General features: G+C 48.3%; 61 protein-coding genes and 1 pseudogene (1 of these 62 only partly in view). 35 read left to right on the top strand and 27 right to left on the bottom strand.

Going from position 1 to position 115,343, the window contains the following annotated elements; genetic code table 11:
• The first annotated feature begins 199 nt into the window (after positions 1-199).
• The 3 genes from BLR73_RS06620 to BLR73_RS06610 all read left to right on the top strand — a co-directional run bounded on the left by BLR73_RS06620 (position 200) and on the right by BLR73_RS06610 (position 5,185).
• The gene (locus BLR73_RS06620; RefSeq protein ID WP_091860395.1) at positions 200-1,975 is read left to right on the top strand and encodes a glycoside hydrolase family 43 protein; all 1,776 of its coding nucleotides are present in this window, start codon (positions 200-202) and stop codon (positions 1,973-1,975) included.
• A 4-nt stretch (positions 1,976-1,979) separates the two neighbouring features.
• Positions 1,980-3,029 (top strand): family 43 glycosylhydrolase, encoded by a 1,050-nt coding sequence (locus BLR73_RS06615; RefSeq protein ID WP_091860392.1) that lies wholly within the window; start codon positions 1,980-1,982, stop codon positions 3,027-3,029.
• A 104-nt stretch (positions 3,030-3,133) separates the two neighbouring features.
• Positions 3,134-5,185: a glycoside hydrolase family 43 protein gene (locus tag BLR73_RS06610; protein WP_233456372.1), complete on the top strand. Its 2,052-nt coding sequence runs from the start codon at positions 3,134-3,136 to the stop codon at positions 5,183-5,185.
• On the opposite strand, the gene BLR73_RS06605 is transcribed toward BLR73_RS06610, so the two are convergent.
• A complete protein-coding gene (locus BLR73_RS06605; RefSeq protein ID WP_091860387.1) occupies positions 5,186-6,058 on the bottom strand; it encodes a hypothetical protein in 873 nt (290 codons plus the stop codon).
• A 129-nt stretch (positions 6,059-6,187) separates the two neighbouring features.
• Between BLR73_RS06605 and BLR73_RS06600 the strand changes: the two genes are divergently transcribed.
• From BLR73_RS06600 to BLR73_RS06560, 9 genes are all read left to right on the top strand, one after another.
• Positions 6,188-8,293, top strand: a complete 2,106-nt coding sequence (locus BLR73_RS06600; protein ID WP_091860384.1) for a glycosyl hydrolase 53 family protein — start codon at positions 6,188-6,190, stop codon at positions 8,291-8,293.
• Between the two features lie 66 nt (positions 8,294-8,359).
• Complete coding sequence (axe7A, locus tag BLR73_RS06595) at positions 8,360-9,679, top strand: acetyl esterase Axe7A (RefSeq protein WP_338063370.1); 1,320 nt, start codon at positions 8,360-8,362, stop codon at positions 9,677-9,679.
• The gene (locus BLR73_RS06590; RefSeq protein WP_233456371.1) at positions 9,655-10,809 is read left to right on the top strand and encodes an alpha/beta hydrolase family protein; all 1,155 of its coding nucleotides are present in this window, start codon (positions 9,655-9,657) and stop codon (positions 10,807-10,809) included. Before axe7A ends, BLR73_RS06590 begins: the two co-directional genes overlap by 25 nt.
• An 18-nt stretch (positions 10,810-10,827) precedes the next feature.
• A complete protein-coding gene (locus BLR73_RS06585; RefSeq protein ID WP_233456370.1) occupies positions 10,828-12,471 on the top strand; it encodes a glycoside hydrolase family 43 protein in 1,644 nt (547 codons plus the stop codon).
• Between the two features lie 219 nt (positions 12,472-12,690).
• The gene (locus BLR73_RS06580) at positions 12,691-15,720 is read left to right on the top strand and encodes a SusC/RagA family TonB-linked outer membrane protein (protein ID WP_091861250.1); all 3,030 of its coding nucleotides are present in this window, start codon (positions 12,691-12,693) and stop codon (positions 15,718-15,720) included.
• A 19-nt stretch (positions 15,721-15,739) separates the two neighbouring features.
• Positions 15,740-17,329 (top strand): RagB/SusD family nutrient uptake outer membrane protein, encoded by a 1,590-nt coding sequence (locus BLR73_RS06575; RefSeq protein WP_091860372.1) that lies wholly within the window; start codon positions 15,740-15,742, stop codon positions 17,327-17,329.
• A gap of 34 nt (positions 17,330-17,363) precedes the next feature.
• A complete protein-coding gene (locus tag BLR73_RS06570) occupies positions 17,364-18,425 on the top strand; it encodes a cadherin repeat domain-containing protein (protein ID WP_091860369.1) in 1,062 nt (353 codons plus the stop codon).
• 20 nt (positions 18,426-18,445) lie between these two features.
• Complete coding sequence (locus BLR73_RS06565) at positions 18,446-19,795, top strand: Outer membrane protein SusF domain-containing protein (RefSeq protein ID WP_091860366.1); 1,350 nt, start codon at positions 18,446-18,448, stop codon at positions 19,793-19,795.
• Positions 19,796-19,913: 118 nt separating this feature from the next.
• Positions 19,914-21,728: an alpha-amylase family glycosyl hydrolase gene (locus tag BLR73_RS06560; protein ID WP_091860363.1), complete on the top strand. Its 1,815-nt coding sequence runs from the start codon at positions 19,914-19,916 to the stop codon at positions 21,726-21,728.
• Positions 21,729-21,732: 4 nt separating this feature from the next.
• Here BLR73_RS06560 and BLR73_RS06555 read toward each other — a convergent pair whose 3' ends face one another.
• The 7 genes from BLR73_RS06555 to BLR73_RS06525 all read right to left on the bottom strand — a co-directional run bounded on the left by BLR73_RS06555 (position 21,733) and on the right by BLR73_RS06525 (position 30,395).
• On the bottom strand, positions 21,733-22,536 hold the full coding sequence (locus tag BLR73_RS06555) for a glycosyltransferase family 2 protein (RefSeq protein WP_091860360.1): 804 nt from the start codon (positions 22,534-22,536) through the stop codon (positions 21,733-21,735).
• A gap of 1 nt (position 22,537) precedes the next feature.
• On the bottom strand, positions 22,538-23,116 hold the full coding sequence (locus BLR73_RS06550) for an LbetaH domain-containing protein (protein ID WP_091860357.1): 579 nt from the start codon (positions 23,114-23,116) through the stop codon (positions 22,538-22,540).
• Positions 23,113-24,387, bottom strand: coding sequence for a glycosyltransferase family 4 protein (locus tag BLR73_RS06545; protein ID WP_091860354.1), 1,275 nt, complete (start codon positions 24,385-24,387; stop codon positions 23,113-23,115). The genes BLR73_RS06550 and BLR73_RS06545 overlap by 4 nt, the downstream gene beginning before the upstream one ends.
• 410 nt (positions 24,388-24,797) lie before the next feature.
• Entirely contained in the window at positions 24,798-25,277 is a 480-nt protein-coding gene (ispF, locus tag BLR73_RS06540; protein ID WP_028906791.1) for a 2-C-methyl-D-erythritol 2,4-cyclodiphosphate synthase, read from the bottom strand.
• A gap of 99 nt (positions 25,278-25,376) precedes the next feature.
• Entirely contained in the window at positions 25,377-26,519 is a 1,143-nt protein-coding gene (porV, locus tag BLR73_RS06535) for a type IX secretion system outer membrane channel protein PorV (protein ID WP_091861247.1), read from the bottom strand.
• 81 nt (positions 26,520-26,600) lie between these two features.
• Entirely contained in the window at positions 26,601-29,741 is a 3,141-nt protein-coding gene (gene porU / locus BLR73_RS06530; RefSeq protein WP_091860351.1) for a type IX secretion system sortase PorU, read from the bottom strand.
• A 36-nt stretch (positions 29,742-29,777) separates the two neighbouring features.
• The gene (locus BLR73_RS06525) at positions 29,778-30,395 is read right to left on the bottom strand and encodes a fumarylacetoacetate hydrolase family protein (RefSeq protein ID WP_013063311.1); all 618 of its coding nucleotides are present in this window, start codon (positions 30,393-30,395) and stop codon (positions 29,778-29,780) included.
• Between the two features lie 372 nt (positions 30,396-30,767).
• Here BLR73_RS06525 and BLR73_RS06520 point away from each other — a divergent pair, with 372 nt between their 5' ends.
• Positions 30,768-32,798, top strand: a complete 2,031-nt coding sequence (locus BLR73_RS06520) for an Ig-like domain-containing protein (RefSeq protein WP_091860348.1) — start codon at positions 30,768-30,770, stop codon at positions 32,796-32,798.
• 417 nt (positions 32,799-33,215) lie between these two features.
• Here the strand turns inward: BLR73_RS06520 and BLR73_RS06515 are convergent, their stop codons facing one another.
• The 5 genes from BLR73_RS06515 to BLR73_RS06495 form a co-directional block, all read right to left on the bottom strand.
• Positions 33,216-35,606, bottom strand: a complete 2,391-nt coding sequence (locus tag BLR73_RS06515; protein WP_091860345.1) for a beta-glucosidase family protein — start codon at positions 35,604-35,606, stop codon at positions 33,216-33,218.
• Positions 35,607-35,648: 42 nt separating this feature from the next.
• Complete coding sequence (locus BLR73_RS06510; RefSeq protein ID WP_091860342.1) at positions 35,649-36,854, bottom strand: esterase; 1,206 nt, start codon at positions 36,852-36,854, stop codon at positions 35,649-35,651.
• A 49-nt stretch (positions 36,855-36,903) separates the two neighbouring features.
• Positions 36,904-37,818, bottom strand: coding sequence for a hypothetical protein (locus BLR73_RS06505; protein ID WP_091860339.1), 915 nt, complete (start codon positions 37,816-37,818; stop codon positions 36,904-36,906).
• A gap of 64 nt (positions 37,819-37,882) precedes the next feature.
• A complete protein-coding gene (locus tag BLR73_RS06500) occupies positions 37,883-39,448 on the bottom strand; it encodes a RagB/SusD family nutrient uptake outer membrane protein (RefSeq protein ID WP_091860336.1) in 1,566 nt (521 codons plus the stop codon).
• A gap of 40 nt (positions 39,449-39,488) precedes the next feature.
• Complete coding sequence (locus BLR73_RS06495) at positions 39,489-42,518, bottom strand: SusC/RagA family TonB-linked outer membrane protein (protein ID WP_091861244.1); 3,030 nt, start codon at positions 42,516-42,518, stop codon at positions 39,489-39,491.
• Between the two features lie 263 nt (positions 42,519-42,781).
• Between BLR73_RS06495 and BLR73_RS06490 the strand changes: the two genes are divergently transcribed.
• Together BLR73_RS06490 and BLR73_RS06485 are read left to right on the top strand one after the other, a co-directional pair.
• Positions 42,782-46,810 carry a two-component regulator propeller domain-containing protein gene (locus BLR73_RS06490; RefSeq protein WP_091860333.1) on the top strand — a complete coding sequence of 1,343 codons (4,029 nt, stop codon included), beginning with the start codon at positions 42,782-42,784 and terminating at the stop codon, positions 46,808-46,810.
• 110 nt (positions 46,811-46,920) lie between these two features.
• Entirely contained in the window at positions 46,921-48,852 is a 1,932-nt protein-coding gene (locus BLR73_RS06485; protein WP_091860330.1) for an alpha-amylase family glycosyl hydrolase, read from the top strand.
• 54 nt (positions 48,853-48,906) lie between these two features.
• Here BLR73_RS06485 and BLR73_RS06480 read toward each other — a convergent pair whose 3' ends face one another.
• The 6 genes and pseudogenes from BLR73_RS06480 to BLR73_RS06455 all read right to left on the bottom strand — a co-directional run bounded on the left by BLR73_RS06480 (position 48,907) and on the right by BLR73_RS06455 (position 60,445).
• Positions 48,907-50,358, bottom strand: coding sequence for a family 43 glycosylhydrolase (locus tag BLR73_RS06480; RefSeq protein WP_091860327.1), 1,452 nt, complete (start codon positions 50,356-50,358; stop codon positions 48,907-48,909).
• 2 nt (positions 50,359-50,360) lie between these two features.
• A complete protein-coding gene (locus BLR73_RS14755; protein WP_369793380.1) occupies positions 50,361-51,059 on the bottom strand; it encodes an acetylxylan esterase in 699 nt (232 codons plus the stop codon).
• Between the two features lie 471 nt (positions 51,060-51,530).
• Positions 51,531-52,430: pseudogene (locus BLR73_RS14750) on the bottom strand (family 43 glycosylhydrolase); the annotation flags it as partial.
• 580 nt (positions 52,431-53,010) lie between these two features.
• On the bottom strand, positions 53,011-54,735 hold the full coding sequence (locus BLR73_RS06465) for a RagB/SusD family nutrient uptake outer membrane protein (RefSeq protein ID WP_091860323.1): 1,725 nt from the start codon (positions 54,733-54,735) through the stop codon (positions 53,011-53,013).
• 29 nt (positions 54,736-54,764) lie between these two features.
• On the bottom strand, positions 54,765-57,848 hold the full coding sequence (locus tag BLR73_RS06460) for a SusC/RagA family TonB-linked outer membrane protein (protein ID WP_233456367.1): 3,084 nt from the start codon (positions 57,846-57,848) through the stop codon (positions 54,765-54,767).
• 329 nt (positions 57,849-58,177) lie between these two features.
• Entirely contained in the window at positions 58,178-60,445 is a 2,268-nt protein-coding gene (locus BLR73_RS06455) for a PP2C family protein-serine/threonine phosphatase (RefSeq protein ID WP_091860318.1), read from the bottom strand.
• Positions 60,446-60,632: 187 nt separating this feature from the next.
• Between BLR73_RS06455 and BLR73_RS06450 the strand changes: the two genes are divergently transcribed.
• The 4 genes from BLR73_RS06450 to BLR73_RS06435 all read left to right on the top strand — a co-directional run bounded on the left by BLR73_RS06450 (position 60,633) and on the right by BLR73_RS06435 (position 69,937).
• Positions 60,633-62,810, top strand: a complete 2,178-nt coding sequence (locus BLR73_RS06450; protein WP_091860314.1) for a cellulase family glycosylhydrolase — start codon at positions 60,633-60,635, stop codon at positions 62,808-62,810.
• A 24-nt stretch (positions 62,811-62,834) separates the two neighbouring features.
• On the top strand, positions 62,835-64,850 hold the full coding sequence (locus BLR73_RS06445; RefSeq protein ID WP_033150379.1) for a bifunctional carbohydrate acetyl esterase/feruloyl esterase: 2,016 nt from the start codon (positions 62,835-62,837) through the stop codon (positions 64,848-64,850).
• Positions 64,851-65,092: 242 nt separating this feature from the next.
• Positions 65,093-68,302, top strand: coding sequence for a SusC/RagA family TonB-linked outer membrane protein (locus BLR73_RS06440; RefSeq protein ID WP_091860311.1), 3,210 nt, complete (start codon positions 65,093-65,095; stop codon positions 68,300-68,302).
• A 21-nt stretch (positions 68,303-68,323) separates the two neighbouring features.
• Positions 68,324-69,937: a RagB/SusD family nutrient uptake outer membrane protein gene (locus BLR73_RS06435; protein ID WP_091860308.1), complete on the top strand. Its 1,614-nt coding sequence runs from the start codon at positions 68,324-68,326 to the stop codon at positions 69,935-69,937.
• A gap of 48 nt (positions 69,938-69,985) precedes the next feature.
• Here BLR73_RS06435 and BLR73_RS06430 read toward each other — a convergent pair whose 3' ends face one another.
• The gene (locus BLR73_RS06430; RefSeq protein WP_233456487.1) at positions 69,986-71,386 is read right to left on the bottom strand and encodes a glycoside hydrolase family 125 protein; all 1,401 of its coding nucleotides are present in this window, start codon (positions 71,384-71,386) and stop codon (positions 69,986-69,988) included.
• A 234-nt stretch (positions 71,387-71,620) separates the two neighbouring features.
• Here BLR73_RS06430 and BLR73_RS06425 point away from each other — a divergent pair, with 234 nt between their 5' ends.
• From BLR73_RS06425 to BLR73_RS06405, 5 genes are read left to right on the top strand one after another with little or no spacing between them, the layout of a single operon-like run.
• On the top strand, positions 71,621-73,768 hold the full coding sequence (locus BLR73_RS06425) for a GH92 family glycosyl hydrolase (RefSeq protein ID WP_091860303.1): 2,148 nt from the start codon (positions 71,621-71,623) through the stop codon (positions 73,766-73,768).
• A gap of 52 nt (positions 73,769-73,820) precedes the next feature.
• On the top strand, positions 73,821-76,958 hold the full coding sequence (locus BLR73_RS06420; protein WP_369821139.1) for a SusC/RagA family TonB-linked outer membrane protein: 3,138 nt from the start codon (positions 73,821-73,823) through the stop codon (positions 76,956-76,958).
• Positions 76,959-76,978: 20 nt separating this feature from the next.
• Positions 76,979-78,595, top strand: a complete 1,617-nt coding sequence (locus BLR73_RS06415; RefSeq protein WP_091861238.1) for a RagB/SusD family nutrient uptake outer membrane protein — start codon at positions 76,979-76,981, stop codon at positions 78,593-78,595.
• Between the two features lie 53 nt (positions 78,596-78,648).
• Positions 78,649-79,773, top strand: a complete 1,125-nt coding sequence (locus BLR73_RS06410) for a SusE domain-containing protein (RefSeq protein ID WP_013063198.1) — start codon at positions 78,649-78,651, stop codon at positions 79,771-79,773.
• A gap of 17 nt (positions 79,774-79,790) precedes the next feature.
• A complete protein-coding gene (locus tag BLR73_RS06405; RefSeq protein WP_176763639.1) occupies positions 79,791-80,930 on the top strand; it encodes a glycoside hydrolase family 76 protein in 1,140 nt (379 codons plus the stop codon).
• On the opposite strand, the gene BLR73_RS06400 is transcribed toward BLR73_RS06405, so the two are convergent.
• Entirely contained in the window at positions 80,884-84,888 is a 4,005-nt protein-coding gene (locus BLR73_RS06400) for a hybrid sensor histidine kinase/response regulator transcription factor (RefSeq protein ID WP_091860301.1), read from the bottom strand. The genes BLR73_RS06405 and BLR73_RS06400 overlap by 47 nt on opposite strands.
• A 172-nt stretch (positions 84,889-85,060) precedes the next feature.
• Here BLR73_RS06400 and BLR73_RS06395 point away from each other — a divergent pair, with 172 nt between their 5' ends.
• From BLR73_RS06395 to BLR73_RS06380, 4 genes are all read left to right on the top strand, one after another.
• Positions 85,061-85,447 (top strand): BlaI/MecI/CopY family transcriptional regulator, encoded by a 387-nt coding sequence (locus BLR73_RS06395; protein WP_091860299.1) that lies wholly within the window; start codon positions 85,061-85,063, stop codon positions 85,445-85,447.
• On the top strand, positions 85,444-86,685 hold the full coding sequence (locus BLR73_RS06390) for a M56 family metallopeptidase (RefSeq protein WP_091860297.1): 1,242 nt from the start codon (positions 85,444-85,446) through the stop codon (positions 86,683-86,685). Before BLR73_RS06395 ends, BLR73_RS06390 begins: the two co-directional genes overlap by 4 nt.
• A 23-nt stretch (positions 86,686-86,708) precedes the next feature.
• Positions 86,709-87,797, top strand: coding sequence for a TlpA family protein disulfide reductase (locus tag BLR73_RS06385; protein WP_176763638.1), 1,089 nt, complete (start codon positions 86,709-86,711; stop codon positions 87,795-87,797).
• A gap of 102 nt (positions 87,798-87,899) precedes the next feature.
• A complete protein-coding gene (locus tag BLR73_RS06380) occupies positions 87,900-88,703 on the top strand; it encodes a hypothetical protein (RefSeq protein WP_143010897.1) in 804 nt (267 codons plus the stop codon).
• A 538-nt stretch (positions 88,704-89,241) separates the two neighbouring features.
• On the opposite strand, the gene BLR73_RS06375 is transcribed toward BLR73_RS06380, so the two are convergent.
• The 4 genes from BLR73_RS06375 to BLR73_RS06360 all read right to left on the bottom strand — a co-directional run bounded on the left by BLR73_RS06375 (position 89,242) and on the right by BLR73_RS06360 (position 92,319).
• Positions 89,242-89,673: a lipocalin-like domain-containing protein gene (locus BLR73_RS06375; protein ID WP_091860288.1), complete on the bottom strand. Its 432-nt coding sequence runs from the start codon at positions 89,671-89,673 to the stop codon at positions 89,242-89,244.
• Between the two features lie 2 nt (positions 89,674-89,675).
• Positions 89,676-90,095, bottom strand: coding sequence for a lipocalin family protein (locus BLR73_RS06370; protein ID WP_091860286.1), 420 nt, complete (start codon positions 90,093-90,095; stop codon positions 89,676-89,678).
• 177 nt (positions 90,096-90,272) lie between these two features.
• The gene (locus BLR73_RS06365) at positions 90,273-91,586 is read right to left on the bottom strand and encodes an ATP-binding protein (protein ID WP_033150388.1); all 1,314 of its coding nucleotides are present in this window, start codon (positions 91,584-91,586) and stop codon (positions 90,273-90,275) included.
• Between the two features lie 199 nt (positions 91,587-91,785).
• Positions 91,786-92,319, bottom strand: coding sequence for an outer membrane beta-barrel protein (locus BLR73_RS06360; protein ID WP_091860283.1), 534 nt, complete (start codon positions 92,317-92,319; stop codon positions 91,786-91,788).
• A gap of 216 nt (positions 92,320-92,535) precedes the next feature.
• Between BLR73_RS06360 and xyn10D/fae1 the strand changes: the two genes are divergently transcribed.
• The 3 genes from xyn10D/fae1 to xyl3A all read left to right on the top strand — a co-directional run bounded on the left by xyn10D/fae1 (position 92,536) and on the right by xyl3A (position 100,080).
• The gene (xyn10D/fae1, locus tag BLR73_RS06355; protein WP_091860280.1) at positions 92,536-94,716 is read left to right on the top strand and encodes a bifunctional endo-1,4-beta-xylanase/feruloyl esterase; all 2,181 of its coding nucleotides are present in this window, start codon (positions 92,536-92,538) and stop codon (positions 94,714-94,716) included.
• Positions 94,717-94,984: 268 nt separating this feature from the next.
• Complete coding sequence (locus tag BLR73_RS06350) at positions 94,985-97,450, top strand: glycoside hydrolase family 95 protein (RefSeq protein ID WP_091860277.1); 2,466 nt, start codon at positions 94,985-94,987, stop codon at positions 97,448-97,450.
• Positions 97,451-97,494: 44 nt separating this feature from the next.
• Entirely contained in the window at positions 97,495-100,080 is a 2,586-nt protein-coding gene (gene xyl3A, locus BLR73_RS06345; RefSeq protein ID WP_091860274.1) for a xylan 1,4-beta-xylosidase, read from the top strand.
• Here xyl3A and BLR73_RS06340 read toward each other — a convergent pair.
• Positions 100,070-101,362, bottom strand: a complete 1,293-nt coding sequence (locus BLR73_RS06340; protein ID WP_084162961.1) for an ABC transporter substrate-binding protein — start codon at positions 101,360-101,362, stop codon at positions 100,070-100,072. The two genes, xyl3A and BLR73_RS06340, sit on opposite strands and share 11 nt — an antisense overlap.
• A gap of 17 nt (positions 101,363-101,379) precedes the next feature.
• Positions 101,380-105,384, bottom strand: a complete 4,005-nt coding sequence (locus BLR73_RS06335) for a hybrid sensor histidine kinase/response regulator transcription factor (protein ID WP_091860268.1) — start codon at positions 105,382-105,384, stop codon at positions 101,380-101,382.
• A 188-nt stretch (positions 105,385-105,572) separates the two neighbouring features.
• Here BLR73_RS06335 and BLR73_RS06330 point away from each other — a divergent pair, with 188 nt between their 5' ends.
• The 4 genes from BLR73_RS06330 to BLR73_RS06315 all read left to right on the top strand — a co-directional run.
• A complete protein-coding gene (locus BLR73_RS06330) occupies positions 105,573-108,062 on the top strand; it encodes a glycosyl hydrolase 115 family protein (RefSeq protein ID WP_091860266.1) in 2,490 nt (829 codons plus the stop codon).
• Between the two features lie 242 nt (positions 108,063-108,304).
• Positions 108,305-111,439, top strand: coding sequence for a SusC/RagA family TonB-linked outer membrane protein (locus BLR73_RS06325; protein WP_091860263.1), 3,135 nt, complete (start codon positions 108,305-108,307; stop codon positions 111,437-111,439).
• 12 nt (positions 111,440-111,451) lie between these two features.
• Positions 111,452-113,350: a RagB/SusD family nutrient uptake outer membrane protein gene (locus BLR73_RS06320; RefSeq protein ID WP_041386357.1), complete on the top strand. Its 1,899-nt coding sequence runs from the start codon at positions 111,452-111,454 to the stop codon at positions 113,348-113,350.
• Between the two features lie 36 nt (positions 113,351-113,386).
• Positions 113,387-115,343: the 5' portion of a SusC/RagA family TonB-linked outer membrane protein gene (locus BLR73_RS06315; protein ID WP_091860261.1), read on the top strand. Its footprint extends 845 nt past the window's final position; only the first 1,957 of its 2,802 coding nucleotides appear in the window; it begins with the start codon at positions 113,387-113,389; the stop codon falls past the right edge of the window.

The following is a 115,343-nucleotide window of genomic DNA, read 5'->3' as shown; positions in this document are numbered from 1 at the left end:
GCTCAAGGCTATGGACGAGGCTATGGTAACCGTTTCTGTTACTAACAAGGGCGGTTCGGCCGATGTGAAGTGTGTGATGGCAGGTAGCGATGGCAAGACCTATAAGCAGGATTACATTGGTATCAGCCCCATCAGCAGCGATCTCTATTTCCGATTCACTGTAGATGGCAGTCACTTGATTTTCGAATAATTTAAATTGATGAAGAAGTATCTGTATATATTACTGTCTGCACTGGTTCCCATGGGTGCTATGGCGTACACGCTGAAGCGAGTAAGCGTACACGACCCAAGCATCGTGTGGGAGCCAGCGTCCCAGACGTACTACATTTTCGGTTCGCACCGTGCGGCGGCAAAAACTACCGATCTGATGAACTGGACAGCGTTTACGGCTCCTTGGGCCACAGCATCCAGTCAGAATGCAGCCAACAGTGCAGCCTTTACAACCCCCGCAGTAACTACCGTTAAGAAAGGCGGTGCAACTGTGTCGTTGCCAAAATTCAGTGCTACAGCTTGGGCTAAGCGTGGTAGTACCAGTTATAATGTTGATGGCAACATGTGGGCGCCAGATGTTATCTGGAATAAAGCCATGAAAAAATGGTGTATGTACCTTAGTGTGAATGGCGATAACTGGTATTCGAGCATCATTCTGCTTACAGCCGACAATATCGAAGGTCCCTACCTTTATCAGGCTCCTGTGGTGATGAGTGGTTTCCATACCGGCACATCCTATAAGGATACCGATCTTGAAGTGGCCATCGGCACTCAGGCTTCGTTGCCAGGTCGCTATGCTGTGGGCAGCAACTGGGGCAAACGTTATCCCAACTGCATCGATCCCTGTGTATTCTACGACGAGGATGGCAAGCTGTGGATGTCGTACGGCTCGTGGAGTGGTGGTATATGGATGCTCGAACTTGATGAGAATACTGGTTTGCGTGACTACGATGTAGAATATACCCTGACCGGTGCTGGCGATGGTGTAACTGTCGACCCTTATTTCGGCAAGAAAGTTGCTGGCGGTTTCTATGTGTCGGGCGAAGCCTCGTACATCGAGCATATCGGTAACTATTACTTCTTGTTTGTAACCTACGGCGGACTGGCTGCAGGTGGTGTGGCCAGCGACTATAACAATGGCGGTTACCAGATGCGTGTGTTCCGTTCTGAGAAACCCGATGGTCCTTATCTGGATACTGAGGGCAAGGATGCTATCTTCCAGAGTTTTATGGTCGATTTCGGTCCGCAGTCAAAAACCGATCGTGGTGTGAACATCTTTGGTGCTTATGGCGATTGGGGCAACATGGCTACAGGAAATCTCTCAGAGCGCTCGCAGGGTCACAACTCTATCCTTGCTGCCGAAGATGGCCGTACCTATCTGGTTTATCATACCCGTTTCCAGAATTCTGGCGAGAACCATCAGGTGCGTGTGCATCAAGTGTTCCAGAACCAGGATGGTTGGCTGGTAGCAGCTCCATTCGAGTATACTGGCGAGCAGGTAAAGAGTGTCGATATTGCTACCTCTCAGCAGATAGCAACAGCCCAAGTTCCTGGAGGTTACAAGCTGTTGATACATAAATATCGCCTGAATCACACTACCAAGGAACTGGTTACCCCCGTAGAAATCCAACTCAATGCCGATGGTAGCATAAGTGGCAGTCAGAGTGGTACTTGGAGTATTAACGAGGGCACCTCGTACATCACCATCACGTTGGGTTCAACCGTTTATAAAGGTGTGATGGTAGAACAGAACTTGGAGAATAAAACATTTAGCGACGATAAGACACCTGCATTCACGGCTTTGGCCGATGATGGTGTTACCATCTGGGGCTATAAGTATAGCGAAACCACTGGCATCAGCCAAACGCTATCTGACAATATACGCCAGAATGGGGCTATCTATGATATGCAAGGTCGCCGCGTAAACAATCCACAACGTAAAGGAATCTATATCCAGAACGGTAAAAAATACATAGTAAAATAAGAATATGAGAAAAACAGTTGTCTCGTTGATGCTGTTAGTCCTGAGTGCAAACCTGGCGGTTTATGGACAGCAGCACCCCAAGCAGCGTATGCCTTTTGTTACCGACACACCCATGGTGCACGACCCTGTGATGGCCTACGAGGATGGTACTTATTATTTCTTTGCCACAGGCATGGGTATCCAAAAAATGACATCTGTCGATCGCAAGAACTGGACAGTACACACAGAGCCTGTCATGTCGGTCATTCCTCAGTGGACCCACGATTCCGTACCAGGCTTCCAGCAGCATGTCTGGGCACCCGATGTGATTCAGTGGCATGGCAAATGGTGGCTCTCATACAGTTGCTCTACTTTTGGTAAGAATGGTTCGACCATCGGACTGCTCTCTACCCAGAAGCTGGCTTCTGGCTTGTGGAACGATGAGGGCTGTATCGTTACTTCGCGCGAAGGTCGTGACAACTGGAATGCCATTGATCCTAACTTTGTGATCGACGACCAGGATCAGCCTTGGCTGGTATGGGGCTCTTTCTGGGATGGTATCCAACTGGCTCGTCTCGATACCACCATGCATATTGCCAAGGGCAAAAAGCCTCGTACCATCGCCCGCAGGTTTAACTTGGATAGTAACGCCAGCAAGAATGCGCTGCCCATCAATCCTAATCCACCCAAGAATCCAACGTCCGACTTTGCCGGACCAAATGCCATCGAAGCTCCATTTATCTTCAAACACGCAGGATACTATTATCTGTTTGTATCGTGGGATTATTGTTGTCAGGGTAGCAAGAGCAATTATCGTGTAGTGGTAGGTCGTAGCAAAACCATCGATGGTCCGTATCTCGACCGTCATGGCATTGATATGCGCTATGGTGGTGGCAACCTCTTTATCGAGGGCGATAAAAAGGCGTTCGAGGCTGCTGGTCATTGTGCAGCTTACCATATCGATGGTCAGGATGTTTTTATCTGTCACGGCTATAGCATTGCTCACCAAGGAGCATCTATTCTCATCCAGCGTCCTATCAGTTGGACGCCTGACGGATGGCCGACTTTGGAATAATGAAAAGAAAAGTGATAAAGTGAAGAGTTATGTTCCCCATAGTTAGTTATAAGTTAGTTAGAAATAAAGATTTTTGCAGTAATGTTTGGTTAAAGGCGATAACAATGCTTTTCGCTTTTCACTTTTCTTTTACTTCGGCTTTCGCCCAGTCGTGGACGGCCGATAACGGTAATGGCACATTTACCAACCCGCTTTTCTACGATGAGTTTTCCGATCCCGACATTCTGCGTGTGGGCGACGACTACTATCTGGCTGGTACCACCATGCATACCGTGCCTGGTCTGGTGATTCTGCACTCCAAGGATTTGGTTAACTGGGAGAATATCTCGTATTGCTTTGATCGTTTCGACTTTGCCGACGATGCTTTCTCACTCAAAAACCACAAAGAAATCTACGGTCAGGGTGTTTGGGCACCGGCCATCCGCTATGCCAATGGCCAGTTTTATGTGTTTACCAATATCAATGGTAAGGGGCTGCAGTGCTACACCGCAAAGGATATCCGCGGCCCTTGGCAGCACCATAACATGCAGGGACGTATCTATGACCTCTCTGTGCTCTTCGATGATGATGGTAAGATTTATGCCATCCATGGCTATGGGGAGGTGAAGTGTACCGAGTTGAAACCCGATATGAGTGGTCCTATCGAGGGCACTGAGTGCACCATCATCCCTGAGGGGAGTGCCGTGGGCGAGGGACACCATATATATAAGATAGGTGGGATGTACTATCTTATCTCGACTGATTATATACCTAACGGCCGCACACTTTGCAGTCGTTCGAAAAGTATCTGGGGACCTTACGAAACCATCACCATCACGGCCGATGAGACTTTTGGCTATCATGCAGCACCGCTTACGCAGGTGCCACGCGGCGAGAAGTATCGTATTGGTCAGGATGGCACTAAGTTCGGAATCCCCCAGGTTGACAAGGATGCCACAGCCTGCACGAACATCCATCAGGGTGGAATCGTACAAGATCAGAGCGGTCAGTGGTGGGCTCTGCTCATGATGGACTTCCATAGCATCGGACGTACTGTCACCTTAGCGCCTATCACCTGGAAAGATGGCTGGCCTATGATAGGCCTCGAAGGCAACCTTGGTCGCGCTCCACGTACCTGGTTCAAACCCAACATCGCTACCAACATAAAAGCACATGCTCCATATCTTCGTAACGATGATTTTAATTCGGCAAAGCTGGGTAACGTATGGCAGTGGAATCACAACCCCGATGATACTAAGTGGGGGTTGAAGAAAGGCCGCTTGCGTCTTCAGTCGATGCCTGCCGAACAGCTGATGTGGGCACGTAACTCGCTCACTCAGCGTGTCATCGGTCCTACGTCTATCACCACTGTCGAGCTCTTTACCAAAGGTTTGAAAGATGGCGATGTGGCAGGTCTTGGCAATATCAACGTGCCCTGCTCGTGGATAGGCATTGTAAAAGATGGTAATACCCTTACACTCCGCTGCTACGAGCAAGCCACCAACGATACCATCAATCAAGAAGTGAATGCCGGGAAGCTATGGCTGCGCATGGTTGGTGATTACGATAACAATCAGGCTCATTACGAGTATTCGCTCGATGGTAACACCTATCAGCAGTTAGGTCGCGAAATGCCTCTTAGCTATCAGCTTATCTCGTTCCAGGGCTCGCGCCATGCCCTTTTCGCCTTTAATCATAAGGGCAAACAGGGTGGTTATGCCGAGTTCGACAATTTTAAGGTAGTAGAACCGCAGGCAGATCGCAGTCAGAATATCCCATACGGCAAGTCGTTTCGCATCATTAATTTAGCCACGGGCAAACCTGCTATCGCCCAGAAGCATGGCTTGCTTTACGATACCGATGAGGCCGACAAGAGTCTACAAACACGTTTCCGTATCATCGATAAAGGTCAGGGAAAGGTTATTCTGCAGTGCGAAGATGGTCGCTACGTATGGTGCTCGGGCTTTGGTATTCCGGGCGATGTACGCCTGACTACCGATGCTTCGAAAGCCGAGGTGTTCCTATGGCAGGATTATCTCAACCACGAGTTTATGCTCCTTTCTATGCGCACCCACCGCTACATCGGTAAAAGTCCCACCACAGGCAGTCCTTATTCGATGGACTTCGCTGGTGCCGACCCAGCCCGTCGCAATGGCGCCGTATTCCGTTGGGAGTAATTATTTTGCGATGAGGGCTTGGATTTGGGCGGGGGTGAGTTTGCCTGAGCTGATAAACTCCTGCATGATGTCGTTGAGTTTGTTTTCAACCTCCTCGGTGATGGTGTAATCCCACGTCAGCGCCTCTTCGATGCTAACGCGCACGCCACCCTTGTTATGACTGTTATCCAAGCAATAGAGCGTGATGTCGGGATGCTCTTTCAGCAGATAGGCAATGCGCCCCTTAAAGAGCGGATAACAATACACATAGTAATAGTGACTCATGGCACGATTCGACCTGATTAAGCGGTTAATCATATTCGTGAATCCTGTTACCGGATCGTTGTGCACAAACACGATGCTGGCTTTAAACCCACGGTCTTGTACCATTTTTAGGCGACTCTCGAATGATGGAATACTGATAAAAGCACCATCGTACACCAATCCTGCACTATGGGCTAGCGCTTTCAGTTTGGGATTATTCCTCAAAGCAGTAGATTTGCCAGATGCTGTCGATCCCATCATAAAAAAGATGGTCTTGTTGCCTTCGGCCTCAGCACGGTCAATCAGTCTGGCTAATACCAAACTGTCTATCTGTCGGCTGGCCATGATATAATCGGTAACGTTCAGTCCGTTGTAGCCAATGCATTTTAATTCCTCGCGTACATTGTCGGGGTCGAGAATATTGCCACTTTTTGCCAGATACGAGTCTGCCAGCGAGTCGAGATGTTCGCCCACCCATTTATATGCCGCATCGAGTTTAATAACCAACTGTGTCGAGTCGGTTTTCTCGTTGGTATTGCTAATTAGGTTTGCTGCCAATGCTGTAGTTTGCCAAAGCATCAGCAGTGCTATAAGTATTGTTTTATAGATAGCACGTTTAAACATAATCATATTACTTCTTGGCTGCAAATATACAACATATTTTTAAAATAACAGGTTTTTACCATCATTTTTAGGGTAAAGTGTTTGCGTTTTGCAGAAAATGTCCTATTTTTGCAACAGAAAAATAAACTAAATGTTATGAAACTACTGCTTGTATCGATGTTTATGGCACTCGTTTCGCAGAGTGTTTTTGCGCAGAATGACTTTGTAAAAGGGGCCGATGTGGGATTTCTCACAGGTCAGGAAAAACATGGTGTAAAATTTCACGACCGTGATGGAAAGGAACGAGAATGCTTGGAACTGTTGAAGACCGACTATCAGATGAAGGCTATCCGTATGCGAGTGTGGGTGAACCCACGCGGCGGCATGAACGATAAGCATGAGTTGCTTGCTATGGCCAAGCGTGCCAAGGGATTAGGTATGGACCTGATGGTTGACTTTCATTATAGCGACTCATGGGCCGATCCTGCCAAGCAGCCTATCCCCGAGGCATGGAAAGAGCATAGTTACAAGCAGATGAAGAAAGATGTGCGCGAACATACCATCGATGTGCTCTCGCTACTCAAGGCCAATGGCATAGAGCCACGCTGGGTGCAGGTGGGTAATGAGACGGCCAACGGCATGCTCTGGCCCATGGGGCATATTGAGCAGAATCCCAAACAGTATGCTGGCTTCATCCGTGCTGGCTACGATGCTGTGAAGAAGGTGTTCCCTCAAGCCATTGTTATTGTGCATCTGGATCGCGGCCACCTGCAGAGCCTTTACGATTATAATCTGGATATTGTGAAGAAGTATGGTGGTAAGTTTGATATGATAGGCATGTCGCTCTATCCCTACTGGGCCATGCAGGATCATCCCGAACTAAATCCCGATGGCATTATCACCGACTGTATGGCGAACATCCGCCATTGTAGCGAAAAATACGGCTGCGATGTGATGATAGTAGAAACGGGTTTTGAGGTAGATGAGCAGCACCCAGAAAAGATGGACGAGGGGCGCCGCCAGCTAACCCGTGTGATTCGCGAGGCTCGTAACGAAACCAATGGCCGTTGCCGTGGTGTGTTCTATTGGGAGCCCCAGTGCCTGCCTGGTGGCTATAAGCTTGGCGCCTTTAACAGCAACGCCGCGCCTACAGCCATCATGGAGGCCTTTACTGAAGAAAAACAAATGCCATATATCCCAGATGGCGTGATTGATACTACCAAGCACGAAGCTGTAGGGTTAAAACCGGCTGCTAACGTAAAAACCGTAACGGTATTTAAGGCTAATGAGCAGTCCGATCACTATGCAAACGGCGTAGTGTTAGCCGCGTTTAAGGGCAAACTGTACTGCATGTGGCAAAGCTCACCAAAGGATGAGGATAGCGACGATACCCGTGTGCTTTATAGCATCAGTAGCGACGAAGGTAACTCGTGGAGCAAACCCATGGTACTGGCTGCACCTAATCAGGATTGTTGTTGTACATCAGGCGGTTGGCTGGTAAACGGCGATACGCTACTGGCTTTTATTGATACTTGGCAGAAGGGACTTTCGCCACGAGGCGGAAAGACTTGCTATATTACCAGTACCGACGGACTCTCGTGGAGCCCAATGCTACCAGTAAGAATGGCCGATGGCAGCGAGATGGATGGTGTGTTAGAGCAAGATCCTTATCGTTTGCCAGATGGACGTTTAGTGGGAGCTACTCACTTTATGCCAGGATTACATGTATGTCCTGTTTATACCGATGATCCGAAAGGTATAAGCGGTTGGCGTAAAGGACTGTTTGAATACAAAGACTTGGGCAAAACATCGCGAGAGATTGAGCCCAGTCAGTACGTACAGCCCGATGGCACCATTGTGATGCTGTTCCGTGACCAGAGCAGCAGTTTCCGTAAATTAGTATCTATAAGTAAGGATAAGGGAGAAACATGGACAAGACCTGAATGCACAACTATTCCAGATGGGCGTACCAAACAATGTGCAGGTAATCTACCCGATGGCACCTCGTATATGGTTAGCTGTCCTGCTCCTGCCAAACGTCGCTGGCCGCTCGTGCTGCATTTGAGTAACGATGGCATAAAGTTCGATAAGGCCATCTTGTTGCGTAGTGGCTCACTAAACGATTTGCCACCACGACGTTATGAGGGAAAATATAAAACCTTGGGATATAGCTACCCCAAGGCCATTGCATATCATCAAAACTTATATATTGGATATTCAACTAATAAAGAAGATGTAGAATGTACTATCGTTACCCTTTAGGGCTTTACGTGACGGTAACATTTTTTTGTTGTCTTTGTAGTCGATTTTTTGAATTAATAAAAATAATTGTTTAACTTTGCACCCAAACAAACTACAGAAATGAAGAAATTACTATTTACATTGTTTTTTGTGTTAGGCAGTATGGCTACTGCTTTGGCCGAGAATTATCCCTATCGTGCTGATTATTTGTGGCTTACGGTGCCCAATCATGCCGATTGGCTCTATAAGACTGGTGAGCGTGCTAAGGTCGAAGTGTCGTTCTGTAAGTATGGCATGCCACAGAATGTAGAGGTGACTTATGAGATTGGGCCTGATATGATGCCGGCTACATCGTCGGGAAAGGTATTACTGAAGAATGGTCGTGCCGTGATTGACATGGGTACGATGAAGAAACCTGGTTTTCTTGATTTGCGATTGAGCGTTGATGGCAAGTATCAGCATCATGTAAAGGTTGGTTTCTCGCCTGAGCAACTGAAACCCTACACCAAGAATCCCGCAGATTTCGATGCTTTCTGGAAGGCAAACCTTGATGAGGCTCGCAAAACGCCTGTCTCGGTAAGTTGTAATAAGGTAGAGAAATACACTACCGACGAGTTTGATTGCTATCTCCTGAAAATTAAGACCGATCGTCGTCATAGCATCTATGGCTATCTTACCAAACCCAAAAAGGCAGGCAAGTATCCCGTTGTACTCTGTCCTCCAGGCGCTGGCATCAAAACCATCAAGGAGCCCATGCGTAGCACTTACTATGCCAAGAACGGCTTTATCCGTTTGGAGATGGAGATTCATGGTCTGAATCCAGAGATGACCGACGAACAGTTTAAGGAGATAACCACTGCTTTTGATTACGAAAACGGTTATCTTACCAATGGACTCGACGATCGCGACAACTATTACATGAAGCATGTTTATGTGGCATGTGTGCGAGCTATCGACTACCTGACGTCGCTCCCCGATTGGGATGGCAAGAATGTGTTTGTACAAGGTGGTAGTCAGGGTGGTGCCCTTTCGCTCGTTACGGCAGGTCTCGATCCTCGTGTAACAGCCTGTGTTGCCAACCATCCTGCTTTAAGTGATATGGCCGGCTACTTGGATAACCGTGCTGGTGGCTATCCTCATTTTAACCGATTGAAGAATATGTTCACTCCCGAAAAGGTTAACACTATGGCTTATTACGATGTAGTAAACTTTGCCCGTCGTATTACCTGTCCGGTTTATATCACTTGGGGATATAATGATAATGTGTGTCCGCCAACTACCAGCTATATTGTCTGGAATCTGATAACAGCACCCAAAGATGCACTCATTACCCCCATCAATGAGCATTGGACAACTGAAAATACTAATTTTAATCAAATGGTATGGCTCAAAAAACAAATGCATTAATTATTGTATTGCTTATGTTCTGCTGCCCCAATGTGCCGGCGCAGAAACGTGCTAAGTACGAGTTTATGCGTAATCTGCCTGTGTATGCCGACTCGCTAATTGCCCATTTCGATTATCCCTTGGCTTGGGAAAATAGTGGCATTAAGAAGTTTGCAAAATGGAAGAAAGTGGCGCGCCAAAAGGTGTTCGACTGCATGCTGATGCCACCGCCACCATCTGTCGATGGTTATCAGACTAAGGTGCTGTTCGAGGAACAGCGCGATGGCTATAAGGCCCGGAAGATAGAAATCCGTTTATCGCAATATTACACCGTACCAGCTTATGTATTGATTCCTGATGGTAAAGGTCCATTTCCTGCCATCAATCTGTTGCACGATCATGGTGCCCATTTATATATAGGTAAGGAGAAGATGATACGTCCGCTATCCTGTGAGGATAAAGCGGTAGTGAAAGATGCTGAGGAGTGGCTGGCTGGTTACGAAGGCCAGTTCTTTGGCGATTATCTGGCCAGGCAGGGCTATGTAGTTTTCTCGGCCGATGCCCCGATGTGGGGAGAACGCGGACAGAAAGAAGGACCGCGCCGCGACCGATACGATATGATAGCAGGCAATATGATGCTGTATGGCATCGACCTTTCGGCCTGGATGACCTACGACGATATCGCTGGTACCGAGTTCTTAGCGCAGATGCCTGAGGTAGATGCCTCGAGGATTGGTTGTACAGGTTGGTCAATGGGTGCCTATCGTGCCTGGATGTTGGCTGCACTCAGCGATCGCATCAAAGTAAGTGCCTCGGTATGCTGGATGGTTACAGCCGATGAACAGCTGTCGTTTAAGTACGATCGAACCGAGAATGGCGGCTTTGCCAACTGTTTTCCAGGTTTGCGTCGCTGGATGGATTATCCCCATGTGGCCAGTATTGCCTGCCCTAAACCCATGCTCTTTATCAATGGTAAACAGGATAAACTATTCCCTGTGCCTGGTGTCGAAAAGGCCTTTTCCATCATGCATAACACCTGGCAAAGTCAGGGAGCCGACGATAAACTGGAAACCGAACTCTGGGATATCCCCCACAGCTGTGGTCTGAAAGCCCAGCAGCGTGTGCTCGAATTCTTCAAGAAACACTTATAAAAAGGAAACTACTTAAATATGAAAAGAACGATTTTAATGGCAGTTGTCTGCCTGCCTCTTTTAGCTTCGGCTCAGTATGTGTCGAAGGTGTGGTGCCCCGAAAATGGCGATGGCACCTACACCAATCCTGTGATTAATGCTGATTATAGCGACCCCGATGTGTGCGTGGGTGCCAGCGGCGAGGATTATTACATGACGGCTTCGTCGTTTCAGTGCGTGCCTGGTCTGCCCATCCTGCACTCCAAGGATTTGGTAAACTGGGAGATTATCAATTATGCATTAGGTAATCTGTACGAGGGCGATGAGGCTTTGCTCGAGCATTTTTGTTCGCCTCGTCATGGTGCAGGCGTTTGGGCGCCTAGTATTCGCTATCATGCTGGTTGGTACTATATCTATTGGGGCGATCCCGACTTTGGTGTGTATATGGTAAAAACACAGGATCCTGCCGGCAAGTGGGAGGCTCCCGTTTGTGTGATTAAAGGGCAGGGGTATATCGATACCACGCCGCTTTGGGACGATGATGGCCGCTGCTATCTGGTGAACGGATGGGCCAACAGTCGTTCAAAGTTTGCATCGGTACTCACGGTGCGCGAATTATCAGCTGATGGCACTCGTGTCATTGGCCAGCCTGTGATTGTTTTTGATGGCAACGGCACTGAGAATCGTACTTGTGAGGGGCCCAAGTTCTACAAACGCGATGGTTGGTACTGGATTATGTGTCCAGCTGGTGGCGTGCCTACTGGTTTCCAGTTGGCCATGCGTAGTCGCAGCCCTTATGGTCCTTATGAGCATAAGATAGTATTAGCTCAGGGCAAGACTACTATCAACGGCCCTCATCAGGGTGGTTGGGTACATACCAAATACGGCGAGGATTGGTTCTTGCATTTTCAGGATAAAGAGGCTTATGGTCGCGTGGTTCACTTGAATCCCGTTGATTGGAGTACAGGTTGGCCCATCATGGGTAATAAGGGTGAGCCTGTAACTACCTATAAGAAACCAAAGAGCAGTTCAACACTGGTGGTTAATCCTGTTGAAAGCGATGAGTTTAATAGTAACAAGTTAGGTCTGCAGTGGCAATGGCATGCCAACTACGATGAGAAATTCGGTATGCCCACCGCCTTTGGCACCTATCGTATCTATAATTATAAACTCTCGGATAACTTCGTGAACTTCTGGGAGGTGCCCAATCTGTTGCTCCAGAAAACGCCTGCCGATAAGTTTACCGTTACCACCAAAATCCGCTTTACTTCGAAAGCTGAAGGACAGATGGGAGGCCTCATTATGATGGGCCTCGACTATTCGGCGTTGGTAGTAAAGCGTGTGGGTAAGCAGTTTCAGCTACTGCAACTCACCTGTAAGGCTGCCGATAAAGGTAATCCACAAACTGAACAGCTGATTGCAACCCTGAAACCCTCAGCCGAGGATAAGATCGATTACAAACCAGCTATCCACATGGATATCTATCTCCGCCTGAGTGTAGATAACTCTAAGTTGAAGTTCGCCTACAGTCTGGATGGCAAGAAGTTCAAATCCTGTGGTACTGAGTTCCAGATGCGCGAGGGCAAATGGATTGGCGCTAAGTTCGGTTATGTATCTGTAGATGATAATGCTAAATCCGATCGTGGCAATCTGGATGCCGACTGGATTAGGGTAACACCATAAGGTGCTTATATATAATAAGGTGTGGGCTTGTATCTATGGGATGCAAGCCCTTTTTTGTTATGCAAACGTTTGCACGTCAAAAATAACATTTTTAAACAGAAAAAAGAATATCGTATTGAAATCTGATATATCTTTGCACCGATGAAACTGTAAATTCAAGCTCCTAAGAAGCTTAAAACGATATAACAATAACAAATTAACTCTAATTCAAATGTAATGATGAAGCAGGTAAACATTCAATTCCCGATGAGGATGATTGGCCTTATTTTAGGTCTGTTCCTATCGGTAAGTGCCTTTGCGCAGATTGACGTAAAAGGTCATGTGAAAGATGCTACAGGCGAACCCATTATCGGCGCAACAGTACGTGTTGACGGCACACAGGCCGCCACTGTTACTGATTTCGACGGTAACTTCGTGCTGAAGGCAGAACAGGGTGCAAACATTACCGTGAGCTATATTGGCTATCAGAGCCAGACGGTAAAGGCTGCTCCCAGTTTGGTGATTACGCTCCAGGACGATGCTGCTGTACTTAATGAGGTAGTGGTTATCGGATATGGTGCAGTAAAAAAGAGCGACCTGACTGGTTCGGTTACAGCTTTGAAGCCCGATACAAAGAACAAGGGTTTGGTTGTTAACGCCCAGGAAATGATGCAGGGTAAGATTGCTGGTGTTAATGTAACCAGCGATGGTGGTACCCCTGGTGGTGGCTCTACCATCCGTATTCGTGGTGGTTCGTCTCTGAACGCATCAAACAGCCCTCTGATTGTTATCGATGGCGTACCTATGGATAACAACGGTGTGAAGGGTCTTGCTAACCCCCTCTCGATGGTAAACCCACAGGATATCGAGTCGTTCAACGTGCTGAAGGATGCTTCGGCAACTGCTATTTATGGTAGCCGTGGTTCTAATGGTGTTATCATTATCACCACTAAGAAAGGCCGCAAGGGTAGTGCACCTCAGGTAAGCTACTCAGGAAGTGTTACCATGAGTATGAAGAAGAAGACTGTTGATGTACTTGACGGCGATCAGTATCGTGCATTGGTTAAGCAGGTTTATGCCGGCAACTCTCGTGAGGCTGAGGCTTTGGCTGCTCTGGGCGATGCTAATACCGATTGGCAGAAGGAGATTTACCGCACTGCATGGAGCCACGATCATAATGTAACCGTAGCTGGTGCATTCAAGAACTTGCCTTATCGCGTATCTCTTGGTTATACCGATCAGCAGGGTATCTTGAAGACATCCGACTTTAAGCGTTACACTGCATCTGTGAACCTGAACCCATCACTGTTCGACGATCACCTTACTCTGAACCTGAATGCCAAGGGCATGTGGGCTAAGTCGCAGTATGCTGACACTGGTGCTATTGGTGCTGCTGTTGCTTTCGACCCAACCAAGCCTGTTCATGACGACAGTGCTACCAACTTTGGTGGTTACTGGGAGTGGCAGGTTCCTGGCTCATCACTCAACGATCCTTCATGGGCAACAACAACAAACCGTAATGCTACCAGCAACCCAGTGGCTCTGCTGGAGCTGAAGGACGACCGTGCTATCAGCCGCTCGTTTATCGGTAATGCCGAGGCCGACTATAAGATTCATGGTTTCGAGGATCTTCGCCTCCACCTTACTTTAGGTGCTGATGTCTCAGAGGGTAAGCAGTGGACAGATGTTGAGAATTCTTCTCCTGCAGCTATCTACTACGGCTCACATGGTTGGGATCGCATTACCAAGCGTAACCTCACCCTTTCGGCTTATGCTCAGTATTACAAGGATTTTGCAAAGATTCATCATGTAGATGTGATGGGAGGTTACGAGTGGCAGCACTTCTGGCGCTCACAGCGTAACAACTACTGGGGAGCATATCCCAGCACAAATGCTGAGAAGCCCGGACAGTATCACGATTGGTCGATGTACAACTATAAGACCGAGAACTATCTGGTTTCATTCTTCGGACGTGCTAATTATACGCTGATGGATCGTTATATGTTCACAGCTACTGTACGTGACGATGGCTCTTCACGTTTCCAGGATCACTGGGCACTCTTCCCATCAGCAGCTTTCGCATATAAGATTAATGAGGAGAAGTTCTTTAAGGATATCAACTGGCTCTCTGACCTGAAGCTTCGTCTGAGCTATGGTAAGACCGGTCAGCAGGATGGTATTGGCGATTACAACTACTTTGCTATTTATGCCATGAATACTGGTGTTGGTAGCTACTACGATATCAGTGGCGATGGTTCATTGGCTCGTCCAGATGCTTACGACCCATCACTGAAGTGGGAGACAACTGATACTTATAACATCGGTTTGGACTTCGGCGTTCTGAATCAGCGAATCACTTTCAGCATCGATGCTTATCTGCGTAAGACCACCGACCTGCTGAACAGTGCTAACGTAGCTGCTGGTTCTAACTTCAAGAACACCGTGATGACTAACATCGGATCGATGGAGAATAAGGGTGTCGAGGTTACCATCGGTGCTAAGCCTATTCAGGCTAAGGATTGGTACTGGACCGTTGACTACAACTTTACCTACAATAAGAACAAGATTACCGAGCTGGTAGGTGGCGACGATAAGAGCTACTTCGTTCCAACAGGTGGTATCGGTGGTGGTACTGGTGTTACAGCTCAGGCTCATGCCGTAGGTCATCCTAAGAGCTCGTTCTATGTTTACCAGCAGGTTTACGATAATGCAGGCAAACCTATCGAGGGACAGGTAGTTGACCGCAATGGTGATGGTACTATTACCGAGGCTGATAAGTACTACTATAAGAGTCCTGATGCTCCTGTAACCATGGGTTTGAGCTCACGTCTGGAGTACAAGAACTTCGACTTCGGCTTCACACTCCGTGCCAGCATTGGTAACTATGTATTCAACAACCTGATGTCGGGTAATGTTAACCTGAGTGCCGGTGAGCTTTACTCAAGCGGTAACAACTTCTTCGGCAACCGTCCTGTTGCAGCACTCGACTACAATTGGCAGACCTATGATCTGGAAGCTAAGCTGTCTGACCACTGGGTACAGAACGGTTCGTTCCTGAAGTGCGACAATATCACACTGGGTTACAGCTTCGAGAACCTCCTCCCAATGGGTAGCTACAAGGGCGTTAGCGGTCGTGTATATGCTACTGCTTCTAATGTATTCTGCATCACGAAGTACAAGGGCATCGACCCAGAAGTGTTCGGTGGTATCGACAACAATCTCTACCCCCGTCCTATCTCATTCATCCTTGGTTTGAATCTGAACTTCTAACATTATAAATAAGGTAACAATGAAAACATATATCAAAAATATCATTCCGGCAGCTGCCTTACTCGTAGCAGTAGGATTCAGCTCTTGTACGAAGGATCTGGACGTGACACCTATCGACCCGAACCTGAATACAGAGATTCAGCCGGAGGCACTCTTTAACAAGTGCTATGCAAACATCGCTGTAGCCGGTAACGGTGGTGCTAACGGCGATTGCGACGTCGACGGTATCGATGGTGGTACCTCAGGATATGTTCGCCAGCTGTGGAACGCTCAGGAGTTAACTACCGATGAGGCTATCTGCGGATGGGGTGATGAGGGTATTTCTAACTTCTGCTATAACACTTACGATGCCAGCCATCCTATGCTGCGTGGTTTCTACTATCGTTTGTACACTGGTATCTCTTTCTGCAATCAGTATCTGCAGGAGTTCGGCGACTATAATACCGCTATGACAGCAGAGATTCGTTTTATACGTGCGCTCAACTACTTCTATCTGATGGATGGTTGGGGTAATGTTCCTTTCGTAACCTCGATCTCTTCTGAGAAGCCTGTACAGTATTCACGTCAGGAAGTGTTCAACTTTGTAGAGAGCGAGCTGTTGGAGATTGAGCCACAGCTGAATGCTGCTACAGCAAAGAAGTCGACCGATGCTGGTTATGGCCGTGTTGACAAGGCTGCTGCCTGGTTGCTGCTGGCCCGTCTGTATCTGAATGCTGAGGTTTACACAGGCACTGCTCAGTGGCAGAAGGCTGCCGACTATGCCAAGAAGGTGATGGATTCAAGCTATAAGCTGAATACCACTGCTGTTGGCAAGTGGAGTGCTTACCAGATGCTGTTTATGGGCGACAATGGTGAGACAAGCGCTGCTTACGAGGCTGTATTCCCAATCCTGCAGGATGGTGTTCGCACTACCTCTTGGGGTACTTCTCTCTTCATGATCGCTTCTACTCACGATGCCGACATGTCAGACGTTAATGGTACAACCGAGGCTTGGGGTGGTAACCGCACTCGTCCTCAGCTCATCCAGAAGTTCTTCCCTGGTAACGATGCTCCTGAGGCTGCTCCTAGTGATGTAGTGAAGGCTGCTGGCGACGATCGCGCCATCTTCGACACCAGAGGTCGTGAACTCGAGAACACCGATCCTAGCAACTTTAAGAATGGTTATGCTGTAGCTAAGTATAATAACTATACCACTAATGGCGCAGCAACCAGCAGTGCTCAGTTCCCTGATGCCGACTTCTTCCTGATGCGTTCGGCTGAGGCTTATCTGACTTATGCAGAGGCACTGGCTCGTTTGAACGGTGGAGCTACTACAGCCGAGGCAGCAAGTGCTATTAACACACTGCGTCTCCGTGCTAATGCCGACACTAAGGCTAACTACTCATTAGATGAGATTTGCGATGAGTGGTGCCGTGAGTTCTACTTCGAGGGTCGTCGTCGTATGGACCTCGTTCGCTTTGGCAAGTTTGGTGGTAGCAGCGATTACGTATGGCAGTGGAAGGGTGGTGCCATTAATGGCCGCAACTTCGACGCAACGAAGAACCTCTTTGCTATCCCAACAACGGATCTGACAGCCAATCCAAATCTGACTCAGAATCCTGGCTATTGATTAATTGATAATGAATAATTAAGAATTGATAATTATGAAAACAATATTGAAGTCAACACTACTGCTGCTTTGCAGCGTGGGCCTGTTCACCGCTTGTAGCGATGACAACGACTCCAACCCAACGCTGGGTCAGCCTACTACATTTGTGCTGAATACTCCAGGCTATGCCAGCATGCCTGTTAATCTGGAAACATCAACAGAACTGCCTTTCACATGGTCTTCGCCTGATTACGGATGCCCCGTTGAGGCTGAGTTCCAGTTAGAGGCTTCTATCAATGGCAGTTTCACCGTATCAACAGCTGAAGCAGAGGAGAACGAGAGTCTGGTTCCTGATTACGTTGCACTGCCTGCTACCTTTACAGGTGGTTCTGGTTCAATGGATGCTGCCAAACTGGCTGCAGCTGTCAACACCATGGGTAACTGGGGTGATGATGCACCTGAGACTGTAACGCTTACAGTTCGTGCTTCGGCTACTACCAAGGGTGCAGCTACTATCTACTCTAATACAGTTAATATTATTGTTGTTCCTGCTGACGAGATTGCTCCTGCATTCCCAATGTATATTTACGAGATTGGTAATGAGAGTGGTTGGGGTACAGCTCATGCACTCTGCAGTCCTAACCAGGATGGTATCTATAAGGGCTTCTACTACCTCGATGGTGAGTTCAAGTTCAAGCCAAACGAGAACGACTGGAATAATGACTGGGAGAACGACGGCGAAGGCAAGATTGCCAATATCGACGGCGGTCCTAACATGCCAGGCGTTGATGCTGGATTCTATCTGATTACAGTTGACCTGAACGAGATGACCTATAGCGTTACACCTATCACCAACATCAGTATCATCGGTGGCTTCAACGATTGGGCTGGCGACGTAGAGATGACTTACAATGTTGAAGGTGGCTATTGGGAGTGCACAACAGGCGAAGTATCTGGCGAGTACAAGTTCCGTGCTAACCACGATTGGGCTATCAACTGGGGTGGAACTGAGGACAACCTGACACAGGATGGTGCAAACCTGAATAGCGACGGCGGTACTCACACCTACAAGCTTTATCTCTCTTGTGAGAACAAACATCATGTAGTTATCGAGTAACTTAATAACGACGTAGAATTATGAAAAAGATATTATCATTAATGGGTATGGCCTTGCTGATGGCAAGTTGTACCGACGATTATAAAGATTGGGCAGAGCCGTTCAGCAATGCACCCGAGGATCCGTATAGCATCAGCTTTACCGCCTCGCCTGCAAGTCCTATCGACTTTGCTACTGTCAGTGGCGATAAGGTGCTGCTGTTCAACTCAACAATCGAAGGTCCTGAGGGTGCTGCAGCTACTGAGTATGAAGTAGTACTGAGCGACGAGTCTGGCGAAAATCAGACACCGGTTGAGGTAGACGCCGAAGGCTATGCTAATGTCGAGGAGCTCGAGGCTGCAGTTTATGGTCTTTACGGTCGCCGTCCTGTTGCTCGTACCATTCCTATGGAGGTTGGTGTTGCTATCAATGTCAAGGGTGCTTCTATTGTTAAGATCTCTAGCACAACATTAACTGCTACTCCTAATGCTCCAGAGATTGAGGAGGCTTATTACATCACAGGTACACCTAATAGTTGGAATAACAGCGATACATCGCTCGAGCTTACTAATGGTGGTGGCGATGTTTACGAGAATCCTGTTTTCAAGGTGCTGATTCCTGCTACTGGAAGCGATATTAGCTTCAAAGTAACACCTAAGTCGGGTCTCGGTGGCGACTGGAGTAAGTGTCTCACTGCATCTGATACCGAGGGTAAGTTTGCTACAAATAATGCAGGCGCCGACTTGAAGATTCCTCATGTTGAAGGAGCTAAATTTTATCGCGTAGAGTTTAATATGCTCGACCAGACCTGGAAGTACGATGCTCTGAACTTCAATACTTACATCTGGCAGGCTGGTAATGGCAACGGATGGGGTAGCCCTGCTTCTCCACTCTATAGCCCTGCTGGCGATGGTAAGTACACTGGCTTTATGTATTTGGATGGTGAGTTCAAGTTCCGTAGCGGCGAGGACAACTGGAATGCTCCTGATTGGGGAAAAGGCGCTAGCGAGGGAACTTTGGCCGAGCAGGCTGGTAACCTGAGTGCTGATGCTGGTTATTACAAGGTAGAAGTAGACCTGGGTGCTCTTACCTATAAGCTCACACCGATTACAACTATCGGAATTGTAGGTCCTGCTCAGGCTGGTGGCTGGGATGCCGACACCGACATGACTTACAATAAGGAGACTGGCGCTTGGGAAGCTACTGTAGAGTTGGCTGCTGATGAGATGAAGTTCCGTGCTAACGATGGTTGGGACATCAACTGGGGTGGCACAGAGAACAATCTTACTCAGGGTGGTAACAACATCAAGGTTGCTACTGCTGGTAAGTACTTTATCCAGCTCTTCGCTTACTGCGATAGCAAGGCTACCTTTAAGATGACTAAGCAATAATCTTCGTGCAACCGTTTGCACAATATAACTTGCATAAAATGAGCCGCTTGGGGAATAACCAAGCGGCTTTTTTCATATCTTTGCAGCAAAATCAATAATACAGATAACTAAAAGGCATATGAGAAGATTTTACTCATCATTGATATTTTGTTTCGTTGTTCTTACAGCGATGGCGCAGGGCTGGCCCAAGGATTATAGCGGTGTAATGCTACAGGGGTTCTACTGGGATAGCTATAACGACTCGCAGTGGACACGTTTGGAGAAGCAGGCCGATGACCTTTCGAAGGTGTTCGACCTGGTTTGGATTCCACAGAGTGGTTACTGTGGCGGTCAGTCGATGGGATACGACGATTTGTACTGGTTCAATAACTATAACAGCTCGTTTGGAACAGAAGAAGACCTGCGTAAAATGATTGCGACGTTTAAAGAGAAGGGTATCGGAACGATAGCCGACGTTGTTATCAATCATCGCAAGAATGTAAGCACTTGGGTTGACTTTCCTAAAGAAACCTACAAAGGTGAGACTTACGAGATGTTTTCGACTGATATCTGTGCTGATGACGATGATGGAGCCACTAAGACTTGGGCTGATAAAAACAAGTACAGTCTGAGTGCTAATAATGATACAGGCGAAGGCTGGGGTGGTATGCGTGATTTGGATCACAAGAGTACCAACGTGCAGCGCATTGTAAAGGCTTATCTGAAGATGCTGTTGGAGGATTTTGGTTATACTGGTTTCCGCTACGATATGGTTAAGGGCTATTCTGGTTCGTACACAAAACTATATAATGAAGATAGCAAACCCCAATTCTCGGTAGGTGAATGTTGGGATGGTACTGCCACTATCCGTAATTGGATAGACGCCACACAGAAGACAAGTGCTGCCTTTGATTTCCAATTCCGCTATACCGTTCGCAATGCTGCCAATGCTAGCGATTGGACTAAGTTGGGACAGCAGAATGATGGAAATTATCCGTTAATAAGTAAGAACTATGAGGATGCCAGCTATAGCCGGTATGCTGTAACATTCGTAGAGAATCACGATACCGAGAAGCGTGCTAATGCCGCTCAGGATCCTATAAAAAAAGATACCTTGGCTGCCAATGCCTATATGTTGGCTATGCCTGGCACACCTTGTGTGTTCCTGACGCATTGGAAGGCCTATAAGCAGGAGATTGCCAATATGATTACTGTACGTAAGGCTGTTGGCATTACCAACACGAGTGCTTATGCGAATATGGCTTCTAATAAAGACTATTATGCCGTGCAGACAACAGGTACAAAAGGTAAGCTGCTTGTTGTAGTGGGCACTGGAGCTGCTAATTACACTCCCCCCACAAACGGAAATTGGAAAAAAGCGATTAGCGGTTATCATTATGTATATTATGTGAGCGATCTTGATCCTGCAACTATTGTTTATCCAGAGATCAATACCGAGGAAGAGAAAGATGGTGAATACGCTGGAGTTCCTGCTTTCTGTACCATGGAAGAGGGTGAGCGCTGTGCTTTCTTCGAGGCACCTATCTCATGGGGCAGTCAGATATTCGTATGGGCTTGGATGAACAATGGTAAGGGTGAGGATTACCTCGGCACCAACTGGCCTGGTGTTTCTGCCACTAAATTGGGTACTGCCGATAATGGTAACAGCGTTTGGAAGTGGACTGTAACAGGTTCAGTAAATCCCGATAACATTATTTTTAGTGGTGGTGGTATGCAGACAGGTAATATGAATTATACCAACGGCGGCTACTACTTTGGTAAAGACGGGTTGAAAGCCACCGTAACAGCCACGGCTATACGTCATATCGATATGACGGGTCAGCCTGCCGAGCATGCCGTCTTCGATCTTCAAGGCCGGCAGGTAGGAACCACCAAGAGTTCGCTGAAACCTGGGGTTTACATTATTAATAAGCAGAAGTTCATAGTGAGATAGTTAGTTAGTATTTGAGAAACGTGCGGACGGCAAACCAACAGTGTAGTAGCAAGGTTTGCACGCGTCCGTAATGATGCTCCATCACTCGGTATCGCTCCATGAGCGATTCGCGGTGGTGGAGTGTTGTTTGTCCCTCTTGGGTGTAGTTGGCCACTATCATGTGCAGGTTCAGTAGGGGCACATTCTCCTTGGCAGCTGCTTTCATCACTCGGATACACCAGTCAACATCGGCCGAGTAGCGGTACTGCATATCATAAGGTGTGGCAATGGCGAAATCGGCGCGGGCATAAAAAGCCTGATGGCATACCAGCATGCCCTGGCGGAACGATTTCCACGTAAGGTGTTTGGGTGGTGCCAGTCGGCGGTGGTGCAGGAAATGCCCCTCGCCATCCACAATGTCGGTGTCGCCGTACGCAACTGCTGGCAGTTGCGAGGTGTTGGGTGATGGGTGGTTGGTGTTGGTTATTGCCAGCGCTATACGGGTGGCGATATCTGGTGCGGGCAGGAAATCGCCGGCATTCAGAAAACATACGTAATCGCCTGTGAGGCATCTCAGACCTTTGTTCATAGCATCGTAGATACCCTTGTCGGGCTCCGATGTTACTTGAATCTGATGGCCGTTTTCGGCTGCATTCGATTGGGTAATGTAGTCGTTTACCATTTTCAGCGTGTCATCCGTCGATGCACCATCAATAATCAGGTGCTCGATGTTGGGATAATCCTGCTCAAGCACACTGTCGAGTGTACGTTTCAGCACCTTGGCTGCATTATAGGTAATGGTAACGTATGTAATTCGTATCTCACTCATATTATAATTCAATCTTACAGTTCTGTCCGTCTTTCTTAACGATGTAGGCGGGATTACCGACGACGGTGCAGTTGTCGGGTACGTTCTTGGATACCACGGCGCCGGCACCGATGGTTACATGGTTGCCGATGGTGATGCCGCCAAAAACGGTGGCGCCGGTAAATATCTTCACGTTATCACCGATGATGGGGCGCTGCATCTTGCCGTCGTTGCCTAATGTCACCAGCTGTAGACAATAGAAATTGCTACCAATACGCTCGGCATTCAGGTAGGTGGCGTAGTTGTGCTCAAAGTGGGCGCCAGGTCCGATGCTTGGGCACCAGATGTGGAGCGTAGGATCGGGGGGAAGCATCCATTTGATGAATACCGATACATACTCGCCCAAGCGGTAATAAAACAGGTTGCGGAACACACGCTGTCGGGTGCATACTTTGATAAAGGCACCAATGCCACAGCCATCGGCAGAGTACTTCTCTAAATCGGGAGCTATCTTGCTGCGATTCGCCATATATAATATAATATGTGGAATCATGCGCAGGGTTGAGGCCGATAGTATCACGGCTTGAGTCAATGGATTCATATCTTGTAATGCTTGTAGGCCATAGCCTGATTATACACTTCGATATATCTCGAGGCCACACTGCGCTGTGAGTAGCTCATGTTAACCTGATGTACGGCTTGCTGAGAGAGTTGTGCATAGTCGGTATTGCTAAGCACCCAGTTGATACCTGTAGCCAGATCGTCGGCATCGCGGAAACGGGCCACATAGCCATTCTTCTGATGGTCGATCATCTCTGGAATGCCGCCTACTCTGAATCCTACGCAGGGCACACCGCAGGCCATGGCTTCCATAATGGTGTTAGGCAGATTGTCCTCAAGCGATGGCAGCGCAAACACATCGGCAGCATTGTAAACATCTACAATGCGTTTCTCGTCGTTTACATAGCCTAACGGATAAACGGGCAGTGCCAACTGGGGAGCTACATCCTCCGCGTGTCCGCCTAAGATGGCTATCACCGTGTTCTCGCGTGCTTCTGGATGCTGTTCTGCTAAGCGGTTGATGGCATCGGTAAAGTAGGCCATGCCCTTGCGGTCGTCGGTAACACGTTGCGATACAAACAGTATGATGCGCTTATCGGTTGGCAGCTCCAAACGCTGACGGGCCTGCTGCTTATCTTCGGGGTGATAGATATGCGTGTCGATGGGGTTGGGCACGCTGCAGATATGCTGTCCCTGTAGCAGGGCACTTTTCTTGGCCTCGCCTTCTAACCACTTGCTGCAAGCCACAAACGATATGTGGTGCTCGCTCAGTAATTTCTGCTTTTGGTTCCAGATGGCGGTCGAAAGGTCGTTCGCCGAGCCGCCACCAGGCAACAGCTGGCATTGCTTGCAGGCCGTTTTAAAGTAGCCACAGCCACGGGTGTAATGACAGATACCGGTGGCTGGCCAGATATCGTGCATGGTCCATACCACAGGTTTGCCGCTACGCAGAATCTTACGGATGCTGCTGAGCGACAGCATGCCCTGATTAATCCAGTGCAGATGGATGATATCAGCCTCTTGGAATTCGCGCATGTTGGTGATGTCGGTTCCTGCATTGGCGATGTCGATCTCAAACAGGTGCTGCTTGCTGAAGTGCAGATGGAAGAACACCACCAGTCGCTCCCATAGGAAATGCCAGCGCTTCATAGGCGACTTAGGGAGTTGGGCAACCGTCAGGGTATCCGATTCCTTATCGCGTACCAGCATCTTGGCTTTTACACCACTATTATTAAGAGCCTTCATCAAGCGGTTGGCTGCTACAGCAGCCCCGCCTGTACGCTCGCTTGTATTTACTATGAGTATTTTCATGGGGACAAAGGTACAATAAGTTTTTGTTAAAACCAAGTGAAAATACGTAAATATATGTTGTGTCCGTGCACAAGACTTGATATAAATCAAGATTAACGTGTAATTATACACTTAAAACGCAGAAAAACTTGTGAGATTCGAAAAAACGTCGTACCTTTGCACCCGTCAAAAGGTTAATAGATTAGATTGTTTTAGGTTAGTAGTAATATTTATAGTTTTAGGTTTTTAGTTATTGGTAAAAGAAAGTTTTCAACAGTGGGATAACTGGAGGTCGCTGTGAAGCTCCCTTTTAAACTTTCAAATTTTTGGCCCTTGTGGGCTGAAAATTTCTTTTTTATACGAAAAGGATTTTTAGTTAAACATAGGCTTTTGTGATGCCACAGCTCGTGAGGGTTGTGGCATCACTCTTTTTATGCCTTTTCAATCAGCACCACAGCATAAGCCGAGATACCTTCTTCGCGACCGGTAAAGCCCAGTTTCTCGGTAGTGGTAGCTTTGATAGAGATATCATCTTCGTCGCAGCCAATCACCTGGGCCATGCAGGCTTTCATTTCGGGGATGTGTGGGTTCATCTTTGGGCGCTCGGCGCAGATAGTGGCATCAATGTTCACCAGCTTATAACCTTTGGTAGCTATCAGCTCGATGGTCTTCTTCAAGATAACCTTACTGTCCATACCGTCGGTAAACTCAGCGGTATCGGGGAAGTGGTAGCCGATATCACGCATGTTGGCAGCGCCCAGCAGCGCATCGCACACGGCATGCAGCAGCACGTCGGCATCGCTGTGACCTAACAATCCCTTACTATGTTCTAACTTAATGCCGCCCATCCAAAGGTCGCGGCCTTCTACTAACTGATGGACATCAAAGCCCATACCAACTCTAATCTTCATATTCTAAATATTTAATGTTTAATCTTTAATCTTTAATGTTTAATCTTTAATCTTTCGCTCGAGCTATGCTCGCTTGCTACCGAAGGGACGCAAGAATGTTCAATGTCTGAACAGGTCCTTTATTCCGTCCATATCAAATGTCAGCGAGAAACGCAGTGTCTGGTCGAGTGGGTTGCTGCGTGCTGTTGATATCACGTAGCCCACATCCAGCGAAAACACGTTCATCTTAAAGCCGCCACCCACGGTAAAATATTTCAGGTTACCTTTCGACTCGGCCTGATGGTGGTAGCCGGCACGCAGCGAAAACTGATCGTGGTACACGTACTCGGCACCTACGCTCCATTGTATCTCCTTCAACTCTTCGCTCAGTCCGCCCGGGGCATCGCCAAAACTCTTGAAGATACCGCTGATGGCACTAATGTCGCTATACTCGCGGCGCACGCGGTCCTGGTAGTCGCTGTTCGATTCGCCCTCTTCTTGTCGGGGCACGGTGGGCACCAGCAGTTTGTTGGCGTCGGCGGCTATCGAAAAGCGGTTGTACTCGTCGATGGGCACCATGAGCGAGGCACCAAGGCGCAGGTTGGCGGGCAGGAACTGACTCTCATCGTCGCCGTAGTAACTAATCTTACTACCTATGTTCGACATGTTCAATCCAATGCCCAACTGGCACTCTCTGCTGCCCAGCATCACGTAGTTGTTATAGTACATCGCCAGGTCGGCAGCAAAGGCCGAGGCGGGTTTCGAGTCTTCGCTGTAGTCGTAGCGCAGGTCGCTGTATATCCAACGGATAGCGGCAGCCAACGAGAACTTCTCGCTCAGCATCATCGAATAAGCCACATCAAACGACATCTCGTAGGGTTTAACTGTCATGCCATCGTTGGCAAACACCTCGCCAAGCGAGAAATAGCGCAGCGAACCGCTGATGGCCGAATAGTCGCCAATGCGGTAGTAGCCTGCCAGATAGGCCAGGTCGATATCGTTTACCAACTGGCGCAGCCATGGGGTATAGTTCAGGGCGATACCTGCACGACTGATACAGAAGGGGTATTTGGCGGGGTTCCAATACTGTGAGTTCACGTCGGGATCAGTAGCCGCACCCACATCACCCATACCGGCGCCACGGGCATCGGGGGCAATCGTCTGCGATATCACGGCATGCTCTACGGGGTTGAACATCGCGTTCTTCTCGTCCTGCGCCGAAGCAGAGAAAAGTGAATAGTGAATAGTGAATAGTGTCACCATCACCCACCTTAGTATACGTCCTTTATCTTCCATATTCTTCAATTTTTCAATGTTCAATCTTTAATGTTTAATCTTTAATGTTTAATGTTTAATCAATAGTTTGATGGTTTGGCTATCGCCATCGTTCAGGGTTAGGCGGCACAGGTACAGACCTGTGTGTAGTCGGCTGCCGCCTGCTACGTTCAGGTTCCAGTCTATCGTAACGGTGTCGTTAGTTGCCATTACAGTATTGGTCTGTCGCCAAAGCTGTCTGCCGCCCAAGTCAAACACATCCAGTGTTACCTTCAGTTCGCTGCCAGGACGGTCGTGGGTAATCACAAACTGGGTGTTGGTGCTGGCTGGGTTCTGTGTGCAGGTAACGTTGAATTCGCCTGAACCCGCATCCTCGCTCACCTCGAATAGCAGTTCAGTGGTGGTCGAGTTGTTCAGAATGTCCCAAGCTCTGAACAGCAGCTTGTGGGTGCCGATGCTCAGTTGGGGTATGCTAAAGCCGATGCTACCGCTGCGGTAGTCACCAAAGTCGTACTCAAAATAGTTGTTCAAGTTATAGGTCTTGTTGATGTCGCCGTCGATAATCAGCTCCAGGTCGTGACCGATGCTGCTGCCCGATGCGTTGATACCGCTGTCGTCGTAGAGTTCGGCTATAAAGTAAGGCGTGGTGTTTACCTTGCCGCCGTTCTTAAAGTTTTTCGAGTTCAGGTAGCAGTAAACCGACGGGCCAATGGAATCTGTCAGTGCTGTGCTACTGCCTATCAACTCAAAGCTCTCGTTCTCGCCGTGGGCCGAGCGCGTCTTATCGGCATTAATGGCGTAGAGCGTCATCAAGCCGCTACCGTCGGTATAACTGATATCCTTGGGGATAGCGAAAGTGAAGTGGAAAACACCTTCGGTGACGTTCTCCGATCCGCGGTACAGGTAGTTGGTGCGGTCCTGATACACAAAAGCTTTGTCGGCTCCAGTGCTCGATCGGTCGTTCAATCGGCATGTGATGGTTTCTTCGGCGTCACGTACCGACAGGGTCACGATACCGTTAAAGTCAGTGTCGGTCTCGTTGTTCAGTTCTACATGACCGGTTATTTTTACGATCGAACCTGCTGCCAGTTTAATGCCCTGGGTAGCAGGCATACCGTTAATACTATCTACCACCATTTTTTGTCGGGGCGTGTTCAGCTGTAGGGCTGGGTCGCCTAACAGGGTGTATTGCAGTTTGTTGCAGGTCAGGTCGCTGCTTTTCTCTACCAGTTCGCATTTGGCCAGGCGTACGGCCTCACCGATAGCCATGCCTGGGGTAAGCACATGCTTGGTAAAGGCCAGGTTCATCACCTCGTTATAGGTGGCATATACGGTGCGGGTGGTGCCAAAAAAGGCTATGCCGCCGCCTTTACTGTTCAGCATCACGGTCTCGCCGATATTCTCTTCCTGTCCGTCGAAGGGCATGATGTCGCACGAGGCTGTCATCCACAGTGGCAGGTAGTTGCTCTGCTGACTTTCAAAGTCGGTTAGCTTCATCACCAGCTCATGACTCATAGCATAAGCGGCACCATGTCCGCAGTAGTTCATCATCAGCGCACCGTTCTGCAGTTGCTGTTTAATCAGTCGGGTTACATCAGGGTAGCTATAGCCCGTGCTCGACGAGGTGCGCTGGTAGGCATCCCAGTAAATCTTATCTACATTGTAGTTGGGGTAGGTGCTCTCTATCATCGTGGCCACCTTGTCGGCAGTCTTCATGTGCGAGTTGTCGTTGCCGTCGTCGCCCATCATGCATATCTCGTTCTGCCATGGGCCGGCATACTCGTTCTGGGCGTAACTGATAATCTTATCCACCAGTGTCTTCGCCTCGTCTGGGGTGCGGGCAGGCAGACGACCAACAGCTACATCGGGCTTGCCGGCATAGGTGGTGCTGTTGCCGTTGGTGGTTTGTATCACCTCCTCGTCATCCAACAGACAGAAGAAATCGTCGCTGACGTAGCAGTTTACCTGACTGAACGAGTTCTCGCTCTCGTAGCACAGCAGATAGTCGTCGGTATTGTAGCCGCTCCACTCGCTGGTGCGCATACGGTTGTCCCAAGCGCCATCACCAAACAGCAGCAGGTAGCGCGGCTTATCGTTTGGTGTGGTGGCACGGTCGTACAGCATTTTCAGATAGCGTCGGTAGGCAGTGGCATCGGGGGTGCCGCTGCTGAACTCGTTATACAGCTCGGCGGCAGGTACGATGGTTACACGCTGTCCGTCGTGCTGTTCGTGGTGGGCTTTCAGACGTTCGGCCTGTGCCAACAGGTGTTGACTGGTGGGGATGATAATCACCATATCGGTGGCGGCATCGGCATGGTGATCCTGATTGGTGATGCGATACACGTAGGTGGGCTCGCCGATGGTGATGGGCGCAGGCTCTGCGTGCTGCAGGTCGATGTAGTCCAGTCGCAGGTTGCCGCCAGCGGTCTGGGTAATGCTGATGGTGTTCTCGGTCTTCAGGTTCTGCAGGTCGTACTGCCACAGCTGTTCGTCGGCTTTGGTATAGCTGTCTAATGTGATTTTCTTACTGATGGTGGCTATCACCGAATTGTTTACGCTGATGGTAGCCTCGTAGTCGGCATCGGCTGTAAGGGCTATGCCTATACGCCCTGTGCTGCCTGTGGCCTTCAGCTTGTAAGTCTGGGGTGTGCCGATGGTGTAGAGTGTTTTATCAAACAGGTTGCGCCCGCCGTGGTACCAGGCATAGTTATCCACCTCGTACAGCTGGTGGTAATCATGGTTGGCGGGGTAGTGCTGGCCAACTAAGGTGGCGCTGTCGGTAGTCAGCGGATCACCCTCACTCTCGGTCAGGAAATAATAGCCGTAATCAGCATAAGGGTTACGCGTGCGCGCAAGCGATTCCTTATTATACCAGTTAACCGGCCCCACGCCATAGAATATCCGCTTACCGTTCATGGTGCAGGTGGGCAGCTCTTTCAGGTCGTCGGTAGCCGTCAGGTAATCGCCTGTCAGGCGTTCGGGTTGCAGCGCGCCGCCATAGCCGTATATTTTTACTTTACTGGCATCGCTAAACCCTGCTTTTCTAACCAATTCGTCTGTTAGTTCGTAAAAACCACTCTCGGCAACGCTGATTTTTGCCCAGTTACCCTCGCGGAGCACCGAGTGTTCCGCATACCGCCCTTGTGCCTTGGCTGTGGTGCCTAAGGCTATCATGAGCAGCACTGAAAGTAACGTGCTGATGGTCTTCACTATATGTATTAACGTAAAGAGCTGTGTTTTATTGCGTTACTTGCAATGAAAGTCAAGCACTTTTCGTTCTTCAAGCCAACCTTCCAGGTGGTCGTTAATCTTTACGGGACCCACGCCAGCGGGTGTGCCGGTGTAGAGTATGTCGCCTGTCTTCAGGGTAAAGAACTGCGATATGTAGGCAATAATCTCATCTATCTTATACAGCATATCGCTGGTGCAACCCTCCTGAACGGTCTGTCCGTTCATATCCAGATGGAAGTGCAGGGCCTGCAGATCCATGAACTTCTCCTTGGGCACCCATTCGCCGATGGCAGCCGAACCGTCGAACCCTTTACAGATGGTCCAGGGCTGTCCGGCTTCGCTGGCCTTGCGCTGCAGGTCGCGAGCTGTAAAGTCGATACCTACGGTCACGGCATCGTAGTAGCGATGGGCAAAACGCTCGGGGATGTTCTTGCCTAAACGACAGATACGCACCACCACCTCGGTCTCGTAATCGATACGCCCCAGGTGGTCGGGGATAAAGAATGGCTTACCCTGATTCAGTATCGCCGAATCGGCCTTCGTAAATATCACAGGCTCATCAGGGCGCTTCAGCGTCCCATGTAACTCCTGGTTATGTGCGGCATAGTTCATGCCAATAGCAAATATCTTCATATGGCTGCAAAGATAGTGTAAATTCAGTGAATATCCAAATAAAACGCAACTTTTTCGACTTTAATGCTTATTTGGTCCATATATATAAAAGAGGTGAAAATTGGGACGAAACAATAAAAGTGTTAAAAAACGATAAATAATAGTCAAAAGGTTTGTGTATATCTAAAACTTTACTTATATTTGCCAAAAAGTTTAGAGCAATCTAAGACAATTTGGAATGTATGAGAAAATCTAATCATCATAAAAGAAAATTCCTTTAGATAGGTACGCGTCTCTTCCGAACGCGTACATTATTTACCAATAATAAAAAAAACATATAGTTTGTTTAAGATAGATATTCTTTTAATTTATTAACTTAAAACTTTAAAGCTTATGAAAAAGAACAATTTTAAGAGCCTGATGCAGGCAGCTGTTCTGATCTGCACTCCTCTGGTAATTGCAAGTTGTGACGATGTGTTTGGCGACGTTGACAATCCCATTCCATCGCACTTAACTGTTAGTCAGGCTGCTGTTAACCTTGAGTTGCATGCTGCTCATCCTGAGAAGGCAACCTTTATCCGTAAGGGTATTGCTGCTACCGGTGCACAGCTTGTGTACTCTTCATCTGATGAGAAGGTGGCTACCGTTGATGCTAATGGTAAGATTACAGGTGTTGGCGAAGGTGAGTGTCAGATTATCGTTAAGGCCACAGGTTTGGATAGTAACGGTAAGCAGACTTATCAGGAGGCTGAAGAGAGCTTCACTGTAAAGGTTAAGGACTATCGCGCTCGTATTGCTCTGACTGATGAGGCTAAACCAGCAATTCTCAATGTTGCTGATGTTGTAGCTGCCCCAGCTACCCCAGCTACCACCGTTGATCTGACTGAGGTTCTGGATGTATGGCCTGCATTGGGTACTGATGGCTTGAACATTACTTATACTACGGTTCCTAATAAAAAGGGTGATCCCACAACAGTTGATCCTAATGGTATTATTTCTTCAACAGCAGGCGGAAAAATTACTCTTAGTGGCAATACTGGTATGGCAAAAGTTATCGCAAAGATTGCTGCAAAAACTGATGTACCTGATGGCTTCGAGATAACTTCATTCAGTGATCAGTTGGAGACTGATACATTTGTTGTAGAGGTAAAGCCAGGTGTTGCTTACATTGCTGGTTATAAAGCTGATGGTTCTGAAATCCGTGAGACCTTGTTCAAGGATTATGCTGGCCAGAAGTATACCGATCTGAGTGACAAGCTGATGAATGCAGGAAAGACTGCTTTCTTAACAACTGATGTAACTCTTGATGCTGGTTGGTATTATGTTGATCGTAATTTAGCTGGTTTTAATAATAATATTCGAGTTAAGGGCGATGTTAATATCATCCTGAATAATGCTTTTACTTTTAGCACATCAAAGGACGTTATGGATGAAAGTGCAGCGCAGAATTATAAGCTGAATTTCTTTGCACAGAAAAAGACTGGTGTAACACCTGCAACCGGTGCTGCCACATTCGCAAACATTAAGGAGTTCAAAGAGGTTAATATTTGTGGAGTTAATATAAGTGCTCCTGCTAACGCTGTTGAAAATGTTAACATTATTAATGGTTCAATCAAGAATTTGGTTGGTACAGGTACTGGAAATGTTAATATTACTGATGGTACTGCTTGGAATGTTGAAAAATTTGCAGCTCTTACCCTCACTAAGGTCGCTTCAACAGGTACTCCAGATGTAGATGATGTGACTAATGTTGGAACTGTTACCATTTCAGAAGGTACAAGTGCAGACGATTTGAAGGGCATTACAACTCTAGCTATTACCAAGGCTTCTGTAGGCGCTATCGGTGCTGCAGGTGCTGCGAATAAGGTTGGAACTCTTACAATCGATAATGCTACTTCTATAGGTGTTTTGACAAATATTGGAACAGCTGTCATTAGTGAAACTCCTATTGATGATATGGCTACCATTACGGATCTTACACTTAAAAAGGTTAAGACAACTGCTGCAAGAACGTTGACTGAGATTGGATCTGTTACCATTAACAAGACTGATGGAACAGTTAACTTTAAAGGAATCGAGACAAATGCTCTGAATATTAGTGATGGAACTATTGTTGTCGGCACAAGTAGTCCTACAACCGATGCCGTCGGTCAAATTGTAGGGTTTACTGCAACCGCAGAACAAGACACTAAGGTTAAAATGACTGGTGGTGATCTGAAAGTTTATGGTCCTGCTGGTACTGTATTTGCTGTTAAGGGTGATGTTGAGGTTTCTGGTGGTAAGTTCTATGCAGAAAGCCCAGATCATCACGCAGTAAGCGGTGCTTTGGTTGGCACATTCGAAGGCAGTACTGATGGTACAAACTATACCGCGATTACTGGTCCTGAGAGACCTAAGTACATCAGAAACAAGAAGTCTGAGTAATATCACAATTTAGGTTAAACAAATAAATTAGTTTAGTCAAAAATTAGATGACCCGGCCCCGCTACCGCTCCACACAGGTAGCGGGGCTTTATAAAACCCTACATCTAGCGAGATGTACGTTTGGCTAGATCAGGATATCTACTTATATAGTTCAATTAAACCTCGCTCCCCGCTACCACACTCCACACAGGTAACGGGGGGCTTTTCAAATTCACTGAATTTGCACACCAAATACACTGAATTTGATGACCAAATTCACTGAATTTGTTTTCTAACCCCATACTAAACACCTTCTACTATCATACTAAAGCCCCTATAGTATCATACTACAAGGGCTCTAGTATCATAGAAAAGCCGCCGATGAGATCGGGTGGACGATTCATCGGCGGCGGGGGAGTTAGAAATTTGATTAGGTTTTTATCTCTTCAGGAGGTTGAGCTGGGTTTGGGGAGCCAGCACGTTGTTAACCTTGGTCTGCTGACCCTTGACGTTGGCTTTGAGAGTGGCTTTGATGTCCTGCGATGAGGCGCCTACCAGGAACTGGTATTCGCCGGCGGCTACTACCCAGGCTGAGGCTGATTCGTCGAACGAAGCCAGGTCGGCAGCCTGTACGGTCATCGTTATTGTCTCGCTCTCGCCTGGAGCCAACTGCTTGGTCTTACCATAGGCCTTGAGCTCCTTGACGGGTTTGTTGGCAGCCTGGTTGTCGGGAGCTGAGATGTAGAGTTCAACCACTTCCTTACCCTCGTGCTTACCGGTGTTCTTAACTGTTACGCTCACCTCGTAGGCGTTGCCCTTCTCAACAATCTTGGCATCGCTATACGCAAAGGTGGTGTAGCTCAAACCAAAACCGAATGGATAGCTGACGGGCACATCGAACGAGTCGAAATAACGGTAGCCCACGTAGATATCCTCCTCGTAATCGGTATAATCCACATTCTTCACATTGGCGCTCTTTGAGCCCTGATTGGTCATGTCGATACGTGGATCCTGATCTACGGGGAAGTTCTTTGAACTGTAGGCATCGGTAAACTTCACGGGCCAGGTCATGGTGAACTTTCCGCTGGGTGACTGCTTACCGCTGAGCACGTCAACCACGCTGTTACCACCTTCCTGACCAGCCTGCCAAGCGCACAGGATGGCATCGGGCAGGGTGTTCCAGCTAGCTGTCTCGATAACGCCACCGATATTGAGCAGTACCACAACCTGCTTGCCAGCCTTGTGGTAAACGTCGCACACCTGAGTGATGAGCTGGCGCTCAGAGTCACTCAAGTTGAAGTCGGCAGCCTTGCGGTCCATAAACTCACCCGAGATACGACCGAGTGTGATCACGGCGATATCCGAAGCAGCGGCCTGTTTTGTGAGCTCGTCGGCGCTGAACTGCTTTTCGGCAGGCAATGGTCGGGGCATGAAGCGCATCAGCATGGCGTTCTTGGGATCTTTCTTGGCAGCAGCTGCAATTTCTGCCTCTACCTTAGCCTTGCACTCGGCTGCGTAGGCGGCATAGGCGTTCTTCAACTCGTCCGAAACGGTATAGCCGCCATTCTTCAGACCGTCGAGCAGCGACACCACATAAGCGTGGTTCACATTACCCGAACCAGTACCTCCAGCGATAAAATCGTAAGAGGTGTTACCATACAGAGCTACATTCTTTACCGTCTTGGCAAAAGGCAGGGCGCCACCATTCTTCATCAGTACCATACCTTCGGCAGCACTCTGACGGGTGACAGCAGCATGTGCTTTGAGGTCAGGCTTGTTTGAATACTTATAACCCTGATAGCGGGGGCTCTTCTCAACCAGGTTCAGAATGCGCTTGACGCTGCGGTCGAGGTCGGCCTCGCTCAGCTTACCGCTTTTCACACCAGCTACGATGCTGTCGAACTGCTCGGCCTTACCCGGCTGCAGCATGTCGTTGCCGGCCCACATCTGCTTGGCACCATCCTTGCCGCCAAACCAGTCGGTCATCACCGTACCCTCATAGCCCCACTCATCACGCAGAATAGTGGTTACCAGGTCCTTGCTCTCTGAGGTGTAAACGCCATTGATATAATTATAAGAGGTCATCACCGTCCAAGGTTTACTCTCCTTGATGGCAATCTCGAAGCCCTTCAGGTAGATTTCGCGCAGGGCACGCTGAGAGATATGCGCATCGTTGTTCATGCGGTTGGTCTCCTGATTGTTGGCCGCAAAGTGCTTGATGCTGGTACCCACATCGTTCTTCTGCACACCGGTGATATAGGCAGCAGCAGTCTTACCAGCCACCACGGGATCTTCAGAGTAGTACTCGAAGTTACGACCACACAATGGGTTACGCATGATGTTGAGGGCAGGAGCCAGCAATACGTCGGCACCATACTCTTTGACCTCCTCGCCGATGGCTTGTCCCACCTGCTCGATGAGCTGGGTGTTCCAGGTCGAGGCCAGCAAGGTTCCGATGGGGAAGTGGGTGCAGTAGTAGGTGGCTGAATCATTGTCACGCTTGGCATCGATACGCAGTCCGGCAGGACCGTCGGCCAATACCACAGCGGGAATACCTAATGAATCGAGAGGGTAGGTGGTACCAGCGGCACCAGGCACTAAACTACGGGTAGCGCCAATCACAGCATCATTGCCCGAGAAGCCCGCCATACCAGTACCGATGACAAAGTGTGCCTTGTCTTCGAGTGTGAGCTTGCTCATCACCTCTTCCTTGTTGATGGTGTTCTTAGGGCCTTGTTTGTCGGCTGTAGCGCAGGCTGTCAGCAGCAAAGCAGCTGCAGCAATGTAAAAATGAGAAAATTTAAAAATTAAGCCATCTGACTGCTTCATAATTATATAACTTTTTAATTATTACATTATTACATTTTTTCATTATTTAAAAAGCAGTGGAGTGAACTCTGAGAGATAAATTCGCCAGTTGCGCCAGATATGACCACCCTCGGTCTCCAGATAGGTGTATTTGTGGTGCTTCGAGTCGAGATAAGCGCGCAGGTCGTTGTTGTTCTTGATGAGGAAGTCGGTTTTGCCGATACCAATCCAGAACAGCTTGGGGTTCTTGGCAAAGAGCTGGTCGATCTTAGCATTGCGGTCGGCATAGATGTTGGGGAAACCACCATTGGGCTGCTGCTGATCGACTGCGGCTGAGAACAGACCGACGTAACCGAACATATCAGGATTGTTGATGGAGATAAACAGACTGTGGAAACCACCCATCGACAGTCCAGCGATGGCGCGGTGGGCCTTATCCTTCTTCACACGGTAGGTCTTCTCGATGAACTTCACCACATCGGGGAAAGCGGTCTCGAAACTACCCTCCATGGTCTTAGGCAGCATCATGGTAGGCACCTTGAATCCCTCGCTGGTCTCGCCAGGACAAGCCTCCTGCGAGATGTTACCGTTGGTCATCACCACCAGCATAGGCTCGGCTTTGCCCTGAGCAATCAGATTGTCGAGAATCTGGGCTGCACGACCCAGCTCGCTCCAAGCATTCTCGTCGCCACCGATACCATGCAGCAGGTAGAGTACAGGATACGCCTTACCGCTGGTTTCGTAACCGGCAGGGGTATAAACGGTGAGACGACGGGTGAGGCCGGCAGTAGGACTCTCGTACCACACCTTACTAACGGTGCCATGAGCCACCTTGTTGACCTTGTAGAGGTCGGTACGCTGGTCGCCACCAATCAGCAGTACGCTGAACAGGTTGTTGATGTCGCGGATGTTATACACATTCAGCGGGTCGATAATCTTTACACCATCCACAATCATATTATAGGTATAAAGCTCGGGCTTCAGGGGTTCGGTCGTGAAACTCCAAACACCCTTTTCGTTCTTTACCAAGTCCACCACGTTGGGAGCGTCGTAGGTGTTACCGCCAAATTCTACCTTTTTCGGGGCTAGGAAATCGCCGGTAATCTGCACCTTCTGTGCCTCGGGGGCAATGAGGTTGAATGTCACACTGTTGTCGGCATGTACGTCGGGCGAGGCCACCTGTGGGCCCTGACCCCAGCTCAGGTTCTGCTGAGCTTGGGCTGCCATGCCCATCAGGCAGAGGGCAGCCATAAGCATTAGTTTCTTCATTATTATTATTTTTTTTAGCTATTCACGCTGCAAATATACGATTTTTTTCTTACTTTACAAGTGAAATGAACATCAAATTGAATGCACCGCTACCGGTAGTACCTGCAGCATCGATGGTTTCGAGGCCTGTGCCCTTAAATGAGAACAGGGTCTCGCCCTCGGCGCTCTTAGCGGTGGTTATCTCCACGCTTCCACCTGTCAGATACTGCATTGTGCCGCCATTATCCAGATAGCTGGTGCCGCCTGCCATACCGTAATCGGGTATTGAGTAGCCGGCGCTTATCTGCATGGCATCATGCGCATCGCCAACGATGGTATAGGTGCCAGCCAGGTCGGCTGCCTGCTTGTTGTTGCCATTGATGGCATCGAACATGGCTACCTGCTGACCATTAGGATCCTTGACGGTAATGGTATATTTGGTAACGTCGGGATAAACGGTGTTCTGGAAGGTGGTCCAGTCCATGATGGCAACCTCGCTCGTTGCGATGGTCATGGTATAGCCGCTGGGCTCAGGATCATCCTCACCTACGATGAAGCTCAGCTCACCCTTATAGTATGTCTTATACTGCTTACCGTCGGTGGTCTTTACCAGTCCGCTGATAAAGTAGCAACCGTTGACGGCGCTCACGTCGATGCTACCCTCGCTGATGGTTGCACCATTGATAGTACCAGCATAAGTACCACCTGTAGTGAGGGTGGCTACAGGCTGATAGGTCCCCTCGCCAAGAATCCACTCCTTGCTGCCAAAGCTGAGGCTGAGGCTGTTGCCTGCAGCATCGGTAAACTGGGTGTTCAGCGCCTTGATGCCCTTACCCAACTTGGTGGTAGGCTGTACGCTGCCGTTATTGAAGGTGCAGAAGGTGATGTTGTTGAACTCGCCCTGCAGGTCTTCGATTGATTTATTGTCGCAAGCCGTAAAGCCAATCACAGCCAACAACATGATGATATATCTAAACTTTTTCATAATTTTCAATTTTTACATTTTCTCATTCTTACATTTTTTAATTTTTTAATTTTTTAATTTTCCATCACCATCCCGTGTTCTGAGTCATATTGGGGTTGAGTTCGATTTCCTTCAGAGGGATTGGCAGTAGGTTGTGCTTCTCCTGGAAACCATACTTATCGTTCTTGAAGAGCCACTGTACACCCTCGGTACCGAAGGCCGGTATCTCCTTACCCTGCTGACCCAGTGCCGACGCTGCATCGCCCCAGCGAACCAGATCCTGGAAACGTACGCTCTCGTTGCAGAGCTCCAGGCGCTTCTCGGTCTTGATGTCGTTCAGCGTTACGCTGGTCAGCGGTGTCTCCTTGGCGCGGATACGAATCTGATTGATGTAGTCGAGTGCCTTGCTGCTGTTGCCTGCCTGCAGCTGAGCCTCGGCGGCCAACAGCAGAACCTCGGCATAGCGCATAATCTTCAGATTGGTGAACTGAACGCCCTGGAAGAATGACTGATCGACAACACAGTCCTCCTTCAGCGACTGGTTCTTCCACATAAAGTAACCCTCGCAGCCATATACCAAGGCGCCCGTCTGGATGCTAACGCCAAAGTTCTTCAGCTGCTCGTAGGTCATCATGGTTTTGTTCAGACGGTAGCCGTTAGCACCTTCCCAAGCCACGAACGCATCGTAGAGCGACTTGCGTGGGTTCATGAATCCATAGGTACCCTGGGCAATCACGGCAGCTGCCTGTCCGCTGTAGTTCATCTTGTCGGTACGCCAGCCCTGCATCAGCAGACCCATGTCGAACTGGTTCCACATCTGCTCGGTATCGTTACGCTTCTGCAGTTCGAATACCGACTCGCAGTTGTTGTTGGCTGCAGCATGGAACTGCGCATCGTACTCACCCTGATAGAGTGCGTATTTGCCTGAGTTAATCACATTGTCGAGCATGGCGGCAGCCTCGCTGTACTTACCTTCGAAGAGATAAGCTTTACCTAAGAAAGCCTGAGCCGTCTCTTTGGTGATGCGGATACCTCCCTCGGCATCGTTCACGTCGCTCTTCGAGGGCAGGGTGCCGCTGTTGATGGCTTCGTTCAGGTCGTTCTCGACGAGTGCCCACATCTCTGCAGGATCGCTGTTGGCTAAGCGATACTCACCTGGTTCCAACAGGTGGTCCACAACAGGAGCTGTGCCAAACAGGGTTACCAGTTCGAACGAAGCCCATGCACGGAACACCTTAGCCTCGTTGATGGCGCGTTTCATAATAGAGGTTTCTCCCTGTGTCTTGTCGATAATCAGGTTGGCTTTGTAGATGACGCCATAGAGACCCGAGTAGAGGCTCTGAACCATACCGTGATCGGTGCCGAAGGTGTATTCGTTGAGTTTCTCCATTTCGGCGTTGTCGCCACGCGAACCGCCACCTGTCCAGACATCGTCAGACAGACAGTTCTTGGTCATAAACCAATTGTAATGTAGGCTACGCATCTGCAGATAGAGCGAAGAGGTGGCCTGCATGGTGTTCTCGTCGTTGGTGTAGAAGTCTTCCATACTTCCCAGGTTGCCGTGCTTGGCAATGTCGAGCTCGCTGTCGCAGCTGCTAAAGCCGAGCGATGAAACAGCCAACATGGCGATATATATGATTTTCTTTTTCATAATGATTTCAATTTTTCAATTCTTTAATTCTTTAACTCTCTTAGAATTCAATGTTCAGTCCCAGTACCACTTTCTTCGAGGTGGGGTAGCCACCCTTGTCGATACCCATACCCGAGGTAGAGTTGGTAGCAGCCTCAGGATCGAAGCCTGGATACTTAGAGAAGGTGAAGAAGTCGTCGAGCGAAGCGTAGATACGGGCATGGCTCAAGGCTACTCTATTGATGAGGTTCTTAGGCAGGGTGTAACCCAGCTGAATCTGCTTGATCTTGAAGAAACTGCCATCGTAAACCAGCGCACTCGATGTGGCATACTTATCCATGTCGTTAGCGCCAGCACGGGGTACGGTGCCGTTAGGATTATCTACTGTCCAACGGTTGTCGTAGAACACTTCCTTCAAACGGTTCGAAGCAGCGTAGTCGGGACGGTTGATACAGTTGAAAATCTTGTTACCGTGCGAACCGGTTCCGAATACGGTCAGGTCGATGCCCTTATAGGCCGCTGTGAGGGTGAGACCATAGGTGAAGTCGGGAATGGCATCGCCGATGCAGGTCAGGTCGCCATCCGATACTTTTCCGTCGCCATCCAGATCCTCGAACAAAGGATTACCTGTTTCCTTGTCGATGCCGGCAAACTTATAGCCGCGGAAGTAGTAAACGGGATAGCCCTTCTCGAAATAGGTGATGGTGTAAGTGTGGAAGTTGCTACCGCTCAGGCGGGTAATAGAAGGATCGATATAGGTCACCTTATTGCTCAGGGTAGAGAGGTTGGCACGGATGCTGTAGTTGAAGTCGCCGATATGGTCGCGCCAGCCCAGCTCAAACTCAAAGCCCTTGTTCTCAACGTTACCGGCATTCATAGGCGAGGTGCTGCCACCGATGATGAGCGATGGTGTGGTACCCCATACCAGCAGGTCCTTAGTCTTCTTGATAAAGTAGTCGATGCCGAAGGTCATGCGACCGCCCATCAGGATACCGTCGAAACCAAAGTTCAACTGCTCTGAAGTCTCCCACTTCAGGTCGTCGTTACCCATGGTTGATGGGGCTGCGGCCTGGGTGTAGTTGATACCTGAAGAGAATGGATAGAGTCCGCCCAGTGCCATATCGGTGCTGTAGCTGTAGCCGCCCAATGCCGAGAGACTACCGTTCTGACCCCAGCTGGCACGGAACTTCAAGCTATCGAAGGCTTTCTTCAGTGGTGCAAAGAACTTCTCCTCGCTGATGGTCCAACCTACTGATACGGCAGGGAAGTAACCCCAACGGGTTTTCTTTGAGAGCTTCGACAAGTCGGCAGCATCTGCACGCAGCGAAGCCTGCAGCAGATAACGTCCCATGAAATCGTAAGACAGGCGACCGAAGTAGGAGTACTTGGTGCTCTCGTTGGTTTCGCCGCTCACACCTTTCGTGGCCGAAGCGTTGGCATAGTTCAGATAGTAGAACAATGGGTCGTTCTTCTTCAAGGCATCCTCGCCATTGGCTGTCAGCGAACCGTTCACATTGTCGCTTGATGACTTCTGGAACGACATACCTACCATGGCTGTAACGGTATGACCACCAAACTGTTTCATATAGTTGGCAAAGTTCTCCCACTGATAGTAGATAGAGGTAGAAGAGCCTGCGCTGAAGTCGAGATAGTCGCGACTCTGTACACCGTTACCATAGAATGGCAGACTGGTGCTGCTGCTACGTGTACCAGCCAGACGATAACCGAAACGAGAGGTAACAGTGAGGCCTTTTAATGGTGTGAAATCACCATAGATAGAACCGTTGATATTGAATCCCTGGTTCTTCGACAGACCGTTGTCGCGCATAATCATGGGATGATACTGCTCACCGGCATAGAACTTAGATACGGCATAGTAGTTACCATTCTCGTCCTGCAGCAGCTGCTTGCCGTTGGCCTGGGCATTTACCATCTGGTAAGGCAGGTTCTCGGCGGTGTAGGTGTCGGGAGTCAGTGGGTCGAGCATCAGGATGGATGTCAGTAGCGAGCCGTACTCGCTGTTGGTAGATACCGAGCGTACGTCGTATTTCTCAATCTGGTTGGTAGTACCCACCTTCAACCAGTCTTTTATCTTATATTCGGCGTTGATGGTGGCTGTGAGTCGTTTGTACACATCAGCGTCGCCTTTAACGATACCATTATTATTAAGGTACGCGAGCGAAAGGAAATAGTTGCCGCGGTCGTTACCACCGGTAAACGAGAGGGCGTGCTTCTGCATGTGACCATGATTGAAAGCCACATCGGTCCAGGCTGTGTTGGTCACACCGTCCCAGTTCTTCAGCATATAGTCCTTCGTAAAAATGTTACCCTCGTCCATATACTGGATATACTGCTCGGCGTTCAGCATCTTGGGGATGCGGGCCAGGCTTTCGTCGGTAAACATAAAGTCGTAGGTAATCTTACCCTGTCCGGGCTTACCTTTCTTGGTGGTGATGAGAACCACACCATTACCAGCCTCGGCTCCGTAGATAGCGGCCGATGCAGCATCCTTCAGGATTTCCATCGAGGCAATGGTGCTGGGGTCGATACCACTGATATCACTCAGGCGCACACCATCAACAACGAACAGGGGCTCTGAGCTTGAATTAGAGGAATAACCGCGTACGCGGATGGTTGGTGATGAACCAGGAGCAGCGCTCGACTGGATAATCTGTACACCCGAGGTCTTACCCTGCAGGGCTTGTTGAGCGTTGGCGATGGTGCGGTTTTCCATATCCTCGGGCTTTACCTGGGAGATGGCACCTGTTACGCTACTCTTCTTCTGTACACCATAACCAACAACAACGACTTCGTCGAGTACCTTGTTGTCGGGTTTCAGGTTGATAGTCATGCCGTTCTTAGCGGCACCTTCAAAGGTTTGATAGCCGATGTAGGTCACCGTGAGGGTATGACCTGCTTGAATGTTTACCACGAAGTTACCATCGAAATCGGTGATGGTGGCATTCTTGGGATTACTTTTTTCGGCTACGGTTGCTCCGATAACGGGTTCGCCGTTCTCGTCGATTACATGGCCCTTCAGTCCTTGGGCGAAAGATGTTACTGACATCATCAGTGCCATCAACATCAGCATAATACTACTCTTCTTCATTGAGCTTTAATTGTTTTGAGTTAATTGTTAGGAATATAATTTGGTTATGAAATTATCGGCTGCAAAGGTAACGCGAATTATTAAATAGTGTTTTTTTATTCTGTTTTTCGTTTTTCGCGCTTGTTCAAATCTATATAGGTGTTGTTCGATTTGTTTAAAAGTTGTCGTGTATGTTCAAATAATGGTGATAATTGCTGAATTATCAGGAGTTTTTGTTATCTTTGCAAGCAAATAACTACAAAAAGATGACTAATAGAAAACCTGTTTTCGCAATTATAGTTTGTGCAATGCTTGCTATGTTGATGCTGGGCTGCCAGCGTCAAGGAACTATTGGTACTACACTCGATAAGGACGAGGAGCACGATCTGGTGGTGGCCAACGAACTGTCGAACAGTCGTGTACAGTGTATCGCCGAAGATGCCGATGGCTACTTGTGGATTGGCACCTTCCGTGGCTTGAACCGTTACGATGGTCACGAATATCACCAGTATTTCTGTACCTTCGACTCCTTGGGGCTGCCCGATAATCAGATACAGAGTCTGCTTTGCGATCAGCAAGGTAGGCTTTGGGTGGCTACCGTAAATGGTGTGTGCCGTTATACCCGACAGGATACTTTTGAATCGATACCGATGCAAACCAGTAACCGGAATGCACGGAAACTATTGATGGACAGTAAGGGGCGCATTTTTGCGTATAATGGTATGGAGCTGCTAATGTACGACGAGCAGCAACATATCTTCCTGTCGAAGTTTAATCGAACCATCACCAATCAGTCGTGGGGCGACTGTTTTATCGATGGCGCCGATAATATCCTGATGGTGAGCGCCGACAATCTGCTGGTCATCAATGGCGAGACGTTTAAACAGAAAGCCGAGGTGAAGGCCGGACAGCAGTTGGGATTCTATTTCTTCGAACTGTTGCCCAACGGGTTGCTGTTGTGTTCGGGTAATGGCACGTTGCTGCTCTACGATACCAAGTCGCAGCAGATAATTCCGCTCAGTACCGAGATGCATGAGAGGCTAACAGCTCACAATAGTGTGCTGCAGGCTGCCTGTTTGCTGGATAACAATACCATCCTGCTCAGTACATCACGTAACGGACTCTTTGAATTGAACCTGCTCACTCATACGCTGAAAGGACAGGCCGACGCTAACTTCACCTTACCGGTGCCTGATGCCTATGTCACTAAGATTTTCCAGGATTCCAGAAAGAATATCTGGTTGGGCACGTATGATAAGGGCCTTTTTGCCGACTACTATTATAAAGAGAAGTTCGGCGGTAGCGATAACTACTTGAATAGGGTGATAGAGAATTCGTCGGTATTGGCTGTGGCTATCGATAAACAGGCCAATCTGTGGATATCTACGCTGCTGAAGGGCGTGTTTGTGTATCATTCCACCACCCAGAAAGCTGAGCATATCGAGATTGCTGGTCTGCCGGCAGGCGAGAAGAAGAATGCGATCACCAATATCTTCTGCGATCGCGATGGGCTGCTTTGGCTTTCTACCACCAGTGGGGTGATGAAGTGCCAGTATGATGGCGCGAAACTGAATATTCTGAGTCAGTGGCAGTTGCCGCCAACGATGTGTTTCGAACAAACTGGCGATGGCACTGTGTGGGCATCTACAAGCACCACCTATATCTTCGCCTTCAGACCAGGAAGCACAGAACCGGAGGCCAAGCAAGCCTTTAATGTTGACTTTACGTTTATCCCATCGCTGCTGAAATTAAAGGATGGCTCGATGCTGATATCTGCTTTCTACCAGCCCATCACGAAGGTGAACCCTCAAACGGGGAAGCTGAGTGCGTTGGATATCCCCAGCTTGCAGCGTTGCATCCGTCGCAGTGTGTATATCCCTACCGATATGCTTCAGGATGCGAAAGGGAATATCTGGATAGGTACTGTGAGTAATGGACTGCTGTGCTATTATCCGCAGACCAACGAGGTGCGTCGTATTGCCGGCCTGTCATGTTCGGATGTAGGTAGCATTGAGGAAGACCGACAGGGTAATCTGTGGATTAGTACCATGAAAGGCTTGAACCGTCTCGACCCCAAGACAGGCACGATGACTGCGCTCTACAAGGCCGACGGATTGGCTGGCGATGAGTTTGCCGATCGTGCTTCGTGCCAGTTGCCTAATGGCTGTCTGGTGTTCGGCGGTACCGATGGTATCACCATGTTCAATCCCGCTGATATCGATACGCTCAGGACGATTCCCCTGAAGTTCTGTCATCTGAAGATTCATAACCAGATGGTTCGTCCCACAAAGGGTGCTCCTATCGAGTCGATGCTCGATAACTGTCAGGAGGTGCGCCTGAAGCACAGCGAGAATAGTTTCAGCATCTCCTATACCGCCCTCGACTTTGGCGAATACGAGCGCGTACATTATTATTATAAGCTGGAAGGGTTCGACAACGACTGGATTGATGCTGGCAGCAGGCACGCCGCCGGCTATGCCAATCTGCCGTCGGGCCACTATACCTTCCGTGTTCGTATCACCGATAGTACCAGCGACGAGACCAGCAGCGATGAGCGCCAGATTAGTGTCGTGGTGGAGCCGGCACCGATGTTGTCATGGTGGGCTTGGCTGATCTATCTGGCACTGGGGGCGCTGTTGGCTTGGTATCTCTACCGCAATGCCAAGCGTGTGGTGGCTGCCCGTCGTGCTGCCCGAAAGGCTGAGATGGAGAAGGAGCAGGAGTTGCGTACCAACCAGATGAACATGAGTTTCTTTGCGAATATCGCCCACGAATTCCGCACACCGTTAACGATGATTGCCGGTCCGGTGGGGCAGTTGGCAAAGAGCGACCGTGTGGGCGACGAGGAGCGCAGTCTGCTGAGCATCGCTCAGCGCAGCATCCAGCGCATGTTCAAACTGGTCAACCAGCTGATGGATTTTAATAAATTGGAAAACGATACCCTGCGACTGAGTGTAGAGCAGATAGATGTGGTGAAACTACTGAACGACATCTGTGATACCTTCGAGTTTAATGCCAAGGAAAAGGGACTGACGCTGAGTCGCTTTGGTATGGAAGACCAGCTGATGGCATGGACCGATGGCGACAAACTGGAGAAGATTGTGAGCAATCTGCTGTCGAACGCTTTGAAGTTCACTCCACGAGGTGGCAGGATAGATGTGCAGCTGGATGTGGTTGATGATCAGGTGAAGGTAACTATCGCCGATACGGGTAAGGGAATCCCCGAGGAGCACAAGGAAAACATCTTTAAACGCTTCTATCAGTTGGATAATCAGACGAAGGCTATCGTAAACTATGGTACGGGTATAGGTCTTTATTATTCGCGCCGATTAGCCGAGCTGCATCATGGAACCTTGACAGCAGGCAACCGTACTGACGGCGAGGGAGCTGTGTTTACCTTGGTTTATCCCATGAATAAAGAGGCATACACTGATGCAGAGTGCAGACCGTTGGAAGGAGATAATACGTTAGCAGTCGGCGCCCAGCTAACCACTACCACCTTTCAGTCATCACCCATCACCTCGCATCAGAATGATGATGACCGTCCGACAATCCTTGTTGTTGACGATGATACCGAAATCATCAACTATATGCGAATGCTGTTCTCGCATGATTATCGACTGATTACCTGTCTAGATGCTGACACGGCACTCGAAGAGATGCGTGCCGCAGAACCGAATATCGTTCTGAGCGATGTGGCTATGCCTGGTAAGGATGGCTATCAGCTCTGTCAGGAAATCAAACAGGATATCCAGCTGAGTCATATCCCCGTTATTCTGGTAACAGCCAAGGTAACAGCCGAAAATCAGGTTGAGGGCTTGAATGTAGGTGCCGATGCCTATGTCACCAAACCTTTCGAGCCTGCTGTGCTCTCGGCACTCATCCAGTCGCAGCTGAAGAACCGCGACCGTGTGCGCAAATTGCTGACGAATGCCACTACTACCGAGGATGAAAGCGTGGATAATGCCCTCTCGGAGCAGGATAAGCACTTTATGGAGGAGCTCTACAAGCTCATGGAGGAAGAGTTGTCGAATTCAGAACTCGATGTAACCCGTATTACCAAGATGCTTTATATCTCGCGTACCAAACTCTATTATAAGATAAAGGGTTTGACAGGCGAAACGCCCAGCAGTTTCTTCCGTACCTACAAGTTGAACCGCGCTGCCGAACTGTTAAAGGGCGGTAAGCATACGGTAGCCGAGATTGCGGATATGACGGGCTTCAGTACCCAGAGCCACTTCTCGGTGGTATTCAAGAAACAGTTTGGTGTTACCCCTACCGAGTACAAGGGGTAGGGGTTGTGCAATCGTTTGCCACAGCTATGTTATGGGATTTCTTTTCTGATGCGAACAACGTATCAGAAAAATCCCTATCTTTGCAGCATGAGAATAAACTAAGAACAAAAATGAAACGGATTTTATTAGTAACCGCCATCCTGATGGCAAACGTTTTAACGATGAGTGCAGCAAAGAAACAAGTGATTGACCGTATCGAACCCACCGACTGGTATGTAGGCTTGAAGAATCCTCAGGTACAGCTGATGGTGTACGGAAAAGGTATCCGCGATGTTGCCAGTGTAACAACCGATTATCCAGGTGCAGTCATCGACAGTATCGTTCGACTTGATTCGCCCAACTACCTGTTGGTTTATATGAATCTGCGTGATGCGCAGCCAGGCACGATGGTGTTGAACTTTGGTAAGACCAAGGTACAGTATCAACTTAAACAGCGTGAGATGAGTGGCGATAAGCGTATGGGCTTTACCAATGCCGATGTGCTCTATATGCTGATGCCCGACCGTTTCGCACAGGGTGCCAATCATTCTACAAAGATAAAGGGCATGCGTAACTATGTAGAGGATCGCACCAAGCCCAGTCTGCGTCATGGTGGCGACCTGAATGGTATCCGCGAGCACCTCGACTACTTTAAGGAGCTGGGCGTAACCGCGCTTTGGTTTACCCCTGTGCTCGAGAATGATTCGCCCGATACCAAGAATGATTTCGCAACCTATCACGGCTATGCCACCACCAATTATTATAAGGTGGACCCCCGCTTTGGTTCGAATGAGGATTACAGGCGCCTTTGTGATGAGGCTCACCAGAAAGGCTTGAAGATTGTGATGGATATGATTTTTAACCACAGCGGTTTTGAGCATCCCTGGACCAAGGATATGCCAACCAAGGACTGGTTGAACACCCCCGAATGGTTGAACGAGCAGCAGAGCGGTCGCGACCCGATGACTGGTTTTACCGCTAATGCCGATGGTTCAGAGCCTGCCAAGAGCGCTTATCTGCAAACATCGTATAAGCTTACCCCAGTGGTTGATCCTTATGCCTCAGAAGTTGATTTGAAAGAAACCGTAGAAGGTTGGTTTGTGCCCTCTATGCCCGATCTCAACCAGCATAACCCTCATCTGATGCGTTATCTCATCCAGAACTCTATCTGGTGGATTGAGACCGTGGGTATCGATGGCATCCGTATGGATACCTATCCTTATGCTTATGCCGATGCTATGGCACAGTGGCTGAAGGAACTTGATGCCGAGTATCCCAACTTTAATACCGTAGGCGAAACATGGGTAACCGAACCTGCTTACACCGCTGCTTGGCAGAAGGATTCGAAACTTTCGGAAAACAATACCTATCTGAAGACAGTCATGGACTTCTCGTTCTTCGACAAGTTGACTCAGGCCAGATTCGAGGAAACAGATGGTTGGTGGAAGGGATTTAACCGTATCTATAACTCGTTTGTTTACGATTATCTCTATCCCAACCCATCGAGTGTGATGGCTTTTATCGAAAACCATGATACCGACCGCTACTTGGGTAATGGCAAAGATACCCTCGCCCTGAAGCAGGCGCTGGCACTGTTGCTCACAGTAAATCGTATTCCTCAGCTGTATTATGGTACTGAGGTGTTGATGAACGGTACAAAGGAAAAAACGGATGGTGATGTACGTAAGGACTTCCCTGGTGGATTCCCCGGCGATACCCATAACTGCTTTACCAAGGAAGGTCGTACGCAGAGCGAACAGGCTATGTTTACCTGGCTTTCTCGTCTGCTGCACTGGCGTCAGGGTAACGATGTGATTATTAAGGGTAAGCAGATTCAGTTTACACCGTTTAATGGCATCTACGTGATTGCCCGTCAGTATCAGGGTAAAACAGCGCTCACCATCCTGAATGGTACATCGAAACCAGCAACACTTGAAGTTGAGCGTTATGCCGAGGTTATTGGAAAGACATCAAAGGCTAAGGATATCCTGACTAATCGTTACTATGATTTGTCGAAGAATTTCGACCTGAAGCCACGTCAGTCGCTCATTCTTGAATTTTAAATAAATAAAACAGAAAGGATTCCCTCCCGCCATGCAGGAGGGAATCCTTTTTGTTTAGCGCTTTTTGAAATTCCACTTACAGTTGTCTGTATTGAAATCGTATTTAGCGAGTGTAGGTGTTGAGTCGCCTGCTGAGTAGAGGCAGAGCTCCTTGTTCACGCCCTCCTGACCAGGAATGGCCTTAGGCATGATGCGGTAAGTACCGTCTGTCAGCTGCTCAATACGCCAGAGCTGCTCGTCGGCACCAGTATAAGCGGCAACGGTTGTTACTTCCTTGTTGGCAGTAGCAGCCAGGGCGCGCTCGGTACCTTCGATAGTGATCTTGAAGTAAGGATTGCTCAGATAACCACCTGCAGAGTCAACTGGAGTAATGGTCCAGCGCTGGTGAGGACGGTTCATATAGTCGCAGATGCGAGCAGGAATATCACCCTTTGGCCATGTATCGATTACCTCAGCGAGTGTCTGGTTAGCGATAGGTTTCACAGGCTGCTCCATCTGGTTGCGGTTGAACCAACCCTGGCGCTCCTGCTTCATGCGAATAAAGTCAACAGTGAGTTCCAGTGCATAACCACGGCGCTCCGACTCAATCCAGAAGTTGCCACCCTTGAAGTTATCACCAGCCACAGGCCAACCGTTCTTCCATACGATAGGACGTACGGCCAATACCGAACGACCGCTCTGCTCGAAATCAGCCTCCCAGTGGAACGACATCACCTCAACACCTTCGTCAACGATGAAACGTCCGAAGTGACCGGCACCGCAGGCGCGGTCTTCGGCTGCAATCACCATCTTTCCACCGCCATGATACATGTCACGACCTACATTGTCGAGATAAGGACCTTCTACGCTACGTGAGCGACCTACTACAATATTATAGGTAGAGTTCACGCCGTCGCAGCAAGTGCCGTGGGTACCCAACAGATAGTACCAGCCATCGCGGTACATCAGGTCGCTGGCCTCGCAGTCGATAGCGATATCCTTCTCCTTGTTACCCTTCTTACGGAAACCAGTCTTGGGGTCGAGCTCAATCAGTCGGATGGTTCCGAAATATGTTCCGTAGCTTACCCACAGGCGTCCTGTCGTGGGGTCTAACAGCAAACCAGGGTCGATCGCATCCTGATCTTCCATACCGTCAGAGGCGCAAACCTCTACTGCCTCGCTCCACTTGAAGTCGGGCGACTTGGGGTCGAGGGTTTTGTTCCACATGGTGAGGATACGACCAGCGTGTCCACCACCCAGGCCGCCACCTGTTGCACCATAGATACAGAGGTAACGGTCGCCAATCTTCAGTACGTCGGGGGCTGCGCCGCCACCAGGGCGCTCGGCGCCACTATGCCAGCTCCAACCATCGTCGGTGATGATACCGCCACCACCGGTACCAAAGGTGTAATATTTGCCATCGCACTCAGCCAGTGTCGAGGGATCGTGAATATAAGGAGCGCCAATCTGCGCATTAGCGGCTGCTGTTACAGCAAGTGTCGCCAGAAGTGTATGTAGTCTTTTCATTTTTATTGTGCTTTGATTGTATAGTTAGTTACAGGATTACCTTTCTCGTCGAGGAAACGAACGCAGAAGTCGCTCATACCTGGGCCATTGATAACGGCACCACGCAGGATGTTACGTCCTTTCTTCAGGGTGAGACGTGCCGACATAGCGTCGTCCTTTACCATACGGCGGTCGCCAGAGAGCAGCAGTGCTTCCTCGCCATTGAGCCACCACATTGAGGCTGAGTTAGAACCTACGGCCAGGCGTACGTTTTCGATGTCCTCGTCGCAGTCGATGATAGTTACAGCCCAGAAGAGTACGCCGTAAACCTGCTGTCCCCATTTCTCAGCAAAACGGAACAGTTTTACGTTCATGTTCTCGCTGTCGAGAGCGTGCCAGGTCAGGGTCTGCTTCACAGTTGTCACTTTGGGTTCGGCAGGTGCCTGCTGACCAAAGCCGCGACCAAAGCCGGGAGCTACTTCTACCTTCTTATATTCGGCCTTCACTTTCTGCCCATCCTTCGGAACGATGGTCTGCTGACCCTTGAAATATGTAGTGTTAAAGTGCTCGCGCAGATATGAGTCGGTGAATACGGTGTTGCCGCTATTGGGCTTGTCGATAGGCTCCAGGAGCAACCAGCGACGGATGAATCCCTCGTCATCGGGCTTAGCTGTAGGTGTAGTAACAGCCGAGAAGTACTTAGGGCGGTTCTTGAACTGAATCCAGTCAACGCTAACGCCAGCATCCCCCTCACAGGTTATTACCAGATCGGTAACACCCTTAGGCATGTACTCTAATGGGGCAGTGAGTGTGAGCCACTGGTTACTGAAGTCGCGACGGAACATAGCTGGTGCGCCAGCAGGACTCTCGGGCTTCACGGTCATGTCGATCTTAGCGATAATCTTGCCGTTGGCTGCCTTTTCACGTACGTAGAGTGTGGTATTGCCGGCTGCTTTGGCATTTACAATCAGGTATCCCTCGGTCAGACAGTCGAAGTTTACATCGTTATACTTAATCCAGCTACCTTTTACAGGGAGTGTGGCCTGGTAGCTACGGAATGTATTAACAGTGTCGATCAGCGATGTGGTAACATCCTTGCTGGCCTCGCTGTAGCGGTCGATTTCAATCTTCTCTGTTGCCTCGTTGATACCTGCACCACGCATGGTTGGCTTCACTTCCTGGATGGTTCCATCGGGGTTGAAGTACAACTTTTCGATACATACCGAACGACGCTTGTCGTCACGTGGTGAGAAATCGTTGTGGTGATAGAACAGATACCACTGACCCTTGTAGTTGATAATACTGTGATGGTTGGTCCAGCAGCCGTTAGCATGCTCGGCCATAATCAATCCTTTGTACTCATAAGGACCCATTGGGTTCTTACTCATGGCATAACCGAGAACCTCGGTATTCTCTCTTACATAAGGATAGGTGAGATAATAGTTACCATTATATTCGAAAGCGAATGGACCTTCGGCCTGACGACTTGGCAGTCCCTTCAGGCAGTTCACACCTTTCATTTCAAATTCACGCTCGCCAAACTTCACTTTCTCGGTGGGTGTGTCGTCGGCCAGCTCCTTCATGTTGGGCTTAAGCTTGGCGCAGCGGCCAGCTCCCCAGAAGATGTAAGCATTACCATCCGAAGCCTGTAGCACACAGGGGTCGATACCGCTGATGCCTTTGATGGGCTCTGGCTCTGGAATGAATGGACCCTCAGGATTGTCGGCAACAGCTACGCCGATACCAAATCCAAATCCCTTTCCCTCAGCGGGGGCAGATGGGAAATAGAAATAGTACTTACCGTTTCTGTACACACAATCGGGCGCCCACATCGAGTACGAGTTAGGACGTACCCAGGGCACTTTGTTCTGGGTTACAATCACACCATGATCTGTCCAATCGGTCAGATTCTCTGATGAGAATACGTGGTAGTCTTCCATGCAGAACCAGTCCTGTCGCTGACCAGCGGGTGGCATGATGTCGTGCGATGGATAGAGATACACTTTGTTGTTGAATACGCGAGCCGTCGGGTCTGCCGAGAATTGGTCGCGGATTACCGGATTCTGTGCTAATGATACCAGAGGCACAGACATCAGTAAAGAAATACAAATTTTCTTCATTGGCAATGGTTTGTTATTTATTATAGATAATGTATAGTAATACGTTTAATCGTTAGATTTCAGTTATTTGAGTCTTTTCTTAGGGAAACGTTTAATCCCTTATTACCTTTTTATATATAAATGTTACAAATGCAAAACAGATTGTAACATTCCTCTTCGTAAAGATGCCGCGTTGTCACAACGCAGCATCTTACAAATAAAACCAAAACAAGTCTTTTTTAGTATTAATCTGTATAGTCGTATGGTCAGATTCTTATGATTGGTAAGAGAAGCTTCGGGATAGTGGTAAAAGGTTTATGGTTGACTATCACTCATGTCACTCTTATCGTAACATGGTGCAAATATACGACAAAAAACGATTATCTTACTTTATTTCTTGTAACAAATTCTTTTTGATTTATATCATTCCTGTTAATTTCTTTTAATATTCAAGCAAATGTTGCTTTTGTCATAAAAAAGGTGCCGCGTCATCGCGACGCAGCACCTCCGAAATACCAAAACAATGTGTCTAATACTAACTACTATAATTCATTTGTTAAACATCCGATTTGATTTACTTGTTAGCCCAACCACGTACCTGGTGCATCTGATCGTTAATTTCGATAACGGTCTGTGGCAATGGCCAGTACTCATTCTTGCCTTCTACGAACTGGAGTTTGATACCAGCGTCGGCGAATGGATGGTGGATCTTATAAACCAGCTTGTGAGGCTTAGTGCCACCTGACTGGAAGTATTCATCCCACTGCAGAGGAATGTTGTCGAGTACTTTGTCGTAGCACTGCTTAGCAATACCCCAACGTACGATGTCGAACCAACGGCAACCCTCGAACCAAAGCTCATACTGCTTCTCGTCCTGAATGGTCTGCAGATCAACAGATGTAGAGATGGTCTTAGAACCAGCGCGCTCCTGAATCTTGTTCACATACTTCAGAGCCTCTGTGCTGTTACCAGATGCCAGGCAAGCCTCAGCATACAGTAGGTAAGCCTCACCCAGACGAGCAATACACAGGTTAGTGTTGTTACAGTTGTCACCTACAGAGAGGTCAACATCATTAGGATGACACATCATCTTTACTTCCATCACGTCGCTACGAGAGAATGAACCAGCACTCTTGGTGATACCACGATCTGGGTCGAACTCCTTCTCGGCACGTGTCTTCTTGGTAGCATCGCTTCTCCAACCGCAGAGAGTCTCATCATAGAAGAACTCATCAGAGGTGAGGAAGGTTGCCTTACGACGATAGCTGTCACCATCGTTTTCAAGCATCTTGTGAGCGAAGTCCTGGTTGATAGAGCCACCGCCCCAACCGCCAGTTGAGCAAATCAGTGGGCTCTTACCACCACCCTGGATATCATCACCACGCCAGTTCAGTACGTTGGCAACCATCCAACGGCCACGCTGAATGCTACCGCCCCATACACCACCGATAGCGGTGTTTGTGGTATAGTTGAACTCGAAGATCTTCTCCTCGCAACCATCACCCTCTACGTGGAACAGGTCGCGGAAACGGTTACCGGGAACCAGTGCATAGTTAGAAGACTCTACCAGTGGCTTCAGTAGGCTAGCTGCCTTTGCATTATCACCAGCGAACAGAGCAGCTTTACCAGCAACGAACTGAGCAAAGCCCTTAGTTACACGCCAAGCGCCTTCCTTGTCGCTCTGACCCTTACGCTCGGGCAGGTCGCCCATAGCCTCTTCACAATCCTTTACGCAGAAGTCGAAAATAGCTTTCTGTGACTCAGCGTTGGTTGGTTTGTCGTTAACAATCAGGTGATCAACGATAGGTGGCTGATAGTAAACCTGTGCAGCCAGCATGTGAGCCCATGCACGCATTACCTTAGCCTCTGCTACAGCCTGACGCTTAGCTGGTGTATCAGCTGTCTCACCGAAATAGTTGATAACCAAGTTGGCTGAGTAGATTGACTTATAGATGTGGTTGTAAAGAGTTCCGATAGGACCAGAACTTGGGTCGTAACGCATCTCGTTCAGTATACGGAAGTCAGCGTGGTCGTTGATGTCACCACCAGCTGCGAATACATCGTCAGAAGAGTAGTTCAAACCCATGATATAGGCGTTCCAGATACCCTCGGTACCACCAATCTCACCAGTGTATGTGGCATACATAGCTGTAACGGCTGATTCGGCATCGGCATCTGTCTTGTAGAAGTTGTCAGTACTGCTGGTAGCCTTCTGCTCAATGTCGAGCAGGTCCTGGTTACATGATGTGCACATCATGCCTGCAGTAAGCACAGCTACAGAAAATAATATCTTTTTCATATTTATATTCAGTATTTAAATTTATTGGATTAGAAAGTAACACTTAAACCAAGAACCAGCTTGCGCATGTTAGGATAAACACCCTTGTCGAGACCTGGGCAGTTGTACTCCTGTGTGCAGGTTTCTGGATCGAGACCAGGATACTTGGTGAATGTGAAGAAGTCGTCAAGAGATACATAAGCACGTACGTTCTGCATATAAACCTTCTTGGTCAGGTTGGTAGGCAGGGTGTAACCCAGCTGAATCTGCTTCAGTTTGAAGAATGAACCGCTGTAAACCATAGCAGAAGAACGCCAGAATGTACCGCTACCAGCTACTGAGGCTGCAGTTGGCATCTTGTCAGTCTTGAAGTCATCATAGATGCCCTTAGCGATGTTGTTGTAACCTGTACGATACAGACCGTAGTAGATGTCGTTTCCTGCCTCACCAGCACCGAATACAGTCAGGTCGAAGCCCTTATACTCGGCATTCAGAGTGATACCGTAGGTGAGTGAAGGCAGACCAGATCCAACGTTGGTCATATCCTCAGCCTGTGGGTCGTTGGTGAGACCGCCATCCTTAGTATAGTACTGAGCAGTACCATCAGCTGCACGTCCGGCATACTTATAACCGCGCATGTACCATACTGGCTGACCCTGTTCGAAGTAGCAGCGTACAACCTCAGGGCTAGCACCCTCTACAGTAGCACCAGAGATACGCTCGATAGAAGGATCGAGGTAAGTTACCTCATTGTGCAGAGTAGCGAAGTTACCTGAGATGCTGTATCTGAAGTCACCGATGTTGTCTTTCCAAGTGAGCTCAACCTCAAGACCGCTGTTCTCTACCTCACCAGCGTTGATAGTAAGTGAAGATACACCTGACTCAGGCATAGCAGGAGCTGATACGAGCAGGTCCTTAGTCTTCTTCTTATAATAGTCGATACCGAGTGACAGGCGATCGTTGAAGAAACGGAAGTCAGCACCGAGGTCGAACTGCTGTGACTTTTCCCATGTCAGGTCGGGGTTGGCAATACCGTTAGGCATTGAACCGTAAGAAGCAGCGTTTGTTGCGCCGTACTGGTACCACTGACCATTGGTGTTGATACCTGCGGTGTATGCGTAGTTGTTCAGTACGTTTACGTTACCGTTAGTACCCCAAGATACGCGGATCTTACCGAACGACATGATGCTTGGGTCGATGTTGTCCTTGAAGAACTTCTCGTTAGAGAATGTCCAACCTGCAGAACCAGAGAAGAAGTAACCCCAACGGTTGTCCTTTGACAACTTAGAAGAGTCGAATGCATCAGCACGGAAGTTACCCTGCAAGCTATAACGGTTGTCGTAGCTATAGAGAACACGGCCGAAGTAAGAGAGCGCGCGAGTCATGTTAGGCTGACCGCTGAAGCTCTTAACAGTATCATCGTTACCGTTTACACAGTTCAGATAGCGGAAGTTAGGCTCATAAGCCTTCAGGATGTCTGGACCAGAAGCGCTAGCGCTTACGCCGTTAGAGTTGTACTGACGGAATGACATACCGGCCATGGCACCTACATTGTGCTTGCCGAAGTCCTGGTTGTAGTTGATGAAGTTTTCCCACTGGTACCAGGTAGAGTTGTTGCTTGCACCGCTGATGGTGTAGTTGTCACCCTTGGTCTGACCATTCAGGTAGTAAGGATACTGCCAGTCAGAGGTGTTGTTGAATGACAAACGATAACCCAGACGAGAAGTGAAGGTAACCTGTTTGATAGGAGTAACGTTCATGAATACAGTACCATTTACGTTTACGCCCTCGTTTCTACCCTCAGAGCGGTCGCGCTGAGAGAATGGGTTGGCACCGGCCAAACGTTGGTTGAAGTAAGATGTAGCATAGTAGCCGTTCTCATCACCGAAGAGTGTGTAGCTTGATTTACCAGCCTGAATCTGATCGTAGTAATTAGCGTAGTCGCCCAGCATCTGGTTGCGAGATGTCCAATACATTGGAGTCAGTGGGTCGAGCAAAAGCAGCATCTCGAATGAAGAACCGTAACCATTCTCAGATACGCCACGTGAAGACCACTTCTCGATAGCAGTGTTGGTACCAATCTGCAACCAATCCTTAATCTTATAGTCGGCATTAATCTGAGCAGTCAAGCGCTCGTATCTATCCTTGTTGCCCTTTACGATACCATCCTGGTTTACATAGCTTGTGCTCAGGAAGTAAGAACCACGGTCGTTACCACCCTGGAAAGTCAGAGTGTGCTGCTGTGCCCATGTGTTCTCGAAATATTCCTTCATCCAGTCTGTATCTGTGTTAGGATTCCATCCATACAGAGACTGTGCATCAGCCATATCAGCGTTTACACGCTCAGCACCGAGCTGCATGGTCATCCAATCCTTGAACTGAGAAGCGTTCAAGAGCTTACCAACGTGACCAAGACCCTGGTTGGTGAACTTAGCCTCGTATGTGATATTACCCTGACCCTTGCTCTTCGCACCGCTCTTAGTGGTAATCAGTACAACACCATTACCAGCCTCAGCACCGTAGATGGCAGCTGAAGCAGCGTCCTTCAGAACCTCCATTGACTCAATCATTGAAGGATCGAGGTACTGGATGCTTGATACCTGCAGACCATCGACGATCAGCAGAGGACCGATGTTGCTAGAGTTTGAAGAGTAACCACGTACGCGGATAGAAGCACCCTGACCAGGCTTACCTGAACTGTTCAGAATCTGTACACCAGCGGCCTTACCCTGCAGAGCAGCAGCAGCGTCGGTGGTTGAACGGTGTTTCAGGTCCTCGGCCTTTACTGATGCTACAGCACCGGTCAAGTCTGATTTCTTCTGCACACCATAACCGATAACTACGATGTCATTCAGTGTCTGTGCATCTTCTTTAAGTGTAATTGAAAGATTGTTTTTGCCAGCTACCTTTACAGTTTCGGTAGTGTAGCCAATGTAGCTGATAACCAGTGTGGCGTTGTTGGCAGCCTGAACACTGAAGTTACCATCGAAGTCTGTAATGACACCCGACTTTGATCCCTGTACTTTTACACTAGCACCAATGATCGGGTCGCCAGATACATCTTTCACCGTTCCCTTGATCAAGCTCTGAGCCAGCGCTCCCAGTGGGAACAAACAGAGCAGGAACAGTGCCATTAACGGCTTTTGGATTGATTTAAAATTCCACATAATTAATTTAATTAGTTAGATAATTGAATATGTTATTTGGCTGAATTCGTACTTTTAGGTTTCAATTTTCGGTTGCAAATATATTATAAATTTAACTCATTTAGTTTATTTTTTGTAACGTAGAGTTTGTAAAATTGCCAAATTGTCCAAAAATGTAACATTTGATAAAGTTCTGGTTACTTTTTAATACTATCGCCTCATTAAACGTTTACCATTTTTAAACTTCTAATAATACTAAAAAAGGTGCTGCGTTGTGTTGCGCAGCACCTTTTGAATATGTTTTGCTAACTGTTTGTCTATTGTATCTCAGTAGCTTCGGCATCTTCGATGATCACATCTGGCTCGTCGTAGTACTCTGGTTCGTCGTAAACCTTGGGCTCTTCGAATACCTGTGGCTCAGGTATGGGCTCAGTAGCGATTGCTGGCTCTGGCTGCTGTGGAGCAGCTGGTGCTTCTACTTCGGGTTCAACCTCGGGCTCTAAGTCCTCGTCGGCTTTCTGCTCCAGTTTGGTAGCACCCTTGAAACGGATGGCCAACAGGGCCATATCATCACGCTGTTCGAAGTCGCCGGCAAAGCGGTGTACGGCATCCAGCATGTTCTCGATAAAAGGCTTTGGTCGTGGATCCAGCTTCATGGCCTGCAGTGCCGATCCTAACATACGTTTCTCGTTAAACACACGGTGCTCGGCATTCTTTACCTTAATAAGTCCTTCGGTATTCAGGAATATCATGGTGCCAGGCAGCATCGTCATCTCCTGAGCCTCATAGGCATAGTTGGGTTCTTCGCCTATGGCTACATTCTGCTCTACAGGCAGGTGGTGCAACTCGTTGCTTACCAACAGTGGAGCTGCATGACTGGCATTACAGAAGTACAGTTTGCCATTATAAATGTCGAGTACACCAATAAACAGACGTATATCGATACCCTTGTTTTCTTTCTGTGCCAATGCGTTGTTGATAGCCGACATAATCTTGTCGGGCTGCGATTCGAAGGTGGCTGCTGTACGGAACTGTGCTTTGACGATGGTTGTGAGCAATGATGCTTTGACACCTTCTACGCCTGATTCTCCTACACAGAAGAACAGTTTGCCGTCGCGTACACAGTAGTCCATCACACCACCACCTTCCATCTGGCCCATTTTTATGGCGCTCCATAGGTCGAACGACTTATACTTTGGTAACAGTCGAGGTGCAATCACACGTTGTATATTCTGGGCGATACGGAATTCTGAGGCTTCGCGTTCTTTCACTGCCGTATCGGCTTCCATGCGGTCGTAGTCGTATTTCAGATCCTCGTAGGCAGCCTGTAGCTGATGGGCCATACGGCGTCGGATGAGTGCATAGGCTATTAGACAGAGTATGACGATGGCTATACCGAAAGCTATCATAAACTGATATTTGCGATTCTTCTTAGCTTCCTGCTCTGTCATTTTCTCTACGGTCTTTACAATCACAGCCTGCTCTTCATTTTCTATCTTCTTCGACTTGGCAATCGCCTGACCTAATGCGTTACTGATACTGAGTGCTACCTGAATGGCTGAGTCGCGTCGCCCAGCTTGCAGGTTTGTGCGGTATTTCTTCAGCACCAGATTCTCGATGTTCTCCAACGAGTAATTCTGCGGCGTTTCGCCCATCATCGCATCCAGACTACGATAGTGTTCGGCAGCCTCATCCCAGCGGTTAGCGGCTGTCAGATAGTCGTTAGCGTCGATACGTCCCTTAGGTGTGTTACTGTAACGGGTACTCTGGAACTTTTCGTAGGCTTTGGCAGCTTCTTCGGTTTGACCTAAACCTAGTAGGGCAAGCGCCTGGTAGATATCGTAGCGGGCCAGCTGTCGGTCGATAAAGTCGGCATCGGCATCAGGTCGCTGTTCATATTCGCTCAGTATCTGTCCAAAGCGGGTGGTCCATGTCAGGGCCTCCTGCCATTTCTTTGCATATATATAATTATAGGTAATATTGATGAGACCGGTGATTCCATCTTTATAGACCACATCGTTGTGGAAGGTCTCTATGTTTTCCTTATGCCGCTGGTAAGCCTTATTAAAACCATCGCTATTACCATTGGCTGTGCCTAATCCCTCCTGACAGCAACCTATATATATAAGTATGTTCAGGTAATCGCTGGTACTGTCGCAGTGAAGCTCCTCCAGTTTGTTGGCTGCAGGGACGGCTGCATTCAGTCCCTCCTCGTAGTCGCCTCTTACGGATAGCATGTTAGCCAGACGACTGGCCGACTTGGCATAGTAAGCCATCTCGTCGCTGCTGGTTGCGTTTTCTGCCGCATCGAGCGATGCTTTCCAATAGAACTCAGCCAGGCGCTGTCGTTTCATCTTGTCGCAGGCATAGCCTCGCCAATAGTATGCTTTGGTGGGGGTGATACTGCCGATGGTTTCTAAGCTGTCAACCACCTTCAGCAGTTCAGGGTAGTTCTTGGTCTTCTGAGTGCTCTCAATCAATTTGTCGGCTTCACTCATCTGTCCGTTCTGCTCCTCATTGTTGCAGGCTGCCATCAACACGCCTGCCATCACCATCAGGAATATCCAAATTTTTGTCTGTCTCATATACGGTTCCAAGTAATTGATGTTTCTGGATGCAAAGATACAAAAGAATTTTAAATAAACTCAAAAACAAGGCAAAAAAGTGCTTGTTAGGGGACGATGATACGCACACAAAAGTAAATGTAACTCATTGAAAAAGGTATTTTCTGAAAACTGCGTACCTTTGCACCCAGAATAAACTGAAACATTGATGAAACGTATATTTACTCTGATTACAATTCTATGTGCGCTTGGCGCAGGAGCTCAGGGAGTCAAGCCATTGCCCTCGCTCCATACTGAGGGAAGATGGCTTGTTGACAAACATGGAAACCAAGTGGTGCTCCATGGTGTGATGGATACGCCCAGTAATTATTTTAATGGTGGACGCTGGGAAGGTTCCAAGGCACTTGGTTGGTGGGACCACTATAATGATACAGGCGTTACCAACTGTCTGGCTTATTTTGAAAAACTATTCAAAGGCATGGAGAAGGCTAAGTGCGATGTGTTCCGTTTGCACATGGATCCTGCTTGGACCAACGATCCTGCCGATGGTTATGTTTATGCAGGCTCAGCAGGACAGGCTTCAGATGCGTCGGGCGAGGCAGACATCAAGAAGTTTAATCCCGAGCGCTATCAGAAATACATGCCACAGCTATATCTGAAGTTGGCCGAGATGGCTATGAAATATGGTATGTACGTAGTAGTACGCCCTCCCGGTGTATGTCCTCATGACTTGAAGGTGGGCGATTATTATAATCAGTATCTGATGTATGTATGGGATGTGTTCTCTCAGCAGGAATTTGTGAAGGATCATGCCGGTCAGATTAGTATTGAGTTGGCCAACGAACCTGTTAACTTGAGAAATGCCCAGAATCAGGACGATCCCAAAGCGCTCCATGACTATTTCCAGCCTATCGTCAATAAGATCCGCGAAAACGGCTTTACGGGTATTATCTGGGCGCCTGGTACTGGATGGCAGGCCAACTATACCAGTTATGCTACTTATCCTATCGAGGGCGATAACATCGGTTATGCCGTTCATGACTATACTGGATGGTATGGCTGCAGCGATACCAATCCCGATCCACAGAACAAGATTGAGCAGTTCCATAAGCAGGTGCCTGTAGTTGATACCAACCCGATTATTATTACCGAGGTTGATTGGAGTCCCGAGAACCCCTCGGCTCAAGGTCATTATAATGAGCATAACGAGTGGGTACAGCCCAACTATGGTACATGGTCAACAGGTTCTACCTCTAAGTGGGGTAAGGCTTACAAGGCTATGCTCGACTATTATGGTAATATCTCGATGACGCTGTCGGGAACAGGCTGTTTGTTCGATATCGATAAGCTGCTCTCTACGGGCAACGTATATCCTGCTTTTAATGGTCTTGAAGAGGCCTGTGGTAAGGCTTGCATGGATTGGTATGCCGACTATTATACAGTGAACTATCCCCATGCTGACGACGAGGCTGAGACTGGCGACTTCTATACCATCGAATCGCTGAAGGCTGATCAGGAGTCATTCGATTTGATGATTGGCGATAAGACCAAGATACTGCTGAATGTGCTCTATCGCGATGGCCATACGAAGGATATCTCTGATGTAGCCACCTATGAAGTAGATCAGCCCTCGGTGGTTGAAGTCAAGAATGGTTCTATACGTGCATTGGCCAATGGCGAAGCCCAGGTACAGGCCTCATATACCGATGTGCAGGGTACCATTTGGAAGAAATCGTTTGTGGTAAAGGTTACCGGTCTTGATTTAGGCGCCCTGACAGCCTTGAGCAGTCTTTCGGATATAACCGACCTGCCTTTTGCTATCGTGAATAAGGAGAGTCAGAAGATGTTTTATGGTCCTGAGAATCAGAATCTTGACATGGGCGATCCTCTGGGCGTCATCAATAACAAGAGTATCAGCGGTTATATGTTTAAGGCCGAGGCTATTTCTGGTCGTGATGGTTGTTATCTGTTGCGTTTGATGACGTTGAACGGTAGCGAATACAGCGTTTATGGCAAGCCAGGCTATCTTAATTCTCAGCCAACAACAGGCTGGTGTAGCTTTATTCTCGGTTTGAACAACCAGAATGGCGAAGATGTCAAGGATGGCGCTGTATGGGAAATTAAATATGAGAGTGGCAAGGGCTTTACATTGAAGAATATGGCTACGGGCAAATACCTGAAGGATGCTGCCCCAGCCAAATACGATGCGCCAGCCTATTTCGATTTCTTGAAATCCAGCGTTACAGCGGGTATTCATAAGGTAGAGCGTTCTGTGGATAACGATGCTGTTTATACGCTTCAGGGCATCAAGATAGCAACCCTTCAGCAGTGGGATGCGCTGCCTCGTGGCATCTACATCGTTGGTGGAAAGAAAAAACTTAAATAATAACTTTATATCAACTCAATTAAAATGTATCAATCAACTTTAAAAACTATCCTGTTGGCATCGGCATTGCTCATTTTGCCCGCCAGCATGTCGGCCCAGAAACGTAAGGCCGCTCCTAAGAAGGCTGCTACCGAACAGGTTGGCAAGCCCGATCCTAATTTCTACATTTTCCTGTGTTTCGGCCAGTCAAACATGGAGGGTAATGCCCGTCCCGAGGCTCAGGATTTGACTAGTCCTGGTCCACGCTTCCTCCTGATGCCCGCTGTCGATTTCCCCGAAAAGGGTCGTAAGATGGGTGAGTGGTGCGAGGCTTCGGCTCCTCTCTGTCGTCCAAACACAGGTCTGACTCCCGCCGACTGGTTCGGTCGTACCCTCGTGGCTTCACTGCCTGAGAATATTAAGATTGGTGTCATCCACGTGGCTATCGGTGGTATCGATATCAAGGGCTTCCTGCCTGATAGCATCCAGAACTACCTGAAGGTAGCTCCCAATTGGATGAAGGGTATGCTGGCTGCTTACGATAACAATCCCTATGAGCGCTTGGTTACACTGGCTAAGAAGGCTCAGAAGGATGGTGTTATCAAGGGTATCCTGATGCACCAGGGCGAGACCAATACTGGCGATCCCAAGTGGGCTGGTATGGTTAAGCAGGTTTACGACAATCTGTGTGGCGATCTGAACCTGAAGCCCGAGGAGGTAAACCTCTATGCCGGAAACATTGTTCAGGCCGATGGTAAGGGTGTATGTATCGGTTGTAAGAAGCAGATTGATGAGTTGCCTCTTACCCTGCACACCTCGCAGGTCATCTCTTCGGATGGCTGTACTAATGGTCCCGATCGTCTGCACTTCGATGCCGCTGGCTATCGTGAGTTAGGTTGCCGTTATGGCGAGGCTGTAGCCCGTCATCTGGGTTACGAGCCCAAGCGCCCCTATATCGAGATGCCTAAGCAGATTGAGGTTCCTGCCGATGCTTTCATTGCCGAGACAACCGTTCCTGGTAACGAGTTCCCCAAGGTTGATAAAGAAGGTCGTGCTTATTTCCGCATCGCAGCTCCCGAAGCCCGCAAGGTGGTGCTCGACATCTGCAACAAGAAATACGACATGCAGCGCGATGGTAAGGGCAACTTCATGGCTGTTACCGATCCCCTGCCCGTTGGTTTCCACTATTATTTCATGAATATCAACGGTGTAAACTTCATCGATCCTTCAACCGAGACCTTCTTCGGTTGCAACCGCGAGGCCGGTGGTATCGAGATTCCCGAGGGTTCTGAGGGCGACTACTACCGTCCACAGCAGGGTGTGCCCGCTGGTCAGGTTCGTAGCATCTATTACTATAGCAACGAGCAGAAGACCTGGCGCCATGCAATGGTTTATACCCCAGCCGAGTACGAGCTGGCCAAGAATGCCAAGAAGCGTTACCCCGTGCTCTACCTGCAGCATGGTATGGGTGAGGACGAGACTGGCTGGAGCAAGCAGGGCCACATGCAGCACATCATGGATAACGCCATTGCCAAGGGCGAGGCTGTGCCTATGATTGTGGTCATGGAGAGTGGCGATATCAAGGCTCCATTCGGTGGTGGTAACAATCAGGCTGGTCGCAGCGCCTATGGTGCTTCGTTCTATCCTGTACTGCTGAACGACCTTATTCCTTATATCGATAGCAACTACCGCACTAAGAGCGATCGCGAGAACCGTGCTATGGCAGGTTTGTCATGGGGTGGTCATCAGACTTTCGATGTTGTACTGACCAATCTCGATAAGTTTGCTTGGCTCGGAACCTTCAGCGGTGCAATCTTCGGTCTCGATGTGAAGACTGCCTACGATGGTGTGTTTGCCAACGCCGACGAGTTCAATAAGAAGATACATTATATGTATATGAACTGGGGCGAGGAAGATTTTATCAAGAGTGGCGATATCGTTAAGCAGCTGCGTGAGTTGGGTATCAAGGTAGATTCAAACGAGTCGAAGGGTACCGCCCACGAGTGGCTCACCTGGCGCCGTGGTCTCAACGAGTTTATCCCACATCTGTTCAAAAAATAGCCAATTTCCCCAAACCTAACATCGCGCCCCTCCCGAGTCACATCGAGAGGGGCGCTTATTATGGTTATAAAGAAAAATGCGGAAATTAACCGTGTTTTGGACAAAAATGGCAGAGGATAGGACTGCTATTATTTTTAAAAGACAGATATTTGCAACCAGAATTCCACATTCACCAACTCGTATATTCAACACTATACTTATTACTTAATATTTAATTATTAACACATTAACTAATTAACATTATGTACAAACGCGAAAGAAAAGTCTCGAAGACGATGTGTTCTTCGCTATTACTACTTTCTGCTGGTGCAATGACATTCGGTTCTCCAGTCAGTGTTCTAGCTAACTCAGTTTCCCAACCGTTGACAGAGGTAACATCTGTTCAACAGCAAAAAAAGGTGATCATTACCGTCGTTGATGGCCAGAATGAGCCGGTTGTTGGCGCCAGTGTGATGATGATGTCTTCTAAAACAGGTGTCATTACCGATATTAACGGTCGGTGCGACATCGATGCAGCTTCTGGCGACGAGATACGAGTGTCGTCTATTGGCTATGTTGCCCAAACCATTAAACTCGGTAAAGGTGGCTCGCAGCGAATCGTACTCCTGGAGGATAAACAACTCCTGGATGAGGTGGTAGTGGTAGGTTATGGTACGATGCGTAAGTCCGACCTTACAGGTTCGTCTTCTACGACCAAGGGCTCTGAAATCTTGAAAATGCAGGGTTTCAATGCCTTGGAAGGTTTAAAAGGTAAGGCTGCGGGTGTAAACATCTTTAATAACACCGGTCAGCCTGGTGGCGAGATGCGTGTTATTATCCGTGGTATCTCAACTATCAATGCCTCTTCTAGTCCATTGTATATCGTAGATGGTGTTGCCATGACTGATTTCCAGTTCCTCAACCCTAATGATATCGAGAGTATCGAGGTGCTTAAAGATGCCTCTTCGGCGGCTATCTATGGTGCCCGTGGTGCCAATGGTGTTATCATGGTAACCACCAAACGTGGTAATGCCGGTAAGGGAGCGCACATCAAGTATGATGGCTCGTTTTCGGTAAGCAGTATGGCCCGAAAGATGGATGTCATGAATGCTTCTGAGTGGATGAGCGCTTTCAAGCAAGGTCTTGAGAATGCTAATCAGTTCCAGGGCATGAACTTTGATACCGATCTGTCGAAGATATTCACCGATACCCGTTATTTTGATAGCAATGGTAATCCGCTTTATGATACCGATTGGCAGGACGAGTGTTCTCGTGTAGCCGTATCTCATAATCATGAGCTGAGTATCCAACGCTCTGGCGAGAATGGCTCTTCGGTGGGTGCATTCCTTAACTTTACCGATCAGCAGGGTATTCTTCTCAATACTTATTATAAGCGTGTAAATGCAAAACTGGCCTACGATGATAACCCAACTAAGTGGCTTTCTACAGGATTGAATCTGTTGGTGAACCACTCATGGGGTAATCATACCTCCGACAATCCCTATGGACAGGGTGCTCTGCGCACGATGATTGAGCAGTTGCCTTGGTTGCCTGTACAGCTTAATGGTGAGTATGTACAGAATAACATGATTAATACAACAGGTATACTTAAAGATAAGGATAACCCCAATAGCGGTTATCAGACATTCTCTCCCGAGGGTGTTGCCAACCCAGTAGAGTTGCTTGAGCGTGTACAGGTTATACAGTATAAGACTCAGATCTTCGGAAATGCTGCTCTTACTTTCCACCTTGCAAAGGGATTGGATTTGAGAACCCAGTTAGGTATCGACTACCATAATAACCGCAGTAAGGGATATACACCTTTCCAACCACATCAGCTTATCGACCAAGGTGCCTCTCAGGGTGCAGCTTCTGCAGGTAACTCAAACTCACTTTATTGGCAGGAAGAAACCTATCTTACTTATGTAAACGACTTTGGGAAACATCATCTGAATGCCATGGCTGGTGCTTCTTGGCAGGCACGCAAATATGATTATTTCGGTGCTTCCGACAATACCTTTACCGACGATTACTATGGCTACTATAACCTAGGTTCTGGCACATTGAAACCATCTGTTGGCTCCGACTACGATAAGTGGGCCATGAACTCATACTTCTTACGCTTGGCCTATAACTACAATAATACCTATATGGCTACTGTAACGGGTCGTTATGATGGTTCTTCTAAGTTTGGTCAGAACAACAAGTATGCTTTCTTCCCATCAGTGGGCTTAGGATGGTTAGCCTCGAACGAGAGTTTTTTGAAGGATATTGAGACCATCAGCAAGTTAAAGCTTCATACCTCATTTGGTATGACGGGTAACTCTGAGATTGGTACCTATCGTTCTCTGGCTACTGTCAGTCAGTCAACCACTATCTTAGGTGGTAAGATGGTAACCGTTTCTTATCTTGACAATATGCCTAATGCCAACCTGAAGTGGGAGAAGACAGCACAGTGGGATTTAGGCTTCGAACTGGGTTTATTCAAGAATCGTTTGAATTTTGACATCTCTTACTACTATAAGTACACCTCTGATCTGCTCTTGAATCGTCCTGTTCCCGAGTCAACAGGTTATTCTTCGATTATGGACAACATTGGTGCCGTATCTAACCACGGTTTTGATATTCTGGTAACAGCTTATCCTATTCAGACTAAAGACTTCCAGTGGACCTCTACTTTGAACTTGGGCTTTAATAAGAATAAGGTGGAGAAACTCGATGAGGGTGCTTCTGTTGATCCAGTCAGCGGAAAACGTCAGATTCTTACAGATGGCTTTGTAGGTTACGATATGCTTATCCGCGAAGGCGAAGCGCTTTCTACTTTCTATGGTTACAAGCGCGCTGGTATCTACGATGGTCACCCCGAGAACTGGGATGCCAGTACGATGAATATCCCATCTATTGTAGGCGAAAAGGTTACTTATAAGCAGCGTGAGATATTGGGTAATGGTCTGCCTGATTGGACAGGTTCTTTCATCAATACCTTCAACTACAAGAATTTCGACCTTACGCTTGATCTTCAGTTCTCAATGGGTGCAGATATTATGCAGGAGTACTATCACTCTACCTTGGCTCGTTTCCTTACCAATGGTCTCGATCGTTTATACGAGGAGGCTTGGCATCCAGTAAACAATCCCAATGGGGTAGAGCAGGCCTTGCGTTTGAATAACTTCGGTATGGGCGCCAACAATCAGGCCGATTCCGACTGGGTTTGTGATGGTTCTTACTTGCGTTTTAATCTCTTGCAACTTGGTTATACCTTCTCTGGTTCTGCTTGCCGAACTCTTGGTATTTCAGCTTTGCGCCTGTATGCTAACCTGAACAACTTCTGGCTCATCTGCTCCGACGATTATAAGGGTTACGATCCAGATAACTCAACACGTCTGGGTAGTAATAACTGGGGTGCCAACCGTCAGTTTTTCTCTTATCCTCGTCCAAAAACGTTCTCTTTTGGTGTTAATGTAACTTTCTAAACAACTTATTGTAACTGTTTTATGAAAACAATAAAATATATCATATATGGAATGATGGCAAGTGCCACATTCGGTCTTACTTCTTGTGACGAATTCCTGGAAGAAAAGCCACTGGATCAGAAATCGTCAAGCCAGTTCTGGCAGTCAAAGGAAGATGCGCAGACAGGTGTTGATGCGCTTTATTTCGGTGGCGTACCTTATTTGAATCAGAATGGTGGTGGTTGGCAGCCCAAAGCCACGATGTACGGTGGTATTATCTCAGGTTTGTTCTACGACGACCATGGCGACTCACAGTTGGCCGAAGCTGCGAAGGCATGTACCTATACCTTGGAGAAGTTCTCAAGCCCTGCCATGTCCTTGTGGCATGAGTTCTACAAAGGTATCTCCCGTGCCAATTTCGTGTTGGCCAATGTGCCCAAGATGACCGATGTGCTCGACCAGGCTACAATCGACAATTATGTGGCCGAAGGTAAATTCTTCCGTGCCTATGCTTATTTCTATTTGGTGAAGGAGTTTGGCGATGTGCCTTATGTGGATGAGCCATATACCTCTACTGATGGTATGTTCAAGGAGCGTACTCCAGCAGCCGAAGTCTATCAGCATGTCATCGACGATTTGACAGATATTACCACAGGCTCAGCACTGCCCAACAAGTCGTTCTACGACAATGGTTGCCGTGTAACCCGTGCGATGGCACAGACACTCTTGGCACAGGTATATCTCCAGCGTGCCGGCTTCCCCATGAATGGTGGAACAGAAGACTATAAGAAGGCTGCACAGATGGCCGAGATGGTGATTGATGGCGGTACTGCTGCCCTGGAACAGGCTAATGGTAGTTCCGACGATCTGAACTCGGCTTATAATGTGATTAAGACTTCGAAGACTTCCAAGGAGATTATCTTTGCTAAAGAGTACGACTATGCTAATAATAATATAGGTAATGGTTATGTTAATCTCAGTATCGGTTCCGACGCTACCACCTGGAAGGATGCCAATGGTAATCAGGTGTTCAGCATGAACGTGTTACATAAGGCCTACCATCCATGTGATATGATTTTCAAGAGTTATGCTCCCGAGGATATCAGAAGTCACGAGAAGCAGTTCTTCTTCAATACCTATACTGATAAGACTGGTGTGGAGCATACGCTCAACTATACCGGTATCTGGTCGTGGTTTGATGAGGATGCCATCATTAAGAATCATGGTGGCGACTATAATATTCCTACCATGCGTTATGCCGAGGTGCTGCTGATAGCTGCCGAGGGTCATGCCCGTACCGGCAATACCGCCAAAGCACAGGAGTATCTGAATCAGGTTCGTAAGCGTGCTGGTCTGGCTGCTGAGACAGCCACTGGCGATGAGCTGGTTGCTGCCATCCTGACCGAGCGCCTGCATGAGTTCCCTGTAGAGTTCAAGGTGTGGGACGATATCCGTCGTACCCGTTTGTATCCCGAAGCTGCAGGCGATTATTCTGGAAAACTCAATTGGGTTGCGCTCTCAGGTGCGAAGATCCAGAATAAACCTGTAGATAATGTTAAGATTGGTGCTATTCCTGAGTGGGTTCTCCTTTGGCCTATCCCACAGGATGAAATTCAACACAATCCTGCTCTTACACAGAATCCTGGTTGGGAGTAAATAAAAAAGCGATAGCCTATATCACTATAGGCTATCGCAACTTTTTTTTTATTTATGAATGTTTTTGAGCAGGTTCAATTTTCCATCATCTATCAGTTTTAGTATCAGCTCACCAAACAAGGTGTTTTGCCAGGCAAACCAGTGGCGACTGTAATTGGCAGCATTGTCCTTGTTGAACGACTCGTGCATAAAGCCTGTGCCGGCATCTGTATCCACCAGCATCTGCAGGCACTCCTTAATCTCCTGATCGTCGGTGCTGGTAAAGGCACGCATCATAATCGACATGGGCCATACCATATCGTAGCCTACATGAGGTCCACCGATACCTTCGCCGGCCTTACCACGGAAGAAGTAAGGGTTATCCTCGCTCCATACAAACTTACGGGTGTTCTGATAGATAGGGTCGTTTACATCCACATCACCTAAGTAAGCCATTGCCAGCAAACTGGGCACGTTAGCATCGTCCATCAGGTGCTGGTTACCAAAGCCATCCACCTCAAAGGCATAAATCTTACCATATTTAGGATGGTTATAGATAGCGTACTGCTGCAGGGCGGCGCTCACCTCGTTGGCTAAGGTTGTGCACTCGTTGGCAGTCTTGGTGTCGTTGTTCACCTTGGTCAGGATATCAGCAGCCTTACGCAGTGATGTTACGGCAAAGAAATTGGATGGGATGAGGAAGGGGAACACCGTGGCATCGTCGCTGGGACGGAATATCGAGGCAATCAGTCCTACTGGCTTTACGGGGTTTCCATAACCACCATGACTCACGGTATCGTACTGCTGGGCTGTGGTACGCTGGAAACGGTATGGACCATGCCCGTTTTTGCGCTGCTGTTCACGGAAAGTCTTCAGAATCTTACCGATGGCCTCCTGCCACAGGCCGCCAAAAATACTGTCGTCGCCAGTTACCTGCCAGTAATAATAGGCCAGTCGCAGAGGATAGCACAGCGAGTCGATCTCGTACTTGCGCTCATGCAGGTTGGGATTCATCGTGGTGTGGTCGCTGGCCCATTCGCTGCCTGTAGGTCCCATGTTAAAGGCATTGGCATAGGGGTCGATGCAGATACACTTCAACTGGCGCAGGATGGTGCCTCGTACCATTTTTCTGATTTTCTTGTCTTTCTTGGCAAACTGTACGTAAGGCCACACCTGGGCACCCGAATCGCGCAGCCACATGGCGTGAATGTCGCCTGTATATACAAAGGTATCGTCGTCGCCCTCAGCATCCGAGTAGTGTACGGTGGTGTCGAGCGTGTTCGGAAAACAGTTCTCGAACATCCATGCTAAGTATGGCGCGTCTTTTAGCATCTTTTTTACCTCGGCAATCTTCTTTTCGATGGTGTCTGAGTAAAACAGTCGCTCTTTGGCGGCGGGTCTGCGAGATACTTTTGTGTTGTCGGCTGGAGCGGCAATCGTTTTGCTCCAGTCTTCTATCCCGTCGGCCATAACAGGCACCGATAGCCCTGCCAACAGGATGGTGGTGAGTAATGTACGTCTGTTCATTTTTGTTCTGTTTTTAATGTTTTAATTAGTTGTTTGCAAAGATACTAATTATAAATAAGTTCCTTGTTGTAATTCCTGTCAAATCAGTATGTTGTACAATAATTGCAGAAACGAGGACATTGTTTCGTTTCTTTCTGTCTACCTTTGCCACACGAAAATAATAAAAACCGTAAAGTGATGAAGAAAACTCTAACATTACTCGTCTGCCTGTTCATTTCAGGACAACTCGTACAGGCTGAAAATCTAACCGGAAAGGTGAACCCTTTTATCGGAACAACAACTCTATGGAGCCCAGCCGATCTGGGATATACACGCACAGAAACTAAACGCGCTTGGGGAGCTGAGTCATTTCCTGGCTCAGCCTTACCCAATGCCATGGTACAGCTCACCCCTGTCACCATGTATCCTTCGGGTTCAGGTTATCAGTACGAGGATCATCAGATATATGGTTTCGCGCACACATGTAAGGGCCACTGGAATCTGCTCCATCTGCCCATCATGCCAGCTACTGGTAGGTTCTATCCCGATAACTTCTGCTCATGGTTCAGTCATGCTAACGAGTCGGCTCATCCTGGCTACTATCAGGTGTATCTCGACCGCTATCATGTAAATGCCGAACTCACCTCAACCCTGCGTTGCGGCTTCCATCGTTATACCTTTCGTACCGGCGATGAGAAACGTCTGATTGTAGATATCACACGTAGCAACAATCGTCCCCGCACGTGGAAAATCGAGAAGTCGGGTGCCAACACCTTCCAGGGGTTCCAGGATGGCGAGGGCCGTATCTACTTCTATGCTGTGGCCAATCACGATGTAAGCGAGGTAAGCATCCAGAAGGATTTTCGCCATCAGATAGCTGTGGTCGATTTCCTAAATAATAAAGGATCGCGCGCATTGGAGCTCAAAATAGGTTTCTCGTTTGTAAGTATTGCCAACGCCAAGCAGAACCTCGAGGCCGAGATGCTCGACAAGAGTTTTGAGCAGGTGCGCCAGGAGGCTGATAACATCTGGAACAAACAGCTGGGACATATCCAGGTAGAGGGTGGTACCCAGAAGCAGCAAACCATGTTCTACTCTACACTCTACCGTGCTTTTCTGTGGCCTGCCTTGCGTAGCGATGTGAATGGCGAGTATACCGACGAACAGGGCCGTGTTTGCAAGGCCGACTTCCGTTACTATACCAATCCTTCGTTCTGGGATACCTATCGTAATAAGCTCATTCTGTTAGGTATGATTAACCCCGATGTGGCTACCGATATCATCAAGTCGATTATCGATAAAGGCGAGAAAGCCGGTGGTTATATGCCAACCTTCTTCCATGGCGACCATGCCTCTACCTTTGTGGCAGGTTCATGGCTGCGTGGTATCAAAGGGTTCGACTTGCAGCGTGCCTATAAGCTCCTACTCAAGAATGCTACCGTTCCAGGTCGTGGCGGTCGTCCTTGGCTCGAAGAGTACCTGAAGCAGGGCTGGATAGCCGAGAAGGATACCACCAACGTGCCCACTTGGGATGAGTATAAGGCCTCGGTAACCAAGACCCAGGAGTATGCCTACGACGATTATGCCACCGCTCTGATTGCCCGCGAGCTGAAAGATAAGAAAAACTACCAACTACTGATGCAACACTCGCAGAATTACAAGAACCTGTTTGATGCGTCAACAGGCTTCTGGCGTGGCAGGATCGCCGATGGCTCATGGATTAAGGATTTTGATCCCTGGTACCCCTATTATGCCTATATGTATCGTGAGGCCGATGCCTGGAACTCGCTGTTCTTTGCCCCGCACGATCCTGAGGGTATGGTGGCGCTCTACCCATCAAAAAAGGCTGTTGAGCTGAAACTCGACTCGCTGTTTACCCTGCCTAACCATGGCTACGAGGCCTGGAACCTTACAGGTTTCCTTGGCACCTACTGTCATGGCAACCAGCCTGGTCATAGCATTCCTTATACCTATTATTTTGCCGATAAACAGGAGAAGGCACAGGTGGTGATTGATTCGCTGCTGAACCATTACTATGGTATGGGCGAAGAGGGACTGGCCTATGCAGGCATGGACGATGCAGGCGAGATGTCGTCGTGGTATGTACTCAATGCCATCGGTATCTATACCTATTCGCCTGCCGATCCGCAGTATATCGTTACCGTGCCATTGTTCAATAAGGTTAGATTCACCCTGGGCACCACTGGTAACACGTTTACTATCCGTCGCGAGGGTAGTGGTCGTAAAATCAGTCAGATAACGGTAGGTGGTAAGCCGCTCAAGGGCTGGTTTGTGCCACACGCCCAACTGGCAAAAGGTGCTGAAATGCTGATTAAAACCGAATAAGCAATTAAACTGTTCTATAACTAAAATTACATTCAATCTAAAGTTTTACTAAATGAAAAAAGTAAATTTCAACTATTCCAGATTCATCTGGCAAGGTTTTATGGGAGTAGCCCTATGTGTAGGCAGTCCTTCCGTGGCTCTTGCCAATGGTGTCTCAGTGGCTGCTACTAACAATGTACAGCAAACCACTGTCAGGGGCACAGTTGTTGATGCATCGGGAGAGCCCATGATCGGTGTAACAGTCTCGGTAAAAGGTTCATCCTCGGGTACCGTTACTGGCCTTGATGGTAGCTTCTCGCTGAACTGCAAACCAACCGATGTCTTGGTCTTCTCGTATGTGGGCTATGTAAACCAGGAGCTGCGTGCTAATGCCAACCTGAGTCGTATTGTGCTGAAGGAAGACAATGCTATCCTCGACGAGGTGGTGGTGATTGGTTATGGCACCACTACTCGTAAAAGCGCCGTGGGTGCTGTAGATCAGGTTCGTTCCGACCTGTTGGAGAATCGTCCTGTAGCCAACGTTACACAGGCCTTGCAGGGTGCAGCACCAAACGTTATTATCCAGCGTAAGAACTACAACCCTAATGCCCAGAACAACAACTTTAATATTCGAGGCATCAGTACGCTGAACGATAACAGTCCGCTGTTTGTGATCGATGGATTGGTTACCGACTACGATAACTTCAACCGCTTGAACCCTAATGATATCGAGAATATCTCTATTCTGAAAGATGCCGGTACTGCCGCTATCTATGGTTCACGTTCGGCCAATGGTGTTGTGCTTGTTACTACCAAGAAGGGTAAGAACAACGAGCGCACCAGTATCCGACTGAATGGTATGGTAGGTTGGGAAGATCCCCATATCCTGTTCACACCTGTTACCGGCTATCAGAATGCCGTGCTGCGTAACATGGCTGAGACCAATGTGGGTAATGCCCCCGTTTACAGTCAGGACCAGATTCTCGACTTCTACGCCCATCAGGACGAGGAGCGCTGGGCGCTGAACGAGATCTTCAAGACCGCCATGCAGCAGAACTACAATATCAGCATCAGCGGTGGTAGCGATAAAACCACCTATATGGTTTCTGCCGGCTATTTTGATCAGGGTAGCAACTATGTGAGCACCCAGAAGTTCGGTTTGCAGCGCTACAACTTCCGTACCAACCTGGTTACTGAGTTGGGCCGCCTGAAGCTTACTGCCACACTGGCCTACACCCGCACCGATAGCAAGAATACCAATGGTGGTAGTCTGGAGATTGATGCCAGTCGTGTGCCCAGTGCCTATATCTATAAGATGAAGTCGGCCGATGGTCGTTACCTGCTCAATGATGTGTGGGGTGAGTTCAACCCACTCGGTCAGCTCGAGTCGGGCGGTTTCGATAAGTACCGTACCAATGCCATCACCGCCAGTGTTACAGGTGAGCTCAAGATTATCGATGGCTTGAAGCTCCGTGGTGTGTTTGGTGCCGATGTGGTGGGTAACAACCGTTACTCGCGTAGCATGCCTTCTTATTATTATGCCGGCGAAGATGCTACCGAGCCCCGTCCACGTAAGGATTCAGATTTTAAGACCAGCAACTGGAATGCCGACAACTACCGTCTGAACACTCAGATCCTGCTGGATTATAATAAGACCTTCGGCGTGCACACTGTTAGTGGCCTGTTTGGTGCCACCAACGAGTCGTACACCTGGTATAACAACGAAATCTGGAAGAACTATGTTGATCCCGACTTGGGTACCTCTACCAGCATCACTACTGGTGAGGTAGGTAACATCGGTGGTGCTACCACCGTGGATAGTTCTGGTCAGACCAGCATTACCTCACTGCTGGGTCGTATCGGCTATAACTACAAGGAGCGTTATTATGCCGAGTTCGACTTCCGTTATGATGGCAGTTCAAAGTTCCATAAGGATTACCGCTGGGGTTTCTTCCCTTCACTGTCGTTAGGTTGGCGCATCAGCGAAGAGCCTTTTATGGAGAAATATCGCGAAAAGGTGGGCGACCTGAAGATCCGTGGTTCATACGGTATCCTGGGTAGTCAGGCAGTAGGCGACTACGATCGCTATACCCGCTATAGCGTTAGCTCTACCACCTATGCTTATAATAATCAGGCCGTAGCCGGTGCCGGGTTTAACCTCGGACTGAAGGACCTGACTTGGGAACGTACCAACACTTTCAATATAGGTTTCGATGCATCGTTCTTGCACAATGCACTGAACATCACATTTGATTACTACACCAAGCGCACCAAGGACATCCTGATGAAGCCCTTGCAGCCCAGTGTTTTCGGAACCACCATGCCAAGCACCAATATTGGTGAAATGTCGAACGACGGATGGGAACTCTCTATCAACTACCGCTTGAAGACCGGCGATATGAAGCATAACTTCTACTTCAATATCGGCGACTCGAAGAACAAGGTTACCAAATTCCCTGGTAACGAGCAGATTAGCGGTGTTGATGAGATCTATAAGATCATTCGCGTTGGTCAGCCCCTCAACTCCTACTATGCATGGCAGGTAGAGGGCTTGTTCCAGAGCTACGATGAGATTAAGAACTCAGCTCTGCCTCTTGGCGCAGAGGTAGCACCTGGCGACCTGAAGTTCAAGGATCAGAATGGCGATGGTGTCATCGACTCTAACGACCGTGTCATCGTTGGTAACGCTTTCCCACGTTACACCTTCGGATTCACCTACCGCTTCGAGTGGAAGGGCTTCGACTTCAGTATGTTCTGGCAGGGTGTAGGCAAACGTTCGCAGATGCTGCGTGGCGAGTTGCTCGAGCCATACCACTCAAACTATTCATACGTGATGTACAAACATCAGCTTGATTTCTGGACCCCAACTAACACAAACGCTAAATATCCACGTCTGGCAGCACAGGGCTCGGCCTCAGATACCAACAACTGGGGCCGCCCGTCAGACATCTTCGTGCTCGATGCCAAGTATGCACGTTTAAAGAACCTTGCCATCGGTTATTCACTGCCTAAGAAGGTGATTGAGCCTCTGGGCCTGCAGAAACTCCGTGTATATGTTACCGGTCAGGATCTGCTTACACTCACCAAGAACTCGTTCATCGATCCTGAGTCGTCAGAGTTCGGTTCGAATATGAACTCTGGTGGTGGTAACAGTGGTCGTAACTATCCTATGCTGCAGTACTATGGCTTTGGTTTCGATGTAGAATTTTAATGATTAAGTATCTTATGAAAATGAAAATCAAGAAATATATCTATCTGTTTGCTGCTGTGGGCGGACTTGCGCTTACTGCCTGCAACGGCATGGAGAATGCCCCTGGCAACCAGTTTACCGATGCAAACTTCTGGGACTCTCCCGACAGAGCGCAGTACGTGGTAAACATGGCCTATGCACAGATGTATAATGCCGGCAAAATGTGGCGCGACGAGTCGCTTAGCGATAACATGATCGACGGTCGCTCTACTACCGACCAGCGCCTGATGCGTATGGGCCAAGCCACGCCTACCACTGGTATTTTTGCCAGTGAGTGGTCCGATTTGTATGGCGGCATCAAAACCTGTCATGTGTTCCTCGAGAATATCGATGCCATCACTAACCTCGATGCAGCCAAGAAGGCTCGTATGATTGCCGAGATACGTTTTGTACGCGCCTATATCTACTTCCGTCTCACCAACTTCTATGGCGATATTCCTTTCTTTACCAAGGATATCACTGTGGATGAGTCGAACACCATCAGTCGTACCTCGCATGCCGAGGTGATGGCGTTCATCCATCAGGAGCTGAACGATATCATTGGCGATCTGCCCTCGCGCAACGACCTGCCCGAGAGCGAGAACGGCAAGATTACCAAGGGTGCTGTGGTAGCCCTGCAGGCCCGTGCCTATCTGATGGACAGCGACTGGAGCAACGTGCAGAAATACTGCGAGATGCTTATCAATCAGCCCGAGACTTACGGCTCGTATGCCCTGTTCCCCAGCTACCGTGGACTGTTTGAAGAGGACAATGAGTATAACCAGGAGGTAATCCTGGATCGTGCCTATGTTCGCAACTTGCTTACCTGGGGCGAGATTCTCGACATGGTGCCCCTGAGCAAGGGTGGCCGTGTGGCCGACCGTGTACCTCAGCAGTCGTTGGTTGATAGCTATCTCACCCTGAATGGTTATACCATCGATGAGGCTGGTACCGATTACGATCCTAACCATCCTTACGACAACCGCGACCCACGCCTGGCAGCTACCGTTATCTATGATAACTACGACTGGAGCGCTAATGTGGGCGATGGCTCAAAGGGCGAGGTGATCCATATCGATCCTGCTGGCGATAACACCGTTGATACCTATATCGGAACAGGTAGCAATACCACTGCTACAGGTTACTACACCCGTAAGTGGTTTGCCCCACAGGCTACTGGCGACATGAGTTCGGGTCTCAACATCATCATGTTCCGCTATGCCGATATCCTGCTCATGTGGGCCGAGGCTAAGCTCGAGCAGAACCAGATGACAGCCGATGTATGGAACAGCACCGTACGTGCCATCCGTCAGCGTGCTGGCTTCAAGACAGCTAAGGCTCTTAACTTCCCTGCCGATAAGTCGCAGACCGAACTTCGTCAGATTCTGCGTAACGAGCGCCGCTGCGAGCTGGCCCTCGAAGGCTTGCGCTGGTACGACATCAAGCGCTGGAAGGCTGGTTCAGAGTATCTCACCCAACCCGTTCGTGGTGCCAGCTTTACCCACGACATCCCCTGGAAGTTTACGTTCGATGAGAACCGCGACTACCTCTGGGCTGTTCCTCAGAGTCAGATCGACCTCAATCCTAACTTAGGCCAGAATCCTGGCTACGGCAATTAATCCATATCATCAATAAGTATTATTAGTAAAAACCAAAAAAGAAACAATTAACTATGAATAAGAATATTATTAAGGCATTCGCGCTGTTTGGCGCCGTGTTCAGCATGTCAGCCTGCACCTCCGACATGGAGTTCAAGGATAGTCAGGTATCAGCCATCACCCAGCTCTACGAGCCTGCCGATGGCAAGAGTGTAACCCTTCAGGCTTCAGCCACTGCCTCAACTTTCTTCGAGTGGGAGGCAGCCAAGGCCGAGGATAGTGGTTCGCCCCTCTACGAGGTGGTGTTCTACAAGGACGGCGAGAGCACACCTATCTATAAGGTGCTCTCTGATAAGAATGGTATGATGAACAGCGCTACCATCACCCACAAAACCCTGAACAAGGTTGCCGCTGCTGCCGGTTTCAAGAGTGGTGCCAGCGGCACGGTCAGCTGGTCGATCATCGCTTCTCGTGGTTTGAATCAGGCCGAGGCAACCGTTAAGCACAAGCTGAACATCACTTCGCTCGAGGGCTTCGACGAGATTCCTTCATCGCTCTTCATCATGGGCGAGGGTGCCGAGAACGGTGCTGCTTTCTCATCACCCGAGCAGGGCGTATATGAGATCTTCACCAAGCTCGAGGGTGGCAAGAGCTACCAGTTCTGCAGCAACAACAAGGGCGATGGCACCATCTATTCGCTCGATGGCTTGAAGCTGCGCGAGGGTGGCTCAACCGTAGCACCTGCTACAGGCATCTATCGTCTGGTACTCGATTTCAATGTGGCTTCGGCTACCATCCGCGAAATCAAGAGTCTCGGTTTGTTCTTCTGTCCTAACAACAATATCATGTTCGATCTTCCTTACGCTGGCAACGGCGAGTTCTCAGGTGTAGGTGTGGTAGCCTTCAAGCAGGAGGGCTGGGGCCGCGACGAGCGTTATAAGTTCCTGATGGAGTATGCCGACGGTACCAAGCAGTTCTGGGGCACCAAGAATGGCACCGACTCACGCCCTGGTGGTTTGGCTATGGACGATCCTTACTATTACATCATGGAAACTGGTAACAACCAGTGGGACGACAAGTGGAAGTTTGATGGCGACTTCGATGGTGGTTCGGATGGTCCTCACCCAGGTGTCAAGACCCGCATCACCGTGCTCTTCCATGGTGCTAACTATACCCACCATGTTGAGTTGGCCGACTAATCTGTAAGTTCTAACTTATGCATAACATATTAAAAGTTTTCTTCGTACCGCTTCTCTGCAGCCTTGTGCTGCAGGGTTGCGGTTCTTCTTCATCCGAGGATGAACCAACGCCTGCGCCACAGCCTGAGCAGACGAACTGGAAACAGGTGGCCGAACAGGCTACACAGACTTTAGTAACTCACTTCTGGAACGGTCGCGAGGGCTACTTCAACTCGTTGCCCGATGTGGCCGACACCCAGCAGAACCAGTACTGGCCCCAGGCTCATGCCATGGATGTGGTGATTGATGCCTATTTGCGTACTGGTAGTGCCGGCTATCGCGACTTGTTTGATAAGTGGCACGAGGGCATCAAGAAAAAGGCTGGTAACAGCTATTTCAACGATTTCTACGACGACGAGGAGTGGATTTGCCTGACGATGCTCCGCTTGTACGACTGTACCAAGGAACAGAAGTATCTGGATACCGCCCAGTTGCTGTGGGACGATATCCAGAATGCCTGGAATACCAAGTACTGCGGTGGCGGCATGGCATGGCGTAAAAGTCAGCCTTGGAGCAAGAATGCCTGCAGCAACGGTCCTGCTGGCATCATCGCTGCCCGCATGTACAATATCCTTCACAAGGCATCTGATTTAGATCTGGCTAAGCGTATCTACAACTGGGAGCGCGACAACCTGTATGCCCCTGGCACGGGTGCTGTTTATGACAGCATGAACGGTCAGAGCGGCAACAGTGTTACCACTTGGGTGTTTACCTATAATCAGGGCACGTTTGTGGGTATGTGCTACGAGTTGTTCAAGATTACAGGTGAGACCCTGTATCTGCGCGATGCCGTACGTGCTTCGTCTTACACCTTGTCGAGCCTGAGCGACCTTACCGAGAGTGTGCTCAAGGACGAGGGAACGGGTGATGGCGGCTTGTTTAAGGGCATTTTTGTGCGCTATTTCACCCTGCTCATTCAGGAGCCCCAGCTCGATGCAAGCGATAAGACCCGTTTTGTGGCTTACTTAAAGCACAATGCCGAGGTACTGAAGGAAAAAGGCCTTCAGGCCCAGTACCTGATTGGCAGCAACTGGGCTCGTAACACATCGGCCATCGACTTGGGTACCCACGTTAGTGGTTGTGTACTGCTCGAAGCTGTTGCTCTCGATACTCTTTAGGCGTCATACCAAAATGCTTTCGGAACTCAGTATAGAACTGTGAGCGCGTGTTGAAGCCCGTTTTATAAATGATTTCCTGAATAGTTGTATTAGTAGTGGTAAGCCATCTTGCTGCCACATTAATACGATAGGTCTTGATATAATCCTTAGGTGTCGGCATATTGGCATCACTGAACTTCCTATAGAGATTGCGCGGACTGATACTCATCAGTTCCGCCAATGTCTCTGGGGTCAGCTCAGTATCGGTCAGATGCTCGTCAATCACCTTTGTCACCTCGTCGGCAAAGTTCTGGTGCTCCTTGCTAATCAGGTCGCCGCCAGCATACACATAGGCCGATGCTGCCGAATTATAGTATTCGCGCAGCACGTTGCGGTTCTCTAACAGGCGTACCACGGTGGCCTGCAGCAGGTTGATGCTGAAGGGCTTGCTGATATACACGTCGGCGCCGCTGTCTAATCCCTCTATACGCTCCTCTTCCGATGTCTTGGCCGATAGGATAATCAGTGGTATGTGCATGGTGTGCTTGTTGCGCTTTACCTGTTGTGTAAAGTCCAGTCCGTCGGTACCAGGCATCATAATATCGGTAATAATCAGGTCGGGAGTTTCCTCTTTCAGGTAGGCCATGCCCTGTTCGGCATTCAAGGCTGCCATCACACGGTAGTCCGACAAGCAGTCGGCCAGCAGGTCAAGCATCTCCTGGTTATCATCAATCGTCAGAATGGTAGGTGTTCTGTCGCCTGCCATCTTGGGCAGTGGGCGTGCAGGTTTGGCATTGCTCACTGCCTGTGGCACAGCCAGGGGCATGTTGTCGGTCTGCTTAGCCGATGTCACCACCTCGTCGCTCACACCTTCGGGTAGCGGCTTTTCGGGCAGATACACATTAAACTGTGCATACTGGCCCACTTCGCTGTCAATCTCTATCCGTCCGCCTAACAGTTTGGTCATGTTATGACAGATGGCCATACCAATGCCATTACGCGAGGTCTGTCCGGCATTCGGACTCTCCTCAACGCTGTCGAACACAGTGTAATAGTCAAAAATGCGTTCCCTGTCCTCAGGTGCGATACCACGTCCTGAGTTATAAACCGAGAACAGCAATCCTCCCTCCTGTCGGGTAAGTTTTACTTTGATGGTGCCCTCGCTCTTGGTGTATTTAAAGGCGTTTGATATCAGGTTGCCTACGATGCTTCTCAGTGCCTTATCGTCAGATGTCCACACCAATCCCGGCTCAATGTCCTGTTCGTAGCTGATGCCACTGCGCTCGGCCATCTCGGTAAAGGCGTTGGCGTAGTCGCCCACCACTGCCGATACATCCACGCGTCGCCAACTAATCTCGTGGTGTCCTGTGGTTACACGGCGCAGGTCGATAACCTCCTGAATCAAACTGTTCAGTCGACCCAGGTTCTGCATCACCTTGCCCACGTATTTTCTCACAAACTCGTCGGCCTTGGTGTATGCCATAATGCGTTCGCATGGTCCGTAAATCAGGGTCAGAGGTGTGTTCAGTTCGTGTACCACATTGGTCAGGAACTTCAGTTTCTCCTCGTACAGCTCGTCCTGGTGCTGCTGTTGTAGTCGGGTCAGCTGCATCTGCTGGTGCAGCTTCTGGTCCTCGTACCAGTGACGCACATAGATGGCTATCAGGGCAATGGCCAGTAATATATAAATAAGGTAGGCCCAGATGGTGCGGTAATAAGGTGGCTTGATGTCGATGTGCAGTTGCGATACGGCCGTTTCCTTACCGTTCATCATGTTCTTGGCCTTTACATACAGCGTGTGACTGCCCTCGGCCATCTGGGTAAACGATATCACGTTGCTCGATCCGTTGTCAATCCATTCGCCATCGTCTGTCAGTCGGTACAGGTAATGGTAGAACGGCTCCTCCAGATAGTTAAAGGTGGCTAAGCTCACGGCAAAGGAGTTCTGTGTGTGGTCTAATGTCAACGTCAGGTTATCGCGCTCGCCCTGCATAAAGTCGTTGATGTTCTGCAGCTTACCCAAAATGTTGAGTGTGGTAAAACTAATGCGCAGTTCGTGTACCTGCTGCTGTACGGTGGTGTCGTTCACAATAGCCGTAAAGCCGTTGATACCGCCAAAAAACAGCTCCCTGCCATTGGCAAAGGTGGCACCATCGCAGTATTCGGTTACATCCAGTCCGCTGTTCATGCCATATACCTTCAGCACCGTGCCGTTGGGCGACAGTTCTACCAGTCCGCCGTTGGTGGTAGCCCATACTTCGTCTGCTGTACCTTTTGTAAAGGCATGTATGGTGTTGTTAGGCAGTCCGTTGGCTGTAGTCAGATGGTGACTCTTGCCTTGCTTGTTACGTATAAAAATGCCCATACCCGTACCTATCCACAGGTTATCGCCCACGGCCTGCAGCGCAAACACATCGTTAATGCTGGGGTCGTTGGTTGTCTGGCTGGGTGCCATATACTTCAGCTGTCCTTTCTCAAAGGTATAAAGTCCTTTTCCACGGTTTCCAAACCACCAGCGGCCCTGTTCGTCGCAGGTCAAGCAGAAGAAGTAGTTCGACGAGCCTTTACCGCCATCCAGCACGTAACGCTTCATGTTGGTTAGTCGTGGCTGTCCGTTTTCTACGCTGATATCGGCCTTTACTATACCCGATCCCAAGGTGGCCATCCACAGTTCGTTGCCTTTCTCGCGGATATCTATCACCTGCTGCAGGTGCATTTCGGCTGGTACGGGTCGTATGCTCTTGGTGGCTTGCGAGTAATAGCAGATGCCATCGCCGCCACTAATCCAGAACCAAGGATGTTTGCTCTCGGCCAGTTTGTAAACTACATTGCTGCTCAGGCCGCTGTTCTGCTCTCTGTACACCGTTTCGCCCAGCTGGTGTGGGTTCTGGTAGATGCTGAAGTTGGGTACCTGTATCAGTCCGTCGCCCTTGGTGCCCACCCATAGGTTGCCCTCGCCATCTTTTAGCAGTGCACGGATGGGGAACGATTTGCCGGCACGTAGCGAGGTGCTTGCAAACGATCGTAATGTCAGTGGCTCGTCGCTATACATCAGCACGCCGGCACCGTCCGATCCTATCCATACGATATCGCCTAAGCGGTCCTTGTGCATACAGAATACGCCTGTTTCTACCCCTAAGTCGATTACCTCGGCTGGCTTGCCTTTCGGGCGGTTCACCTTAATCACACCACCTTCGCCAAAGCCAATCATCAGCGACTCCTTGTATTGCAGTACCTCGTTGACGAAACCACGTCGACTGATTTCATGGGCCAGCGACATCTCGTGTTGCAGGGTGAGTGCCTCCATCTGGTAGCTGTATAGCTGTCCGTCGTTGGTAACCAGGTATTCTGTATCGCCATCGGGCATGGCCGATACCAGGTGCATGCGTTGCACCATTTTGGGCTTGCCAATGGAGTATTGGTTGTTGTTGGCGCTTAGCTGATAGCTCACAATGCCATCGCGGTTAAACAGGTAAAGTGCCTTACTCGATACGGCAAAGTCGCACACGTTGGCCAGTGTTACGCCTTTCAGGGGTAGGGCATGTATGCTCCCGTCGCGCTTGTCGATATAGTTCAGTTTGCCGTCGGTAAGCAGGAATCCGTCGCCTTGCGGATTCTTTCGTATGCGTCTTAGTCCTTGGAACTGTGGGTAGTAGCGCACCTCCTGTCCTTTGGGTGTTACAATGTTCAGTCCGTAGTTAGTCAGCACCCAGGTATTGTTATCACCTACGTTCAGCACATGCTCTATCAGGTTACCGTAGAGTCGCTGCTCGGCATGCAGGGTGGCAGGTCGCACCTTACTGCCGTCGTAGCAGTTCAGTCCGTCGATGGTACCAAACAGCATAGTGCCGTCGGGTTGCTGCTCAATACTGAGTATCGAACTGGCCGACAGTCCGTCGCTACTGGATATATGTCGGATGTTGTAAGCCTGTACTTGCAGCACGAAAGCCACGAAAGCAAGTAGTAATTTAATCTTCATGTTTTTAATTTTTCCTTTTCGTGCGCAAAAATACAAAATTATTTTGTAAAGACTGTTCTTTATCCCTTTTAAATGACAAAAAGATGTTAAATACTAAAAATTTAGTTGATAAAATTTGGAACTACTAAATATTTAGTATATATTTGCCGGCGGAATGATAAACCTAAGCATTATGAAGGAGAAAAAGAAGCAACTAACCAAGGCCGAGACACAGGTGATGAACATCCTGTGGAGTTTGCCAGAACAGCAGGGGGTTATTCAGGACATCATCAATCGCTATCCTGAACCAAAACCTGCCTACACGACTATCCTGACGTTTATGAAGATTCTTACAGACAAAGGGTTTGTAAAGCCTGAAAGGGTAGGCAAGGCCAATCGTTTTTCGCCGTTGGTAAGCAAGGACGATTACACCTACTCGTTTATCAGTGATGTAAAGGATACTTTTTTTGATGGCTCATTCACATCGCTTGTCAGCTTCTTTGCCAAAAAGGAGCAATATACCGACGAGGAGTTGGCAGAACTGAAGGAATTGATGACAAAAATCGAGTCGAAACGATGATAACGGCATTTCTGTTATATATAGGTAAGGTGGCGATACTGTTGGCAGTGTTCTATCTGTTTTATCGCCTGTTGATGGAACGTGAGACTTTTCATCGCTTTAATCGTGCCATTCTGCTCCTGTCGGTCTTGATAGCCTTTATCCTTCCGCTGTGCGAAATCACCCTGCACAAAACGGTTGTGGCTGCATCTACGTCTGCATCCGGGGCTAATGTTGCATCTGGTGTTGCATCGGATAGTCCATCTGCAACTTACGGTAATCCCCTTCTATGGCTATTCGTTATCTATCTTGTAGGCGTAGTATTAAAACTGCTCCATACCGCCATCAGCATCTATCGTTTGAACAAGTTGATTAGCCAATGCGAGCAGCATCCGCAAGCAGATGGTACCACCATTGCCGTTTGCGCTCAGAATATCGCTCCGTTCAGTTGGTGGAATACCATTGTGTTTTCGCGTCGCGACTATCAATTACAGGATTCGGCCCTCTTGGTTCATGAGCGGGCACATATCAATAGCTATCACTCCTTCGATCTGTTGCTGATGGAACTGGCGATTGCCCTGCAGTGGTTTAACCCTGCCATCTGGCTCACAGGTAGAGAGTTACGTGCCGTTCATGAGTACGAGGCCGATGCCAGTGTGCTTTCGGGTGGTGTAGATGCACACCACTATCTGAACCTGCTGATGGATAGGGCCAATGCCAAGTTGGAGTGTAAGTTGGCTAATGCCATCAGTCAGCAAACACTGAAGAACCGTTTTCAGATGATGGCGCGTCATCGCTCCAAGCCCTCACGTCTGCTCAAGGTGCTGTATCTGCTCCCCGTTGTAGCCATCACCTTAGCCCTGAATGCTCAGACGATTATTCACTATCAGGCACCAGAACCTGCTCCCATCCATCCTGTTGCTGATACCATTCAGGCTCAAGCGCCACAGAAGGTGTCACCAGCCCCTGTGGTTGAGCCTCATAAACAGCAAAGCACTCAAAAGACGGAACCTCAGCCAGAAACCGCATTGCTGACGATTTCAGGAACGGTTGTTGACGAAGAAGGTAATCCCTTGTTAGGTACAGCTGTAAAGGAACATGACGGTGCAACAGGTACGATTACTGATTTTGATGGTAAATTCTCGCTCAAAGTACCCAAAGGCGCAGTGGTGGATTTTCTGAATATAGGCGTGGCCACAGTCTCCATACAGGTAAAGAGTGATATGACTGACCAAAAAATAATTATGAAACAAGAATAACTTAACCAATAAAAGTAATGAGTATGAAAAAAGTTTTTGTGATGATGGCAGTGTTGTTGGCATCAGTAACCGCATCTGCTAATGACAACTTTAAGTTGACAGGTAAAATTGATGGTGCAAGCAATGATACGCTCTGCATCGAGTATACTATTTTGCAGCCTCAGAAACAGCACATGGTGCATAAGGTGGCTGTAAAGGCTGGTGAGTTTTTGTTCAACGCCAATCTGAAAGAGGCTTATTCGGCTAAAATGTATTTAAAGAAGAATCCCAAAGAGAGTCTTTATTTCTATTTGGTTCCTGATGAGGAGGCTGTCTTTAGTGGCAGTCTTAATTCGGTAGACGAGCATTGGAGTGGTAGTACATTCTATCAGCAGTACGAACGAATAACTGAAATCCAACGTCCTTTTAATATTGAGTTTGTGGCTGCTCGAAATGATCCTGATAGCATAAGGGGGGAGAAAAACCGTGATATCAATAGGCGCGCACATTCTGTATATATGAAATACATTGAGGCACATCCCGACGAGGATGCCACGGCAACTTTGATTGTTTACGTAGGTTACGAGCAGGTGCTGCCTGCAATGGCCAAGTTGACTCCGGAAGTTCGCAATGGCAGAATGAAAAGCGATTTGGATAGCTTGGAGAGAATGTTTAAGCAAGTGCTGAAAGAGGCGGCTGCACGCAAAGCCGTAAAGAACGATACTGTTACAATAGGCACTCAAGTACCAGAACTTGGGTTGAAAGATTTGCAGGGAAATGTGTTGGAATTGAAATCGCTTCGTGGTAAATATGTAGTGCTCGATTTCTGGGGCTCGTGGTGTACCTGGTGTATCAAAGGGTTCCCCAAACTAAAGGAGTACTACGCCAAATATAAGGATCGCCTTGAGATTGTGGGCATCGACTGTAACGATACTGTCGAAAAGTGGACTGCTGCTGTTAAGAAACACAATCTGCCTTGGCTGCAGGTAAGAAGCGAGGATGGCATTACAGAGGATAGATTCAGAATAAAGGGCTATCCTTATAAGGTGCTGATCTCGCCCGAAGGCATTGTGCTCAATGCCTACCTAGGCGAAACCGCCGATTTCTACCAGTATTTAGATACCGCCCTTTAAGATGATGGTATGGCTCAACATGTTCTGATTATAAGAAGATTCATATTCCTTCTATGTATGGTTTCTGCCCCCTCCTTTGCATTCGCTCAGAAAATGATATGTGTGAAAGAGAAGGATAGCGGGCAACCAATACCATATGCCAATATCTATATGGATGATGCTGCGTATTATACCGACAAGGATGGGGCATTAGAGCTCCCCAATAAGGCCTCTGCTATCAGAATTAGCCATATATGCTATGTTGATACCATACTTAATCTTGCTGAACTTAAGGGCAATGATGTTTTTATATCTCCGAAAACGTATCAGATTCCTGAGATTACTATTGGGAAGAGTTCGCATGGTAATCGGCAAATTGGACCAATATGGCAGAAAGAACGTTTGTATTATGGTGGACGAAGTGGGTTGCTTTTAGGTGTTTTTCTTCCGTATCAGCAGGAATATGAGGGGAAACTTGTTAATAGCATTGTTGCCGACTTGTATCATAATAAAAAGCTAGTTGGGAACTATGATGAGATTGATAATGCGGTTTTGCGATTTGACCTTCGATTGCCTGATGCTCAAACAAAGGCTCCTTCTTCTACTTCGTTGATCGGAGGTGGAATCTTTTATGATGGTAAGTCAGATGGCAGTGTAGCCATCCCCCTTGAATCTCCAATTGTGTTTCCGCGTACAGGATTATTCGTCATTGTAGAATGGATAGTAAAGGGCGAGTGTAAGGAAACTGTTTTGTATAATCCGCACATCAGGATGTCAAAATCCAAATCTCAATCCGTAACATGGCAGAAACGTATATACCGACAAGAGAGCTGGGTGGATTGGAATAGAGATGAAGCAATGCAAAATCTGCAATCCTCCATACAAGCCAAAGCCCTTAATGCCAATATTGGAGTGCGAATATATTAAGACGAATGACAAATTCCTATTAGTGGAACGCAGTGTTCCCAGGTTGGGAACAAAACATTCCCAGGTTGGGAATGAAACGTTCCCAAGTTGGGAAAAAATGAAGCGCTTTTGGTGGCGAGGGTTGTAGTATTAGTTGGCGTTTCTTTTGAAACTTTTGCAAAAAAATCTCTCATCTCTCCCTCAATCTCTCAAAACCCGCATAAACACAGGTGGTTTGAGCGATGAGAGATTTTTCGCATCCCTCCCTCATCTCTCATGTATCTCTCCCTATAGCATGAGAGATGTAGGGAGAGATTAGGGAGGGAAAAGGGAGAGATTAAGAAAATCTCCACCCTCTCGAAATGCCTGTGTATAAAGGCTTTTCGGAAGATTGAGGGAGAGATGGCTGTTTTTACAGAGAAATTATTTGCAAAAATTATCTCCGTTACCACTTCTTTACCTATCTTGGCTTTGATGATATAAACACCTTTAGGCCAGCCTGCGGTAGAAATGGTGGTAGAGTGCTATATGTCAGGGACCAGTCCCGTGGCATATATAGTTATTTTATTTTTTTGAAAGTTCTTATTGCAACTGGTTGAGGAACAACGCCCGGATTCATATCAGACACAAAAGGGATAAGTCTCAATAGATTTCCCTTTTCATAAATTTCGTATTTGTAGCTATAATATCCACTCTCTACTAGTTTTACGGTTAGTATGTCATGATCGTAGCTATATGTCATTGCTGGAAAATCTTCCATCGGCATGTCTTCACAATATTTCTTATATTCATAATTCGGAAAAAAAATGATGTGATCAAACCAGATTGTACCATCGTTTTCGTCAGAAGGATAAACAATTTTTCCACTATCTATATAGCGTACTTCTTGTAGTTGCCATTCGCCCACAAAGGGGTTTTCTTCATCACTACTGCAAGCACAGGCTAATCCCAGTGCCAGTAGCATGCTGAGAAATAGAAAAAGTTTCTTCATAATTATTTTATTCTTTTATAAGTACTTATTGTTTTTGGTCTTGGTAAGTCGCCTGGGGTTTTACGGTCTGTTAACCTAAGTACATTTCCATTTTCAGAGATTTCATATTTATAGCGCGAATCTCCCAAATGGTCTGTTAAAGTCAGGAAATCATTATCATAACTATATGTCATTGGTGGAAAATCTAATTCTGGCCTATTACTGCTATACATTATATATTCAAAATTAGGTTGAAACTTGACATGATCAATCCGAATTGTACCATCTTCTTCACCAGATGGATAAGCTATTTCACCACTATCCACATAGCGTGCTTCTACTAGTTGCCACTCGCCCACGAATGGGTTTTCTTCATCACTACTGCAAGCAATGGATAATCCTATTGCCAGCAGCATGCTGAAAAATAAAAAAAGTTTCTTCATAATTATTGGTTTTGTTGATAAAATATAATTTTTGACAAATATAGGATAAATATACGAAACTGCCAAGTTTTTGAGTTCACAATTTATTGACAGGTAACAATTGATGTGGTTTTTTGTTACATCGCAAAAAAGTCGTTATAATAATAGCGATAGCCTACAGACGATGATAGGCTATCGCTAAATATCTTCGAGAGATAACGTTATTAAATTGAGATGGTATGATCCAAAATCAGATGCTGGCAAAGATGCCACTTTTGTTTCTAACTCTGAAAGACTAAGTTTTTTAGGGTTCCTTTTAATTTCGGCAGCAATACCAGTGTGCTCAAATTCATTGAGGGCAATCATATCTATCTCATTCTCACCTTTGCGATTCCACCAATTCCCCACTATTGTATATTGCCCCGATTCCATAGCTTGTTGTTGAAAGAACTGTTCAAGTGTACGCCCTGTAAACTGTTCATAACCTTTCCCCATATTCTGTCGCAACAAGGAAAGTTGCTGGCGTTCCACAAGTGCCTGATATGGCCATACAAAGCGGAACCAGAAACGTAGGAACTGGTCGGAAATCTCGTAAGCACTGGTTTTGCTGTTAGGTTTGGCCAGTAGGGGTTTTAGACGCGCGATGATGTTATAGTTGTTTTCAAGATTCTGGATGAAAGTACCCATATCCTTTTGCATTGCGCCGTCTATATCCGAACGCCTGGTCATACCTCCCGCTATCAGCTGGAGAATAGAAAAGTATGTGCTACTCTCATCGCCAAACTCCTGAATCATCAGATCGCGACCCTCTGAGAGAAAATAAGAATCCTGCCTGCATACAAAGTTTAGCATTTTCTCCTTTGTATAACATCCTGCATCCATCAAAAGCTCTACGTATTTTGCCACTCCACCAGTAATCATATAGAGGCAAAGCAAGTCCTCATTGTTATAATGCGGGTGATGGTCGCCGAATATCTGCTTCAGTACATTAATAGAGAAAGGTAACAGTGTGAATTTTGAGGTGGGGCGTCCATAGAGCGGTTCGTTTCTATCTTCGAAGATACGTTTCATCAACGAACGGATACTACCCATCGTTATCAGGTTAATATGTGAGTCACGATGATACCTGTCCCAAATGTCTTGCATCTCACTAAAGATGGCTGGATTTACTTTATAGAAGTTCTGAAACTCATCAAAAACAATAGAAAAATGGCGATGTACCGATTCTCTCATAATAACCTCGAACACATCACGGAAGTGCGACAATCGACCATATACCTGTATACCTAACTGTTCCTGGAGTGTTTGCTGAAACTTATGGCAAAGCATGGCTTCGCTATCTTTCGCCACAAAAAGATAAGCAAACTGGCACCCCTCCAAGGCTTTTATCACAAGCGACGTTTTACCAACTCGGCGTCTACCCATCAGTACTGTAAACACAGCATGCTGTTCGGCCTGCTTCTCATTCTGCTTCAGAATCTCCATCTCTGCTTTGCGATCATAAAACTTCATAATATAAATCCGGATTTATATAAATTGTCGTTTATATTTCTGCTGCAAAGTAACAAAAAAAACTTCATATCTCCAAATGTTATGGCTATTTTTTAATAGTTTACCCCACATTTGGGCGGAAACCCCAAAAAGCGATAGCCTACAGACGATGATAGGCTATCGCAAATATGCCAGGGGGCACTTTATTCCGTGGCATGCACTATTTCTTGCTATGGAAAGAGTAACCAATAGTAAGGCCTACATGCGAGTAGTATTTCTTACTGATGTGGGCATCAAGGGTGAGGCGCAGGTGGCGGGCAAATTCTACACCTACTCTTGGAATGATGCAGAGAGTTGTGCCCTCATCACCTAAGCTGCCCTTGATTTGTTGGCAATTCGCAACTCCAAGGCCAAGGCCGATGAATGGTGATACCTTCGATCCACGATTTATCTGATAGTCGGATAGTACAGCAAGCGATATTGTTCGGTTGCTGAGCGACTTGTCATCTTCGGCATGTCTTACAGCGCTGCCGATATATAGCTCTGCACCAACATCCATCGGCAATCGTTTCAGATTCCATCGCGATTCAAGTCCCAAGTTAACGCCTAACTTGTTACTGATTCCCGATTCGCTATCCAACGGCAAATTGGTTCCTGCTTTTACTTCAAACTCAAACGGAGCAACATTCTGCTGGGCTCGGCATGGCATAACGGCCATCAGGGCCATACATAATACAAGTTGTAATTTCTTCATCTTTATTTTATTGGTTTGTAAATTCACGTGCAAAGGTACAACAATTAGTCGGAATATACTCAAGAAAATCCCTATATAGTGGTAGGTAATCCCCCTAAAGTAGCCATTGATGGTACAAATAATAAAGTTTATGATACTCACGGAATAGAGGGTTTGGGGGATTTGTTGTAACTTTGCAGCCGAATAGATTAATAAACAGAAATCAAATTAGCAAATATGAAGAAACTATTAGTAGCGTTATCGCTTATCGCCGGTAGCCTGACAGCATCGGCACAGTGGGGACGTCCTGTAGATTATGCAGCAGGTCCTGGACTTAAGGATGCTTACAAGGATTATTTTACTGTAGGTGTGGCTGTAAACAAGTTCAACATCTCTGATCCTGCTCAGACTGCAATCGTTAAAAAGCAGTTTAACAGCGTTACTGCCGAGAATGCTTGGAAACCAGGTGAGATTCACCCAAAAGAGGGTGTGTGGAACTTTGGCTTGGCCGACAGCATTGCCAACTTCTGTCGCGAAAACGGTATCAAGATGCGTGGTCACTGCTTGTGCTGGCACTCACAGTTTGCCGACTGGATGTTTACCGATAAGAAGGGAAAGCCTGTAAAGAAAGAGGTATTCTACCAGCGTTTGCGCGAGCATATCCACACCGTGGTTAACCGCTATAAGGATGTGGTTTATGCCTGGGACGTAGTTAACGAGGCTATGGCCGACGACGGTCGTCCATTCGAGTTTGTTGATGGTAAGATGGTTCCTGCCAGCCCTTATCGTCAGAGTCGTCATTTCAAGCTTTGTGGCGATGAGTTTATTGCTAAGGCTTTTGAGTTTGCACGCGAGGCCGACCCAACAGGTGTGCTGATTTACAACGACTACAGCTGTGTTGACGAGGGTAAGCGCGAGCGTATATATAATATGGTGAAGAAGATGAAGGAGGCTGGTGTGCCCATCGATGGTATCGGCATGCAGGGCCACTATAACATCTACTTCCCTGATGAGGAGAAACTGGAGAAGGCTATCAACCGTTTCAGCGAGATTGTAAACACTATCCATATCACAGAGCTGGATCTGCGTACCAATACCGAGAGCGGTGGCCAGCTGATGTTCTCGCGTGGCGAGGCTAAGCCACAGCCTGCTTATATGCAGACACTGCAGGAGGACCAGTATGCCCGTTTGTTCAAGATTTTCCGTAAGCACAAGGATGTGATTAAGAACGTTACATTCTGGAACCTGAGCGATAAGGACTCTTGGCTGGGTGTAAACAACCATCCACTGCCTTTCGACGAGAACTTCAAGGCTAAGCGCTCGCTGCAGATTATCCGCGACTTTGATGCCGCTATGGACAATCGCAAGCCAAAAGAGGACTTTGTGCCCAACCCCATGAACCAGCCCGGACAGGAGTATCCTATGGTTAACTCTGAGGGTTATGCCCGTTTCCGTGTTGAGGCTCCCGATGCTAAGTCGGTAATTGTAAGCCTGGGTCTTGGTGGCCGTGGCGGTACCGTACTGCGCAAGGATAAGAATGGTGTTTGGACTGGTACTACCGAGGGCCCAATGGATCCTGGTTTCCACTACTATCACCTGACTATCGATGGTGGCGTGTTTAACGATCCTGGTACACACAACTACTTCGGTTCTTGCCGTTGGGAGAGTGGTATCGAGATTCCTGCCAAGGATCAGGACTTCTACGCTTATCGCAAGGATATCAACCATGGTAACATCCAGCAGGTAACCTTCTGGAGCGAGAGCACTGGTAAGATGCAGACTGCCAATGTTTATCTGCCTTACGGTTACGGCAAGCTGGTAAAGGGTAAGCAGGAGCGCTATCCTGTACTGTACCTGCAGCACGGTTGGGGTGAGAACGAAACCAGCTGGCCTGTACAGGGTAAGGCTGGACTCATTATGGACAACCTGATTGCCGATGGTAAGATTAAGCCATTTATCGTAGTAATGGCCTACGGACTGACCAACGACTTTAAGTTCGGTTCGATCGGTAAGTTTACTGCCGAGGAGTTTGAGAAAGTGCTCATCGACGAACTGATTCCTACTATCGACAAGAACTTCCTGACCAAGGCCGACAAGTGGAACCGTGCGATGGCAGGACTGTCGATGGGTGGTATGGAAACCAAGCTCATCACCCTGCGCCGTCCTGAGATGTTCGGTTACTGGGGATTGCTGAGTGGCGGCACCTATATGCCCGAGGAGATTAAGGATCCTAAGGCAGTGAAGTATATCTTCGTAGGTTGTGGCGACAAGGAGAACCCAGAGGGCATCAACAAGAGCGTTGAGGCACTGAAGGCTGCTGGATTTAAGGCCGAAGGTCTGGTTTCTGAGGGCACAGCACACGAGTTCCTGACATGGCGTCGTTGCCTTGAAAAGATGGCTCAGAGCCTCTTTAAGTAAGGAAAAGTGCGAAAAAAGTGTGATTTTTTAGTGGTTGAAACAAAATAAAAAGTAAATGTAACATGAGGATAAGCCACTTTCGAAAAAATACACTAACTTTGCACCCAGATAAAATAAAGAATCGGTTAAAATTGTTTTAGTTATATTAGTAGTTAGTAGTTTTTCCTTCCCTGGGACTAAAGAAAGGCGTTTCTTGTCCCAGGGTTATTTTTTAAATTCATAAATTATTTGTATCTTTGCAGCGAAATTTAAAACCAATAGTATATATATGAAACGATTATTGACTATCCTTGCCGGTGTGTGTGTAGCACTTGTGGTTAATGCCCAGCAGCACAAGCTGTGGTACAGTAAGCCTGCCGCTCAGTGGTTAGAAGCCCTGCCTATAGGCAATTCGCACTTAGGTGCCATGGTGTATGGCGGTATCGGTACAGAGCAGATACAGCTGAACGAAGAAACCTTCTGGAGCGGCTCGCCGCACAATAACAACAATCCTGATGCCAAGGTGGCTATGAAGGATGTGCGACGCCTGATTTTTGAAGGCAAAGAAAAGGAAGCCGAGGCGCTGATTGACAAGACTTTCTTTAAAGGACCCCATGGACAAAAGTATCTGCCCCTGGGCGACCTGATGCTTTCTTTCGACTACCCAAATGGGGCTGAACCAAGCAATTATCGTCGCGAACTGAACCTGGGTGATGCTTTGTGTACCACCAGTTTTGATGTGGCTGATGTGAAATATATTCGTACAGCCTTTGCCTCGCAGGCCGATAACGCCATTATCATACAGCTGACTGCCAGCAAGAAGAAAGCCCTGAACTTCGGGGTGAGCTATCAGCGCAACCAGCAGGCTGTTGAGGGCGGTGCTGTGGCCAAGAACGAGCATGCCTATATTATTAATAATGTAGAGCACGAGGGTATCGCTGGCAAGCTGCAGGCCGAGGTGCGTGTAAAAGTGGTGGCCGATGGTGCTGTGGCCGATGTGGGCAGCGATATGCAGGTGCGAAATGCTACCAATGCCACTATCTTTATTACGGCGGCTACCAACTACGTGAATTATCAGACTATTAACGGCGATCCGGTTGCGAAAAACAACCTGACCATGCAGTTGCTGAAAGGCAAGAACTACAAGCAACTGTTGAAGCGCCATCTGGATAAGTATCAGGATCAGTACGATCGTGTGTCGCTGTCGTTAGCCAAATCGGCGCAGTCGGATCTGCCTACTGATGAGCGATTGGCTGCTTTCGATGGTACCGACCTGGATATGGTGTCGCTGATGATGCAGTACGGACGATATCTGCTGATATCATCATCGCAGCCTGGTGGTCAGCCTGCCAACCTGCAGGGCGTATGGAACCATAAGATGGATCCCGCTTGGGACTCGAAATATACCATCAACATCAATGCCGAGATGAACTACTGGCCGGCCAATGTGGCTAATCTGGCTGAGACACAGGAACCACTGTTCTCGATGATTCGCGATTTGAGTGTAACAGGCGCTAAAACGGCGCGCACCATGTACAACTGTCCGGGTTGGGTGGCGCATCATAATACCGACCTGTGGCGTATTGCCGGTCCTGTGGATGGTACCAGCTGGGGAATGTTCCCAACAGGTGGTGCCTGGCTCACCACACACCTGTGGCAGTACTACCTGTATACTGGCGACAAGCGATTCCTTGATGCTTGCTATCCCATCCTGAAAGGAGCTGCCGATTTCCTGCTGTCGTATATGCAGGAATATCCAAAGAACGGCGAAGTGAAGCTGGCTGCCGGCTGGCTGGTAACGGTGCCAACAGTATCGCCTGAACATGGACCAGTAGGCAAGAATACCACCGTAACAGCTGGATCAACCATGGACAACCAGATAGTGTTTGATGTGCTGAGCAGTACCCTGAAGGCGCATCAGATATTGGGCTATAATAATGTGGTTTATACCACCATGCTGAGCAATGCCATTGCCAAGCTGCCACCTATGCAGATAGGTAGATACGGACAGTTGCAGGAGTGGCTGATTGATGGCGACGATCCAAAAGATGAGCATCGCCACATATCGCATCTGTACGGCTTGTATCCTTCGAACCAGATATCTCCCTACAGTCATCCCGATTTGTTTACCGCTGCGGCTAACACCCTGAACCAGCGCGGCGATATGGCTACTGGCTGGAGTCTGGGTTGGAAGATCAACTTCTGGGCACGTATGCAGGATGGTAACCATGCCTTTAAGATTATCAAGAACATGCTGAACATGATACCCAGCACCACAGAGTGGGGGCGCAGTGGCGGTACCTATCCCAACTTGTTTGATGCCCATCCACCATTCCAGATTGATGGTAACTTCGGTTGCTCGGCTGGTGTATGCGAGATGCTGCTGCAGAGTCATGATGGCGCTGTGCACCTGTTGCCCGCCCTGCCTGATAGTTGGAAAGATGGCGAGGTGAGTGGACTGGTGGCCAGAGGTGCCTTTACGGTAAGTATGAAGTGGCACCAGGGTGAGCTGACTGAGGCTACGATATATTCGAAGATTGGCGGACAGCTGCGTCTGCGTTCGTATGTGCCATTGCAGGGTGCTGGTTTGAAGCCAGCCCAGGGTGAGTGTAGTAACGAGCTGTTGGCACCTGCTGCCATCCGCGAGCCATTGGTGTCGGAAGAGCTGAAGGACTTTAAGACACTGCCCATCCGCAAGGTGTACGAGTATGATATCATGACCGCACCGGGGAAAACGTATTACATTAAACATTAAAGATTAAACATTAAACATTAAAGATTAAACATTAAACATTAAAGATGAAATATCAACTATTCTTATCATTGGCATTGTGTGTGGGGCTGGGAGCCTCGGCACAAACATTGCCTTACCAGAACCCGAACCTCTCGGCTAAAGAGAGAGCCGTTGACCTTTGTAGTAGACTGACTTTGGAAGAGAAAGCCATGCTGATGCTGGATGAGAGTCCGGCCATCCCCCGCTTGGGCATCAAGAAATTCTTCTGGTGGAGCGAGGCGCTGCATGGTGCGGCTAACATGGGTAATGTAACCAATTTCCCTGAGCCTGTAGGTATGGCTGCGTCGTTCAACCCTCATCTGCTGTTTAAGGTGTTCGATATCGCATCTACCGAGTTCCGTGCTCAGTACAATCATCGTATGTACGACCTGAATGGCGAGGATATGAAGATGCGTAGCCTCTCTGTTTGGACACCAAACGTGAACATTTTCCGCGACCCTCGTTGGGGCCGTGGACAGGAAACCTATGGCGAGGATCCCTATCTTACCAGTGTGATGGGCGTGCAGGTGGTGAAAGGCTTGCAGGGTCCTGAGGATGCCAGATACCGTAAGCTCTGGGCCTGTGCCAAGCACTATGCCGTGCACAGCGGTCCTGAGTACACACGTCATACTGCCAACCTGACTGATGTGTCGGCCCGTGACTTCTGGGAGACTTATATGCCTGCCTTCAAGACATTGGTAAAGGATGCGAAAGTGCGCGAGGTTATGTGTGCCTATCAGCGCCTGGACGATGATCCCTGCTGTGGTTCAACCCGTCTGCTCCAGCAGATATTGCGCGATGAGTGGGGCTTTGAATACCTCGTTGTGAGCGACTGTGGTGCCGTTAGCGACTTCTACGAGAACCATAAGTCGTCGTCGGATGCCGTACATGGAACATCGAAAGCCGTCTTGGCTGGTACCGATGTAGAGTGTGGCTTTAACTATGCTTATAAGAGTCTGCCCGAAGCAGTCAGAAAAGGTCTGCTCTCTGAGAAGGAGGTTGATAAGCACGTGATCCGTTTGCTCGAAGGTCGTTTCGACCTGGGTGAGATGGATGATCCGTCGCTGGTGGAGTGGTCGAAGATTCCTTATTCGGCTATGTCGACCAAGGCTTCGGCTAACGTAGCACTGGACATGGCCCGTCAGACCATCGTACTGCTTCAGAACAAGAACAATATCCTGCCTCTGAAGAAGAATGCCGAGAAGATTGCCATTATCGGTCCTAATGCTCATAACGAGCCTATGATGTGGGGAAACTATAATGGTACCCCAAACCATACCGTTACCATCCTGGATGGTGTGAAGGCTAAGCAGAAGAAACTGGTTTATATACCTGGCTGCGACCTGACAAATGATAAGGTGATGGAGTGCCATCTGGCTACCGATTGTGTGACTCCCGATGGTAAGAAAGGCTTGAAGGGCACATTCTGGAACAACACAGAGATGGCTGGAAAGCCCTTTACTACCGAATACTACACCAAACCGGTAAATGTAACCACTGCAGGTATGCACGTGTTTGCTCCCAATCTGCCTATCGAGGATTTCTCGGCTAAGTACGAGACAACCTTTACAGCCAAAGAGGCTGGCGAGTATGTGGTAAATGTGGAGGGTACTGGTCATTTCGAGCTCTATGTCAATGGCAAGCAGCAGTTTGTGAACCATATCTGGCGTGCTACACCAACACGCACGGTGCTGAAAGCTGAAAAGGGTCAGAAGTTTGATATTGAGGTACGTTTCCAGACCGTGAAGACATGGGGTGCTTCGATGAAGATCGACGTGGCTCGCGAGCTGAATATCGATTATCAAGAGACCATCGCCCAGCTGAAGGGTATCAATAAGGTGATTTTCTGTGGTGGTATCGCTCCCAGTCTGGAGGGCGAGGAGATGCCTGTAAACATCGAGGGCTTTAAAGGTGGCGACCGTACCAGCATCGAACTGCCTAAGGTGCAGCGCGAGTTCCTGAAGGCCCTGAAGGCTGCAGGAAAGCAGGTGATCTATGTAAACTGTTCGGGTTCGGCTATTGCCCTGCAGCCAGAGACAGAAAGCTGCGATGCCATCGTACAGGCCTGGTATCCTGGTCAGGAGGGTGGTACAGCTGTGGCCGACGTGCTCTTTGGCGACTATAACCCAGGCGGAAAACTGTCGGTAACCTTCTATAAGAACGACCAGCAGCTGCCCGATTATGAGGACTACTCGATGAAGGGGCGTACCTATCGCTATTTTGATGATGCGCTGTTCCCCTTCGGCTATGGCTTGAGCTATACTACTTTCGAGGTGGGCGAGGCTAAGGTTGAGGCTGCTACCGATGGTGCGCTTTACAATGTACAGATACCTGTGACCAATACCGGCACCAAGAACGGTAGCGAAACCATCCAACTGTATATCCGTAACCTGCAGGATCCCGACGGTCCACTGAAGAGTCTGCGTGGCTTTGAGCGTTTGGATATCAAGGCCGGTAAGACGGCAACAGCCAACCTGAAGCTGACCAAGGAATCGTTGGAGTTCTGGGATGCTGAGACAAACACCATGCGAACCAAACCCGGAAAGTACGAGATACTCTACGGAACCAGTTCGTTGGACAAAGATCTGAAAAAACTGACCATCACTTTATAGTGGTGGTCTTTTTTTGACGTAACAAAAGTGTAGTGGTGATAATCATAAACAGGGCTACACAGCCTGCAATCACGTAGAACCAGTAATCAACAACAGGTTTCTCCTTGATTTTCTCCCAAATCTCACGAAGCACTTCCTGGCGGTCGCCACTGTCGCGTAGATAGCTGCAACGGCTGATGACGTCCTTGGTGGGATACATCACGCTATCTACATGAACGGCAGTTGCTTCAGGGCCAAAGAAATAACTCAGATCGATGGCAGGAAGACTGTCGTTGGTAACAGCTTGCAGTATCTCGGGTGTGCCGATGGCCGAACTGTAGCCTGTTTCTTCCATACACAACAGGGCTATATCAGGTCGGCACAGGAAGTTTATCCAGAGGCTGGCGGCCTTGATATTCTTACAGGTGGTGGGAATCACCCAGCAGTCGGCCCAGCAGTCGCTACCCTCGATGGGTACAACATACTGCAGGTTGGTGTTGTCGCCTGCCTCGTCGATAGCCCATCTGGCGTCGCCGTTCCAGGTTATACTCATCCAGTCCTTGCCGGCTGACATCAGGCGCTTGTCGTCCTCTACATCAAAACTCTTCATCTGTGGACGGGCCGACTCCAGCAAGTCCTCGACAATAGCGATGTTGCGGTTGGTGAGGTAGGCGGCCAACAGGTTGCGGTTGGCTACGCCCGACTTGATGTCATCGTAGAATGCGTAGTTGATAAACACGTTATAGATATCGCTGAACGAGTCTTTCATAATCACCTTGCCGCGATATTTCGAGTCGAACAGGAATGCCCAGCTGTTTACCTCTTCGGGTTTAACAAATTTGGTGTTGATGAGTACGCCTGTGTTACCCCATAGATAGCCTACGGTGTAATCCTTGGCGGTGATGCCCTGTGCCTCGCCGATGTGCTGTAGCATGTTGTCGATGAAGGGTGAGGTGCCATGCAGGTAGTTAGGAATGCCTTGAGCCACGAAACTGGTGTCGATAGGGGTGAGCATCTTGTGTTTCATCATGCGTTCGGCCAGATATTCGGGTGGACAGAACACATCCACCTCTGTCTGCTGGTCCTTTATCATGTCGAAACACTCTTCAGGATAGTCGTAGGTTACGTAGCTTACCTTGATAGGCTGGCCTGTAACCTGCTGGTACCATTTCTCAAACTTCTCTATAACGCCTACACCAATGTAGTCGCCCCAGTTATATACCTTCAGTATCTGTTGACGGTCCTGTGCCTGTATGGCCAGACTGCAACACAAGGCAAGAATAGCGGTTGCTACCCGTTTCATATCGTTCCTTTTTTTGTTTAGCGCTCTTCGTGCTCCTTCATATAGTCGCGTGGCGACATACCGTAGAATTTCTTGAATACGGTAGAGAACGAGGCTGAGTTTGCAAATCCACATGCATACATCACCTCGGTAACGTTCATGCCTTGGTTGGCCAGCAGCTGGGCGGCCTTCTTCAGGCGGATATTGCGGATAAAGTCGTGAGGTGTCTGGCCGGTAAGGTCCTTCATCTTGCGATGCAGGTGTACACGGCTGATACCAACAGTATCGGCAATCATATCTACACTCAGGTCGGAGTTGTTCAGATTCTTGTTGATGCACTCCATGATACGCTCCAGCAGCTTCTCGTCGGGCGACTTGAGTTCAATCTCGTCAATCTGTTCCTCCAGGCTGTCGTTGCGCTCGTACTTCAGGCGCAGCAGACGGTGCTTGTTAATGAGGTTCATGATGGTGCGGCGCAGAATCTCCATGTTGAATGGTTTAACGATGTAGGCATCGGCACCAGTCTCCAGACTCTCCAGTTTGTCCTCGTCGCGGTTCTTGGCGGTGAGCAGTACTACTGGGATAGAATTGGTGTTAGGATTGGTTTTGATGCGGGTACACAGGGTGTTACCATCCATCTCGGGCATCATGATATCACTCAGTACCAGGTCGGGCTTGGTGCGGATTACCTCGCCAAGTGCCTCGCGACCATTGGTGCAGGCATGTATATCGTAATCCTTCGAGAGCTCGCTCTCAAGGTAGTTGCGAATCTCCTCATCATCTTCGGCAATCACCAGAGTGAGCTTGCGGTTGCCAGGTGTCATCTCGCTCATCGGGTTAATCAGCTCTGTCTCGGGCTCCTCTTCCAACAGCAGTTCGGGGGTGATGGTCTCGGCGGCCTCGGCTGCTTCGGCTTCGGTAATCATCTCGTCAGCATTCAGATGGCTGTTGCCCATAGGGATGGTAATCACAAACTCACAGCCCTTCTCCAGGTTGTGAACGGTAATGGTACCATGGTGCAGCTCAACCAGCGAACGGGTAAGGTCGAGACCGATGCCAGTGCCCACATAACGGTCGTTGAGCGTGGTGGGCGTCTGATAGAAGCGGTCGAAGATCTTGTTCATCTTATCCTCGGGGATGCCTTCGCCATTGTCGTAGATGGCGATAGTGGCCGATTCGTCAGTATGACTGATGCGAATGCCTATCTCGCCACCGGTTGGGGTGTACTTGAAAGCATTCGAGAGTACATTCATAAGTACCTTATCGAAGTTCTGGCGATCTATCCATACAGGAATCTTATCGCTATCGTGTTCGTAGATAAACTTAATCTGCTTGGTCTTGGCCTGATTATCAAACAGGTCGTAGATATCCTTGGCAAAGCTTACCAGGTTGGTCTCACGCATTCGCATCTGCATCTGACCCTTGTCGATCTTTCGCAGGTCCATCATCTGGTTAATCAGACTGAGAATACGCTCGGCATTACGACGGATGGTTTCGTAAACTGCTTTGCGGCTGGGATCGTTGTCGTTCTTGATAAGCGAGAGCAACGGTGTGAGAATCAGTGTCATTGGGGTGCGGATCTCGTGACTCATGTTCATGAAGAAACGCAACTTGGCCTCGCCCATCTCTTCGGCATGGATATGGGCCTGGAGGCGCAGCTTATCCTGCTCCTTATGGCGACGGTAAACCAAATACTGCCATACAAACATACCGATAACCATAGCGTAGAAGAAATAAGCCCAAGCCGAGCGGTACCACGGACTGTGGATAACCACCGTGAACTCTCTTACGGGTGTTTCTACGTTATTGCGCTCGGCCTTAACCCTGAATCGGTAGGTGCCTTGTGGCAGGTGCGACAGGGTAAGCACGTTCTCGCCTGGCTGCAAGCGGTTGAATGGCTCGCCATTAATACTATATAAATAAGATATGTGTTCAGGGTTCTCGTAGGTAAGGGTCGAGAACTGGATTGAGAACGTGTTATCGCTATAGCTGAGTTCGAAACGGTTGCTGGCAATGATGGTAGTATCGGTAACCAGATAACTGCCTGAATGGGTGGCACGACTTACCTGCTGACCATTGATAGAGAAGGACGTGAGCTCAACCTCAGCCTCCCACTTGCTAGGAGCAATATGGTGAGAGTCGAACCACGAGATACCTGCTGTGCCACCCATGGTGAGGATACCATCGGGCGACATGAATGAGGCACCATCGCTGAACTCGTTACTCTGCAGACCATCATCCACAAAATAGTTCTGCCAGATATCGGATTTAGGTGTGAAACAGCTCAGTCCGTGGTCGGTACCTATCCAAAGACGGCCTTGCAGGTCGCGTTCGATGGTGGCAATACCGTTATCGGCCAAACCATCAGTACGGGTATATTGCTGGGTTTTGTGGGTACGCAGATCGTAGCGGAACAAGCCCTCGTTGGTACCATACCACAGGTTATCGTCGTATTCGCGGGTAATTCTTACAGGGGTGCTGTAGTTCAGACAGTTCATACCAAAGGTGCTTGTCCAGCTGTTGGCTGGGATGTCGAGACAGCATAAGCCCATACTGGTGGATACATACAAACGTTTGCCATCGGGCGACAGTTGAACCTGCGATACATAATCGTTGGTAATGCAGTTCATCTTCCTGTTCTTATCAGCGCCTGCCTTCATTTTGTAAATGGCCAGCACACGTCCGTCGTTGGGGTCCATCTTCACAATGCCATGTTTCATGGTACCCAACCATAGGTAGCCATCGTTGCCCACGGCTATGTCCATTACAATCAGGTTGGGATCCTGTGGGAATGGTACACGGTGATACTGGAAGGTGACAGGATCAACCCAGCCGATACCTTCGCGGTAAGTACCTAACCAGATACGTCCCTTCTGGTCTTCGGCCAGCGATACGATGACTGATGGATACTGGTCCTTGAGGTGTTTGGCTGCTTTGGTATAGAAATCATAGCAGTAAAGCCCGTCCTTATCGGTACCCACCCATACGCGCTTCTTGCTGTCTAAGATGACGCTGATGACGCAGGCTGTACCTAATATATTATGTGAGCCAAGCTTGTGGCCCATGTAATTAAAGCCCTTGAAACTGCTGGGTTGCATAAAGATACCCTTCTGCAGTAATCCGAACCACAGGTTGCCGCTCTTGTCCTCGGTAATAGAGTAAACCTTACTCATGGGGAGATTAACTTCGAGCGAGAAGAATGGGTTATCAATCAGTTCGGGTTTGCGGGGATTATAGAGGGCTATACCCTGACCATCGTAACCAATCACAATGTTACCATCGTGGGCACAATAGAGCGATGATACGGCTTTAGTACCTGTTTCGGCAATGTGAACGAACGTGTCGCCCTGCATTCTGAATACACCGCAGTTGGTGCTACCGGCATAGATGATACCATCGGCACCTTCGCAGAGGCATGAGAACACCACGCTGGGCAGGTTCTGCATATGGCGCTTGACGGTCTTGCCGTTGTATGAGATGAGGCCCATGTGCTCTGTAACAATCCACAGGGTACCTGTACGGTCCTCAATCATACTGTTAACGGTGTGTATGGTCGCCAAAGGTCCCTTCTCCTGATAGGCTGTCTTCTGATCCTTGAACTTCAGGATACCTAAGCCAGAGGTTCCTACCAGTACGTCGCCATTGGCACGTTCCAGGAAGCAGTTGGGGTAACTGTGACCGGCGTTGCCGTTCTTGTCGTACATGGTGACATTATGGAATTTGGTGCCGTCCCACGTTTGCAGGGCGCCATACATACCAAAATAAAATAAGCCTTTGCGATCTTGCATCATACTGTTCACATAGTTGCTGGCCAGTGAACTGTCGTGCTCGTTCTCTTTCTTGAATACGCGGAACTGATAACCATCGTAGCGATTGATACCGTTACGGGTGGTTGTCCAGATGAATCCCTCGTTATCAAGATATACTTGTGTTACAAAGCTGCTTGATAATTGATGATCGGTAGTGAAGAACTTTCCCCTTTGGGCGAAAGCACTCAACGAGAGAAGTGAAGTAGCTAGAGTCAGTATATACTTAACTTTCATTGTTTTGTTAGTAATTAAATGGTTGCGTTAGTCGTTTTATTGTTTATATGTTGCAAAGATAGTGCATTTTTCGTGATGTAACAAACAAATGTTACAAATATTAAAGTTTTTGATACATTTAATGTGGTTTTACTCCCAAAAATGCCCTATCTTTGCGCAAAATTATATAATTTGTAACATTCGTAGTGATGAATAAAAAACTGATTTTGTTGAAGACATTGGCATTTTTGGTGTGCGTAACAGCTGTCTCTCAGTTGAAGGCGGCCAGTCAATTTGTGTCGTTCCTGCCAGAGGCTGATGCCTGGCAGTTGAAGAACCTGACTGTTGGCTTGAGTCAGAAAGAGCATAGTTGTGTGCAGCTGGCAGCCAAAAATCTCTTGGTGGATTTTGAGAAGGTAACGGGGCAGAAAGCATCGCTCTCGGAGGGTGCCGCCGAGGTGCTGGTTGGTACGGTGGGGTGTAACCCGCAGATTGACCAATGGGTGAAGCAGGGTGTGCTGTCTGGTTTGAAGGGTAAGACCGAGAAGTATATCATTAAGACCATCGGCAGTCAGCTGGTGATTGCCGGTAGTGATAAGCGTGGTACGGTATATGGAATCTATGAGCTGTCGAAGCAGATAGGTGTGTCGCCATGGTATTATTGGGCCGACGTACCAGTAGAGAAGCATGCTGCTATATATATTAAGAAAGGTGAGTATACCGACGGCGAGCCTGCTGTTCGCTATCGTGGCTTATTCCTGAATGATGAGGCGCCTTGCTTGACTACATGGGTAAAGAATACTTTTGATACCAATTATGGTGGTCATCAGTTCTACGAAAAGGTGTTTGAGCTGATTCTGCGTCTGAAAGGTAACTACCTGTGGCCAGCCATGTGGGGATGGGCTTTCTATGCCGATGATCCTGAGAACCTGAAGACAGCCGATAGGATGGGTGTGATGATGGGTACGTCGCATCACGAGCCTATGGCACGTAACCACCAGGAGTATGCTCGCCATCGTAAAGAGTGGGGTGCTTGGAACTATTCTACGAATAAAGATAATCTGGATCGCTTCTTCCGTGAGGGTATCGAGCGTATGAAGAATACCGACGACATTGTGACCATTGGTATGCGTGGCGATGGTGATGAGGCTATGGGAAACGGTACTGATACGCGTTTGCTCGAGGAGATTATCAATAACCAGCGTCGTATTATTAAAGAGGTGACCAAGCGTCCGGCTAAGGAAACACCTCAGATCTGGGCCTTATATAAAGAGGTACAGGATTATTATGATGCCGGTTTGCGTGTGCCCGATGATGTAACCATTCTGCTTTGTGACGATAACTGGGGTAACGTGCGCCGTATTCCTACTGCCGAAGAAAAGAAACGTAAAGGCGGATGGGGATTGTACTACCATGTAGATTATGTGGGTGCGCCCCGTAACTCGAAGTGGATTAATGTAACGCCCATTCAGAATATGTGGGAGCAGTTGCAGCTGGCCTACAATGGTGGCATCCAGAAACTGTGGATACTGAATGTAGGTGATCTGAAGCCAATGGAGTATCCTATCCAGCTGTTTATGAATATGGCTTGGGATCCTGCTAAGTATCAGGTTGACAATCTGTTGGATCACACCCGTGATTTCTGTGCCGAGAGTTTTGGTGAGGCGCATGCAGATGAGGCTGCATCAATCCTGAACCTGGTTTGCAAGTACAACGGACGTATCACCTCGGAGATGTTGGATGCACGTACCTATACCTGTGACGAGTTTGAACGTGTGGTAAACGAGTACAAGGCCTTGGAAACCCGTGCGTTGCGTTTGTTTTTAGAGTTGAAACCTGAGTGCCAGGATGCTTATCGCCAGCTTGTGCTCTTCCCTGTACAGGCCATGGGTAATATCTATGAGATGTATTATGCACAGGCCATGAACCTGCAGCTGGCTAAGAATCATGATCCAGAAGCCAACGAGTGGGCCGACCGCTGTCGTCAGGCTTTTAAACGCGATTCGTTGCTGTGTAACTATTATAATAAGGTGATGGCCCGCGGTAAGTGGGATGGCATGATGATCCAGAAACATATCAGCTATCGCACATGGAACGATAACTTCCGTGCCGATGTTTGCCCACGTCTGGTTGAGGTGCCCACCCCTGTCAGCGGACCGGTATTCTCGTCCAGCGGTGGTTATATCAGCATAGAGGCTGAGCATACCTATAGTCGTGAGGATGCTAAAAATGCTACTTGGACTGTGATTCCTTATATGGGGCGTACGTTGAGTGGCATCTCGCTGATGCCTTATACTGCTTCTACCGATCAGGCCAAACTGACTTATCAGTTCAAGGCTGCTGATGTAAAGACAGTAAAGGTGCATGTGGTGACAAAATCAACTCTCGACTTCCTGGATAAGGGTGGCTTGATTTACGACGTGGCTATCGATGGCAAGCAGCCCGTGGCTGTGAACTTTAATAAAGACCTGAACGAGAAGCCTGAGAATATTTACACGGTTTACTACCCAACGATTGCCAAGCGTGTGGTTGAGATGGTAGTGGAGTTGCCAGTTGATGCCAATGAGAAGGTACACACACTGACCCTCCATCCTCAGGATCCGGGCATCGTTTTCGAGAAGATAGTGATTGATCTGGGTGGTTATCAGTCGCAGTATCTGTTCGGTAAAGAGTCACAAAAAGCGTACAATTTACAATAAAAACTAACTCTATATTATTAGTTTTCTTTGTTTTCTGTAACACGGACTTTATATTTTGTAACATTTTTCTTTAATTGTTACTGAATATAAAGTTTGTGTTTCTTCTTTTTAAACCTTTTTTTACTTAAAATATGTACTTTTGCGGCCGTTTTAGTCTGTAAGTCGAAAAAGTATGTAGAATCAAAACAAGTTTTTTTTATCTCAATTAACTATAGTCAAATTATGTATCAAAATCAATCAAAATGAAACAGCTAACAAGTCTTTTGAAACGTGCTGTTCCTTCTTTGCTTCTACTTTTCTGCTCTGCTTTCGCGCAGGCGCAGGTAGGCAGTGTTAGCATTAAGGGATCGGTCGTTGACAATGCGGGTGAGCCTCTGATTGGCGCATCGGTTGTTTTGAAGGGAAACACTGGTCAGGGTACGGTAACGGACTTTGACGGTAATTTCCAGTTGAAGGTTCCTTCTGAGAGTTCTGTTATTGTGATCTCTTATGTGGGAATGAACACTCAGGAACTGAAGGTGGGCAAGCAGCGCACTTTCAAGGTGACACTGACCGACAACACCAAGTTGACGGAAGTGGTAGTAGTTGGTTACGGCCAGCAGAAAAAAGCCTCGGTGGTAGGTGCTATTACCCAGACCACAGGTGAGGTGCTGGAGCGTGCCGGCGGTGTGAGCAACATTGGTGCTGCCCTGACAGGTAATCTGCCTGGTGTAGTAACCATGCAGTCTACTGGTATGCCAGGTGATGAGGATCCAAAGATTGTGATCCGTGGTATTTCTTCTTGGAACTCAAGCGATCCTCTTGTATTGGTGGATGGTATTGAGCGTTCACTCGGAAGTATCGACATCGCCTCTGTACAGAGCATTTCTGTACTGAAGGATGCCTCTGCTACAGCCGTGTATGGTGTGAAGGGTGCCAATGGTGTTATTCTGGTTACTACCAAACGTGGTAATGATGGTAAGGCCAAGATCGAAATCGGTATGCAGGCTACTGCCAAGGTGGTTTCACAGCTGCCTGGAAAGCTGCACTCAGCCGATGCACTGGCCGTTCGTAACCAGGCTATCGAGCATGAGTTAGGTCTCACTCCTTCTTCATGGGGTAAGATTACACCAGAGGGAATCCTGAATAAGTATCGTAACCCTATCGATCAGGCAGAGCGCGAGCGCTATCCTGATGTGGATTGGCAGGACGAGCTCTTCAAGAAGATGGCTTTCTCTTACAATCCTAATGTAAACATCTCGGGTGGTACCAAGGCCGTCAAGTACTTTGCTTCGGTTGACTTCCTGCACGAGGGTGACTTGTATAGGGAGTTTGATAATAACCGTGGTTATAATGCCGGTTATGGTTTCAACCGTATCAACGTACGTTCAAACCTGGACTTCCAGATTACTAAGACAACAGTCTTGAAGTCGAACCTGTTCGGTAGTCATGGTCAGAAGAAGGGTCTGTATGGTATCGACACCGGTTCATGGTATGAGAGTCAGTTGTGGCAGGCTGCCTACAGCACACCAACAGATGCTTTCATGCCTCGTTACAGTGACGGAACATGGGGTTACTATCCCGACGACACTCAGGGTGCCCATAACTCTATGCAGGATATTGCAACTGGTCATGGTTCGGCCACCAATACTACTACGCGTGTAAATACCGACTTTATCCTGGAACAGGATCTGTCGTTCATCACACCAGGACTCCGTGCTTCGGCTACAGTATCTTGGGATAACGTGTTTGTTGAGGTGAACCGTGGTATCAACGATATGAACCACTCTACACAGACCAAGTGGATTGATCCTGAGACAGGTCTGGAGAAGTATTCTCAGCCTCAGGACAGTAAGACCAACTTCGACTACCACGAGGGTATCCTCTGGAGTACTAATGGTGGTTCTATTCAGAACTGGAACACACAGCGTAACCTGTTCTATCAGGGACAGTTGTTCTGGGGCCGTCAGTTCGGTCAGCACGATGTAACTGCCATGGGTGTATTCAACCGTACAGAGCGCACATGGGGTGGTAACTTCACCAATTATCGTGAGGACTGGGCCTTCCGTACCACTTATAATTATGGTGGCAGATATTTCTTTGAGTACAATGGTGCTTACAACGGATCAGAGAAGTTCTCAAGTGCCAACCGCTTTGCTTTCTTCAACTCAGGTGCAGTAGGTTATCTGATTAGTGAGGAGAAGTTCTTCCAGCCTTTGAAGAAGTATATTGGCATGCTGAAGTTCCGTTACTCTTATGGTGAGGTTGGTGATGACTATATCAATAGTCGTTGGCTCTATGCTACACAGTGGGCATATGGTGGTAACATTCAGCAGGGCCTGCAGACAGAGACCAGTCCTTACACATGGTATAAAGAGTCTTCTGTAGGTAACCCCGATGTACACTGGGAGAAGGCTATCAAGCAGAACTTAGGTATCGACTACTCTCTGTTGGATGGTTTGTTCGCCGGATCGATTGAAATCTTCCACGAGAAGCGTTCCGACATTCTGATTGCTGGTGCTAACCGTTCTATTCCTTCTTATTATGGTGCTACACCTGCCACTGCTAACCTGGGTCGTGTTCGTACCAAGGGTTATGAGTTGGAACTCCGTGTAAACAAGGTGCTTCATAATGGCATGCGTTTCTGGGGTAACTTCAACATGACTCATGCTGAGAATAAGATTCTGGAGTATGATGATGCTCCTGGACTGCCCGATTATCAGAAGCAGACCGGCTTTGCCATTGGTCAGGATCATGCAAACCTGACATCTGGCTATGCTAACACTTGGGACCAGGTTATCGGTATGACCGATTTCAATACCAATGATGATCAGAAACTGCCTGGATCGTACATCATCCACGACTACAATGGTGATGGTGTGATTGATTCAAACGATTCAGCTCCATATAGTCTGACTGGCACACCACAGAACACCTATAGTGCTTCTATCGGTTGGGAGTGGAAGGGCTTCAGCCTCTATATGCAGTTCTATGGCGTACGTAATGTGGTTCGTTATGTAGCCTTCAACTCTCTGCCTGGTGGAAAACTCGATACCGTATATGATGAGGGTAGTTACTGGACCGTGGATAACATGGATGCCGACGCACCTATGCCACGTTGGGGTTCTAAGCCCGACTATTACGAGGGCACACGTTTCCACTATGATGGTTCATTCATCCGTCTGAAGAATGCTGAGATTGCCTATACATTCACTCAGCCTTGGGTTAAGAAGATGGGTGCACAGAGTCTGAAGGTATTCCTGAATGGTAACAACCTCTGGGTATGGAGCCGTATGCCAGACGACCGTGAGTCGAACTTCGCTGGAACTGGTCTCGCTTCACAGGGAGCCTATCCTACTGTTAAGCGTTTTAACTTAGGTCTTAAGATCAACCTATAAAAAAAGAAAACAATGAAATTTCTAAATAAGTATATAATGATAGGTGCTGCTGCCCTGACCCTGAGTCTGGGTATGACTTCGTGCACCGACTATTTGGACAAAGCCCCAGAATCAGATATCTCTGATACTGACGCCTACAAGGATTTCCATAACTTCCAGGGCTTTGTAGAGGAATTATACTATTGTCAGCCTGATCCTACCAACGGTTACTGGACTAACTCTTGGAACTGGGGTGAGGATGAGATTATGAACATCAATGTGAACTATCACATGTGTTATAAGGTTGACCAGGGTGACTTCTGGGGATGGCAGAGTGAATTCGACGGATGGCAGTCTGGTTGGATGGATCGTGCTAGTAACGAGACAACCAGTGCTAATGGTCCCGACCGTTTCAAGCACTCTATGTGGCCTTTGGCATGGTATGGTATCCGCAAGGCTAACATGGGTATCGAGAATCTGGATAAGATCACCGCTACCAAGGAGGAGAAAGATCTGATTGCCGGTCAGCTTTACTTCTTCCGTGGTTGGTTCCACTTCATGTTGATGCAGTACTTTGGTGGTCTGCCTTATATCGATTCTGTTCTTCCCGCTGGTGAGAAACTTACTTTGCCTCGTCTCTCTTATGCCGAGTGCGCTGAGAAGGCTGCTGCCGACTTCCGTAAGGCTGCCGACCTGCTGCCTGTTGACTGGGATAAGACTACTGTAGGACGTGTAACTGCAGGTAAGAACCAGTTGCGTGTAACTAAGATTGCAGCCCTCGGTTATCTGGGTAAGGATCTATTGTGGGCTGCCAGTCCTTTGATGAACGAGGAGTCGACAGGCGCTACTACCTATAATAAGGACTTTGCTAAGCGTGCTGCTGAGGCATTTGGTGAGCTGCTGAACATTGTTGATGGTGGTAACACACAGTTCGGTCTGATTCCATTCGACGAGTACTCTGAGAACTTTGTGACAATGGATGGTTCAGGTAAGATGCCTGGACAGAATAAGGATAATACCATCACCGAGGCTATCTTCCGTGGTCCTACCTATGGTTCTGGTTGGGGTTGCTCGGCCTGGGGACAGGTAAAGTGCTATGGTGGTATGGATATCAACGACAGTGGTGTAACCTTTATGCCAACTGCCAACTATGTAAACTACTATGGTATGGCTAACGGTCTGCCTTTGGATGATAGCGATTCTCAGTTTGATAAGACTCATCCTTGGAAGGATCGCGACCCACGTTTCTATCATGACATCAAGTATGATGGCTGTCAGATGATTGTAAAGGAAGACGACGGCTTCAAGGATTGGCGTTATGCTGACATGCAGACCAATGGTAAGTATCGTGATGAGTACCGTGGAACCCGTACAGGTTACTTTAACTATAAGTTCGTTTCTACCAAGTGTAACAAGGTGGACGATGGTTATGGATGGTCGCCACAGATTCACATGCATATCCCCTGGATGCGTTTGTCGGATGTATACCTGATGTATGCTGAGGCTGCTGCCGAGGCTACTGGTAGTGCTACAGGTTCTGTAGGTTGCAAGCTGACTGCTGTTGACGCAGTAAACAAGGTGCGCGAGCGTGCTGGCGTAGCTGCTGTTGCCGATAAGAACACTGCTTCACTCGACAATTTCATGAGCGAGGTTCGTCGTGAGCGTGCTGTAGAGCTCTCGTTCGAGGGGCACCGTTTCAACGACTTGCGCCGTTGGCTCCTCCTGGATAAGTATCCTTATAACATCAAGACATCACAGGAATTCTTGCGTGTAGGCGATATGAATGTGGATGATCCTACAAAGAACACTGTTGCTGAATGGAGCGAGAAGGTGATTCTGAAGCGTAATTTCTCTAAGAAGCACTACTGGCTGCCACTTAAGAAATCGGATACAACACTTTATCCTGAGTTTGGTCAGAATCCAGGATGGTAAGATCATCAATACTATTATTTATAAGAACATTGATTTATGAAACATATAATTAAGAATATTGCACTTGGCGCCGCTCTGCTGCCTGTAGCAGCAGTGGCACAGACAGAGAAGGAATATACCGACTCTGTGGCAAGTCAGGTGAATGTGGCCTTCCGCACAGTCAACGAGGCTGATCTGATGGGAGGTGTTTCAACTGTCAATATGGTAGAGCAGGCCAAGAAGGACTATACAACCTATAGTCTGGATGGTATGGATGCTTTGGTTGGCGGTTATAACGGACAGCTTTGGAATCAGGGTGAGGCCTTGGTGCTTGTTGATGGTGTGCCCCGTGATGCCAGCAATGTACTGCCCACCGAGATTGAGCAGATTACCTTCCTGAAGGCCGCTTCGGCAGTAGTGCTCTATGGTAGCCGTGCTGCAAAAGGTGTGATTCTGATTACTACCAAGCATGGTCGTAACGACGGTCTGAATGTAAGTGTTCGTGGTAATGCTTCGCTCTATGTTCCAAAGAGCTATCCTAAGTATCTGGGATCGGCTGCTTATATGGAGCTTTATAACGAGGCTCTGCAGAACGATGGTAAGGCTGCCGTTTACTCTGAGGATGATATCTATCACTATGCCTCTAATGAGAATCCCTACCGTTATCCAAACATCAACTTCTTTGATAGCCAGTATATTAAAAAGACCTATCAGCGTTACGATGGTACAGCTGAGTTCTCAGGTGGTGGTCGTCTGGCTCACTTCTATGCCAATATCGGTTTGTCGAATGTTGGTAGCCTGATGAACTTCGGCGAGGGTAAGAACAATCATACCACTCGTTTGAATGTGCGTGGTAACATCGACCTGCGTCTGAATGACTGGATTGACGGTTATGTAAACGCCAATGCCACATTCTACGATGCCCGTAACGATAATAGTAACTTCTGGAGTGAGTCGGCTACTATGCGTCCTACCAGTCAGTATCCTTTGGTGCCATTCATCCCCATCTCGTATGTGGAGGAAGCTGATGCTGTAACGCTGAAGACCATTCAGAACTCTAACTATATCATCGATGGTAAGTACTTCCTTGGTGGTACTCAGTCGCAGCAGACTAACCCATTCGCAGCTATGTATGCAGCAGGTTACAACAAGTACACCTCTCGTCAGATGCAGTTTGATATGGGCATGAACTTCGACTTGAACAGTCTGGTAAAGGGCCTGAAGTTGAAGACCAAGTTCGCTGTTGACTACCACACACAGTATAACACCTCTATCAACAACGAGTATGCTGTTTACGAGGCTAAATGGAATAATTACTCTGGTCAGGATCTGATCACATCGATTACCAAGTATGGTACAGATAAGCGCACTGGTACTCAGAACCTCAGCAACAGTCATGACAAGCAGCTCATCCTGATGCAGGCTCAGCTCGACTACGACCGCTCGTTTGGTGACCACAACCTCAACGCTACATTGTTGGCTCACGGCTATCAGATTAGTGAGGATGGTAAGTATCACCGTACCAGCAATGCTAACCTTGGCTTGCAGTTGGCTTATAACTATGCTCATACTTATTATGCAGACCTCTCAATGGCTGCCATTCACTCAGCTAAACTGGCAGAGGGTCATCGTGAGGCCATCTCTCCAGTAGTATCACTGGGTTGGCGCTTGAAGAACGAGAGCTTCCTGCGTAATGTGAAGGCTGTAGATGATCTGAAGCTGACCGCTTCGTATGGTATCATCAATCAGGACCTTGATATCGAGAAGTACTATATGTACGACTACGTTTTCACTGCTACCGGTACATGGTGGGGATGGAACGAGGTTGCTAACTCTATGCAGACCAGCGATTCGCAGCAGGGTTCTAACTATAACCTCGGCTTCATTAAGCGTAAGGAGTTCCGTGCTGGTCTGACTGGTTCGTTGTGGGAAGGCGCATTGAAGTTCGATGCCAACTTCTTCACCACTTCAACAAACGGTCTGCTGACAACAGCTTCGACTATCTATCCAAGCT

Source organism: Prevotella sp. khp1, from assembly GCF_900102205.1.
In the GTDB taxonomy this organism is placed as follows: Bacteria; Bacteroidota; Bacteroidia; order Bacteroidales; family Bacteroidaceae; genus Prevotella; species Prevotella ruminicola.
Note: the sequence above shows the minus strand (reverse complement) of the source record. Positions and strands in the feature narration are given on the sequence as shown.

Excerpts from the sequence above, each read along its gene's own strand:
- BLR73_RS06620 (WP_091860395.1), top strand. The coding sequence starts at position 200 with ATGAAGAAGTATCTGTATATATTACTGTCTGCACTGGTTCCCATGGGT.
- BLR73_RS06615 (WP_091860392.1), top strand. The coding sequence starts at position 1,980 with ATGAGAAAAACAGTTGTCTCGTTGATGCTGTTAGTCCTGAGTGCAAAC.
- BLR73_RS06610 (WP_233456372.1), top strand. The coding sequence starts at position 3,134 with ATGCTTTTCGCTTTTCACTTTTCTTTTACTTCGGCTTTCGCCCAGTCG.
- BLR73_RS06605 (WP_091860387.1), bottom strand. The coding sequence starts at position 6,058 with ATGATTATGTTTAAACGTGCTATCTATAAAACAATACTTATAGCACTG.
- BLR73_RS06600 (WP_091860384.1), top strand. The coding sequence starts at position 6,188 with ATGAAACTACTGCTTGTATCGATGTTTATGGCACTCGTTTCGCAGAGT.
- BLR73_RS06590 (WP_233456371.1), top strand. The coding sequence starts at position 9,655 with ATGGCTCAAAAAACAAATGCATTAATTATTGTATTGCTTATGTTCTGC.
- BLR73_RS06585 (WP_233456370.1), top strand. The coding sequence starts at position 10,828 with ATGAAAAGAACGATTTTAATGGCAGTTGTCTGCCTGCCTCTTTTAGCT.
- BLR73_RS06580 (WP_091861250.1), top strand. The coding sequence starts at position 12,691 with ATGAAGCAGGTAAACATTCAATTCCCGATGAGGATGATTGGCCTTATT.
- BLR73_RS06575 (WP_091860372.1), top strand. The coding sequence starts at position 15,740 with ATGAAAACATATATCAAAAATATCATTCCGGCAGCTGCCTTACTCGTA.
- BLR73_RS06570 (WP_091860369.1), top strand. The coding sequence starts at position 17,364 with ATGAAAACAATATTGAAGTCAACACTACTGCTGCTTTGCAGCGTGGGC.
- BLR73_RS06565 (WP_091860366.1), top strand. The coding sequence starts at position 18,446 with ATGAAAAAGATATTATCATTAATGGGTATGGCCTTGCTGATGGCAAGT.
- BLR73_RS06560 (WP_091860363.1), top strand. The coding sequence starts at position 19,914 with ATGAGAAGATTTTACTCATCATTGATATTTTGTTTCGTTGTTCTTACA.
- BLR73_RS06555 (WP_091860360.1), bottom strand. The coding sequence starts at position 22,536 with ATGAGTGAGATACGAATTACATACGTTACCATTACCTATAATGCAGCC.
- BLR73_RS06550 (WP_091860357.1), bottom strand. The coding sequence starts at position 23,116 with ATGAATCCATTGACTCAAGCCGTGATACTATCGGCCTCAACCCTGCGC.
- BLR73_RS06545 (WP_091860354.1), bottom strand. The coding sequence starts at position 24,387 with ATGAAAATACTCATAGTAAATACAAGCGAGCGTACAGGCGGGGCTGCT.
- ispF (WP_028906791.1), bottom strand. The coding sequence starts at position 25,277 with ATGAAGATTAGAGTTGGTATGGGCTTTGATGTCCATCAGTTAGTAGAA.
- porV (WP_091861247.1), bottom strand. The coding sequence starts at position 26,519 with ATGGTGACACTATTCACTATTCACTATTCACTTTTCTCTGCTTCGGCG.
- BLR73_RS06525 (WP_013063311.1), bottom strand. The coding sequence starts at position 30,395 with ATGAAGATATTTGCTATTGGCATGAACTATGCCGCACATAACCAGGAG.
- BLR73_RS06520 (WP_091860348.1), top strand. The coding sequence starts at position 30,768 with ATGAAAAAGAACAATTTTAAGAGCCTGATGCAGGCAGCTGTTCTGATC.
- BLR73_RS06515 (WP_091860345.1), bottom strand. The coding sequence starts at position 35,606 with ATGAAGCAGTCAGATGGCTTAATTTTTAAATTTTCTCATTTTTACATT.
- BLR73_RS06510 (WP_091860342.1), bottom strand. The coding sequence starts at position 36,854 with ATGAAGAAACTAATGCTTATGGCTGCCCTCTGCCTGATGGGCATGGCA.
- BLR73_RS06505 (WP_091860339.1), bottom strand. The coding sequence starts at position 37,818 with ATGAAAAAGTTTAGATATATCATCATGTTGTTGGCTGTGATTGGCTTT.
- BLR73_RS06500 (WP_091860336.1), bottom strand. The coding sequence starts at position 39,448 with ATGAAAAAGAAAATCATATATATCGCCATGTTGGCTGTTTCATCGCTC.
- BLR73_RS06495 (WP_091861244.1), bottom strand. The coding sequence starts at position 42,518 with ATGCTGATGTTGATGGCACTGATGATGTCAGTAACATCTTTCGCCCAA.
- BLR73_RS06490 (WP_091860333.1), top strand. The coding sequence starts at position 42,782 with ATGACTAATAGAAAACCTGTTTTCGCAATTATAGTTTGTGCAATGCTT.
- BLR73_RS06485 (WP_091860330.1), top strand. The coding sequence starts at position 46,921 with ATGAAACGGATTTTATTAGTAACCGCCATCCTGATGGCAAACGTTTTA.
- BLR73_RS06480 (WP_091860327.1), bottom strand. The coding sequence starts at position 50,358 with ATGAAAAGACTACATACACTTCTGGCGACACTTGCTGTAACAGCAGCC.
- BLR73_RS06465 (WP_091860323.1), bottom strand. The coding sequence starts at position 54,735 with ATGAAAAAGATATTATTTTCTGTAGCTGTGCTTACTGCAGGCATGATG.
- BLR73_RS06460 (WP_233456367.1), bottom strand. The coding sequence starts at position 57,848 with ATGGCACTGTTCCTGCTCTGTTTGTTCCCACTGGGAGCGCTGGCTCAG.
- BLR73_RS06455 (WP_091860318.1), bottom strand. The coding sequence starts at position 60,445 with ATGAGACAGACAAAAATTTGGATATTCCTGATGGTGATGGCAGGCGTG.
- BLR73_RS06450 (WP_091860314.1), top strand. The coding sequence starts at position 60,633 with ATGAAACGTATATTTACTCTGATTACAATTCTATGTGCGCTTGGCGCA.
- BLR73_RS06445 (WP_033150379.1), top strand. The coding sequence starts at position 62,835 with ATGTATCAATCAACTTTAAAAACTATCCTGTTGGCATCGGCATTGCTC.
- BLR73_RS06440 (WP_091860311.1), top strand. The coding sequence starts at position 65,093 with ATGTACAAACGCGAAAGAAAAGTCTCGAAGACGATGTGTTCTTCGCTA.
- BLR73_RS06435 (WP_091860308.1), top strand. The coding sequence starts at position 68,324 with ATGAAAACAATAAAATATATCATATATGGAATGATGGCAAGTGCCACA.
- BLR73_RS06430 (WP_233456487.1), bottom strand. The coding sequence starts at position 71,386 with ATGGCCGACGGGATAGAAGACTGGAGCAAAACGATTGCCGCTCCAGCC.
- BLR73_RS06425 (WP_091860303.1), top strand. The coding sequence starts at position 71,621 with ATGAAGAAAACTCTAACATTACTCGTCTGCCTGTTCATTTCAGGACAA.
- BLR73_RS06420 (WP_369821139.1), top strand. The coding sequence starts at position 73,821 with ATGAAAAAAGTAAATTTCAACTATTCCAGATTCATCTGGCAAGGTTTT.
- BLR73_RS06415 (WP_091861238.1), top strand. The coding sequence starts at position 76,979 with ATGAAAATCAAGAAATATATCTATCTGTTTGCTGCTGTGGGCGGACTT.
- BLR73_RS06410 (WP_013063198.1), top strand. The coding sequence starts at position 78,649 with ATGAATAAGAATATTATTAAGGCATTCGCGCTGTTTGGCGCCGTGTTC.
- BLR73_RS06405 (WP_176763639.1), top strand. The coding sequence starts at position 79,791 with ATGCATAACATATTAAAAGTTTTCTTCGTACCGCTTCTCTGCAGCCTT.
- BLR73_RS06400 (WP_091860301.1), bottom strand. The coding sequence starts at position 84,888 with ATGAAGATTAAATTACTACTTGCTTTCGTGGCTTTCGTGCTGCAAGTA.
- BLR73_RS06395 (WP_091860299.1), top strand. The coding sequence starts at position 85,061 with ATGAAGGAGAAAAAGAAGCAACTAACCAAGGCCGAGACACAGGTGATG.
- BLR73_RS06390 (WP_091860297.1), top strand. The coding sequence starts at position 85,444 with ATGATAACGGCATTTCTGTTATATATAGGTAAGGTGGCGATACTGTTG.
- BLR73_RS06385 (WP_176763638.1), top strand. The coding sequence starts at position 86,709 with ATGAAAAAAGTTTTTGTGATGATGGCAGTGTTGTTGGCATCAGTAACC.
- BLR73_RS06375 (WP_091860288.1), bottom strand. The coding sequence starts at position 89,673 with ATGAAGAAACTTTTTCTATTTCTCAGCATGCTACTGGCACTGGGATTA.
- BLR73_RS06370 (WP_091860286.1), bottom strand. The coding sequence starts at position 90,095 with ATGAAGAAACTTTTTTTATTTTTCAGCATGCTGCTGGCAATAGGATTA.
- BLR73_RS06365 (WP_033150388.1), bottom strand. The coding sequence starts at position 91,586 with ATGAAGTTTTATGATCGCAAAGCAGAGATGGAGATTCTGAAGCAGAAT.
- BLR73_RS06360 (WP_091860283.1), bottom strand. The coding sequence starts at position 92,319 with ATGAAGAAATTACAACTTGTATTATGTATGGCCCTGATGGCCGTTATG.
- xyn10D/fae1 (WP_091860280.1), top strand. The coding sequence starts at position 92,536 with ATGAAGAAACTATTAGTAGCGTTATCGCTTATCGCCGGTAGCCTGACA.
- BLR73_RS06350 (WP_091860277.1), top strand. The coding sequence starts at position 94,985 with ATGAAACGATTATTGACTATCCTTGCCGGTGTGTGTGTAGCACTTGTG.
- xyl3A (WP_091860274.1), top strand. The coding sequence starts at position 97,495 with ATGAAATATCAACTATTCTTATCATTGGCATTGTGTGTGGGGCTGGGA.
- BLR73_RS06340 (WP_084162961.1), bottom strand. The coding sequence starts at position 101,362 with ATGAAACGGGTAGCAACCGCTATTCTTGCCTTGTGTTGCAGTCTGGCC.
- BLR73_RS06335 (WP_091860268.1), bottom strand. The coding sequence starts at position 105,384 with ATGAAAGTTAAGTATATACTGACTCTAGCTACTTCACTTCTCTCGTTG.
- BLR73_RS06330 (WP_091860266.1), top strand. The coding sequence starts at position 105,573 with ATGAATAAAAAACTGATTTTGTTGAAGACATTGGCATTTTTGGTGTGC.
- BLR73_RS06325 (WP_091860263.1), top strand. The coding sequence starts at position 108,305 with ATGAAACAGCTAACAAGTCTTTTGAAACGTGCTGTTCCTTCTTTGCTT.
- BLR73_RS06320 (WP_041386357.1), top strand. The coding sequence starts at position 111,452 with ATGAAATTTCTAAATAAGTATATAATGATAGGTGCTGCTGCCCTGACC.